We start from the raw sequence: 112406 nt of genomic DNA on the forward strand, positions 1-112406 counted from the left end.
CGTCCAGATACGCCGAGAACGGCACCTTCGCGTCGACGACGATGTGCCTGCCGCCGGCCAGCCGCACCACCATGTCGGGCCGGACCGCACCCCGATCGTCGCCGCCGGGCCGGGATACCTGGGTATCGAAGTCGCAGTGCCGGGTCATGCCGGCGAGTTCGACCACGCGTTCCAGCTGGATCTCACCCCACCGGCCGCGCACCTGCGGCGCCCGCAGCGCGGCGACCAGCTGGCCGGTCTGATCGGAGAGCCGATGCGAGGTGCGTTGCATGCCCGCGACCTGCTCGCGCAATCCCGAGTACGCGTCGATTCGATGGTGTTCGACCTGCCGGATCTGCTGTTCCAACGCGCCGACCGCGTCGCGCAGCGGATCGACCATCGCGCCGATCGCGGCCGAATGCCTGCGCGCCGCATCCTCGTTGGCCGAGTGCAGCGACTGCTGCAGCAACCGTTGATTGTCGCCGGCCGCGGCGAGCCGGGCTTCCGCGGTGGCGGCGCGTTGGCCACCCCGGGCGGAGTGCCCCAGCCAGCCGAGACCGAAGCCTGCGGCGAAGACGAAGACGAGCGCGACGAGCATCGAAGCGGTCATGGGAGGCGATACTGCCCGAGCCCACCGACAAGTTCGCAATTCCCGGGCAAACCGGGCATGGCGGCGGCATTCCCGCCGGACATCTTGGTGGTGTGCGCGCGGCCTCGCGCGCCACGCCGGTGAATTACACGCGTGTGGTGCGTCGATTGAAATCTGTCGGGGGTGTGCCCTACGGTTCGCGACATGCGGATCCTGCACACCTCCGACTGGCACATCGGGCGCACCTTTCACGGTGTCGACCTGCTGGCCGATCAGGCGCGGGTGCTGTCGGCCGTCGCGGAGCTGGTCGCGGCCGAATCGGTCGACGTGGTGGTGGTGCCCGGCGACATCTACGACCGCTCCATCCCCAATGCCGATGCCATCGGGGTCTGCAATCGTGGATTCGAGGCGATCCGGGCGGCGGGCGCGACGATCGTCGCCACCTCGGGCAATCACGACTCGCCCGCCAGGCTCGGTGCGGGCGCGAGCTTCGCCGCGGCCGGTGGCCTGCACCTGTGTACGCGGGTCGCCGACGCGCACCGGCCCATCGTGCTGTCCGATGACGACGGCGACGTGGCCTTCTACGGCATCCCGTATCTGGAACCGGAGATCACCCGGACCGAACTCGGTGTGCCACACGCGCACTCGCACACGGAGATCCTCGATGCCGCGATGAGCCGGATTCGTGCCGACATCGCCGCCAGGTCCGGCGCGCGCACGGTGGTGCTGGCGCACGCGTTCGTGATCGGCGGCGAGGCGACGGGTTCGGAACGGTCCATCTCGGTGGGTGGTGTGGAGACGGTGTCGATGTCGGCCTTCGACGGCATCGACTATGTGGCGCTGGGGCACCTGCATTCGCCGCAGACGCTCTCGGAGTCGGTGCGCTACAGCGGATCCCCGCTGCCGTATTCGTTCGGGGAGAGCTCCCATCGCAAGGCGGTCTGGATCGTCGACCTCGACGCGAAGGGTCTGGCGGCGGTGCACCGCCGCGAGCTGCCGCAGGTGCGCGGGCTCAGCAGACTCACCGGCACCATCGATTCCCTGCTCACCGGCGCCGAATTCGCCGCGGCCGAAGAGCACTACGTGTCCGCCACGATCACCGACATCACCCGTCCGGTGGATCCGATGCGTAAGCTGCGCGAGCGGTTTCCGCACGCGGTGCACGTGGAATGGGCACGGCCGGAAGGTAATCCGGAGTTGCACTACCGCGAGCGGGTGCACGGTCGTCGCGACACGGAGGTCGCGGCGAGCTTCCTGACCGACGTGCGTGGCACACCGAGCAAGGGGGAGATGGCATGGGTGGAGCGGGCGCTGGCCGCGGCGGTTCGCGAAACCGACTCGGGCCGAGGCGAATCCGCCCAGGAGCCGGTGGCATCGGAGCTGACTGCGTGAGCTCGCGCGCCGGGTTCACGGCGGCGCTCGTCGCCGGGGTCATCGCGTGAGGCTGCACCGGCTCGAACTCACCGCGTTCGGACCGTTCGCCGAGACCACCGTTGTCGATTTCGACGCACTCGGCGCCGACGGGCTGTTCCTGCTCCACGGGCATACGGGCGCGGGCAAGACGACCATCCTCGACGCCATCGCCTTCGCCCTCTACGGCAAGGTGCCCGGGGCGCGCGGCGAGAGCAAGCGCCTGCACTCCGACCACGCCGATTCGCAGACACCACCGAGTGTCGTGCTCGAGGCCACGCTCGGCGGCCGCCTGCTGCGCCTGACCCGCTCGCCCGAATTCGAGCGCCCGAAGAAGAACGGCACCGGAACCCGGCTGCTGCAACCCCAGGCCACGCTCACCTGGCTCGACGGCAGCGGTGAGAACCTCTCGCGCATCACCGATATCGGCGACGAGGTGCTGCGTCTGCTCGGCATGAGCGCCGACCAGTTCTTCCAGGTGGTGCTGCTCCCGCAGGGCGACTTCGCCAAATTCCTGCGAGCCGAGAACGAGGACCGCGAGAAACTGCTCGAAAAGCTCTTCGATACCCAACGTTTCGGTACCGCCGAGAAATGGTTGTCGGATCGGCGACGCGCGGCCGAAAGCGAACTCACCACGCGCCAGCAGGGCATCGACCGCCTGATCACCAAGGTCGGCATGGCGGCGGGATACGGCGGCGCGGAATCGATCGGCATCAAGGACTCGGTGACGTGGTCTCAGGAGCTGCTGGCCACCGCGCGTACCGCCCTCGCCGAGGCGACCACGAATTCCGAACTGCGTCACAAAGAATCGGCCGAGGCCCGCGCCGAAGCCGAAGAGCAACGCCGCGTCACCGAGCTGCGCACCCGCATGGCCGCGGCCCGCTCCGAACTGGACGCCTACACCGCCTCCGCTGCTCGCCGCGCCGAACTCGAACGCGAACTCGACCGAGCTCGCCTGGCTGAGCCCGTCGTCCATGCCATCGACGAGGCTCGCTCCGCGGTCCGTGGCCTGCGTCGCTCGGAAGCCGCCACCCGCGGCGCCGCAGCTGATCTGGCCGATCGTCTGAGTGCACCGGCGGCGGCCGATATCGCGGGTGTGGGCCTGCTGACCGTCGTACCGGCCGAGCCGAACAGCGATGGCGGCGTGGACGTCCAGGGTGATCTCGATGCGGCGATCAGCCAGTGGAACGCGCTGCTCGGTGTGCTCGGTGAGGTGCGCGCGGATGCGGTGATCGCACGCAGGCTCGCCGACGATCTCGCCGTTCACGAGAGCGAATCCGCCCAGCTCACGCGGCGTGCGGCGGAGCTGGCGCAGCGGCGGGTCGAACTGCCGGCACTGATCGGTTCTGCTCAGGAACAGCTCCGCGAGGCCACCGACGCGGCCGCAGCGCTGCCCGGGGTTCGCAACGAGCTGGCCAAGTGGCAGGACGCGGCGGCGGCCGCTGTCGAGATCGCCCGTCGCCGACCAGCTTTGGACGCGGCGCGCGGTGAACACGACACCGCATGGCGCACCCACCTCGACGCCAGGGAGCGTGTCCTCGACCTGCGCACCCGCCGCCTTGCCGGCATGGCCGCCGAACTCGCGGGCGCGCTCACCGAGGGTGCGCCGTGCACGGTCTGCGGGTCCGCCGATCACCCGGAGCCCGCGCAGCCCACCGACGACGCGGTGTCCAAGGACGCCGAGGACGCCGCACAGGCGGCCGAACAGGTCGCCGAGGCCGCGCGGGATCGCCTCGCCGAACGCATCAGCGCCATCGAACGCGAGATCGAGGCGCTGACCGCGCGTGATGGCGACGCCGACCCCGTCGCCCTCGCCGCCGCGGTCCGCACCGCCACCCACCGCTTCGACGATACGGCCGAAGCCGCTGAACGCGCCCCCGCCCTGACCAGCCGCCTGGAGGCCCTGCGCACCGAGGAAGCCGCCCTGCACGAGCAGTCCCGCGACTTGGACGCCCGCCTCGGCACCAGCACGGCCAACATCGCGGCCACTCGCACCCGCCTCGAAGAACTCACCACCCGCCTGCGTGCCGCCGCGGGCGCCGACGCCACCGTCGACGCCCGCACGACCCGCCTCGAATCCCTCATCACCGCCGCCACCACCCTCCGTACCGCCCGTACCGAGGAGGGCACCGCCCGCGACGCCGTCCGCACCGTCGCCACCCGTGTGGAAAACCTCGCCCGTACAGCAGGTCTCGTTCCGGCGGGATACGAGGCGAGTGCGCAGCTCGAGGCACACGAATCGACGACTCGTACCGCCGGGCGAACTGCGGTCGCCGATGCCGATACGGGCGTTCCCAGCCTGTTCGATCTTTTCGATGACGAGCCGCTCGATGACGAGCCGGTCGGCGAAGAGCCGGTCGAACCAGCACCGCCTCGCGACGACATCGCCCTGCTGACCGCCTACGCCCAGGTCGTCACCGCCGCCGCTCGGACCGCGCAGCAGCAGGCCGCGATCGAAGCCGAACTCACCGCCGCGGACCGGGCCCGCGCACATGCCGAGACGGTGCTCGCCGAGCCCCGGATCCAGGCGGTCGCCGAGCAGACGCCGGGCGACCTGAACGCGCTCGAGCAGCGCTTCACCGAAGCTCAGAGTGCGCTCACCGCGGCGGTGGCGGCCCGGTCGGCGGCCACCGAGCGGGTCGCCCAGCTCGAGCAGCTGGGGACGCAGCTGTGGGGTGAGGTCGAGCGGATCGCGCCCGAGCAGCGTGTCTTCGACGAACTGGCGGCCCTGGCGGAAGTGGTCGCGGGCAGGGGCGAGAACAACCGGCGAATGTCGTTGCGCTCCTATGTTCTCGCGGCACGGCTCGAAGAGGTCGCGGTCGCGGGATCACTGCGTCTGCGCCGGATGTCCGGTGGCCGTTACGAATTCGTCCACTCGGACAAGGCGGGACCACGGGGCAGACGCGGCGGCCTCGGGCTCGACGTCCGCGACGACTACACCGGCGCGATCCGCTCGGCGAAAACGCTCTCCGGCGGCGAAACCTTCATGGCCTCGCTGGCATTGGCACTCGGTCTGGCCGATGTGGTCGCCGCCGAAACCGGTGGGCTGGTCCTGGACACCCTGTTCATCGACGAAGGCTTCGGCAGCCTCGATGCCGACACTCTCGACGCCGTGATGGGTGTCCTCGACGAACTGCGGGCGAACGGGCGCGTGGTCGGCGTCGTCAGCCACGTAGACGAAATGCGCCAGCGCATCCCCAGCCGCCTCCACGTGGTGCGCGGCCGGGCAGGATCGCGGCTGGAAGCCACCGTCGCCTGAGTTCGCCCGGTGAGGCCGTCACCATGTCAGCACGGCGCGGCGGGAGCCTGCGGACGCTCCACGGATGGCGCCGCTTCCTGGCGGGCGAGCGGCGTGAATCCGGGGAGCTTGCCGTCGACGAACGGGATCATCAGCTGGACCAGCGGGCCGATTCCGAAGGCGTAGACCAGCGTGCCGATTCCCACGCTGCCGCCGAGGAACCACCCGGTGGTCAGCACCGAGACCTCGATCCCGGTGCGAACCGACCACACCGGCCAACCGGTCCGCGCGACCAGTCCAGTCATCAGTCCATCGCGCGGACCTGGCCCCATTCCCGCACCGATGTAGAGCACTGTCGCCGCCGCGTTCACCACCACCGCGGCGACCATGGCCAGTACCCGCAGCCACACGCCGTCCACGGCGGGGATCGCCCACAACCCGGCGTCGACCGCGATCGCGATCACCACCACGTTGCTGACGGTCCCCAGCCCCGGCCGCTGCCGCAACGGAATCCAGGCGAGTAGCACAGCGATCCCGGTCAGCGCGGTCACCACACCGAAACTCAGCGGCACATGCGCGGCGACCCCTTGGTGGAACACGTCCCACGGGTCGAGCCCGAGCCCTGCTCGGATCATCACTGCCATCGAGGTGCCGTACAACCACAAACCGACGTACAGCGCGACCAACCGACGAGTGAGCATAGGTAACAGAATCCGGCCTACTGGACCTGGAAAAAAGAGCCAATCGGCGATCACTGGCCTGATCGTGTGCCGCTGCTCAGCTTTCGTGCGCGAGCAACCAGGCCTTGGCTTGCAGCCCCCACCGGAACCCGCCGAGCGCTCCGCCGATCCGCAGCACACGATGGCACGGCACGAACAGCGCGGCGGAGTTGCGCGCGCAGGCGTTGGCCGCGGCCCGCGTGGCTGCCGGACGCCCGGAGAGTCCGGCGAACTCCGTGTAGGTGACCGGTTCACCGGCCGGTACCTTGCGCAGGACTTCCCAGGCATGGACGAGGAACTCACCGGACTGTTGACGCACCGCGATCGCGTCGATCGCGGTGATATCACCTGCGTGATAGTCGATGACGGCCTTGGTCACCGCGCCGAGCGAATCCCGTTGCCGCAGTTCGGCCGGGCGCAAGGTCGCATGGATCAGGCCGGTCAGCGTGGTCGGGTCGCCGGTCCAGCCCGAGGCGAGCACGGCGCCGTCGGAATCGGCGATGGTGGTGAACGGGCCGATCGGCGTGCTGACGGTCGCCACATCGGCGAGACGAAGAGCAGTGTCAGTCATGGGTTTTCGCTTCCTGAGGAGAGGGTTCACGGACAAGCGCGCCACGATGTTCGAGCGCGGTCTTCCACAAGTGCATGGACAGATACGAGCGCCACGGCGCCCAGCGGGTGGTGTCGCCGAGGTCGATCCCGGCCAGCGCGGCTCCTTGGCGCACGACGAGGTCGGTGTCGAGCAGGATGTCGGGATCGGCCAGCGATCGCATGGTGACGTAGTCGGCCGTCCACGGCCCGACTCCATCGAGTGCGAGCAGGTCGCGCCGCAGATCATCGGCGGTACGGCCGGAATGCAGGACCAGTTCGCCGTCGGCGAGCGCCCGCGCCGCGGCCACGATCGCGGCCACCCTGCGCGCGGGCCCGGTCAACACCTCGGCACCGTGTTCGGCGACCGCCTCGGCCGTCGGGAACAGTCGCGGCACCGGTCCTTCGATCGGCTCGCCGAGTGCGTCCACCAGCCGCGCGACATGCGTCCCCGCTGCCCGCACCGAAATCTGTTGCCCGATCATCGTGCACAGCAACAACTCTGATCCATCAAGGCACCCGGGCACGCGAATCCCCGGCGTGAATCCGTGCCCCGCGATTCCGTGCGCAACCCCTGCGGCACCCGAATCGGTTGCGCCATCACCGGATCGGTCGTCACTGCCGAACACGCGGCCGCCGCCGTGACCACCACGGCCGTCGGCTCCGGTCGTTGCGTCGATGCCGAGTGCCGCGTCGATCCCCAGCGGATCCGCGTCCAGATCGAGCAGACGCCGCACCCGGGCGACAGTCGGAGCGAGATCACGCATATCCCGCAATGCCAACTCCGCCCGCACATGACCGGGCTGGAAAGACAGCCGAACAGTCGCGTGCCCGTGCGGAGTACGCAGGCTGCGCGTGTAGACCCCGTCCTCCCACTGTTCCGTCCCGGCCACCGCGTGCGCCGAGAGGAACCAGGTCAGCCACCCGGTATCGAGCGGCTCGCGGTACGGCAGCCGCAAGGTCAGCAATCCGGGGGTGCCGGGTGCGACGACATCGGCGCGCGGCGACCGGCGTAATTCGGTCCGCATCGTTGTCGGACTCACCGCGAAGACCTCGCGCACGGTGTCGTTGAACTGCCGAATGCTGGCGAACCCCGCCGCGAACGCGATATCCGACATCGGCATCTCGGTGGTCTGGATGAGCAGCCGCGCGGTGTGCGCACGGTGCGCCCTGGCCAGCGCGAGCGGGCCTGCCCCGAGTTCGGTGGTGAGCACGCGGGTGAGCTGGCGCTGCGAATAGCCGAGGGTGGCGGCCAGTCCGGGTACCCCGCCACGCTCGATCACCCCGTCGCCGATCAGCCGCATGGCGCGAGCGGCCAGGTCGGCTCGCACATTCCACAGGGGTGACCCGGGCGCGGCGTCGGGCAGGCACCGGCGGCACGCGCGATAACCGGCCTGCTGCGCCGCCGCCGCGGTGGGCAGGAACGACACATTGGCCCGCTTGGGTGTGATCGCCGGGCACGAGGGCCTGCAGTAGATGCCGGTCGTGCGTACCGCGGTGAAGAACTGCCCGTCGAAGCGGGAGTCGCGGGTGGAGACCGCCCGGTAGCAGCCCTCGAAGTCCAAAGCAGTGATGGTCACGAGTTCCACAATGACACCCGCGCGAGCGGGGTGCTAGCGGAAATCGGCCACCGATCCCGCGGGTCTGGGACCGCGATCAGCAGCAGCGATTGGTGGGATTGCGCTCGGCTTCGGCATAGCGTTCGCGCCAGTAGTCGCGCACGGACGGCACCGGGGCCCCCGGATGCGTGCGACGCAAGTGGTCGACATACCGCTGGTAATCCTGGCCGCCGTTGATCGCGCTGTACCAGCGGGCGACTGCGCGCATCGCCGCCCACGCTCGGCCGAGAACCGCCCGCAGGCGTGCCCCCACGGTCGCATCCGAGCTCGCGGTAGCGATCGACGCTGTCCTGTCGACCAGCCCGGTGCGGTCGGTCGTCACGGCCGGGGCGCGGACGGCCGATCCACTGAACCGGCCGCCCGCATCCCTGGTCCCGCTCAAGAGACGTGCGCCGATCCGGGCGCGCTCACCTTGCCCTCGGCGATCAGCACGTCCCACTCCTTCTGCACGTCCTTCTCGGCGGAGGTGGCGACGAAACCGCTCGGGGCGAAGATCTTCGACGGCTGTTCCTCGGACTCGGTGCTGGTCACCGTGCCCGTGCGAATCGCCTTCGCGCACACCAGCACTCCGACGGCGGTGACGATCAGTACCAGCACCGCGAAAACGATCGACAGCGTGCCCTGGATGAAGGTGTTGCGGATCGCGATGTCGACCTGCTCGGGCGTCTTGGCGGTCAGGCAGGCCTTGCCCGCGTCCTTGGCGGCCTGGCACAGGCTGTGCTGTTTCCAGTAACCGAGCTTGGGATCGTCGGAGAAGATCTTCTGCCACGACGCGGTCATCGTGACCAGCAGATCCCACGCCAGCGGAACACCGGGAATCCACGCCCACTTCCACTGCCCGCGCTTGACGATGATCGTGAGCACCACGATCAGCGCGATCGCCGCGAGCAACTGGTTGGCGATGCCGAACAGCGGATACAGCGCGTTGATGCCACCGAACGGATCGTTCACGCCCATCAGCAGCACCCCGCCCCAGCCCGCGACCACGATCAGCGAGCACAGCCAGGCGCCGATCCGCCACGACGGATCGCGGAACTTCTTGAACCCGCCGCCGAAGTTGCCCAGCGCGTCCGAGACCAGGAAGCGCGCCACACGAGTGCCCGCGTCGATGGTGGTGAGGATGAACAGCGCCTCGAACATGATGGCGAAGTGGTACCAGAAGGCCTTCATCGTCGAGCCGCCGAGGAATTGGGAGAAGACCTCGGAGATGCCGACCGCCAGGGTCGGGGCGCCGCCGGTGCGCGAGACGATCGACTTCTCGCCCACATCGGCGGCCGCGTCGGTGAACAGCTCCGGTGTCGCGGGCGGCCCGGACAGGCCGAGCGAATTCGTGAACTTGGCAGCACCTTCGGCCGTGCCACCGGTGAGTCCGGCCGAGGCATTCATGCCGAAGTACAGGTGCTGGTCGATGATCGAGGCGGTGATGATCGCCATGACCGCGACGAACGACTCCATCAGCATGCCGCCGTAGCCGATCATCTTGGCATTGGATTCCTTGGCCAGCAGTTTCGGTGTCGTGCCGGAGGAGACCAGCGCGTGGAAACCCGAGAGCGCACCGCAGGCGATGGTGATGAACAGGAACGGGAACAGACTGCCCGCGAATGCGGGACCCGCACCGGTATGCGCGAATTCGGAGACGGCGGGCGCCTTCAGCACTGGCATCGTGATCAGGATGCCGACCGCGAGCAGCACGATCGTGCCGACCTTCATGAACGTCGACAGGTAGTCACGCGGGGCGAGCAGCAGCCACACCGGCAAGACCGAGGCGATGAAGCCGTAGGCGATCAGGCACCACGCGATGGTGGTGCGCGAGAGGGTGAACCAGTCCGCGCCCCACTCGGTTTCGGATACCCAGCCACCGCCGATGATCGCGGCCAGCAACAACACGATGCCGATCGCGGACACCTCGCCGACCGCACCCGGCCGCAGATACCGCAGGTACACGCCCATGAACAGCGCGATCGGGACGGTCATCGCGATGGAGAACACGCCCCACGGGCTCTCGCCGAGCGCGTTCACCACGACCAGTGCCAGCACCGCGAGCAGGATCGTCATGATCACCAGAATCGCCACGATCGCCGCGACGCCACCGACGAGGCCGAGCTCGTCGCGCGCCATCTGACCGAGGCTGCGGCCGCGCCGACGGGTGGAGGCCCACAGCACCAGGTAGTCCTGCACCGCGCCGGCGAAGACCACGCCGACGATGATCCAGATGGTGCCGGGCAGATAGCCCATCTGCGCGGCCAGCACCGGACCGACCAGCGGACCGGCGCCCGCGATGGCGGCGAAGTGGTGCCCGTAGAGCACCCGCCGGTCCATCGGCATGAAATCTTTGCCGTTGTCATAGATTTCGGCGGGCGTGGCCACGTCGTCGCGCGGCTTGGTGATCTTCCACTCGATGAACCGCGCGTAGAAGCGGTAGGCGATGATGTAGGTACAGACCGCCGCGATCACGATCCACACCGCGTTCACGGACTCGCCGCGCACGAACGCGATGATCGCCCACGCGATAGCGCCGAGAACGGCGATCCCCGCGAACACGGCCTTCTTGGCGGGCGTGATCGGCGTGCGATCGACGACACCGACCGGAGGCAAGTCCGGGTCGGTCCGCAGATGTTCGATGGTCGCCATTGACTCAACTCTCCTGTATAACGCGCAGAGCCTCGGGTGAAGCAAACGACAACGTAGCCGATCGCCGAACTGCGACGGAGAGGTTCGCACACGATCGTGCGCAGAATGAAATTTTGTTCAGCAGGTCATTCGCCTCGGTACGTGCCGAAGCTCCAGAGGTTGCCTTCCGGGTCGGCGGCGCTGAAGCCGCGGGAGCCGTAGTCCTCGTCGCGTAGCTCGCGGATGATCCTCGCGCCCGCGGCCTTCGCCCTGTCGTAGAGCGCGTCGGGGTTGTCGGTGACCAGGTAGAGGTTGGCGACGCCCGGTGGCCGGGTGCCGAAGGGGGTGTCGTCGCGGCCCGTGGAGCCGAACATGATGCCGCCGCCGCCCGGCAGGCGCAGTTCACCGTGTTCGACGACCGAGTCGTCGTTTTCCCTGGCGTAGACCGCGGTCGCTTCGAAACCGAAGGCGGTGGTGAGGAACTCGATCATGGCGCGGGCGTCGTCGAAGGCGAGGCAGGGCCAGATGGTGGTGGTGTTGGTTGAAGTGTCCATGCGTTCAGCCTCGCGCTTCCGCCGCGTTCGGGTCTTGGACGGATGGAATCTCCTCGGCGAGCCAGGCGGTGGGGGCCACGCCTGCCAGCTCGGCGAAGTCGCGGTTCAGGTGCGCCTGGTCGTAGTAGCCGCAGGTGGTCGCGATCTGGGCGATGGAGACATAGGACGGGGTGCCCGCCAGCATGCGCTTGGCTCGCTCGAATCGGATGATCCGTGCGGCCAGCTTGGGGCTCGCGCCGAATTCGGCGGTGAACTTGCGGGTCAGGTGCTGACGGGTCCAGCCGATCCGATCCGCGAGCGGGTTGATCGAGCAGGTGCCGCCGGTTTTCACGAGAGCGTGCCAGGCCCACGTCAATTCGGGCCCGGCCAGCGTGTCGGTGCGTGCCGCGGCGGTCAAGGCTCGATCGCACGCGGCGAACCGGCTCGGCCAATCCTGGTGCGACTGCACGGCATCGGCGAGTTGATCGCCCAGAGTTCTCTGCGCTTGGGAGCATTCGATCGACATGTCCCACAGTTCGCTCGCGGGCATGCCGAACAGCACTCGGCAACCCAGCGGGGTCAGCTCGATCGCGACGCCTTCCTGAAAACCGGTGTGCGCGATCAACGCCGGGCTCGCCTGTAGGCCGCTCAAGACACAGCGGTAGCTGCCGGGGGCCTGGTGCGGGTCGGTCTGCTCGACGACATCGATGGTCGGGCCGACGGCGACGATGAACGTCATGTGCCGTGAGGGAAGGCCGCGATGCAGGCCCGGCTCGAAACCCGCGAGTCGATAGCCCACGTACCGGTCGATGAACGCTGCCAGCACCGGCGCGGGGGCCGCGGTCACCACCTCCGTGGTCGCCTCCATACGGGCCACGCTACGCCGGGTGTGTGGGATTACCCACGCGTCTCGAGCATCGCCGCGGGGTAACCGGACCGTGAGGGTGCTCTCCGCGGCGCGGCGGAGGCGGTGAGATTTCGCACTCACGGGCTCATGGCCTGTGGAAACGCGAGGTCAGCCGGTTAATCTTGCGCCTTCGCTCAATTTACGCAGGAGGTGTCATGCGGCGGGTTCAATACGAGCGCGGCAGTGGTTCGGAGGCGCTCGAAGTCGTCGCGGCCGAGGTGCCGGTGCCCGGTGCCGGTGAGCTGCTGGTGCGGGTCGAGGCGATCGGGGTCACCCTGTCGGCGATTCGGCGGATCAGTGGCGACGCGGAGCAGGTGCGTGCCGAGGTGGCCGGTGAGGTCGTCGCGGTCGGTGACGGGGTCGACGGCTACAGCGCCGGCTACCGCGTCGTCGGCCTGTGCACCGCTGACGCCTACGCCGAGTACGTCGTGCTCGCGATCGACCAGGTCTCGGCGATCCCGGACGGCGCTTCTGCCGTCGACGCCGTCGCCCTGATGCGCAGCGGTCTCGTCGCCCTCGGCGCTCTCGACACCGCCGTACCGCGCGACGGCGAAACGGCGCTGGTCACCGCCGCCGCGGGTGGTGTCGGCCACCTCGCGGTGCAGCTGGCCCGCGTGCGTGGCGCGAGCTGGGTAGTCGGCGCGGTCTCCGACGAGTCGAAGGTCGACTTCGTGCGTGAACTCGGCGCCGACGAGGTGTTCACCTACGACCAGCTGCACTGCGGCAAGCAGGCCGACTACGCCCTCGACGGTGTCGGTGGCACCGGTCTCGGCGGCACCCTTGCCGGTCTCGCCGAAGGCGGTCGCGCGGTCACCTACGGCACCGGCGGCGGCCTCGTCGACACCGAAGACCTCCTCGCGGGCGGCAAATCCCTCACCGGTTTCCGGATCGGCCGTCTCGCCCAGCGCGACCCGGCTCGCTACGAGGACCTGCGACAGGAGGTGTGGCAGTACTACGCTTCCGGCCTGCTGCATCCGGTGGTGCACGCCGAGTTCGCCCTCGACGACGCCGCTGCCGCCCACGCGGTCATCGAACAGCGCGCCAACCTGGGCAAGGTCGTCCTCGTTCCCTGACCGATCCGTCGGGAGGGGCCGTTCGCGGTCCGGCTCGCTGGTCAGGTGCCTGACCAGCGGGCCACAAGGGGGCCGCGAACCCGCCGCGCCGCAGGTGCGGCAAGATAATCACAGTGAGCCTCACCCTCGGAATCGTCGGCCTGCCCAATGTCGGAAAGTCGACGCTGTTCAACGCGCTGACCAAGAACGACGTGCTGGCCGCGAACTACCCGTTCGCGACCATCGAGCCCAACGTCGGCGTGGTCCCGCTGCCCGACCCGCGCCTGAACAAGCTCGCCGAGATCTTCGGTTCCGAGAAGATCGTTCCCGCCGTGGTGTCGTTCGTCGACATCGCCGGCATCGTGAAGGGCGCCTCCGAAGGCGCCGGCCTCGGCAACAAGTTCCTGGCCAACATCCGTGAGGCCGACGCGATCTGCCAGGTCGTGCGCGTGTTCGCCGACGACGACGTGATCCACGTCGACGGCCGGGTCGACGCCGCCGCCGACATCGAGGTCATCGAAACCGAGCTCATCCTCGCCGACCTGCAAACCCTCGAGAAGGCCATCCCGCGCCTCGAGAAGGAAGCCAGGGTCAAGAAGGACCGCAAGCCCCTGCTCGACGCCGCCAAGGTCGCCGAAGGTTTCCTCAACGAGGGCACCACGCTGTTCGCCGCGGGCAAGAAGATCGACGCCGACCTGCTGCGTGAGCTCTCCCTGCTCACCATCAAGCCGTTCCTCTACGTCTTCAACGCCGACGAGTCCGTCCTCACCGACGAGGCCAAGGTCGCCGAGTTGAAGGCTTCCGTCGCCCCCGCCGACGCTGTCTTCCTCGACGCCAAGGTCGAAGCCGAACTTCTCGAACTCGACGACGAATCCGCCCTCGAACTCCTGGAATCCATCGGCCAGTCCGAACCCGGCCTGCACGCCCTCGCCCGCGCCGGTTTCCACACCCTCGGTCTGCAGACCTACCTCACCGCAGGCCCGAAGGAATCCCGAGCCTGGACCATCCATCAGGGCGACACCGCCCCCAAGGCCGCCGGCGTCATCCACACCGACTTCGAACGCGGCTTCATCAAGGTCGAACTCGTTGCCTTCGACGACCTGGTCGAGGCGGGATCGATGGCCGCCGCCAAGGCCGCGGGCAAGGTCCGCATGGAGGGCAAGGAATACGTCATGCACGACGGCGACGTCTGCGACTTCCGCTTCAACGTGTAAACCCTTGCGCCTGGGGCGATCGGCGAAGCCTCAGGCGCACGATCTCCCTTCGGGAGGTCTTGACCAGTTCTGTCCTGTGCTGCTGACCTCGGTCGCTCGACGGACCGCCGCGCTGCCTGCCCATGCTCTCGAGATCCCCTTCCGGCGGGTCCCGCGCGCCCTGTGATGTTCGTTATAGCCGTGTGCTATTCGTTGCAACCACAGGATGCGCCGGTTCGAACGACGGAGGGCTGGATGAAACCGCATTACATGTATCGGTGGGTCAACAATCACGGGTTGGTTCTGCTGTTCAAGAAGATGCTGATCCGGCGTGGCAATCCGTTCGCCCGGTTGATCGGCGGCGCGGAGGGTATCGAGAATCCGTACGCGCTGATCGAGGAGATGCGCGGGCAGGGCGGGTTGATCCGCGCCCTTCCGGTATGGATCACCTTCGATCACGATATGGTCCGGGAAATCCTGCGCGACAACCGTTTCGGTGTCGGTATACCGACGGTGTTCGGGATTCCGGGGCCGGTGATGCGCGCGCTGGAGCGCCGGCCCCTCCCGCCGAATCTGATGGATCCGCCGTCGATGCTGGTGGTCGACGATCCCGAGCACAACCGGATGCGCAAACCGGTCTCCGCGGCGTTCACCCCGCGTGCCATCGCCCGGCTGCGCGACCGGATCGAGACGGTCACCGGGGAACTGCTCTGGGCGCTCCCCGACGACGGGCCCACCGACCTGGTCGCGCGGTACGCGGCGCAGGTCCCCATCGCCATCATCTCCGAGATGCTCGGCTTCCCGGACGCCGACCGCGAGATGTTCCTGCACTGGGGTGACGACATCAGTCCGTTGCTCGACCTCGGGATCTCGTGGCAGACGCACCAGCGGGCGATGGAATCCTCGGAGCGACTGCACCAGTATCTCGTCGAGCACCTCGAGCGACTGCGCGCCGAGCCCGGCGACGACATCCTCAGCAGCCTGGTCACCTCGGGGGACCTGTCCACCTACGAACTGTGCGCGTCGGCGACCCTGCTGATGGCCGCGGGCTTCGAAACCACGGTCAACCTGATCGGCAAGGGCATCGTCTGGCTGCTCCAGCACCCCGAACAGCTGGACCGGTTGCGTGCCGAGCCCGAACTCTGGACCAACGCGGTGGAGGAGATCCTCCGGATCGATCCGCCGGTGCAGTCCACCGCGCGCACCACCAGGACAGCGCTGGAGATCGGTGGTGTCCGGTTGCGCGAGGGGTCGACGGTGGTGCTGTCGCTGGCCGGCGCGAACCGCGACCCCGCCGTGTTCACCGACCCGGCCCGCTTCGACGTAACCAGGGGCAACGCCAAGAATCATCTGTCCTTCAGCAGCGGTAGTCATGTGTGCCTCGGCGCCGGTCTGGCCCGGATGGAAGCCGCGCATGCCCTGCGCGCGCTGTTCGAGACGTATCCGGATCTGCGATTGACCCATCCGCCCACCCGTCGGCCGCTGTTCACCCTGCACGGTTATCAGCACCTACCCGCGCACACCGGTCCACGCGTCCGCAGCCAGGTCCCCATCGGCTGACCCGCTCAGCACGCCCCGCCACCGGGTGAGCTCGACGAGCGACACCTAGGTGGTGTTCTGCGCACCCTCGGAGGAGCGGTCCAAGCACTCGGGGACCTGCTGGTGAAACCCGTTTCGGTGGAGAGTTGAACCTGTCACCACACGCGAAACCGGAGGCTCCGATGTCGATCATCAGCACAATCGCCCACTCGGCGGAGCGTCGTGTCTCGGTGTCGACCGGTGACGGGGTGGAGCTCGCGGTTCGTGAGTACGGGGCGCGGAACGCGGACATGACGGTTGTTCTCATTCACGGGCATTGCCTGCGGACCGAATCGTGGACGGATGTGCGGGACGCGCTGCTGCGCGCGCACTCCGGTGCCAAGGTCGTCTGCTACGACCATCGCGGGCACGGCGACTCCGCTATCGCGTCGAGGAAGACCTACAACATCGAACAGCTCGGTCATGATCTGCACGACGTGCTCGACGTTGTCGCGCCGACCGGCCCGGTCGTGCTGGTCGGGCATTCGATGGGTGGCATGACCGTGCTGACCTACGTCGACCAGTACCGGCACGAGGTCGGGACGCGCATCGTCGGTGTCGGGCTCGTCGCCACCGCCGCGAGCGGGCTCGCCGACGCGGGTTTCGGCCGGCTGCTGCACAACCCGATCGTCCCTGTCTTCCAGGCCGCGGTGCGGTGCGCACCGCGGCTGATGCAGCACGCGAAAGTGCTGGCCTGCAAGGTCTTCGCCCCGGTCGTGCGCGCTGCCGAGTTCGGTGATCGCAAGGTCAGCCGGCGCGTGCTGGCACTGGCCGAGGCGATGCACAACGCGACGTCGATCGTGACCATGGCCACCTTCCTGAGCGCCTTCAAGACCTTCGACCGCACCGCCGCCCTGGGCACCCTCTCGACCGTTCCCACCATGATCCTGTGCGGTTCCGCCGACCTGATGACGCCGCCGTCGCATTCGGTCGCCATGGCCGCCGCCGTCGACTACGCCGACTTCGTTCAGATCGACGGCGCGGGTCATTCGGTCATCCTGGAACAGCCCGCCCAGGTCGCCCAGGCCATCGCCCGGCTGGTCGCTCGCGCGGACCGCGCCGGTCGGCCCGCACGCGCCCAGCTGGCCCTCGCCGCCTGAGTCAGCCACCGGCGCAGGATCAGCTCTCGTCGAGCTGGGGACGCCGGACGGATCGGCCGGTGACGTCGGCGAAGTAGCTGCTACGGTCCGATTCTGTGATCGTTTGGCTCAACGGGACCCATGGCGCAGGCAAGACGACGACCAGTGGGCTCGTGCAACAGCTGATTCCGGATTCGCGGGTGTTCGATGCCGAGAAGGTCGGTGAGACGCTCATGGACGTCACGCCGGGGCTGCTCGCGACGAACAACTTCCAGCATTGGCCACCGTGGCGCCCCCTGGTGGTCGAGACCGCCCGGCACATTCTCGACTACACCGGCGGCACGCTGGTGATGCCGATGACCGTGCTGGTCGAGCAGTACTGGCGCGAGATCAGTACCGGGCTCGCGCGGCACGCGATCCCGCTCCGGCACTTCGTCCTGCACGCGGACCAGCAGACCCTGCGCGGGCGTATCGAGGGCGACACCGTTCTCGGTCCGTCGGCATTCCGTCTCGCGTATCTCGAGCCCTACGCGGAGGCTGCCCGTACGTGGCTGCACAGTGAGGCCGAGGTCGTGGACACCACGCTTCTCACCCCTGGTGAGGCTGCCCAGCGGATCGCGGACGCCGTGAACAAGTGACGGGCCGGTCGAGCGAAGACTGCTCGAGCAGTCGGCTAAGCCCTGTCGAGTTCGAGTTCTATTGCGCTGGTGAGGAGCTGGCGAGCTCGGGGGAGGGGCAGCGAGCCGCTGTGCCAGCGTTCGCTGAGGCCTTCCACCAGTGTGGTGAGGCGTTCCGCGGTGATGCCGGCGTCGACGGTGGCCGCGACTGTGCCGGATTGCTGGGCCCGGCGGATGAGGGTTTCCACGTCGGCGTTCCAGGCTTCGGTGGTGGCGCACAGGGGCGCGCGCAGGTCGGGGTGGAAGACCGCGCTGGCGCGCAGTTCGCCCCAGGCGACGCTGGTTTCGCGGACTCGGTCGGTGTCTTGGAGTTCGAGCAGCAGCATGTGCTCGACCTGCGCGCGCGGATCGGTCGCATCGGCGGCGTCCGTGTAGGTCTGGGCGCGGTGGTTGATGTGTTCGAGCGCGGCGCGCAGGATGCCCGCGCGATCCTTGAAGTGGTAGTAGATCAACGCGGTGGACACTTCGGCCGCCGCGGCGAGCTTCTCGACGCGCAGGCCGCGTACGCCGTCCTCGGCGATGACGCGGACGGCGGCTTCCATGATCTGGGTACGACGGTCCGACACGATTCCTCACAGTAGGCGCACGTGATCGCGGCGGTGGTGCCGCTGCCGGGCTCAGCCGGCGGGTTCCTGCTGGGTGGTGCAGTGGATACCGCCGCCACCAGCGGCGATGCCATCGATGTTGATCTGCACCACCTCCCGGCCGGGAAACAGCCGCTCCAGGGTGGATTTGGTGGCGGCATCGGTCGCCGGATCACCGAATTCGGGGCCGACGACGGCACCGTTGCAGACGTAGAAGTTGATGTAGCCCGCGGCGAAATCGTCGTCCGCGAACTGCTCGCGCACCGTGGCCGGACCCTCGAGCACCTCGACTCGCAGCGCGCGACCGTGCGCGTCGGTCGCCGAGCGCAGGATGTCGAGGTGGCGACGGGTGACGTCGTAGTCGAAGGAATCCGGGTCGTTGTCGAGCCCGGCGACGACCACGCCGGGACCGGCGAAGCGGGCGTAGAAATCTGTGTGCCCGTCGGTGATGTCCGCGCCCGCGATGCCGGGCAGCCAGATCACCTTCTCGATACCGAGCAGGTAGTCGAGTTCCTCTTCGACATCGGCCTTCTTCCAGCCGGGGTTGCGATTGTTGTTGAGTACGCAGCTCTCGGTGATGATCGCCGTGCCCTCTCCGTCGACCTCGAGCGCGCCGCCTTCGAGTACCAGATCGGTGTGCAGAGTCTCGACGCCCGCGCGGCCGGTGACGAACTGCGCCACCTTGCTATCGGCGCGGTAATCCTGCTTCTCACCCCAGCCGTTGAAGTTGAAATCCACACCGGCCCTGGCATTGCCGCTCCGCACGAACACCGGGCCGGTGTCGCGCATCCACAGGTCGTCGAGGTCGGTGGTGATCAGCTCCACGTTCGCGTTACCGATCAGGCTCTGCGCCCGTGCCAGATCGCCGGGGCGCACCAGCATCGAGACCGGTTCGAAGCGGGCGATCGTGGTGGCGATGGTGGCCAGGTTGCGCTGGACCTCCGGCACCAGCTTCGCGCCCCAGATCTGCTCGTCGGCCACGAACGCCATCCAGGTGCGCTGGTGCGGCTGCCCCTCCTCGGGCATGAGCCAGGTCCTGTCGTCGCTGTCTGCGCTGTCGTCGCAGCCCGCCACCAGCACGCTGAACGCGGCCATCGTGGCCTGGACGAACGTACGTCGTCGCATCGGGTTCTCCTTTCCGCTGTCGAGAACCGTACATCCTGACTGAAAATTTAGTCAAGAATGGCGATCCGTGTCAGCCAGGTGACGGCGTCGTGGTTTCACGACTTGACGACCGCCAGCGCGGAGTGGGGCCGGACGTCTCCCACTGCGGGGTGGTGGAGGCGGTCGACCTCGGTGAATCCGGCCGCGCGCAGGACTTCGGCGAGCTGGTCGGTGGGGTAACGGTAGGCGGTGGTGACTTTGTGGGGGAAGGGTTCGACGGTGTCGGTGGACTCGAAGAAGCCGATCACCAGGCGGCCGTTCGGGGTGAGCACCCGGTGGAATTCCGCCAGCACGGTGGGGAGTTCCGCAGGGGGCATGTGGATGAGCGAGAACCAGGCGAGAATGCCGGGGACGGACGCGGTGGGCGCATCGAGGGAACGGATCGAGCCGAGTTCGAACGCGATGTCCGGGTAGGCCGCCCGCGCGTAGGCGATGAATTCGGGGACCAGGTCTATGCCGGTGGCGGGGACGCCGGCGTCGGTGAGGAACTTCGTGAAGTGGCCGGGGCCGCAGCCGAGGTCGAGGACGGGGCCCGGGGCCAGGTGGGTGAGGGCGAAGGCCGCGTCGTCGGGGGGGAGGTCGGAAGGGGAGCCGAACAGATCGATGTAGAGGGTGTGGATGGCGGTGTAGGCGGCTTGGACGGTGTTGTCGGGCACCCGGTCGACGCTAGTCACTGAACAGGGCATGCCCGGTTTCGTCCATCGTTTGTGATGGGAAGACCCGGGTAGTCGAATGTAGGGAGCCGTTTTCCCAGTCGTAGACACGAAGGGATCGACGATGCCGATCAAGCCTGTTCGACGCATTGCTCGCGCACTGCTGGGGACCACGTTCGTGGCCGCCGGAGTGAACGGGTTGATGAATCAGAAGCCCCGCGCCGCCGCCGCCAACGCGCTGGCCGACAAGGGCAGGACCGGCCTGCCCGACGCACTCGCGGCACGGGTGCCCGACGATCCGAGTCAATTCGTCCGCGTGAACTCCGCGGCGCAGGTGGTCGGTGGGTTGTTGCTGGCCAGCGGACGCGCGCCGCGGCCCGCGGCCCTGGTGCTCGCCGCGACCGTGGTGCCGGGAACCGTCACCGAGCAGGACTTCTGGGCCGAGAACGACCCCGACCGCAGGGCAGCCAAGCGGGTGGGGTTCTTGAAGGACCTCGGGTTGCTCGGCGGGCTGATGATCGCGGCGGCCGACACCGAGGGCAAGCCGTCGCTGGGCTGGCGGGCCCGGCGAGCGTTCTCGCGTGAGGAGCCCCGCATCGCGGCCGAGGGCGCTGCCATCGCCGCCGCGGCCAAGGTTCGGGGCGCGCACCTCGCCGACGTCGCCCACGAGCAGGGCGCGCATCTGGCGGAGGTCGCGAACGAGCGAGGCACCGCGCTGGCCGAGATCGCCCGGGAACGTGGGCCGCAGCTGGCCGACGCGGTGCGCAGCCGCAGCGCCCATCTGGTCGAGGTGGCCAAGGATCGTGGCCCCGAGGTGGCCGAGGCCGTGCGCAGCCGTGGCGCGCACCTGGTCGAGGTGGCCAAGGATCGAGGTCCCGAGGTGGCCGAGGCGGCGCGCACCCGCGGTGCCCAGATCGCCGACGTCGCCAAGGAGAAGGGTCCCGAGCTGGCCGAAGCCGCGCGCGAACGAGGCACGTATCTGGTGGATACGGCTCGCGAACGCGGTTCGGAATTGGCCACCGCCGCACGGGAGCGTGAGGAGATCGCAGCTCCCGCACGCCGGTGGTCGAGGCGATAGCACTCGAATCTCCGAGGCCGGGCCACGATGACGAGGTGAACCCGGCCGGTCTGTTCGTTATGCCCCGATAATCGTGGTCTGGCGTTCCCACCTGCTGTGGCGCACCATAAATCCGGGGTCGGGCATACCGACGAACTCACCGCGCGAACCTGACATCGGGGCAATCCGGCGAATTAGGTTTGGCGGTGAGTTCTGGTGTGAATACTGGGCATTCGCAATGCTTTTCGACAGAGTGGGATTCATCTGATGTTGTCCGGTCGTGAAACGTCCAAGCCGTATGCCGTTCGAGTCGCAGTGGTGGGAGCGACGGTGCTGATCGGACTGCTCGGTTCGGCGGGAACCGCTGCGGCACTTCCGGGTTCGGGCTCGGCATCCGGTTCGGCCAGTGGTTCCGCGAACCTGGCCTCGGGTTCGGCTTCCGGGTCGGGTGCGGTCGATCCGGCGGTCGCTTCCTACCTCACCTGGCAGTCGACGCAGTTCATCCACAACACCCTGCGCATGCTGCTCTCGGTCCCGCTGCGCAACAGTTAGTTCCAGGCTTTTTCCCAGCGCTCCGCTGCCCAGTCGCGCACCTCGCCGCTGAGCAGAATCGCGGGTAGCAGCAGCGCGAAGCCGATCAGCAGGATCGCCAGGCGTACCCACACACTGAGTTCGCCGAGGGCGCGCAGCAGCGCGGGCAGGACGCAGAGCACGGCGAGCGCGACGAGGACGATCGCCGCGAGATTGTGTCCTGGCCCGGCGATCAGCGCGGCGCAGACACCGAAGCACAGGCCGAGGACCAGTCCGCCGACGCCGACGAAGTAGTTGTCCCAGGAAAGCCAGCTCGGGCGGGTAGACCGGTGAGTGACCACGCCGGGCAGCCTAGCGCGCTCAGCTGTCGCTGTGCGGCGGTCTGGGCCACGGGTTTTCCTCCAGCTGTTCGACCGACCGGTTGAACTTGCGCATCAGCCTGCTGAGCTCGGTGACATCGTCGGCGTTCCAGTCGGCGACGACCTTGCCGATATCGCTGCTGCGGTGCCGTCGATCGGCTTCGAGCGCGGCCTTCCCGTCGGCGGTCATCTTGATCTTGCGGGCGACACCGCCGTCGGGATCGGGAACTCGTTGCACCAGTTCCTGCTTCAACATCGCGCCGACCTGGCGGTTGATGGTGGAGATGTCGAGCTGGAAGGACTCCGACAACTCGCGCAGGCTCAGCGGTTCGCCGAGATCGAGCCGGGTCAGGATGAGGAACGCCGATCGGTCGAGCAGGAAACCGGGGCGTCTGCGGGTGGTGGTGGGGAAGTGCCGCGAGATCAGGTTCAGCTCGAACACCAGGCGGGTGAAGGGGGTGTCGTCGGCGGGGCCGGAATCGGGCATGTGCCAACTATGTCGTGTGGGTCACCCCGGCACCAAATTGTGTACTATGCACATGCTGTGTACTGTGCAATTTCGTGTCTGTAACTGCCGAGGCCGCACCGGCCATCCCCGAAACCCGACGTCCGGCCCCGGCCGTACTGATCGCGGTGCTCAGTACGGTCGGCATCGTCGTCTCGCTCATGCAGACGCTGGTCATCCCGATCATCCCGTCGCTGCCGACCCTGCTGAACACGTCGGCGTCCAATGCCTCCTGGGTGGTCACCGCCACCCTGCTGGCCGGCGCGGTGTCGACGCCGATCGCCGGACGACTCGGCGACATGTTCGGTAAGCGCCGCATTCTCGTCACCAATCTCGGGTTCATGATCGTCGGCTCGGTGGTCTGCGCGACCGCGAGCTCGCTGCTGCCCGAGGTGATCGGCCGGTCGCTGCAGGGCATCGCGGTGGGCGCGATCCCGCTGGGGATCAGCATCATGCGCGACGAACTCCCGCCCGAGAAGGTCGGCGGCGCGATGGCGGTGATGAGCGCGACCCTCGGTGTCGGCGGTGCCGTCGGCCTGCCGTTCTCGGCGCTGATCGCGCAGAACGCGAACTGGCACATGCTGTTCTGGACCGCGGCCGGACTCGGTGTGGTGTGCGCGGTGCTGGTTGTGGTGTTCGTGCCGGAATCGCCGGTGCGCACGCCCTCACGCTTCGACTTCGCTGGTGCGATCGGCCTCTCGATCGCCCTGCTCACGTTGCTGATCGGCATCACCAAGGGCGCCGACTGGGGCTGGGCCAGCGGCTCGATCCTCGCGCTGTTCGCTCTGTCGCTGGTGAGTTTCCTCGGCTGGGGCGCCTATGAACTGCGCCGCACCGCGCCGCTCGTCGACCTGCGGGTCTCGGCCCGCCCACGGGTGCTGTTCACCAATATGGCCTCGATCGCGGTGGGCTTCTCGCTCTACGGCATGTCACTGACGTTCCCGCAGCTGCTCATGGCGCCCGAGCAGACCGGTTACGGTTTCGGGCTGTCGATGGTGGTCGCGGGACTGGTGATGGCGCCGACCGGTCTGGTGATGATGCTGCTCTCGCCGGTGTCGGCGCGCCTGACGGCGAAGAAGGGCCCGAAGTTCACGCTGGCGCTCGGCTCGGCCGTGATCGCTGTCGGCTACCTGTGCGCGGTCGTGATGATGGACACCGTGTGGCAGATCATCCTGTCGGCGGTCATCGTCGCGGGCGGTGTCGGCCTGGCGTACGCGGCCATGCCCGCGCTGATCATGGGTGCGGTGCCGCTGAGCGAGACCGGCGCCGCCAACGGCCTCAACTCGCTGATGCGTTCCATCGGCACCTCGACCTCGGCGGCGGTGATGGGTGTCGTGCTCGCCCATATGACCATGCAGCTGGGCCCGCACCTGGTGCCGACCCGGTCGGCGTTCCACACCGCGTTCTTCATTGCGATGGCGGGTGCGGTCGCGGCGATCGCTTTGACCATGTGCATCCCGATGGGCAAGAAGAAAGCCGGCTGAGTCAGTCCGCGATCGGCGAGTACACCACCAGCGACCAGTCCCGGCGCGGCACCAGGGCGGCGCCGAGGGAGTGCACCGCCATCGGCATCGCCGCGCCGGTGTGCGGATCGCGCAGCTGCACCACCGGGCCGTCGGGTCCGTGCGCGGCCGGGGGCTCGGTGGTCCAGAACTTCTCCCACTCGGGAGCCTGCGCGCACGTGCCGACGATCTCGGCGATCCGTGCCCGCGCCGCCAATCCCGGCCCCATCACGCGAAACCCGTAGACGCACATGTGCACTTGCTGCTCCCAGTCGACCAGGGCCGCCTTGGCGCGCGGATCGAGGAGCATCCACTCGAGCATCGACTCGCCCGTTTCCAGGCCGGGGAAGACGAGTCGCCACGCGGCATTGGTGGCCAGGACCTCGAAGACCGGATGTAGTTGCAGGCTGGCCGGATGGGTGATCCCGTCGATCAGCACCTGGTCGGCCGGGCGGACCAGCGACGGTGGCGAGTCGTAGCGAGGGGCCACCGACAGCGAGACCAGATGGTCGCGGAACACTTCGGGTACGTCGAGCGCGTCGAACAGCGCGGTGAGCGCCTCCAATGTCGGTGTGCGGGTACCCTGTTCGATCTTCTGGATGAGAGCGGGCGAGATGCCTGCCGCCTCGCCGAGCGCCGACCTGGTCAGGCCCGACGATTCGCGGCGTTCGCGCAGGTACCGCGATATCGACGCGTTCGGGTCTTCCACAATGCACTCCTGTTTCGGTCGCCGGTACAAATTGGGACAGTCGTCTAGCTTGACCGAGGGTAAAGGTTTCGCTGACACTCATGTCAGCCGAGCGGGAGACCGCCTGGCTGCCCGGTCGCCGCGCCCAGGACGATTTTCGGCCTTTGTGCTGGTCGGGCCAGTGTGTTCCGGAGCGGAAGTGTTCGACACCACCCCTGCGCGGACGATTGTCGCCGGAGGGGACGGCGCGCGCGCTCGCCTCGTGCGCGCCGAGAGCGATTGCCGGGCTGATACCCGGGTGGCGCAGGGGTCCATCCGGTGGTCGCCCGTCCGCTTCGGAAAACACGCGTGAGCGGGAACCGAAAGCGCTCGTGATTCGTCCAATAGGTCAGAAGGATGAACGAGAGCGGGGGGCGATGACGCAGATTCGAGCCGAACGACCTGGACGGCGCACGTCCTGGATCGCCGGCATCTCCGGGATGCTGGCGGCGGCGACGGTCGTCGCTGTCGGACTGGTGTGGTGGCAGCACGATTGGGGTGATCAGTTCCCCGCGCTCGACAGCGAACGTCTCGACGAGCAGCAGATCGTGCTCGTGGATGTGTTGCGCCGCGAATACGAGCAGCCCGGCGACGGCCCGAAGTACGCCGAGGGCGTCCAGGAGGCCTGGTGCGCCGACTTCGTGAGCTGGACGATGCGCGAGGCGGGCAGGCCGCTGGCGAACCCGAACTCCGGTTCCTGGCGCATCCCCGGCGTGTACACGCTGCAGGAGTACTACCAGCGGGTCGGCCGATTCACCCGCCCCGACGTCGGCTACCGGCCACGCACCGGCGACGTGGTGCTCTACGGTCCCGACAGTCCGCTCGGTCAGCACACCAACATCGTGCTGAAGGCGGAGGGGGACACGATCACCACCATCGGCGGCAACGAGCTGGGCGGGGTTCGGGTACGCACCATCACCCCGGCCGAAACCGCAGATCTGGTCGGTTACGGGCGATTCTGAAATCGATTGGCGCTCAAGACAACTGCGAGGATCCTGGACGGCGGTACCACGCTGATACCCGTACCATGGAACTCGCGGCGCCCGGCAGCGCCGTCGCCGGCTCCTCCGTCCTGCTTCCCCCTCATCGGCAGGACGGGGGAGTTGTGCCACCAGCAGCGGGTTCGCCGACGTCACGTACCGTGTTCGATGTGCGTGTGAAGGTGGACGAAGAGCCACGTCGTGACCCGATGTGGATCGAGTACGCCGATTTCGGCGAACGGTTCGTCACGTACGCGGTGACCGAGGAGCGCATCGCCGCCGCCGTGTCGGGGATGACCGGGCGTGGCGTGAAGATCGGGCCGTTCTCGCTCGGGCCCGCGGGATTGGCCGGTTTCGTCGCCGAGGGCACGCTGGGCACCCCCGTGGTCACCCGCACACCCGGTGACGCGCTGAGCTTCGGTGTGCGGATCCCGCTGACCCTGGCCGTGAACCTGGTTCTCGGCGGACGCAAACTGCGCCTGGCAGCCGTGGTGGAGATCGGGCTCACGCTGCACGCCCGCACCGCCGCTCCGCTGCTGGTCGTGATCGATGTCGCCCCGGTGACGGCCAAGGATGTCAGCTTCACCTTGCGTGCCGAGGCCATCGACGGTGCGTGGGAAATGCTGCTCGACCCGATCGCGGGCCTGGTGCAGCGCGAGGTCGCCAACCGGGTCAACACCATCGTGGGCGATCCGAAGGTCCGTTCGGAGCGCGTCTTCGACATCGAGGCGATCCTGGACGGCTACCGCTCACCGCATCGCAACGACACCGTTTTCGACTGGATCGACTACCGCGAGTTCGGGCTGCGCTTCTTCACCACCATCGTCACCAGGGATCGTGTGCACGGCGTGGTCGGTCAGCTCGCGGGCAGCGCGATCGAGGTGGGACCGTTGTCCGAGGGCCCGCGCGGCGCGGCCACGGTGACCGTGCGCGGGGCGATCGAGCAGCCACGGGTGATCGACCGTGGCCTCGGTGAGCCGGGTGACCTGCGGATCTTCGATATGACGCTGCCGGTGGGGCTCGATATCACCGTCGACGTGCTCAAGGCCAACCACTACCGTGCCGACCTGGAGATCCCGCTCGTTCTCACGGCACGGGCCGCCGAGCCGCTCCAGATCGTGATCGAGGTGCCGCCGCCCGCGCTCGAGGACATCTCGATGGAGTTCACCGCGAAGGGCCTGCGGGCGGCCACCCTCGGCCGATTGGCCGGGATCAAGAAGCAGGTGATGGCACAGGTCGTCGCGGTGGTCAGCACCGAACTGGCCGATCCGACCGGACGCACCATCGATGTGGGCGCGGCGATCGACGGCGCGGCCTGACTCCTGTGACTCGTGGGGCGAATGTTGCCATTGGTTCTGGCGGTTCCCCTGGGGTTGTGGTGCAATGAGTCGCACGTTCTAGACCCCCGGCGCGCGACATTCGGGGAAGGCGCGCCGGGTTCGCTTACCGGTTGAAGTCGGGTTGCGCGAAGGAGTCCTGCGATGCGTTCTGTTCCGGTGACCCGGCGGAAGTTCTTCGGCTTGGCTGCCGCCGCGGCCACGATCGGTGCCGGCCTCGCCGCCGCACCCGCCCGGGCCCAATCCTTCGGCACCATGGTCGACTACGCCGCGGGGGTCCCCTCCGCCGCGTCGATCGCGGCCGAAGGACATATCGGCGTCATCCGCTACGTCTCCGAGCGCAGGCCCGGCGCGGAGTGGATGGAAGGTAAACCGCTGCTCGCCGCCGAGGTCGAAGACCTGTGGACGCACGGCCTGTCGATCGTGTCGAACTACCAGTTCGGCAAGGGCCCGACGGCCGACTGGCGCGGTGGCCTCGAAGCGGGCAAGGAACACGCCGAACGCGGTTGGGCCATCCACACCGCCGCGGGCGGACCCGACAACGCGCCGATCTACGCCTCCATCGACGACAACCCCTCGGACGAGGACTTCGAGGAGATGATCGCGCCCTATATCGAGGGCTGGCAGTCGGTGCTCGGACCCGACCTCGTCGGCATCTACGCCAACGCGCCGACCATCGACCGCGCACTCGACGCGGGCCTGGGTTCCTGGTTCTGGCAACACAACTGGGGCACCGAGCGCGGATTCGTGCACGACTCCGCGCATCTGCACCAATTCGAGATCGACAAACGCTCGATCGACGGCATCGGCGTCGACCTGAACCGGGTGCTGGCCGAGGACTACGGCCAGTGGTGAGCTAGGTCTGGCAGTGGCAGGTCGCTCCGCGCCGGATATCGGGCTCGTCGTCGGGCGTCACGCGCAACGCTGACCGTATCTCGGGCTCGGCGAGCACCCCGCGCCACGACATCAGTGACCACCGCGACAGACCCGACAGCGCCGACCCGACGCTGGCGAACGACAGCGAGGAGATCGCGGACCCGAACGACCCGATCGAGCCGATCGACAGCACCGATCCGACACTGCCGATCGACAACACCGAATAGGCCGATCCGATCGACAGGATCGACCCCTCGGATCGATACGACAGAATCGAGCGGCTGCTCCGAATCGACCGAACATTCCGGGAAGAACCGTGCGTGGTCGCCATGGATCCCGGTCTACCACACCGCTCAGCCGGCGGGAACCCTGCGCGAGCACATAGCAACGCAAGCAGGACAACCATGGTCTGGCCGCCGAACGCAAACCTCCCCGCGACTCAGGTCCGGCCTGAAGTCGCGGGGAGGCGGGAGAGCATCTCAGACGGTGAAGAAGCCAAGGGTCGGCATGAACGTGCAGGTGCGCGGTGCGGCGCCCTCGGCGGCGGTGGTGAGCGAACCCGAGATCACCGCGACCACGCGGCCGTGGCCGGTGTTGGCGATGGCCGACAGGGTGGCCGGACCGCCGGGGTTGATCTTGGCCTCGTCGGTCAGCGTCTGGATCGCGGACTGACGGGTATCGAGGTTGAGCCACTGCACCGTCATCGGCGGGTTCTGCTCGCCGGTCGGGGCCTTGGTACCGAGCGCGGTGAACACGAAACCGGCCTGTCCGGCGGCGGGTCCGGGCGGGGGCAGCTGCGCCGGACCGGCGACCGCGAGCGCGGTGCCGACCGAATCGGCGCCGTCGCCGATGCAGCCCTTGCCGATCGTCGGGTACAGGAACTGCGCGATGGCCGGGCCGTCCTGCGGGAGCTCGGGACCGCCGCCGCCGCTGCCGTCGAGGAAGGTGATGATCCGCTCGAGGGTGGCCTTGATGGCGGGTGGCAGATTCAGCGTGGCCAGCAGTACGCGTGCCTGATCGAGCAGGGCGGTCTGCGGGCTGGCGACGTCGGCGGGGCCTGCGACCAGGCCCGCCACGGCGGGGGCGAAGGCGGCTAGCGCGTCGACAGGGACGCCTTCCGGCACCATCGGGACGCTGATCGGCGCCGCCTGTGGGGCTGGCGCGGGCGCGGCGATAGAAGCAGGCGCGGCGAGCATGGCGCCTGCCGCGATGGCGAGAGCGGTCGTTGCGATCCGCGATCCTCGGCTACGAAGCACTTGTCTAGCCGTCCTTACCTCGGTTTTGCGATGGGCGAGGGTTGTCGACCCCAACATGTCGGGGGTCACTCTAAGGACAACGCTGCCGTGTTGTACAGCCGCCGGGCCCTGAGCGGATCACCGGCCCGAACCATGTTCATCGACGCTAGCCCTGACCGGTGTTACACCTGGGGATGTTGATGCAAATGTTATCCATGGTGTCGGGGTGGCCGGTGGCCGCCGGTGGCGCGCGGGCGCCTGGTTAAAGTAGCGGAGCACCGCGAAATGGCGCGCGACGCCACCCATCCGACCGAAAGCCTGGCCTTGAACCGACACCTCCGATGGGCTCTCGCGCTGCTCGGACTGTCCGTGCTCGCCAGGCTGGCCTGGATGCTCTTCGCCCCGAACGGGCTCAATGTCGTCGATCTGCACGTGTACGTCGACGGCTCGGCCTCGCTGCTCACCGATCGGCTCTACGACTTCACCTACTCCGAGGTGACGCCGGACTTCCCGCTGCCGTTCACCTATCCACCGTTCGCGGCGCTGGTGTTCTTCCCGCTGCACTATCTGCCGTTCACACTGGTGGCGGTCGGCTGGATGCTGGCCACGGTGGCCGCGCTCTACGGCGTGATCCGGATCAGTTTCGAACTGCTCCTCGGCGCGGCGAAGGCGAAGCAGACGCCGTGGATCACCGCGGCCGTCGGCTGGACCGCGCTCGGCGTCTGGCTGGAGCCGGTGCGAACAACGATCGACTACGGCCAGGTCAATGTGTTCCTGGTGCTCGGCGCGATGCTGGCCGTCCGCAGTGCGCGGTGGTGGATCTCGGGCACCCTCGTCGGCGTGATCGCCGGCATCAAGCTGACCCCGGCCATCACCGGTCTGTACTTCGTGGCGCGGCGGCGCTGGGCGACGGTGCTGTGGTCGGCGGGGGCCTTCGGGCTGACCGTCGCTGTGAGCTTTCTCATCAATGCCCACGAGGCGAAGCGCTATTTCGGCACTCTCCTGGGCGACGCGGACCGGATCGGCCCCGTGGGCTCGGTGTGGAACCAGTCGCTGCGCGGCGCGCTGAGCCGCATCCTGGGTTACGACGTGCAGTCCGGGCCGTGGTGGCTGGCCGCGGTCGCGGTCACGGCGGTGCTGGCGTTCTGCGCGTGGCGAACCCTCGGCCCCGACGACCGGCTCGGCACCCTGGTGCTGGTGCAGCTGTTCGGGCTGATGATCTCGCCCATCTCCTGGTCGCACCACTGGGTCTGGCTGATCCCGACCGCGCTGTGGCTGCTCTACGGGCCGCTGCGCGACGAGCGGGTCGCGCGGATCATCGCCGGGTTCTGGGTGCTGACGATGTTGGTGGGTGTGCCGTGGGTGCTCTCGTTCGCGCAGCCGACGATCTGGACCATCCCGCGCCCGTGGCCGCTGGCCTGGCTCGGCGCGGTCGACGTGATCGGCGTGTTCGTGCTGCTCGGCTGGCTGATCTGGCGCGGTCGCGAGAGCTTGCGCGCTCAACTCCCCGGCCGTCGCACGGCCGAGGTGCCCGCGAGCTGACGCTCAGCCGACGAGGTCGTCGATGGTGTGCGCCATCGCCGTATCGAGCGCGGTGAGCCCACCCGCCGAGTGCGTACTCAGCGTGAAACGCAGTGTGCGCCAACGGATATCGATATCGGGATGATGATCGGCAGCCTCGGCCGCGGTGGCGACCTTGCGTACCGTCTCGATGCCGGCGAGGAAACTCGGTGCCTGCACCGTGCGGGTGATCGCGTCACCCTCGCGTGACCACTCCGGCAGGGTGGCCAGCGCGATGGTGAGTTCGGGGGCGGAGAGCAGCGGAGTACTCATACTTCGGTTGTACCCTTCCGCCTACTTGGCACGCGCCAGCTTCAACGCCTTTTTGAGATCTTTACCGCATGTTCCGGCGGCCTCGGCCTTCTTCATTCGCATGATGACGACGGGGCATTTGAAGCAGCGCGTCTTCTTCCTGCAGCACTTTTTCTTCGGCTTCAGGCTCGAGACCTTCTTCGCCTTCACCTTGCCCATGGGAGTTAGCGTAACCTAAGTACAAAGCCTGACACGAGGTCGCGGCGAAGGTACCGGTAGGGTGTAACAGGCCGCGATGCCAGATGAATGCGCGCCAAATACATCAACAGCAGGAGGATTGAGGCGTGTCGTCTTCACGCGATTTTCGCAACGTCGCCATCGTGGCCCACGTCGACCACGGCAAGACGACGCTGGTGGACGCCATGCTTCGTCAGTCGGGCGCGTTCGCTGAGCGAGCCGAACTGGTCGACCGAGTCATGGACTCCGGTGATCTGGAGCGCGAGAAGGGCATCACCATTCTCGCGAAGAACACCGCGGTTCATCGCCACAACCCCGACGGTTCCGTCACCGTCATCAATGTGATCGACACCCCCGGCCACGCCGACTTCGGTGGCGAGGTCGAGCGCGGCCTGTCCATGGTCGACGGTGTCGTGCTGCTCGTCGACGCGTCCGAGGGCCCGCTGCCCCAGACCCGTTTCGTGCTGCGCAAGGCGCTGGCGGCGAAGCTGCCGGTGATCCTGGTCGTCAACAAGACCGACCGCCCGGACGCCCGCATCGCCGAGGTCGTCTCCGAGTCGCACGACTTGCTGCTCGACCTGGCCTCCGACCTCGACGACGAGGCCGCCGAAGCCGCCGAGCTGGCGCTGGATCTGCCGGTTCTCTACGCCTCGGGCCGTGAGGGCAAGGCGTCGAAGGTCGAGCCGGAAAACGGTTCCGCACCCGACGCCGAGAACCTCGATGCCCTGTTCGAGGTGCTGATGGACTACATCCCGGCGCCGAAGAGCAACAAGGACGCGCCGCTGCAGGCCCACGTCACCAACCTCGACGCGTCGGCGTTCCTCGGCCGCCTGGCCCTGGTCCGCATCTACGCGGGCGAGCTGCGCAAGGGTCAGAACGTCACCTGGATCAACGCCGATGGCGCCAAGACGGTCAAGATCACCGAGCTGCTCCAGACGATCGGTGTCGAGCGTCAGCCCGGCGAGGTCGCCGAGGCCGGTGACATCGTCGCCATCGCCGGTATCCCCGACATCATGATCGGCGACACCCTCGCCGATCCGGAGAACCCGGTCGCGCTGCCGCGCATCACCGTCGACGAGCCCGCCATCTCGGTGGTCATCGGCACCAACACCTCGCCGCTGGTCGGCCGGGTGCAGGGCCACAAGCTCACCGCCCGCATGCTCAAGTCGCGCCTGGATTCCGAGCTCATCGGTAACGTCTCGCTGCGCGTGCTCGACATCGGCCGTCCCGACGCCTGGGAGGTGCAGGGTCGTGGTGAGCTGGCGCTGGCCATCCTGGTCGAGCAGATGCGCCGTGAGGGCTTCGAGCTCACCGTCGGTAAGCCGCAGGTGGTCACCAAGCAGGTCGACGGCAAGACCCACGAGCCGTTCGAAGAGCTGACCATCGACTGCCCCGACGAGTACCTGGGCGCGATCACCCAGCTGCTGGCCGCCCGCAAGGGCAAGATGGTGCAGATGAGCAACCACGCCGCCGGCTGGGTGCGCATGGAGTTCATCGTCCCCTCGCGTGGCCTGATCGGCTTCCGCACCGTGTTCCTCACCGAGACCCGCGGCACCGGCATCGCCAACGCCGTCGCCCACGGTTACGCCCCGTGGGCCGGTGAGATCCGCGCCCGCCACACCGGTTCGCTGGTCTCCGACCGCGCGGGCACCGTCACCCCGTTCGCGATGATCCAGCTGGCCGACCGTGGTCAGTTCTTCGTCGAGCCGGGCGCCGACACCTACGAGGGCATGGTCGTGGGCATCAACCCGCGTGCCGAGGATCTCGATATCAACGTGACCCGCGAGAAGAAGCTGACCAACATGCGCAGCGCCACCGCGGACACCTTCGAGACCATGGCCAAGCCGCTGCAGCTCGACCTCGAGCTGGCGATGGAGTTCTGCACCGAGGACGAATGCGTGGAGGTCACCCCCGAGGTGGTTCGCGTGCGCAAGGTCGTCCTCGGCGCCAACGAGCGGGCACGCGACCTGTCGCGTCGCAAGGCGCGCGACAAGGCCGCCGCGAACTAGTCGGCAGTAGTTTCGAACGGCGTCGGCCGGGTACCGGAAACGGACCCGGCCGACGCCGTTTTGTGGGCCTGTAATGGGCGACCGGCAGTGGATAGCGGGGTTGGGTAGAGTGCGCAGAGTGAGTCTGGGGCGGCGCGCAAGGTGGCGCGCGATGGTGCTGGCGATGATTGCCTCGACGGCGGTCGTGGCCGGTTGCACGGCGAATCCGCCACCGCCGATCGAGTCCTCCGACTCTCCCAAGACCACCCAGGTCAAGCCGGGCAAGAACACCGTCGTCGTCGCGATCGACGACATCGGGATCGGGTTCAACCCGCATCTGCGCTCGGATCAGTCGCCGGTGACCAGCGCGGTGAGTTCGATGGTGCTGCCCAGCCCGTTCCGCGCCGCGCCGAGTCCCGTGCATCCCGGTCTGGTCGACTGGGTGCCCGATACCTCGCTGATCGTGTCGGCCGATGTGACGGCCCAGGAGCCGTTCACCATCACCTACACCCTGCGTAATCAGGCCAATTGGTCCGATGGCGCCCCGATCGCCGCCGAGGACTTCCGGTTCCTCTGGCAGCAGATGATCAGCCAGCCCGGTGTGGTGGACCCGGCCGGCTATCGGCTCATCTCCGATGTGGCGTCCTCGGGTGGCGGCAAGACGGTGACGGTCACCATGACCCAGCCCTACCCGGCCTGGCGTGAACTGTTCTCGAATCTGCTGCCCTCGCACCTGGTGAAGGACTCGCCGGGTGGGTTCACCAGCGGGCTGGTCGACAAGATCCCGGTCTCGGGCGGCAATTTCACCATCAAATCGGTCGATCGCGGACGCGACGAGATCCTGCTCGAACGCAACGACCGCTTCTGGGGCACCCCGGCCTCCCCGGATCAGATCCAGTTCCGTCGCGGCGGCACACCCTCGCAGCTGGCCGAATCGCTGCGCACCGGCGACGCGCAGATGGCGCTCGTGCACGGCGGTGTGGCGACCCAGGCGCAACTGGCCGCGATCCCCTCGGTGCGGACCACGATCATGCCGCAGGCCCGCGAACTGCAACTCGCGCTCAACGGCCGTTCCGGCGATCTCGCCGATGTCCGGGTCCGCAAGGCCGTGCTCGCGCTGCTCGACCCCGCCCTGCTGGCGACCGTCGGTGCGCAGACCGGTGGTTGGGTAGAACCCGCACGCGCACAAGTGCTTTCGCCGTCGAGTCCCGGTTATGTGCCCACCGCGCCGCCGCGGATGACCGCCGATGAAGCGTTCGCACTGCTGGCCGAGGCGGGCTTCGGTCGCGCACCGGAGGCACAGCAGACCGGTTCGCCCACCTCGCCCGCGCCGCGCCCGCGCTCGGTGGCGCGCAACGGTAAGGGGCTGTCGGTGCGGATCGGCGCCGTCACCGAGGACGCGTCGGCGCTGGCCGTCGCCAATACCGCCGCCGACCAATTGCGCAGTGCCGGTATCGATGCCACCGTTCGCGGCCTGGCCGCCGATGAGCTGTACGGCAAGGACCTCACCGAATCCTCGATCGACGCCATCGTCGGCTGGGAGCTCGCGGGCGGCGACCCCGCCACCGCGCTCGCCTCCCGCTACGGCTGTCCGCCCGTCGAACCGGCCGGCGCCGAAGGTCCCGCCTTGGCCGCGGCCGAGGCGTACCGCAAGGCGCCCAGCAATATCGGCGGTGTGTGCGATCCGACTCTGCAACCCTCGATCGACGAAGCGCTGCGGGGGTTCGAGGTGCCGCGGATCCTGGCCGAATCCGAGCCACGATTGTGGGAACTGGCGACCGTGTTGCCGATCGTGCAGGACAACGTCGTCGCGGCGGCCGGTCCGCGCGTCGACGGTGTGTCGCTGTCGGGCGCCATCCAGGTCGGCATCTTCGGTGATACGGCACAGTGGCGGAGGATCCCATGACCGAGACCGGTGGCCTGCTCCTGGTCCACGCCCACCCCGATGACGAAACCCTCACCACGGGCGGCACTATCGCGCACTACCGCCGCCGTGGTGTCCCGGTGACGGTGGTCACCTGCACGCTCGGTGAGGAGGGTGAGGTCATCGGCGAACGGTGGTCGCGCCTGATCGCCGCCGAAGCCGACCAGCTCGGCGGCTACCGCATCGGCGAACTCACCGCCGCGCTGTCGGCCCTCGACGCGGGCGAGCCGTGGTTCCTCGGCGGCCCCGGCCGGTGGCGCGATTCCGGCATGGCGGGCACGCCGTCGGCGGCGAACCCGCGGGCCTTCGTGAATTCCGGTGACGCCGCCGTCGACGCGCTCGTCGCGGTGATTCTCGAACTGCGACCCCGGGTCGTCGTCACCTACGACCCGCGCGGCGGCTACGGCCATCCCGACCACATTCGCGCGCACGAGATCACCACCGCGGCGGTCGTGGCCGCTGCCGAACAGGGCTGGGACGTCCCGAAGTTCTACTGGACCGTCACCGACGGCGACCTGCTGCGCCAGCACACCGCCGCGCTGGCTCGCCGCACCGTCGACGAACTGCCCGGTGCACTGCCCCCGGGCTGGCGTCTGCCCGTCGAGGCGGAACTGGCCGCCATGTCGACGAGCGGGGTGACCACCGTGGTCGACGTCTCCGACGCGGTCTCGGCCAAGCGTGCCGCCATGCGCGCGCACGCCACCCAGGTCACCGTCGCGCCGAGTGGCCGGGAATTCGCTCTGTCGAACAACATCGCGCTGCCGGTGCTGCCGGAGGAACATTTCAGGCTGGTGCGCGGTACTCGCGGCCAGCTCGGTGCCGATGGGTTCGAGCACGACCTGTTCGCCGGTCTCGATTGAGTAGCTAGCCACAGGGTTGCCATCGTGCCTCGGCGCGCGGGCCGGTACCGTTCCGGTGTCCGCGTTCTCGGGTGTTCTCACACGATGGGTGGGGTGTCATGACCGCTGTGGGTGATCGACCGGATCTCGACGCCGAGGACGCCGGGTATCACAAGTCCCTCGGCAGACGTCAGCTGATGATGATCGCGATCGGCGGCGCGATCGGCACCGGCCTGTTCCTGAGTTCCGGTGGCAGGCTGGCCAGTGCGGGGCCCATGCTGTGGGTCGTCTACGCGGTCTGCGGCGTGTTCGTGTTCTTCATCCTGCGCGCTCTGGGCGAGCTGGTGCTGCACCGCCCCACCTCCGGTTCGTTCGTCTCCTACGCACGCGAATTCCTCGGGGAGAAAGCCGCTTTCGTCGCGGGCTGGATGTATTTCCTGAACTGGTCGATGACCGGCATCGCCGACTCCACGGCCATCGCGCTGTACTTCCACTACTGGCAGCCGATGACCTCGGTACCGCAGTGGGTGCTGGCGCTGATCGCCTTGGTGATCGTGCTGATCGTGAACCTGGTGAGCGTCAAGGCATTCGGTGAGCTGGAGTTCTGGGCCGCGCTGGTGAAGGTGACCGCGCTGTGTGCCTTCCTGGTGATCGGCACGGTGTTCCTGCTGGGGCGCTTCACCATTCGTGGCGAACAGACCGGCCCGTCGATGATCTCCGAGCACGGTGGCATGTTCCCGACCGGCATCCTGCCGCTGGTGCTGGTCACCTCGGGCGTGGTCTTCGCCTATGCCGCCGTCGAATTGGTCGGTACGGCGGCGGGGGAGACCAAGGATCCCGAGAAGCTGATGCCGCGGGCGATCAACTCGGTGATCCTGCGGATCGCGGTGTTCTACGTCGGATCGCTGCTGTTGCTCGGACTCCTGCTGCCGTACACGTCCTATCACGCGGGGGAGAGCCCGTTCGTCACGTTCTTCGCCGCGCTCGGCGTGCCCGGCATCGGCTCGCTGATGAATATCGTCGTGCTCACCGCGGCGTTCTCCAGTCTCAACGCGGGTCTGTATTCGACCGGGCGCATTCTGCGTTCGATGTCGATGCGCGGTAGCGCCCCTCGGTTCACCTCGGTGATGAGCAGTCACGGCGTGCCCTACGGCGGGATCCTGCTCACCTTCGGCATCGCGCTGCTCGGGGTGGTGCTCAACGGGTTCGTTCCGGATCAGGCCTTCGAGATCGTCTTGAATGTGGCCTCGCTGGGCATCCTGGCGTCGTGGGCCACCATCGTGCTCTGTCAGCTGCGGATGTGGCACCTGTGGAAGCGGGGGCAGCTCGAGCGGCCCGCGTTCCGGATGATGGGCGCGCCGTACACCGGCTGGGCCACGCTGGCCTTCCTGTGCACGGTGCTGGTCCTGATGGCGATCGACCGCCCGGTCGGGACCTGGACGGTGGCGAGCCTGCTGGTGATCGGGCCCGCGCTGCTGATCGGCTGGCGGTTCTCCCGGGCGCGGGCGGCACAGCAGACCGCTTCGGCCGAATAGACTCACGCGCATGGTGACCGATCGCGATCAGCCCACCGCCGTGCTGCGGTCCGCACGCATCTCCGGCGTGGCGGATCCGCTGATCTCGGGGCTCATCGTCGTGCTGCTGCTGGTCGACGCGCTGATCACCCTGGCCGTCGAAGTGCTGTTCCTGCCCCTGTACATCGGCTCGCTGGCGTTTCCGGTGGTGGCGCTGTTCGCCGCACCCATCAACATCGCGCTGGTCTACGGCATGGAATCGGTGACCGACCGGATCGGCTTCACCTTCGCCCCGATCGTGGTGTGGGTGTTCGGGTTCCTGGTCTGCGCCTCGCGTGGCCCCGGCGGTGACATCATGCTCGGCAGCGACGGCCGCACCCTGTTGCTGTTCGCCTGCGGTGTGCTCGCGCCCGCGGGGTACCTGTACTACCGGTCGAACGTCAGCCGGTAGCTTTCGTCTTCTGCCACGGCCACCGGCCGGTCAGCTCGAGTTCGAGCGAGTAGCTCAGGAACGTCCGCACCAGCACGATCAAGGCCAGCACGCCCACACTGGTGAACGTCGGCGCGATGGCCACCGTGCGGATGATGTCGGCCGCCACCAGGAATTCCAGTCCGAGCAGGATCGCCCGGCCCAGCCCGCGCCGATAGGTGCCGTAGGCGAGCTCGAACTCCTCGTGCCCGGCCAGCTGTCGCAGGAAGCGGACCGTGCCGACGAGCGCGCCGATGACGATAGCCGCGACGCCCGCGGCGTCCAGCACTTTGCCCGCGTTCTCGATAACCTCGGTGAAATGCACGAATCACCCCTAGCGTCAGCGGCACGGCGATCGAATCGAACGCTACGCCGCGTCGCTGTCGCCCGCGTCGCTATCGGGCTCGGCGGGTCTTGCCGGATCTTTCAGCGTGTGCCGAGTCCGCCCGGGGTCACTTCTTCGATCAGCGCCGCGGCCGCAGCGATCGGGATGTCGACCACCAGATAGGCCTTCTTGCCCGCGGCGGTGGCCGCGACGACGGTGGCGAGTCCGGCGCGGCGCTGCCAGAAGGTCTGCCGCACAGTCCACCCGATGATGCCGGGAGCTTCGAGGCAGTCCCGATTGCGGTCGAGGCTGCCGCGGCGGGTGATCAGCCAGGTCGGGCCGGTGGTGCCGGGGAGCACGCGGTGGCCGAGGCCGCGATAGCGGTCCTCGGCGAGCAGGGCCATGACGACGGCGAAGACCACCGGGAAGGTCCAGGCCCACGGTGCCAGATGACCACCCGTGAGCACGACGGCGAGCATGGCGACGACAACGATCCCGACGGGCCACGCGGCGCGGGTGTAGCGGCGACGGCGGGCGGCGGGTCCGTGTCTGCGCAGGTCGACGGTGCCCAGGGCGGAACCGGTGATCGGTTGTGGCGTGGCCGAATCGGCCGATACTTTCGACTGCGGGCCGCGACGGCTGCGGAGTAGTTCGTCGAGGGTGCGTTCGACGGCGACGCGGGGCGCCTGGGGAAGGATCTTCTGGCGAGGGTTCTCGCCGGTCATGATCATTTCCAGCTGGGCGGCGCGGGCGGCGCGCAGCAGGAGCGGTTCGTTGAGGGTGGCGCCACGGAAGCGGGCGAGGTCGAGGGTGATCTGGCGGGTGGTGAACAGTCCGTGGCGCAGGTGCAGGGTGGTGCCGTTGTCGAGCACGCGCAGGCCGAACCAGGTGGCGAGGTACTGGCCGCACGCGGCGAGGCTCACCAGCGCCAACGTCAGCACGGTCAACCCCGCGATGGTGATCGTGACGATCGCCGCGGTGTCGTCGTCGAGATGTTGAACGACCGCGCTTTCCGACAGCACGTCGATCACCCCGTACTGCGCGCCGAGCCCCGCGATCGGCGCGACGACAGCCAGTCCGGTCAGCGACAGCGGCGCGTAGCGCACCCACGCCGCCCGCCAGTGCCCGATCTCCACCCCGGACTCGGCGAGCGCGTCAGGGCGCGAAATATGGGGCGCTCCGGCCGCGTCGACGTGATCGGGCGCGTGTTGGCCGGTGTGGGAGAGCAATTCGGCCCGCAGCGCCGGGATCTGACTCGTATCGAGCGCGTCGAGCTTGAACTCCTCGCCCTTGTCGGTCTGCTTCCCGGTGCCGATCGCCAGCACCGCCAGCCCCAGCACCCGGTGCAGCAGATCGGCTTCCACATCCACCGACCGGATGCGCGGCCTCGGCACCGACAAGGTCCGGCGCGCCACGATTCCACTGCGCAGCTGCACGTGATCGGCGTCGATCCGATACGACGTGGTGAACCAGCGCGCGATACCGAACGCCGCGACCAGCACCACCGGGATGAGACTCCACAGCGGATTGCCGCTGGTCGTGCCGACGATGATCGAACCGAGCAGCACCGGAATGTATTTCATGATCTCGTTGACCGGATACACCAGCAGCATGCGCGGGTCGAGGCGCTGCCATTCGATAGGCTGGATCACGTCGCGTCCCCGCGGTGCTGCGCGGCGATCGCGGTCAGCCGCAGCACCGTCTCCTCGGCCACCGGCAGGTCGAGCGCACTGATCTTCACCGCTCCGGCCGACGACGCGGTGGTCACGGTGACCGTCGCCAGCCCCAGGATCCGTTCCAGCGGACCACGCTCGGTGTCCACGGTCTGCACCCGCGAGATCGGTGCGACCCGTGACTCCTGATCCAGCCACCCCACCCGCGTGTACACGGCCTCATCGGTCACCTCCCACCGATGCACCGCGTAGCGCCACACCGGGATCACCACGACGGCGAGCACCGCCAGCATCACGAGCGCCAGCCCGGCGAGCACCTGCCAGCCGCGACGGTCCCCGTCGAGCACCGCCCACACCCCGAGCGCGATGAACAACACCACCACGCCGATCGTGTTCTCCAATGCCCACAGCAGCTTGGCCTTGGCACTCGGACGCCAGGCCGGTTCGGCCAGGATGGTGGAACGCGGCAGTGACATGCTGCCCATGGTTCCATGCGCGTGCGACGGTTTCACCCCGTCGGGAATACGCGTGGTCACGGTGGAGGTTGTCGTCGGACAAGGACGACCACGCCGCGCCCGCCGTGGGCCCGTGACCTCACCGACCACACGTCCGGGGAAGAAGTAGCGCATGATCGACGGGGTGACCGATCTTCCGAAGCCGAGCGTTCCGATGTCGCCGCCGAGTCCCGCCGCGATGCGACGGGCCCTGCGCCGAGCCCGCGACGGCGTCACGTTGAACGTCGACGAGGCCACCGTCCTGCTGCATGCCACCGGCGACGACCTCGCCGATCTGTGCGCCAGCGCCGCCAGAGTCCGCGACGCGGGCCTGGAATCGGCGGGCCGCCCACGCACGATCAGCTATTCGCGCAATGTGTTCATCCCGCTCACCAAGCTGTGCCGGGACAAGTGCCATTACTGCACGTTCGTCACCGTGCCCGGCAAGCTGCGCGCCGAGGGCAAGGGCATGTTCCTCGAACCCGACGAGGTGCTCGAGATCGCCCGTCAGGGTGCCGCCCTGGGGTGCAAGGAAGCGCTGTTCACCCTGGGCGACCGGCCGGAGGACCGCTGGCCGGAGGCCGCGCAGTGGCTCGACGAGCGCGGCTACGACTCCACCCTCGACTATCTGCGCGCCGTCTCCATCCTCGTGCTGGAGGAGACCGGCCTGCTGCCGCATCTGAACCCCGGCGTGATGAGCTGGAACGAGATCTCCCGCCTCAAGCCTGTCGCCCAGTCCATGGGCATGATGCTCGAAACCACCGCCACCAGGCTGTTCACCGACAAGGGCGAATGCCACTACGGCAGCCCCGACAAGGATCCGGCGGTCCGGCTGCGCTCGATCACCGACGCGGGCAGGCTCTCGGTGCCCTACACCACCGGCATCCTGGTGGGCATCGGCGAGAATCTCACCGAACGCGCCGAGTCGATCATGGCGATCCGCAAGCAGCACAGGGAGTTCGGGCACATCCAGGAAGTGATCGTGCAGAACTTCCGCGCCAAGGACGACACCGCCATGCGCGATGTTCCCGATGCCGGCGTGGCGGAGTTCCTGGCGACCGTCGCGGTGACGAGATTGCTGCTGGGCCCCGATGTCCCGGTGCAAGCCCCGCCGAACCTGGTGTCGCACAGTGATTGCCGGGCGCTGATCGACGCCGGCATCGACGATTGGGGTGGGGTGTCGCCGGTGACGGTCGACCACGTCAACCCCGAACGCCCGTGGCCGAACCTGGACACCCTGCGCGAGATCACCGAGGCGGCCGGGTTCACCCTCGTCGAGCGCACCTCCGCGCACCCGAAATACGTTCGCGCGGGCCATCCGTGGATCGATCCCCGGATCGGCGCGCACGTCGACGCGCTCACCGACCCCGCGACGGGCCTGGCCAGGCCCGAGGCCGTGCCGGTCGGCCTGCCGTGGCAGGAACCCGACGAGTCATGGGATTCGGTCGGCCGCGTCGACCTGAACACCGCCATCGACACCGAGGGACGCAATACCGACAGCCGCAGCGATTCCGGGCTCGGTCAGGAAGTCGTCGGCGCGTTCGGCGACTGGGAGACGATTCGCGAACATGCCCGCGACCTGGCCGTCGTCGCGCCGGAGCGGCTCGATTCCGAGGTGCTCGACGCCCTGCGCGCCGCCGAGAAGGACCCGGCGGGTCTCACCGACGATCAGTACCTGGCCTTGGCCACCGCCGACGGCGCGAACATGGAAGCTGTTGCCGCACTGGCCGACTCGTTGCGACGCGAGGTCTCCGGCAACGAGGTCACCTACGTGGTGAACCGCAATATCAACTTCACCAATATCTGCTACACCGGCTGCCGCTTCTGCGCCTTCGCCCAGCGCAAGGGCGACGCGGACGCCTTCACCCTCAGTACCGACGAGGTCGCCGACCGCGCGTGGGAGGCCCATGTCGACGGCGCCACCGAGATCTGCATGCAGGGCGGCATCGACCCCGAACTCCCGGTCACCGGCTACGCCGACCTGGTCCGCGCCATCAAGGCGCGGGTGCCGTCGATGCACGTCCACGCGTTCAGCCCGATGGAGATCGTCAACGGCGCCTCGCGCGGGGGCCAGAGCATCCACGACTGGCTGTCGGCGCTGAAGGAAGCGGGATTGGGCTCGATCCCCGGAACGGCCGCCGAAATCCTCGACGACGAGGTCCGCTGGGTGCTCACCAAGGGCAAACTCCCCACCTCGGCCTGGATCGAGGTCATCACCACCGCGCACAAACTGGGCATCCCGTCGAGTTCGACGATGATGTACGGACATGTGGACAACCCGAAGCACTGGGTGGGCCACCTGCGGGTGCTGCGCGGCATCCAGGACGAGACGGGCGGCTTCACCGAGTTCGTCCCGCTCCCGTTCGTCCACCAGAGCGCACCGCTCTACCTCGCAGGCGCGGCCCGGCCCGGCCCCACCAACCGCGACAACCGCGCGGTCCACGCGCTGGCCCGGATCATGCTGCACGGCCGCATCCACAACATCCAGACCAGCTGGGTGAAACTGGGTACCCTCGGTACCCAGGCCATGCTCACCGGTGGCGCCAACGATCTGGGTGGCACGCTGATGGAGGAGACCATCTCCCGGATGGCCGGATCCCAGCACGGTTCGGCGAAAACCGTCGCCGAGCTCACCGAGATCGCGGCGGGCATCGACCGTCCGGTCCGCGAACGCACCACCACCTACGGAGTGGTCGAGGCCAAACCGGCACCGTTGCCATTGGCTATCGGATGATTGTCAGTGTGAGTTAGGGCAGGCTGACCTGGGAGTAATGTGGGCGGTCGGGATAGTGTTTCGTGGGCGGAGTAACCCCGCAGGTGAGGACAGACTAGGAGAACGGCAGTGCCGTACATCATCGCTGAACCGTGCGTTGACGTGAAGGACAAGGCGTGCATCGAGGAATGCCCCGTGGATTGCATCTACGAGGGTGGTCGCATGCTCTACATCCAACCCGACGAGTGCGTGGACTGTGGTGCGTGTGAGCCGGTCTGCCCCGTGGAGGCGATCTTCTACGAGGACGACACTCCGGATCAGTGGAGCGGTTACATCAACGCCAACGTCGACTTCTTCAACGAGCTGGGATCCCCCGGTGGCGCGACCAAGGTCGGTGTGGTCGATTTCGACCCCGCCTTCATCAAGGCGCTGCCCCCGATGGCCGAAGAGTGAGCGCAGGGGTGCCCACCCAGAGCCGGAAGGGCCGGGTGAGCGGCCTGCTGCCCGATTTTCCCTGGGACACCATCGCGGCGGTCAAACAGAAGGCGGCCACCCACCCCGGTGGCCTCGTCGATCTGTCCGTGGGTACACCGGTGGACCCGGTCGATCCGCTGATCCGCGCGGCCCTGGGCTCGGTGGCGGCCGTTCCCGGCTATCCGACCACGCACGGCACCCCTGAGCTGCGCTCCGCCGCTGTCGCCGCGTTGGCGCGCCGGTTCGGCGTCACCGGCGTCGACCCGGCGGCGGTGCTGCCGGTGCTCGGCACGAAAGAGCTCATCGCCGGGCTGCCGCGACTGCTCGGTGTCGGCGCCGACGATCTGGTGGTGATCCCCGAGATCGCCTATCCGACCTATGAGGTCGGCGCGCTGCTGGCGGGCGCGAAGCCTTGGCGCGCAGACGGTCTCACTCAGGTCGGCCCGCAGAATCCGGCGCTGATCTTCGTGAACTCGCCCTCGAACCCCACCGGCAAGGTGCTGCCCGTCGAGCACTTGCGCAAGGTGGTGGCGTTCGCGCGCGAGCGCGGCGCGATCGTCGCGTCCGACGAGTGCTACCTGGGCCTGACCTGGGAGGGCGAGGCCGTCTCGATCCTCGACCCGCGCGTCTGCGATGGTGACCACACCGGTCTGCTGGCCATCCATTCCCTGTCGAAGACCTCGAATCTGGCCAGCTACCGTGCCGGTTTCCTCGCCGGCGACCCGGAACTGGTGGCCGAACTGCTCGAGGTGCGCAAGCACTCCGGCATGATCATGCCGTTCCCGATCCAGGCCGCGATGACCGCCGCGCTCAGCGACGACGTGCACGAGGCCGAGCAGCGTGAGCGTTACCGCGCCCGTCGCGAGATCCTGCGAAAAGCTTTGACGCAGGCGGGTTTCCGTATCGACTTCTCCGAAGCCGGTCTGTACCTGTGGGTTACCCGCGGCGAGCCCTGCCGCGTCACCCTGGACTGGCTCGCCGAACGCGGAATCCTCGCCGCTCCCGGCGATTTCTACGGTCCCCGTTCGCCCGAGCACGTGCGTATCGCCCTCACCGCCACCGACGAACGCATCGCCGAAGCGGCCGCACGCCTGTCCTGAACACCGTCTCCGCACGAACCGCTGGGTAGATCGCGCCCAGCGGTTCGCGCTGTCCCCGGCGGCCGATATCGTGTGGAGCACAGGGGCGGTAGCTGTCCTGCACAAGATCGAGAGGCACAGCGGAATGCGCGGGGTGGAGTTCAGTGCGGGCACGGTCTTCGCGGGGTACCGGATCGACCGGCTGCTGGGCCGGGGCGGAATGGGCACCGTGTACCTCGCGGCGCATCCGCGCCTGCCTCGGCAGGTGGCGCTGAAACTGCTCGATCGCGAACTGTATTCCGACGACGAGGTCCGTGGGCGGTTCGAGCGGGAGGCGGACGTGTCCGCCCATCTCGATCATCCCGGCATCGTCTCGGTGCTCGACCGTGGCGTCGAAGACGGCCTGATGTGGATCTCCATGCAGTACGTCGACGGCCGCGACGCCTCGGTGTTCCGTGGCGAGCCGCTTGATCCGGCGCGGGCGATCGGGATCATCGCGCAGACCGCCGAGGCACTGGACTACGCCCATGATCGCGGTGTGCTGCACCGAGATGTGAAGCCCGCCAACATCTTGCTGGCCCCCAGCCGCTCCGGCGACCGTGTCCTGCTCACCGATTTCGGTATCGCGCGGCTGCGCGGCGACGCCCGCCAGCTCACCCGCACCGGAGCCTTTCTCGCCACCCTCGCCTACGCGTCGCCCGAACAACTCTCGGGCGCCCCGGTCGACCACCGCTGCGACCAGTACTCGCTCGGCTGCACTCTGTTCACGCTGCTCACCGGCCAAAGCCCCTTTCCCGCGGACAATCCCGGGGCGGTGGTCGCCGCCCACCTCACCAAGCCGGTGCCGCGCGCGTCCGCGATGATCGACGACCTGCCGCCCGGAATCGACGCGGTCATCGCGCGGGTCATGGCGAAGGAACCTGCCGAAAGATTCGACAGCTGTGTGGAATTCGCGCAGGCGGCGACGGCGGCGCTGGTCCACACCGATCTCGTGTCGCCGGGTGTCGGCAGTTTCGGGCCGTCGCAAGCGCCTCGCCCTTCCGGTCGGAAAGTGTGGTCTGCGGATCCTGCGGCGAATTCGCTGAACCCGACTCTGGTGAGTTCACCGTCTGCCTCCGTGCCGCAGCAGGCCGTAGATCGCGGCGGGGCGCAGGTCGGCCGTGCGCGGCCACAGCGGGCGGTTTCCTCGCGGTGGCGCGTACTCGCGGTGAGTCTGCTCGTGCTGGCGATGGTCGCCGGGGTCGGGGTGATCGGCGTCGGTGCGATCTATTGGAAGTTCTTGCGCCCGAATCGAGTTCCGCCGCCGCCCACCTGGGGTGCGCACGCGTCGGTGGCCTCGGGATTCACCGACTTGATCCCGTCGGGACCCGCCGGGCGCGGCTGGCGGGAGGCGAACTGTTCGGCGACTCCGTCGCTGGTCGTGCTGCCGGGCGACCCGGCGCCGCTCCAGCAGATCACCTGCACGGACACCGACGGTCTCATCGCGTGGTACACCGAGTACCCCTCCGCCGCCGACGCCGATGCCTACCTGCTGCGGCACACCACCGAGGACCTCACGCGCGAACTGCACCACACCAGCCTCGCCGCCTACCGGCCACGCGACCCCGCCGCACCGTTCACTCTCGCGGCGAGGGAGCGCGGCAACGTCTTCAGCGCGAACTCGGTGGTGGAGGTGTCATGGCCGGGCCACACCTTCGAGGAGACCCGCGACGACTGGTGGCAGCAAGCCCCGTTCTGATGCGGGCGGTGCTGTCGCACCATGAACTGCTGTCAGTACGCCCCGGCCAGCCGAAGGATCAGCGCGGGCAGGGCGTCGAGCACATCGGCGGACTGGTCGGCCGGGGTGCCGTAGGTGTGCGCGGCGACCGAGAAGCTGGGCCCGAAGGATGCGGAGGCCACCTCGGGGGCGCCCACATCCGACCATCCCCACTTGCTGCCGTGTACGCCGGGCAGCTGGGCGGTGCCCCAGTTCTGGGGAGTGCCGTCGGCGGCGGTGTTGCTCGCGCCCGCCATCCACTCGAAGATCGGCGAACCCGGGTCGGTGCGCTGCTTGGCGGCCAGGAAGTCGGTGATGTCGGCGGTGCTGGTGCTCGACCGGCCCCAGTCGGCGGTGCCGTGCGTCCCGCGCAATCCGTATTCGCCCGCGGTCGCTTCGATCGCTTGCGGATATTTGCCGGCGAGTTGGGTGGCGGCGCCGTCGTCGGAGTCACGGATCATCCGTTCCGACAGCGCGCGGTCCTGCGGCGAACCGTCGCCGTGGCGCAGCGCGTAATCGGCGATGTAGAGCTTCGACATCGACAGCGCCGCCCGCGATTCGTGCTCGTTGGCGGTGCCCCAGGCGAATCCGCCCGGCATCCGCAGCGACATGGCGGTTCGCGGCGGCACCGTCGCCGGGTCCTCGTCGGCGTGGGCGGCGGGCGCGGCCGCCATGAGGCCGACGGCGACCGCCGCCGCACACCATGTCACTGTCCGAATGCTCACGAACGTCCTCCGATTCCGCGCGACGCGTTGCGATCGTGGGGAATGAAACCCGAACGCCGCAGGTCGGCGTGGGAGGCGCGCGGCAATGCCGATCAGATCAGCGGCTTGCCGCGCCGGTTGCGGCGGCGCATGTCGACGAGGGCGACGTTGAAGGGGAAGTTGCGCAGGGGACGTGGCAGGCGGCCCGTCACCGTGCCGGTGGTGCGCATCAGGCGGTTGAGTTTGCGCTCGTCGGCGGGGCTCCACGACAGGCCGAGTTCGTCTCGGAGGTGTTGGGGGAGTAGGCCGGTGGTGAACCAGCGGTGGAAGCGGGCGAAGGGCAGGCGCAGGGGCGGGCTCACCATCTTCAGGTCGAGCAGGTCGTCGAAGTAGGCCTTGATCCTGGTGTCGATGCTGGTGAGCTTCAGATGCTCGGACCAGTAGGCATCGAACGCGGCGCGATCGGCCGGCCACATCTCGCGGGGCACCTGGAGGGTGGTGCCGAGGTAGTGGGCGTAGTCGTAGAAGGTGTCGGCGACGGCGTCGTCGACGGGGCCGTAGAGGCGACGCATCACGTCGACCGAGCCCCAGTACAGGCACGCGGCCACCCACAGCTGCAAGTTCTTGTCGAAGGCGTTGTACTTCACGGGGCTGTCGGCGGTGGAGTGAACGTGGCGGTGTGCGCCGTTGATGGCGGTGCGGAAGGCCTCGCGGTCCGCGTCGGTGCCCATCAGCGCCACCGACAGGTAGGTGAGCGTGGTTCGGGTGCGCTTCACCGGGTGCTTCATGATGCTGCCGCTGTGCACCGTCGATTCGGCGACGCCGTAGCCGACGGGGGCCAGGCTGAGCTGCATGATCACATTGGCGGTCGCGCCGTAGAAGGCCGCGGAACCGTTGACGTAGTCGCGGATGTCGAAGGGCGCCGGTTCGGACCGCTGCGAACGCGAGCGCGACAGGATGGTCATCGTTGACCCCGTTTTCGTCGAAGAGAGCGTGAGAGACTTATACATTTAATGTCTCACCACGGTGTCGGAGTGTCAACGACGGCGGCGGCACCCACCGAATCGCGTCACGTTAGCGTTGACGGATGCCCTATGGTCCGCCGCTGCTGCTCGCCTCGCTGAATCCGGCCGCCGTCGCCGCCGGGGATGACATTCCCGACGCCGTCACCATCGATGATGCCACCGTCTCGCGCAGCGATCTGCTGGGTTCGGCAACATCGGTGGCGGAACGCATCGCTCGCGCCGACCGGGTCGCGGTGCTGGCCGAACCCACTCTGCGAACCGTGATCGCCGTGGTCGGCTGCCTGATCGCAGGGGTGACCGTGGTTCCGGTGCCGCCGGACTCGGGCGCCGCCGAACGCGAGCACATCCTGCGCGATTCGGGTGCGCAGGCCTGGCTCGGCCCGGCGCCGGAGGGCACGGACCTGCCGGTGGTACCGGTGCGGCTGCACGCACGGTCGTGGCACACCTATCCCGAACCGGATCCGGCCGCGATCGCCTTCATCCTCTACACCTCGGGAACCACCGGTGCGCCCAAGGGCGTGATGCTCAGCCGCGGCGCGATCGCCGCCGGGCTCGACGCGCTGGCCGAGGCGTGGGCGTGGACGTGGAAAGACACACTGGTGCACGGGCTTCCGCTGTTCCACGTGCACGGGCTGATCCTCGGGCTGCTCGGGCCGCTGCGGGTCGGCAGTCCGGTGATCCACACCGGTAAGCCGACGCCGGAGGCCTACGCGGCCGCGGGTGGCAGTCTGTATTTCGGGGTGCCGACGGTGTGGTCACGCGTGGTCGAGCGGCCCGAACTGGCCAAGGAGCTGAGTAGGGCGCGGCTGCTCGTCTCGGGCAGCGCGCCGCTGCCGGTGCCGGTGTTCGAGAAGCTGGCCGAGCTCACCGGGCAGGCGCCGGTGGAGCGGTACGGGATGAGCGAAACCATGATCACGCTGTCCACCCGGGCCGACGGTGAGCGCAGGCCCGGCTGGGTCGGCACGCCGGTGCGCGGGGTGCAGACCAGGCTGCGCGACGAAGCGGGCGAGCCCGTTCCGCACGACGGCGCGAGCATCGGCGGCCTGCAGGTGCGCGGACCGATGCTGTTCGGCGGGTATCTGAACCGGCCGGAGGCCACCGCGCGGGACTGGACCGAGGACGGGTGGTTCCGCACCGGCGATGTGGCCGTCATCGATGCCGACGGGTTCCATCGCATCGTCGGGCGCGAGTCGATCGACCTCATCAAATCCGGTGGTTACCGCATCGGCGCGGGGGAGATCGAGACCGCGCTGCTCGGGCATCCGGCGGTCGTCGAGGTCGCCGTGGTCGGGCTGCCCGACGACGACCTCGGGCAGCGGATCGTGGCCTTCGTCGTCGCGCGCGACGGGAGTTCCGACGCGCTCGGCGTCGAGCTCACCGCCTATGTGGGCGAACAGCTTTCGGCCCACAAGCGCCCACGGGAGGTTCGCTTCGTCGACGCGCTCCCGCGCAACGCGATGGGCAAGGTGCAGAAGAAGCTGCTCGACTGAGGCTGTCCGGCACCGGGATTCACGCAGTTCGTTCGGCACTTCCGCGAGCGCTCATCCGGCGGATCGGCCCGATCAACGCGTGATAGATCGGCCGGACCACCCTGCCCGGCAGGTATCGATGGCGCTCTTCCGCCCAGACGCGCGCCCTGCGGTGCCCCGCGAGCGGTGACCACTTGTCCGGGTCGACGGGCTGCGCGGTGTGGAATTCGATGCGGCACAGGTGTTTCGTGTTGACGAACCCGTACTGGCCAGGACTCACCAGCCGGATCGGCGCGCCGTGGTCGCTGGTGAGTGGCTGTCCGTCGAGTCGGTCGGCGATGAGCACGTCATCGGCCATGGCGTCGGCGAGTAGCGCGACCGATCGATAACCGTCGAGCCCTTCGAAGACGACATGGCTGATCGAGCTACCCGGCGCGAGCAGCGGTTCGACGCGCGTGCGATAGAGCGTGGCGAACGGGACGCCCGCCCAGCGCAGGTCGGTGGCGGACCAGCCGGCCACGCAGTGGAAGTCGGCCCGCACCTGCACGCGCGGTAGCTCGGCGAGGTCCGCCGGGGTGAGCGTGAGCGGTTCCGTCAGCGGCCCGCCGATCTCGATCACCGGGTTCGCGGGAATCGGCGGCGGTGGGTGATGGAGATGTGTGCCGAAACGGGGGAAGCCGTCGATCGCGCGTTGACCAGGGGGAAGTGTCATGTCGAACCTCCAGTTATACGGTGCCGTATATTTGACAGCCTAGCGCGCGGACCCTGTGAGGTCGAGGGGTGAGGCCCGCTCGCGGCTGTGTGCTCGCCCCCTCCCCCCGGCGACCCTTGACCTAGACCGCACTCGAGGTTTTAGCGTCGGTGCATGAGCGCAACGCTGACATCGGAACACCTCGCTTACCTGTCGACCCAGCAGCTCGGGCGTCTGGCGACGGTCCGCCGCGACGGCACCCCGCAGAACAATCCGGTCGGCTTCCGCTACAACGCCGAACTCGGCACCATCGACATCGCGGGCTGGAACCTGGCCGCCTCCAAGAAGTTCCGCAATCTCGCCGACAACGCACAGGTGGCCTTCGTCGTCGACGACATCGCCTCGGTGCGCCCGTGGCGGGTGCGCTGCCTCGAGATCCGCGGCACCGCCGAGGCGCTGACCGGGGTCGAGTCCTACCTCGGTGATCAGTCCGACGCGCTCATCCGGATCCACCCCGACCGGGTGATCGCCTTCGGCCTCAGTCCGGAACCCGCACAGCACTGAGCTTTTCGGGGTTGCGCATGGAGTAGATCGCGGTGACCCGGCCGTTGGTGACCTCGATGGAAGTCACCTGGTCGAGCACGCCGTCGACGGTCGCCAGGATCGTGGGCATCGCGTTGTAGATGCCGAGGTGCGCGCCCAGGACACCGAGCCGCTGTCCCTTGGCGAGCAAGCCGATGACCAGCCTGGCCACCTTGTCCTGGCCGTGTACCGGCCTGCGCACCGCGTTCACCACACCACCGCCGTCGCCGAGGAACACCACCTCGGGAGCGAGTACGTCCATCAGCGCTTGCACATTGCCGGTGGCGGCCGCGATCGAGAACTTCTCGACCACCGACTGGGCCTGCGCGGGAGTGGCGACGGCGGTGTGGCGTGCGGCGTGCACCCGGTTGCGGGCGCGCTGATTCAGCTGTCGCACAGCGGCTTCGGATTTGTCCACCGCCGCCGCGATCTCCGGATAATCGAACGCGAACACCTCGCGCAGCACGAACACCGCCCGCTGCACCGGCGTGAGCGTTTCCAGCACGAGCAGCATCGCGGTGGTCACAGCCTCGCCGGTCAGCACGTGCTCGACCCCGCCGTCCGCCTCGGTGGCCAGGGGTTCGGGCAGCCACGGCCCGATGTACTCCTCGCGTCTGCGGGCGGTGGAGCGCAGCACCCCCAGCGCCTGCCGGGTGACGATCTGTGCGAGGTAGGCGCGCGGATTGTCGACCAGGGTGCGGTCGACCTCGCACCAGCGCAGGTAGCTGTCGTGCAGGACGTCCTCGGTGTCGACCACCGAGCCCAGGATCTCGTAGGCGATCGAGAACAGCAGCCGCCGGTTCTCGGTGAAGGTGTCGACGTGTGCCCGGATCACCGTTTCGGGCCGTTGATCCACACGCTGTTGCCGGTGCGGGAGGCGTAGGCGGCATAGCGGCTGATGCGTTCCTTGGTGAACGCCGCGACGGGTCCGCTGACGTAGAGCCGCTGGGCGGTGTCTCGGCGGTCGGTCGTCTGCAGCACTCCGTCGCGCCTGCCCAGGCTCATGCCCTGCCCGCCGTAGCCCATCGAAAATGGCTGCGGTTCCCGTCCTTTGATCATCCTGGCCAGCGTATCGGCCGCGTGTGCGCCCTGGGGAGCCGCGGTGGCGCAGGCCATGCGCATACCGGGGACGGCGGCGCAGTCGCCGACGACGAAGACACGCGGGTCGGTGACGCTGCGCAAGGAAGCGTCGACCAGGGCTCGGCCGTCGACGTCCACCGCGAGTCCGCTGCGGGCGGCCAGTTCGGGCACCGCGGAGATGATCGCCCAGAGGGTGAGGTCGGAACGCAGTTCGGTGCCCGAGTCGAGTCGCAGGGTCGTCCCGTCGATCTCGGCGATCTGGTCGGCCACGATCTCCACGTTCAACCGGGCCAGTGTGGTGCGGATGTGCCGCTGCGCACCGGCCGACAGCGCGGCGGCGACGGTCCCGCTCACCAATCGGACGCGCAGGTCGGGCCGGGCTTCGGCGACCTCGGCCGTGGTCTCGATCCCGGTCAGCCCACCCCCGATCACCGTGACGATCCCGCCGGACGGCAGCGCCTCGAGCGCGATTCGTGCCTGCTCGGCACCTTCCCATGTGCCGACCGGGATCGCGCCGGGTAGCGGGTTCGCGATGCTGCCCGCCGCGAGGACGGCGTGATCGAAGTCCAGGCTCCGGCTGTCGTCGAGGGTGACGACACCGTCGCCGATCTTGTCCACGCTCGCGGTCTCGATCGCGATCGGGTCCCTGAGCATCTCGGTGAGCGGCCGGGCCGCGGTCCCGCTGCCCGCGAGCTGTTCGTGCAATCGCACCCGCTCGATGAAGACGCCGCGCGGATTGATCACGGTGATGCGGGCATCGGGGGCCTTGCGCTGCAGCCGGTTCGCCGCGACAGTACCCGCGTATCCTGCGCCGATAACCACGATGTTCATCTGTGCCTCCTGCCATGGGAACTGTGTGCTCAACCATGGGATGCGGCGAGGCCCTCGTTTGTGACAGTGATCCGCATCACGGCGAAAAGGCCCCGTACTCCGCAGAAGTACGAGGCCTTTCGCTATCGCGAGGTCAGATCAGGGCTGACCGGTCGCGAACGCGATCACGGCATCCAGGAATTCCTGGCCACCCATCACGTAGCCGCCGATGACCATGCCCGCCGGGATGGTGAACAGCCACAGGAACGGGAAGAACGCGCCGATGACGCCGCCGATGACGACGCCGGGCAGGTTCTTGTTGACCTGCTCCATGAGCCGGTCGTAGGAGCTGATGTCCTTCAGTTCCGCGATGTTGCTCAGTTTCGCGGAATCCTCGGGCGCCATGGTCGAGGTCAGCTTGACGGTGCGGCCGTCCTCGCTGATCTGCTGGTTCACGGCGATCGGCAGGCCCGCGACCTCGGAGCGCAGCGGCGCCTGGTCGACGATCGCGCCGTCGGTGGCCTTCAGCAGCACCGAGGCGCCGTCGGCGGCGAGCTCGAACTTGCCGCTGTCGACCGCCCAGGTGACGGTCTTGTCAGCGGGCGAGACCGTGGTCTGGTAGTTGATTCCGTGCGTCACGCCAGAAGTCACGCCCCCCGAAGCCACTACAGCGGGCTGCTCGGTGGCCACCGCGGGCGCACCGTGAGCAGTGGCCGCGGTAATCCCCACCGCAGCGACTGCCATGAAAACAGCAGTAGTGATCTTTCCGAACTTCATTCTTGTAATCCCTCCGCTTTTTCGCCGTCCTGATCGGACCAGCGAAACGAAGGTTAGCGTGCGAAATTGCTTGTCGCACATTCGGGTTCATCGTCATGAAACCGCAATATTTGCTGAATTGTTTCTGGTTCCGCGAATTGCCGGGCCGCTCGGCCCGGCAATTCGAGGAGATCAATCGTTGGCGTGCAATGCGGCGTTCAGTTCGACGCCGGTGCCCTTACGCGGCACGACCTCGACGGCGCCGGTGGTGGAATTGCGACGGAACAGCAGATTGTCCTGACCCGACAGGCTCGCGGCCTTGACGACGGTGCCGTCGGGTCCGGTGACCTTGGTGCCCGCGGTGACGTAGAGGCCGGCCTCGATCACGCAATCGTTGCCGAGGGAGATGCCGACACCCGCGTTGGCGCCGAGCAGCGAACGCTCGCCGACCGAGATGACCTGGGTGCCGCCGCCGGACAGGGTGCCCATGATGGAGGCGCCGCCGCCCACATCGGAGCCGTCGCCGACCACGACGCCCGCCGAGATACGGCCCTCGACCATCGAGTTGCCGAGGGTGCCCGCGTTGAAGTTGACGAAGCCCTCGTGCATGACGGTGGTGCCCGCGGCCAGGTGCGCGCCGAGCCGAACCCGGTCGGCGTCGCCGATGCGTACACCGGCGGGGACCACGTAGTCGACCAGGCGCGGGAACTTGTCGACGCTGAGTACCGTCACCGGGCCGCGGGCGCGCAGCTTCAGGCGCGTCTGCTCGAAGCCGTCGACCGCGCACGGGCCGTGGTTGGTCCACACGACATTGCTGAGCAGGCCGAACTGGCCGTCGAGGTTCAGGCCGTGCGGTCGCACGAGGCGGTGCGAGAGCAGATGCAGACGCAGGTAGACCTCATGCGCGTCGACCGGGGCGGCCGACAGGTCCGCGATCGTGGTGCGCACCGCGATCACCTCGACCCCACGCGCCGCGTCCACGCCGAGGAGTTCGGCGAACTCGGGCACGTCGGCGGCGTCGAGGCGCTGGGAGCCGGTCTCGGTGAACTCGCCCAGCGCGGGGCTGGGGTACCAGGTATCGAGGACGGTTCCGTCCGAGGTCACATTGGCGATACCGACTGCAGTTGCTCCCTGAATACTCACGGAGGCCATTTTGCCCGTTGCGGCCGGTGCGGTGTGCCGCGGGCCCTGTGCGTTCGACCACGCGGTCTGCTTCGCCCGGATCTCCGGGATCGGGGCGCACCCGTACTACTGTCGAAGATGTGACTCTCGATTTGCGTGCCGACCCGATCAAGTTGACCGCCGCCCTCGTCGACGTGCCGAGTGTGTCGCGTGACGAGGCCAAGATCGCGGATCTGGTCGAGCAGGCGTTACGGGAGCAGACCGCCGGGTTCGAGATTCTGCGGCACGGAAACGTGGTGCTGGCGCGCACGCGGCGCGGGCTGCCGACGCGGGTGATCCTGGCGGGTCATCTGGATACCGTGCCGATCGCGGACAATGTGCCGAGCCGACCCGACGAAGTCGACGGTGAAGCGGTGCTGTTCGGTTGTGGCACAGTCGATATGAAGTCCGGCGATGCGGTATTCCTGCACCTGGCCGCCACGATCGCCGATCCGGCCCATGATTTGACGCTGATCTTCTACGACGGCGAGGAGATCGCCGCGGAGTTCAACGGCCTCGGGCACATCGAGCGGGAATTGCCGGAATGGCTCGAAGGCGATCTGGCGATTCTCGGTGAGCCCTCGGCGGGTTGGATCGAGGCAGGCTGCCAGGGCACGTTGCGGGTGCGCTTGACCACCGCGGGTGTGCGCGCGCATTCGGCGCGAGCGTGGCTGGGGGAGAACGCGATTCATGGTCTCGCGCCCGTGCTGGCGCGGTTGTCGGCCTACGAGGCGCGCGAAGTCGATATCGACGGTTGCGTGTACCGCGAGGGGCTGTCGGCCGTGCGGGTCTCGGGTGGGGTCGCGGGCAATGTGGTGCCCGATGTCGCCGAGGTGGATGTGAACTTCCGTTTCGCCCCCGATCGCAGCGTCGAGCAGGCCGTCGCGCATGTCCGCGAGGTCTTCGACGGACTCGATGTCGCCTTCGAGGTCACCGATTCCTCGCCCGGCGCCCTGCCCGGCCTGACCGCACCGGCCGCTCGCACCCTCATCGACTCCGTCAACGCGCACGGCGGGGGCGGCGTGCGCGCCAAGTACGGCTGGACCGACGTGTCCCGCTTCGCCGCCCGCGGTATCCCCGCCGTCAACTTCGGCCCCGGCGATCCCAACCTGGCCCACAAACGTGACGAGCACGTCCCGCTCAGCCAGATCACCGCCGTCACCGCGATGCTGCGGACCTACCTGTCGAAGCCCTAGCCGCTCACCAACCGCCGGTGAACAGGGCCGCCAGACCGGGGACCGGGTCCGACGCGTTGGTGGTGTTCGCGACGGCGACGACGACCATGCTCAGCGCGAGCACGGCCGAGAAGGTGCCGAACACGGCGAGGACGCGGCGAGAGCGCCGGTCGGCGGACCAGACGGCGGCACGCCACAGGAAGGCGCACACCCCGACGAGCGAAACGGCGGTGACGGCGGCGAGCGCGGCCATCGCGACGTGATAGCGAGCGAACTCCTCGATCATCACATCCAGCGGGGGTGTCCGGGTGCCGTCGGCCAACCGCTGGTCGACCTGGGCGAGGACCGTGGCGGGCTCGTCGCCCGGCAGTAAGGGAAACAGCGAGGCGAAGGGCGTCAGCGCGCCCTGCGCGTTCGCGAGCACCAGCGCCAGCGAGCACAGCGCCAGCACCGCGGCGGCGCCACCCGATGCCGCGAGCGTCACCCGCTGACCGCGTCCGGCCGCACCCGCCGCGAGGAACGCCCGCCAGAGCAGCACCGCCAGCGCGACGAGCACGGCCAGCAGCATCGCCGCGAGCACCGCTTTGGCGAGGTGATAGCGGAACCAGTAGTCGACCACCGTCGTCAGCTCGGCGGGGAAGTCCCGGGTTCCGGCCTGCCAGTACTCGGCGAAGGCCGTGCGCAATGCTCGCCGCAGATCGCTCTCGTCACCGAAGCCGGCGCCCGTACCGTTCGCCAGCAGGCGCGGCGCGACGACGAACGCGGCGATCAACGCACCGGCCAGGGCGACCAGCACCGCGAGAACGCGACCGGAACGCGCCGGAACTGCAAGCGACACAGAGAATCCTTCGGCTCGATCGAGTGCGCGGGGTGGCCGTGGCCCGGCCGATCCGGCAACTGCGCGCCCGTGCCCGGAATCCAACACAGTAGGTTGGGTTCATGTCTACCGATTCCGCTGATGAACAGGTTGGGAAGGCCAAGCCGAAGTTCCGTGGGCCGGTGATGTTCCGCCGGGAGCGCAAGCCCGGCGTGCGGACCGCCGACCGGAACCTGCTCGATACGCGGCAGGACAGCGAGTGGGTGCACACCGATCCGTGGCGGGTGCTGCGGATCCAGGCCGAGTTCGTCGAGGGTTTCGGTGCGCTCGCGGAGATTCCGCGCGCGGTGACGGTGTTCGGCTCGGCGCGTACGGGTTCCGATCATCCCGAGTACGTGGCGGGCAAGGCGATCGGCACCGCGCTCAGCGAAGCCGGTTTCGCGGTGATCACCGGTGGCGGGCCCGGCGCGATGGAAGCGGCCAACCGTGGCTGCTCGGAGGCGGGCGGCTACTCGATCGGGCTCGGCATCGAGCTGCCGTTCGAGCAGGGGCTCAACAACTGGGTGGATCTGGGGATCAACTTCCGGTACTTCTTCGTCCGCAAGACGATGTTCGTGAAGTACTCCCAGGCCTTCGTCTGCCTGCCCGGTGGCTTCGGCACCCTCGACGAATTGTTCGAGGCGCTCACCCTGGTGCAGACCCGCAAGATCACCCGGTTCCCGATCATCCTGTTCGGGGTCGACTACTGGTCGGGCCTGGTCGACTGGCTGCGTAGTTCGCTGGCGGGCTCGGGCAAGATCTCGCCCGAGGATCTCGATCTGATCCAGCTCACCGACAGCGTCGACGAGGTCGTGCGGATCATCCAGGGCGAGACCGGCGACCACGCGAACATCGAACGTCTCGGCACCGAGGATCAATGGTGAGCTATTCCGTCTGTGTCTACTGCTCCGCCAGCACCACCGATCCCGATCTGATCAGCCTCGCCGCGCGAGTCGGCACCGAAATCGCCCGGCGCGGGTGGCAATTGGTCTCCGGCGGTGGTCATGTGTCGATGATGGGCGCGGTCGCGACCGCGGCGAGGGCCGGTGGCGCGCACACCATCGGCGTGATCCCGAAACACCTGGTGCACAAGGAAGTCGCCGATGTCGACGCCGACGAACTGCTCGTCACCGACACCATGCGCCAGCGCAAACAGCTGATGGAAGCGCGCGCCGACGCGTTCCTCACCCTGCCGGGCGGCATCGGGACACTCGAGGAGCTGTTCGAGACCTGGACCGGCGGCTACCTCGGCGAGCACGCCAAACCCGTGGTCCTGCTGAACGCGAACGGCTTCTACGACGGCCTGTTCCGCTGGATCGATGAACTGTCCGAACGCACAATTGTGCCCAGGCAGGCGCGTGAGCGCCTCGTCGTGGCCACCGACCTGCCCACCGCGTTCGCCGCGCTCGAACCGGCAGCCCAGTAGGAGAGATCGACGTGAGCACAGACGCCCGCGACACGGTAAGCGTGTTCGACTTGGCCAAAGCCCTGCCCGCAATGGCACTCGATGCCCCCGGCATGCTGCGCAACGCGCGCGGAATGCTGGTGGGGCCCAAGGACAAAGCCTCCATCGGCCTGTACTTCCAGCGGGTCGCGCACCGCAGACCCGATCGGGTGTTCCTGCGTTTCGAGGGCCGTTCCTACACCTATCGCGCCGCCAACGGTGAGGTGAACCGTTACGCCGCGGTGCTGTCCGCGCGCGGGGTTTCGCGCGGCGATGTGGTCGGTGTGCTGATGACCAACCGGCCCGAGACCTTGTTCACGGTACTGGCGGTGCTCAAACTCGGCGCCACGGTCGGTCTGCTCAACTACAACCAGCGCGATCAGGTCCTCGCCCACAGCATCGGACTGCTCGGCAGCGTGCTCAACATCGTCGGCGAGGAGTGCGCCGAGGCGCTGGAATCGCTGCCCGAGCCCGCGGCGAACGTGCTCCCCGCCGAGGAACTGGCCGAATCCGCCCGCACCGCGGCCGATTCCGATCCTGCCGTGTGCGAGCGGGTGCGGGCGGGGGAGCGGGCGTTCCTGATCTTCACCTCCGGCACCACCGGCCTGCCCAAGGCCAGTGTGATGACCCATCAGCGCTGGACCAAGAGCATGTCCGGGCTCGGCGGGCTCGGCGTCCGGTTGCGTGCCGACGACGCGCTGTACTGCTGCCTGCCGCTCTATCACAACAACGCACTCACGGTCGCGCTGTCGGCGGTGCTCGCGGGCGAATCGGCCTATGTGCTCAGCCGCAAGTTCTCGGCGTCGGGGTTCTGGGACGAGATCGCGCGGGAACGGGCCACCGCGTTCATCTACATCGGTGAGCTGTGCCGGTACCTGATCAACCAGCCGGTGCGGCCCGCCGAGCGGGGCAACCGGGTCCGGCTGGCCGTCGGCAACGGGCTGCGGCCCGAACTGTGGGACGAGTTCCGTCGCCGGTTCGGTATCAGCCGGGTGGTCGAGTTCTACGGGTCCAGCGAGGCGCCGCTGGCGTTCGTCAACGCGTTCGGCGTCGACCGGACCGCCGGGCTGTGCCCGCTGCCGTACGCGGTGGTGGAGTACGACGACGAGACCGGCCACGCCCGGCGGGGTAAGGACGGGAAGCTGCGCCGGGTGCGGTCCGGCGGGGTGGGGCTGCTGCTCGCGAAGGTGAACAATCGTCAGCCGTTCGACGGGTACACCGACAAGAAGGCGTCGGAGTCCAAGCTGGTGCGCGACGGCTTCAAGAAGGGCGACTGCTGGTTCGACACCGGCGATCTCGTCCGCGATCAGCACTTCTGGCACATCGCGTTCGTCGACCGGCTGGGCGACACCTTCCGCTGGAAGGGTGAGAACGTGGCGACCACGGAGGTCGAGGGCGCGCTCGGGCACCACGAGAGCATCGAACAGGCCGTCGTCTACGGTGTCGACATCCCCGGCACCGACGGCAAAGCGGGCATGGCCGCGATCACCCTCGCCACCGACGCCGCGTTCGACGGGAAGGCACTGGCCGCCACCGCCTACGGGCGCCTGCCGCTGTACGCGGTCCCGCTGTACGTGCGAGTGGTGCAGGAGCTGGAACAGACCTCGACGTTCAAGAGCCGGAAGGTGGAACTGCGCAAGCAGGGTTACGCACCCGACCCGCACAGTCAGCTGTACGTGCTGTCCGGCCCGGCGGACGGCTACATCCCGGCTTACGACGAATACGCGGCTGACGTTGCCGTCGGCAAGGCCCCGAGGTAGCAAGGTAACGTCTGATTTCGCATGAACATCGGTAACTCGTCGGGTACGCCCGGACCCCGACCAGAGAACGAACCGCCTGCCCGGAGCACCAGCAGTCGCGGTCCCGAGTTGTCGGCAGAAGTCCCGGGGAAGCGGACCGAGCAGACTTTTTGCGGGCGCGAGGTGGCGACGGATCGCGCGTTGGTGATGGCGATCGTGAATCGCACGCCGGACTCGTTCTACGACCGTGGGGCCACGTTCAGTGACGAGGCCGCGATGGAACGGGTCTCGCGCGCGGTCGACGAGGGCGCCGATCTGGTCGACATCGGCGGGGTGAAGGCCGGGCCGGGTGTCACCGTCGACGCGGCCGAGGAAACGCAGCGAGTGGTGCCGTTCGTCGCGGCGATCCGGGCGAAGTATCCGGACCTGTTGATCAGTGTGGATACCTGGCGTGGTGACGTCGCGCGGGCGGCGGTCGCCGTGGGCGCCGACCTGATCAACGACACCTGGGCCGGCGCCGACCCCGATCTCGTGCACGTCGCCGCCGAGACCGGCGCGGGCATCGTCTGTAGTCACACCGGTGGCGCCGTGCCGCGCACCCGGCCGCACCGTGTTCGGTATGCCGATGTGGTGGCCGAGGTGACCGCGACGGTGGTCGCCGCGGCCGAGAACGCCGCGGCCGCGGGGGTGCGAGCCGATGGCATCGTGATCGATCCCACTCATGATTTCGGGAAAAACACCTATCACGGGCTCGAGTTGTTGCGCGGAATCGACGGTCTTGTAAAAACCGGATGGCCAGTCCTGATGGCACTGAGCAACAAGGATTTTATCGGGGAGACTCTAGGGGTAGGTCTTACCGAAAGGGTCGAGGGCACACTGGCGGCAACCGCATGGTCGGCCGCCGCGGGCGCTCGGATCTTCCGGGTTCACGAAGTCGCCGAAACCCGGCGGGTCGTGGACATGATCGCCGCGATCCAGGGCATCCGGCCCCCCGCACGAACTCTGCGAGGTCTGGCATGAAAATCCAACACCGCGAGCCCGCCTGGGCCACTACCCACACATGGGACACCCCTGATTGGACGGTCGGCGAACTCGTCGCCGCCAAGGAGGGCCGCACCGTTTCGGTGGTGCTGCCCGCGCTGAACGAACAGGACACCGTCGCCGATGTCGTGGCCAGCATCCGGCCGCTGCTCGGCACGCTGGTCGACGAACTGATCGTGCTGGACTCCGGGTCCACCGACGCGACCGCCGAACGCGCACGCGCGGCGGGCGCCGAGGTGATCTCACGCGAGGAGGCCGTTCCCGAACTCGACCCGGTCCCCGGTAAGGGGGAGGTGCTGTGGCGGTCGCTGGCGGCCACCACCGGCGACCTGATCGCCTTCGTCGACTCCGACCTGATCGATCCCGACCCAGCCTTCGTGCCCAAGCTCCTCGGCCCGCTGCTGATGATGCAGGGCACCCACCTGTCCAAGGCGTACTACCGCCGCCCGTTACGTCAGGGTGAGTCGGTGGACGCCAACGGCGGTGGCCGCGTCACCGAACTCGTCGCCCGCCCTCTGCTGGCCGCTCTTCGTCCCGAACTGGCGCAGGTCCTCCAGCCGCTGGGCGGCGAATACGCGGGCACCCGGGAACTCCTCACCTCGGTTCCGTTCGCCCCCGGGTACGGCGTCGAAATCGGTCTGCTCCTCGACACCTACGACACGATGGGCCTCGACGCCATCACCCAGGTGAACCTCGGCGTCCGCACCCACCGCAACCGCCCCCTCGCCGATCTGGGCGTCATGAGCCGCCAGATCCTCGGCACCGCCCTGCGCCGCAGCGGCGTCCCCGACTCCGGCGCCCCCCTCACCCAGTTCCCGTTGATCGAGGGTGAATTCATCGCCCACACCACCACGGTCTCCCTCGAAGACCGCCCTCCGATGAAAACCCTGCGCCCCGAACAAGTCGCGGCGTAGTCGTCCACCTCGGGCGTCGCCTCGGTCGGTGGACCGGGTGCGGCGCCCGCGGTGTGTCAGTCCCGATGACGCGCGCTGAGCGTGACGGCGACGGTCAGCAGCGCCAACAGGATCACCGCCAGCAACACCTGCGGATGCAGGCCGATGATCGTGGTGGCGGCGAACTCCGGATCGTGAACGGCGGTGCCGGGAAACAGCATTGCCGCCAGCAGGCCGAGCCACGGCGTGGCCAGGATCGCGCAGGCTGTCCACAAGCGCGTCCGGGTGGCATCGCGCCGGAGCAGCAGCGTCAACGCGAGCCCGCCGAGCAGGATCGACATGGCGATGTACTGGGCGTCGTGGAATTTCGCGTGCGGCGGCCACGCGTCGTTGCGCAGATGCTGTGCCGCTCCCGCCGGAATGATGAAATCCGCCAGCAGAGCGCCGAATACGGTGATGACCGCGACGAGCGTGACGAGAACACGCGGGGCGGAGAGGTTTCTGGAGACGACGGTCGTCATGTCACGAAGTTCCTTGCTGACGTAGGTGTTTCGGGGAGTGGGTGCGGAGGAAGTCGTCGAGGACATCACGCACATAGTCGAGGTCGAAAGTCCGGTTGGCGACCAGACGACGGAAGAACAGCGGACCGTGCAGCTGATCGAGCGCGAGGTCGACATCGAGTTCGGCAGGCAGATCCCCGCGGGCGACGGCTTCGGTCAAGGTCGTGCGCGCGGCCCGGGTTCCCGACCGGTACAGCGCCTCCTTGACCTGCGCGAATCTCGGGTCGACAGCGGCCCTTTCGATCATCACCCGCATGCCCTGCTCGGTGGCCGGTTCGTGCAGCATCGCGTGAGTGGCCGTCAGTTCGGTCAGTAGATCGGCGCGCAGATCCCCGGTCGGCTCCGGCTGCGCGAGGGTGATGTGCTGGGTCAGGGTGGCGCGAACCAGATCGGTCGGCTCCGGCCAGAGCCGGTACAGGGTGGCCCGGCTGATCCCGCTGCGCGCCGCGACGGCGCCGTGCGTGAGCCCGGCCAATCCCTGCTCGATCAATAGTTCGCGAGCCGAGGTGAGCGCGGTGTCACGACTGCGCACCGTTCGTGGATCGGGTGGTCGCACCGAACTCCTTCCGGACAATCTGTTTCAGAACTTTGAAACAAACTGTATCGAAATTATTCGCGGATGAACAGGTGCCGGGTTGTTCGTATTCTCGAGGCGGCGCTAATTCGGCCGACGGTGGATGGGGCCGTCGAGGTTCGCCAGGGGTTGTGCCGTCGTGTTTCCCCGGTCGGCGAGGATCTGGGCGAGGATGGAGACGGCGGTTTCTTCGGGCGTGTCGGCGGCCAGGTCGAGGCCGAGCGGGCTGCGGACGCGGGCAGTTTCGGCGGCGGTGAGGCCGGCATCGCGCAGGCGGGCAGTGCGTTCGGCGTGCGCCCGGCGGGAGCCGAGTGCGCCGATGAATCCGACGTCGGGCAGGCGCAGGGCCGAAGCCAGCAGGGGGACATCGAATTTCGGGTCATGGGTGAGAACGCAGACGACCGTGCGATCGTCGACGCGGCCGGCCTCCTGTTCCGCGTCGAGGTAGCGATGCGGCCAGTCGACGACCACCTCGTCGGCTGCCGGGAAACGGGCCGGGGTGGTGAAGGTCTCGCGGGCATCGACGACGGTGACGTGGTAACCGAGGTTCATCGCGGCGACGGTCAGTGCTCGGGTGTAGTCGTTGGCGCCGGCCAGGATCATCCGGGCGGGCGCGCGGAAGACCTGCACAAAGGTGCGGGGGCGGTCGGCTTGGGCCGGGGTGCAGTCCTGGGCGCCGACGAGGCCGTTGTGGCCTGCGGTGAGGAGGGCGGCGGCGTCGTGATCGAGGCCGCGCCATGGCGAGGAAGTGCCGGGGTACAGGAGTTTTCGGTCGGGGGCCGACTCCAGGGTCGTGGCGTAGGCGACCGGGCGGCGCGCGTCGAGCGCGGCGTGGAGTGCGCGCAGTGTGGGCAGGTCGGTGCGATCGAGGCGTTCGACGAAGACTTCGATCTCGCCACCGCACGGCAGGCCGACGGTGAGTTCATCGGCGGCGGCGAAACGCTCGAGGGTGGCATGGCCGTCGAGGAGAACCTGGTGGGCGGCGGTGAGCACCGCCGATTCGACGCAGCCGCCGGACAGCGAGCCGAGGACCCGTCCGTCTGCGGTGACCGCCATCGCGGCCCCGGTTTCGCGCGGCCCGGCACCGGTCCGGTCGACGATCCTGGCCAGCGCGAGGGCCTGATCGGGGAGCACTTCGAGCACCTGCCCGAGCAGATCACGCATCGCGCACCGGCCTCTCCACGATCACCGTCCGGGCGTTGTGACCGTGCTGACCAGCCTAGCTATCTCCGGGCATGCTCGCGCGGCGAGCGGCCGGGAGTCGTCAGTCGAGGATCTCGCGCTGCTGGAGGCCGGGCGGCACGGCACCGGTGTGGAAGAAGTCGCGGAAGATCTCCACCGCGTTGTCGGCGGTGAACACCTCTTCCGGGTAGACGTAGGTGTCCTCGTCGCCGTGCGGGAGGTAAACGGTCGGCAGGCCGAGCCGTCCGCCGGGTAGGCCGAGGGTGAAGCGCCGGGTGACGTGATCGACCGTCCTGCGCAGCTGCAGCGTCATCGCGTCCGCCGAGCCGGCGCAACCGAGCGCGAGATCGCCACGCGCCGAACTCACCGAGGTGGTGACCTCGGTGGCGGGCACCGGTTCGGGCAGCACGGTCAGATCGAGCGCGTAACGCTGATGACCGTCCATCCGGCGCAGGGGGCGCAAGAAGCTGTCCACGTCCTCGTGCGGGCCGATGAAGACCTTCAGCCGGTCGCTGTAGGTGATGCGATGGGTGGTGACGATGACGTCGCCGCTGGCCGGCCCCGCGTCGAAGGGCGGAACGGGCCTCGGGTGACCACTCGCGTGCACGGGCAGAACCCGGCATGCGCCGGCCTCAGGAGACGAGAACATCTGATGCTCACCTACTCACACTCGGTTACTCGCTAGCAATCTAACCATCGCGGGCGACTTGTGATCCATAACAGTACAGTGATGCAGATCACCAAGTATGGCAAGTTTAATTCAGACTATGGACGAACCCGGGTCGTAGCCAACTTGGGGTCTGTTTCATGCCGGTATACCGGGGTGAGTAGATCCGCATCAACTGGTTCGCCGGTTGCGCGGTCGTATCGGACCGCGATGAGAACCGAGAAAAGATGACTGCTCGCGCGCTCGTGCAGGGTCGCCAACCGGGTCGCCAGCAATCGGATCGCACCCAGCGAGCCGGGCGGGTGCAGCCCGTCGATCAGCATGATGCTGCCGCGGCGGTCGGGCCGGGGCAGCCGGGCGAGGTAGGCGATGTCGTGGGGTTCGGTGCCGCCCGGCCGGTACACGCGGCGCGCGGCCCTGTCCTCGATGCCACGCCGGGTATCGCCCGCGCGGGTGACGGTGCGGCGCAGGCGGGGATCGGCCACCACCAGCTGACGCAGGCTCGGCGAGAGCTCGGGCCCGCCGAGAATCACCAGCCCGTCGCGATTGAGGTCGATCGGCCTGCCCGGCATGAACGTCTCGACGTTCGCGGCGAAGCCGAGCTGTCGCAGGAGCTCGGCCAGGCGTTGGGCGGCTTGTGGGTCGGGTGCGCCGAGTAGCCTGCCGGAGCGGACCTCGGGGGCGAGTACGGTCAGCGTGCCGTGCCCGAAGAACAGTCCCTCGGGCACGGGGCCCTGGGTGCTCACCTGGTGGATGCGCGCACGCGACAATCCGGCGGCGGCGCCGATCCGCGCGAACGTCCAGCCGTCGGCATGGAGTTCCCGGATCACGGCTCGCCGGATCCTCGTTAGTTCGTTGATGGTCTGCTGGGCAGCCGCCACCCCGTCGGTGGCTGCTTTGAGTCTCTCGACCTTGTCTTCGATCGCGAAAACTCGTGCCACGTCATCGGCCGACATGTGCGAAGTCTAGACAGCTCGACAGCGTTGTGTGTCTATATCGGTTGACATCGAACTGTCTTGCGAGACAACGGTCTCGGATGCGGATTGTCGGCAAATCACAGACGGGCGAGGTCGCCGCCGCAGTGTTCGGCCGGCGCGACCTCGTAGCAAATGCCGACCGTGCGGTGTGTTCCCTGGTCCGGGGCGTGCTAGGTCGCGTCGTAGTCGACCGGGGGGCGCTCGTTGCGCTCCAGCGACTTCTGCGGCTCGGGCTTGGCCGGGGTGCCGGGCATGCCGCTACTGGTGCCGAACAGTTGCTGCTTGTCGGGCACCGCGCTCTCCAGATCGCGCAGCACCGAGTCGTCACCGCCCAGCAGGTGCTTGGTGACCACGGCCCGCGGACTCATCCCGCGCAACTCGTTCAGCTCCGCGAGCGGTTTGCGCAGGTCGTCGAACTCCGGCCCGAGTTCCTGCTTCAGCTGGGACGTGGCGCCGCTGGCGTAGTCGCGCGCCTGGCGCAGCGCGCCCGTGGTCCAGCGGACGGCACCGGGCAGTCGCTCCGGGCCGAGGATCACTAGGGCGGCGACGAGCAGAATCATCATCTCGCTCCACCCGATGTTGCTGAACACGGATCCAGGCTACCCGTCGCGCGGCGTCGGAGCTCAGTCGGATTCGAGGGTGACCGGCACGTCCACCTGCCTGCCATCACGGATCAACTGCACGTTCACCCTGTCGCCGATCTTGTGCTGCTGCACGGCGACCACCAGCTCGTCGGGCCCGGTGACCTCGCGGTCGCCGATCCGCACCACCACGTCGCCCTCGACGATGCCCGCCTTGTCGGCGGGGCTGCCCGGCGTCACATCGGCGACGGCGGCACCGCTCATCACCTCGTTGGCGACGGTCTTGGTGCGCGCGCTCAGGCCGATCACCGGGTGGTGCATCTGGCCGTCGCGGATCAGCGTCTGGGTGACGGTGGTCATCACGTCGACCGGGATGGCGAAGCCGAGGCCCACCGAACCGCCGGTCTCGCTGCGGATGGCGGTGTTGATGCCCACCACGCGGCCCTGCATGTCGACCAGCGCGCCACCGGAGTTACCCGGGTTGATCGCGGCGTCGGTCTGGACGGCGTCGATCACCGCGTTGGTGTCGCTGCCCTCGCCCGCGAGCTTCACGGGACGGTGCAGGGCGCTGACGATGCCGGACGTGACGGTCTTGCTCAGGCCCAGCGGCGAACCGACCGCCAGCACGTCGTCGCCGACCTGGACGTCGGCGGACTTGCCGAGATTGGCCACGGTCAGGTTCTTCGCCTCGACCTTGAGCACCGCGAGGTCGGTCTTGGGATCACGGCCGACGATCTGCGCGGGCACCCGGGTGCCGTCGGAGAACTGCACCTGGATGGCGGCCCGGTTGGACTTGTCGGTCGCGGCCATCGAGATCACGTGATTGTTCGTGACGACATACCCGCCGCCGTCGATCACCACGCCGGAACCGGTCGCGCCGTTGTCGCCGACGGTGACCCGGATCGACACCACCGAGGGCAGGACGGCATTGGCGACGGCGGCGATCTGACTGTGCGGGGTCTCGACACCCGCGCTCTGATCGAGGGTCACCTTGCGTGAGGTGAGCGTGGACGCGGTCTCCGCGGTGACGCGGCCGACGAGGCCGCCGATCACGGCGATGCCGAGCGCCAGCGCGGCCAAGATCGCGAGCGCCTTGGGCGCCACCCGCGAACCGAACAGCACCTCGCGCGCGCTCAGCTTGTCCGCGACAGGCAGCCGGGCGGGCGGGGGAGTGTCGACGGCGGGCGAACCGAGCCTGGCCGCCGCGTCGGGGTCACGCCACGGATCCACCGGACCCGCGACGACGGTCTTCGGCTCGTCGGCGCCGGGCTCGCGCTGCAGCAGCTCCGAGGAGCCCTCGGGCCGGGCGAACGCCTCGGCGAGCACGCCGTCGGGCGGGCGCTGGACGATTCCGTCGTCGGCGCCCTTACCGGCCACGCGCTGGGGGTCGTGCGGTGCGAACGAACCGGCTTGGCCGTTCGGGCGGCGGAACGCGCGCGCGGTGTGGCTGTCGATGTGCGGCCGGTAGACCGGGCGCGGGCCGAGGTTCGGCGCGTCGGAAGGGCGCAGGGTGCCCCGCGCGTCCGTGCGTGCATCCGCGCTGGGTGATTCAGCCCCCGAATCCGAGCGGTCGGCCGATCCGGAATTCGTCGATTCGCCTGTCACGTCGCAGACTCTACTTGCGCCGCCACGTTGTCCACCGGGTCGCGGTGAAGGAATCTGTGATGAATCCGAGAAATGCCTCGTTACGGCGTTGCGGTTGGGGTGCGTTGCCGGGGAGGTCGGCCAGCGGAATACGCGAGAGACTGTCGTGCAGGCTGCGCGGAATCGCCACCTCGGCGGCGCGGCGCAGCGCGATCCGCGCCTGCTGCTGGGCATCGACCTCGGCCGCGCACTCGGGGCAGACCGAAAGATGCTGGGCGGCGCGCAGATACGCGTTCATCCGCAGTTCGCCGTCGACGAAGGCCGCGACTGCCTCACTGGCCAAGTGCTCGGTGGGCTGAAAGCGCGGCGGGCGACCTGCGGCACTGGGGTCCACACTCATGCGGATTTCTTCCTTCCGACCGACATCACCTGAGCCACCGGGTGACGTCGGAACACCCGTCACACCGATGGGGCTTCAGCGGAGTACCGCTGCTCACTTCCATTATGCGCAAGGTACTCGCGCAGTGCCTGACGCCCGCGATGGATCCGGCTGCGCACGGTCCCCAGTTTCACACCGAGCGTGGCGCCGATCTCCTCATAGGACAGACCCTCGATGTCACACAGAACCACGGCGGCACGGAACTCCGGCGCCAGCGAATCCAGTGCTTTCTGCAGGTCCGGGTCGAGACGGGAGTCGTGGTAGGCGTCCTCGGGGGTCGGCCCTTCGGCGGGCACCCGGTCGTAGTCCTCGGGCAGCGCTTCCATCCGGATGCGGTTGCGGCGGCGGACCATGTCGAGGAACAGGTTGGTGGTGATGCGGTGCAGCCAGCCCTCGAAGGTGCCGGGCTGGTAGTTCTGCAGCGAGCGGAACACCCGGATGAAGGTGTCCTGCGTGAGGTCCTCGGCGTCCTGGGCATCGCCGGAGAGGCGGTAGGCCAGGCGATAGACCCGGTCGGCGTGTTCGCGGACGAGTTCGTCCCAGGACGGCATGGCGGCGCGATCGCCGGTCGCGTCGAAAGCGGCGGTGCCGGTGAGTTCGGCGTCGAGTTCTTCGGCTTCTGCCGCGATGAGATCAGCGGGCAGAGTCTGGTCGGTGGCGTCTTGACGCGCCGTGTCTACCATCGGGATGGGACACCTCCTACTCGGGACCGCTGGCACGAAACCTTGCTGGTCCGGGTCAGCGAACCTTGCTTACCGACAATCAACCAGCAACTGTGTGTGGTTGTTCCCGAGCCTCGTGCCCGCCGCGATCGGCTGGCCTTGCGTAGGGCAACTATTTCCTGCGCTGATATGGGTCAGGTGTGGAGATCCTGAGTGTGACCTGAGAATTCTGGTCGGACTCGAGCCTAGTCCCGCCGGCAACGGAGAACCAGCAGTTCGGGGACTGTTGTGACCGATCCGCAAACCTTCGGCAATTGTTCGGGATCTGTGCGACACAGTGCCGGATCCGTCCCTTTGCTGAATACACATACCCCTCCGGTGGCTTAGCCTCATAGCTGTGGCATCGAACGTGGAGCGGAACCTGGCCTATGTGGAGGAGTCCGTCGTCGAGGACGAGGTCCTTCTCGAAGCGCGTGAGCGGGCCACCGAATTGGGTGCCGCGCCGGTGCCCGCGGCGGTCGGCGCGCTGCTGAGCATGTACGCGCAGATGCTGGGCGCGCGGTCGGTGGTAGAGGTCGGTACCGGAGCGGGCGTCAGCGGGCTGTGGCTGCTCGACGGGATGCGGGAGGACGGAACCCTGACGACGATCGACTCCGAGCCCGAGCATCAGCGCGCGGCCAAGGAGGCGTTCCGGACCGCCGAGATCACCCCGTCGCGCACGCGCCTGATCAACGGGCGCGCGCTGGACGTGCTGCCCCGGCTGGCCGATGGCTCCTACGACCTGGTCTTCATCGATGCGGCGCCGATGGAACACCCCCACTACGTCGAACAGGGCGTGCGGCTGCTGCGTGCGGGTGGCGCGTTCATCCTCAACAACGCGCTACTCGGCGGGCGGGTGCCCGACCAGGAACAGCGTGACCCGGCGACGCAGGCCGTGCGCGCGGCGACCAGGGCGATCGCCGAGAACCCCGAGCTCACCAGCGTGCTGATCCCGATCGGTGACGGTCTGCTCTGCGCCTCGCGGGGCTAACCGACCCAGATCCCCTTGCCGACGGTGACCACACCGCCGTTGCTGACGGCGAAACGCTCGCGGTCACGGTCGAGATCGAGGCCGATGATCTCGCCCTCGCCGACCACCACGTTCTTGTCCAGGATCGCGTGGCGCACCACCGCGCCACGCCCGATCCGCACACCGGGCATCAACACACTGCCCTCGACTGTCGCGCCGTCCTCGATCACCACGTTCGAGCTCAGCACCGAATTGCGGACCGTGGCCGCCGACAGGATCGAGCCTGCCCCGACGATCGATTCCTGGGCGAGCCCGCCCTGCGCGAACTTCGCCGGCGGCAGGTTCTCCGCCGCGCCGCGAATCGGCCAGTGCTTGTTGTAGAGGTTGAAGACGGGGTGCACCGAGACCAGGTCCATGTGCGCCTCGTAGAAGGCGTCGATGGTGCCGACGTCGCGCCAGTAGCCGCGGTCGCGTTCGGTGGCGCCGGGGACGTCGTTGTCGGCGAAGTCGTAGACGGCGGCCTTGCCGTCGGCGACCAGCTTCGGGATGATGTCGCCGCCCATGTCGTGGTCGGAATCGGAGTTCTCGGCGTCGGCGCGGATGGCGTCGACCAGCACGCGGGTGGTGAACACGTAGTTGCCCATCGACGCGAACGTCACGTTCGGGTCGTCGGGGGTACCCGGCGGGTGCGCGGGCTTCTCCAGGAACTGGGTGATCTTGCCGGACTCGTCGGAGTCGATGCAGCCGAACGCGCTGGCCTCGGCCCTCGGTACCCGGATCCCCGCGACGGTGACGCCGGCACCCGAGGCGATGTGGCTGGCCACCATCTGTTCCGGATCCATCCGGTACACGTGGTCGGCGCCGAACACCACGATGTAGTCGGGATCCTCGTCGTAGATCAGGTTGAGCGACTGCATGATCGCGTCGGCGCTGCCGGTGTACCAGCGCGGCCCGAGACGCTGCTGGGCGGGCACCGGGGTGATGTACTCACCGGTGAAGCCGGACAGCCGCCAGGTCTGGGAGATGTGGCGATCGAGTGAGTGCGACTTGTACTGGGTGAGCACGCACAGGCGCAGGTATCCCGCGTTCACGAGGTTGCTCAACACGAAGTCGATGAGCCGGTAGGCGCCACCGAACGGAACCGCCGGCTTGGCGCGGTCGGCCGTGAGTGGAAACAGTCGTTTGCCCTCGCCACCGGCGAGCACGATCCCGAGTACGTGCGGCTGGCTCCTCACCCTGCTCAAAGTACAGGGCCAGCGAGGTTACGGTGGCCCATGTCGACCCGAGGGTCTAATTTGGACCGGTGAGTGATGGCACCGACAGCGAGCAGACTCCAGCGCAAGCGCTGCGGGTGGCGATGCTGACCCGGGAGTATCCCCCCGAGGTGTACGGCGGTGCGGGAGTACATGTCACCGAACTCACTTCCCGATTGCGTGAGCTCTGTGACGTCACCGTGCACTGTATGGGCGCGCCGCGCGCCGGTGCTGTGGTGCATCGCCCCGACCCCGAGCTGTACGCCGCCAACGCCGCGTTGCAGATGATGTCGGCGCAGCTGCGGATGGCCGACGCGGCCGGCGGCGTGGACGTGGTGCATTCGCACACCTGGTACGCGGGCCTGGCCGGTCATCTCGCCGCCATGCTGTACGGGATCCCCCATGTGCTCACCGCGCATTCGCTGGAACCGCGTAGGCCGTGGAAGGCCGAGCAGCTCGGTGGCGGGTATCGGCTGTCGTCGTGGTCGGAACGCAACGCGATGGAGAACGCCGACGCGGTGATCGCGGTCAGCGAAGGCATGCGCCACGATGTGCTCGACGCCTATCCCGCGATCGACCCCGATCGAGTTCATGTGGTGCACAACGGTATCGACGCGAGCGTGTGGCACCCCGGCCCGCCCGCCGCCGACGAGGCGCCGGTGCTCGAGCGGCTCGGCGTGCGCGCCGACCTGCCGATCGTGTCCTTCGTCGGGCGGATCACCCGGCAGAAGGGCGTCGGGCACCTGCTCGCCGCGGCCGCCTCGTTCGCCCCCGACATCCAGGTGGTGTTGTGCGCGGGTGCGGCCGATACCAAGGAACTCGAGGTGGAGGTCGCCGCCGCCGTCGACGGATTGCAGCGGCAGCGCGGCAACGTCTTCTGGGTGAAGGAGATGCTTCCCGCCGAGCAGGTCCGCCAGATCCTGTCCGCCTCGTCGGTCTTCGTGTGCCCGTCGGTGTACGAACCGCTGGGCATCGTGAATCTGGAGGCGATGGCGTGCGCGACCGCCGTCGTGGCCTCGGATGTCGGCGGGATTCCGGAGGTGGTCGACGACGGGGTCACCGGGCGTCTGGTGCACTACGACCCCGAGGCGACCGGGGAGTACGAGCGCGGGCTCGCCGCCGCGGTGAACGAGGTCGCGGGGGATCCGGCCTTGGCGGTGCGCTATGGCGAGGCCGGGCGGGCGAGGGCGATCGCGGAGTTCGACTGGGCGCGGATCGCCGAGCACACGCTCGACGTGTATCGGAGTGTGTTGCGCTAGGTCAGCGGTTCGGCAGATAGGTCGACACGGTGACCGACGCCGTCACTTCGGTGGTGTCCGAGAGTGCCGCGATGCGTGGATCGTCGGCGGGGGTGCGGTGGAAGGCCGACGGGCCCATCGCGACGACACGGGTGACATCGGTGCGCGACAGCTTCATCGGGAACTCGACGAGGGTGTGCTCGGCACGGGCGAACGCGCCGGCGAGCGAGTCGGCCAGGCGCCGGTCCTTGTCCGGATCGACGCCCACCATGCCGAGGGGGCCGATCAGCTCGCCCAGATGACGCGTCGTGGGAGTGACGACGACGAAACGTCCGCCGGGCGCGAGGACGCGGGCGACCTCGGCGGGGTTGCGCGGGGCGAACACCGAGAGCACGCCGGTGACGGCGTCCTCGCGCAGTGGCAGGCCACGCCAGGCGTCGGCCAGCACGGAGGCCGCGCGCGGGTGCGCCCGGGCGGCGCGGCGGGCGGCGGGCTTGGCCACGTCCAAGGCGATGCCGAGGGCATCGGGATGCGCGTCGAGCACGTCGGCGAGGTAGTAGCCCGTGCCCGCCCCGATTTCGAGCACCGTCGCGGCGGTGTCGAAGGCACGAGCGATCGCCGCGGCGATCGGGGCGAAATGGCCCGCACCCTGGAAAGCGGCGCGGGCGTCGAGCATGTCGGCGGTGTCGCCGGTCATTTTCGTCGATGCGCCGGTCAGCAGTCCCACATAGCCCTGGCGGGCGATGTCGAAGCTGTGACCGGTACCGCATCGCAGCGCACGATCGTGCGGTTGCAGCTCGTCGCCGCACTCCGGGCAGGCCAGAAGTGCGGCGACCTCGGTCAGCGCATTCAGCTGGTGACGCTCTTCAGTTCGTCACCGAGCGCCGCAGCCTCGTCCGGTGTGAGTTCGACGACCAGACGCCCGCCACCCTCGAGTGGAACCCGCATGACGATTCCACGACCTTCCTTGGTTGCTTCGAGGGGACCGTCCCCGGTACGGGGCTTCATGGCCGCCATCCTCTGCTCCCTCCAGATCTGCGCGGTGGTTCTGCGCACTGTTTTCTCGTCTGCCGGTTGTCGCCAACCAGCGGGCTCGCCGGGTGTTCGGCGGGCCACACCGGTCCTATTCTTCCCTATTGCCGTCGCGGGCGGACACCTGAGTGCGAAATGTGACTGCGGAGTCGGTTCCGTTCGGTACCGCTGTCACCCAGCAAACATCCAGGTGATCGTCCACCATGCCGGTTGCCTGCATGAGGGCATACGCCGTCGTCGGACCGACGAAAGCGAACCCTCGGCGCTTCAATTCCTTTGCCAGAGCAATGGATTCGGGTGTGGTGGCGGGCACATTCTCGATCGAGGCCGGCCGTGGGCGTGGCGCGGGTGCGAACGACCACAGCAGCTCGTCCAGGCTCACCGGCAGGTCGCGAGCAACCCGGGCGTTGTTGATCACCGCGTCGATCTTGGCGCGGTTGCGCACGATGCCCGCGTCGGCCAGCAGCCGCGCGCGGTCGTGATCGCCGAACTCGGCGACCTTCGCGATCTCGAAACCGGCGAACGCGCTGCGGAAGGCGGGCCGCTTACGCAGGACGGTGATCCAGGCCAGCCCGGACTGGAAGGCCTCGAGGCAGAGCCGTTCGAACATGGCATCGTCACCGTGCAGGGGCTGGCCCCATTCGGTGTCGTGGTAATCGCGGTACAGCTGCGAGCCGGTCGACCAGTCGCAGCGCACGAGGCCGTCGTCGGCGAGCTCGCTCACCCGCGATCCTGGCCTGCCGCCACCTGCGCCTGCCACTGCCGAGCCTGCGCCAGCTCGAACTCGAGTTCGTCGATCCGCTCGGCCAGCCTGCCCAGCGCCCAGTCGACCTCGCCGGCCTTGTACCCGCGCACCACCTGCTGGAATCGCAACGCCCGCACATCGGCCCCCGTGACGCCGTCGGCGGGCAGCACGGTAGCGGTGGTCCCCTCGGGTAAGGGCCCGAGCTCCTCGGACCGCCCGAATACCGCACTGGCGACGAGGAACAGCATCGCCGCGACCAACCCGACGATGAGCACGTATAGAAGCAGCGTCAGCATGAAGCCAGCCTAGGCAACGCCACTGACAAGTCCCGAATCAGAGATGACGGGTGGTATCGATTCCCAGTGACATGCCTGCCAGGCCGCGCTTGCGGACGGCGAGTTTGTCGGCGATACCGAGCAGGGCGACGGCGGCGGGGTTCGCCGGGTCGGAGAGCACGATCGGGTTGCCGTCGTCGCCGCCTTCGCGCAGGGCCTGCTCGATCGGGACCTGGCCGAGCAGCGGCACATTCGAGCCGACTGCGCGGGTGAGGCGGTCGGCGACGACCTGGCCGCCGCCGGAGCCGTACAGCTCCATGCGTGAACCATCCGGCAGGTCGAGCCAGGACATGTTCTCCACGACCCCGGCGATGCGCTGGCGGGTCTGCAGGGCGATCGCACCCGCACGCTCGGCCACCTCGGCGGCGGCGATCTGCGGGGTGGTGACGACCAGGATCTCGGCGCTCGGGATGAGCTGGGCGAGGGAGATCGCGACGTCGCCGGTGCCGGGCGGCAGGTCGAGCAGCAGCACGTCCAGGTCGCCCCAGAACACGTCGGCGAGGAACTGCTGCAACGCGCGGTGCAGCATCGGACCACGCCACACCACGGGGGTATTGCCCTGGGTGAACTGCGCGATCGAGATCATCTTCACGTCGTGCGCCACCGGCGGCATGATCATCCGCTCGACCTGGGTGGGCTTGGCGTCGGAGCCGAGCATGCGCGGGATGGAGTGGCCGTAGATATCGGCGTCGAGCACACCGACCGACAGTCCACGCTGGGCCAGCGCCACGGCGAGGTTGGCGGTGACGCTGGACTTGCCGACGCCGCCCTTACCGGAAGCCACCGCGTAGACGCGGGTCAGCGAGCCGGGCTGGGCGAACGGGATGATCGGCTCGGCCGAATCGCCACGCAGGGACTTGCGCAGCTCGGTGCGCTGCTCATCGCTCATCACATCGAGATCGACGGTCACCGCCCCCGCGCCGTTGACATCCGCGACGGCCTTGGTGACCCGCTGAACGATCTCGGTCCGCAACGGGCACCCGGAGGTGGTCAGGTAGATCTCGATGTGCACGTCACCGCTGTCGGCGATGGCGATGGACTTGACCATCCCCAACTCGGTGATCGGTTTGCGGATCTCCGGGTCGTCGACCTTCGCGAGCGCCGCCCGCACATCCGCTTCCGTAATCACTGACATACCCCCGATGTTATGCGTCCCCGGATCGGTCGACGATCCGGGGACGACAGTCGCTGGCCGGTAGGCCCGCTTCCTAGTGGATTCGGGGGAGGTCCTGGGGCTTGGGGGCGAGGCCGCTGGAGTAGGAACCCGACCACGCCATCACGTTGGCGACGTAGGCCATCGAGTTGTTGTAGCGCAGGATCGCCTTCGACTGCTGGGAGAGGTCGCGCATGTTCAGGCCGCCGTCGCACAGGTAGCGGCCCGCGGTGAGGGCCGCGTCGAAGAGGTTCTGGGGGTCGGCGATGCCGTCGGCGTTGCCGTCGGCGGCGTAGCGGTGCCAGGTCTCGGGCAGGAACTGCATCGGGCCGATGGCGCGGTCGTAGCCGCCGAGGCCGTCGAGGTCGCCGCCGTCGGTGTCGTGGATGACATTGTTGCCGGAGAGGCTGCCGTCGAGGACGGGCCCGTAGACCGCCTTGATCGGGTTACCCTGCGCGTCGGCCTTGCCGTAGGCGTGGGTGGATTCGACGCGGCCGATGCCCGCCAGCAGCGACCAGGACATCCCGCAGTGCGGGTTCTCCACGGCCAGTTGCTGTTCGGCGGTCTGGTAGGCGGCAACGGCGATGCCCGGAATGCCGAGCGGACCCGCGGGCAGATCGGCGGACGCGCGATCATCCGGCAGTGCAACGGTTTTCACGACCGGCGCGGCCGAGGGGGACTGGCGCGCTTCCGCGTGGACGATCTCGGCGATGTCGGCCTGGGGCGACGAGACCAGATCGGCCGTAGCCTCCGGCTCGGCGCCGGGCAGCAGGTCGTGCTCGACAGCTGCGTTGGTTGCCGTGGTCGCCTCGGTGGCGGCCGCGGTCACGGCTACCAGTCCGGCGGGGACCAATCCGGTCAGTGCGATGAGCGAGCTACGGCGAACTGTCGTAGCAGGCTGTTTCCGATGACGACCCACTGTGTGGTGCCCTCCTCAACCGTGTTGGATGAGAAGAGATTACCGCACCCGAGACCTTTTTGTTACCCCTCCGTGATCTGTATTTCGGTTTGATTTCTACGGGGCTGGTGCGGGGGCGGGCGGCAGCGGGATGACGATGCCGAACGGCAGCGTGATGCCGGGCTGCTGGGTGGGCGCCACCGGCGCGGGCTCGGCGGGTGCGGGCTCCTCGGCCGGGGCGACACCCGGTTCCGGTGTCTTCTCCGGTGTGGTGGGTGCCGGGGTCTCCGTGGGTGCGACCGTCGCCGGGGTACACGCGGCGGGCTCGACCACCGGCTGCTCGGGTGCGGCCGGATCCTTCGGCGCCGCAGCGCCGTAGGTCTGCTCGGCGGGCTTGTCGGCGGGCTGCGGCTCGGGTGCGAGCGGGTTCGGCATCTGCGCGGGCAGCGGTTCGCTCACGCAGGTCTCGGGCGGTGCGACCGGCGCCGGGCAGAAGATCCCGCAGGGGATCGGTGGCAGACCGGGGAGCGTGATCATTACCTGTGTGGGCGTGGTGACCTTGGGCGTCGTCGGGGTGGGCGTGGTGGTGGGCGTGGGCGTGTTGGTCGAGGCCGCCAGCACATTGGGCGCCACCAGCGGACCGCTGCCCGGTGGGATGATCTCCGGCGAGATGGCCACCTGACTCGGCGCGCCACCGGTCCGGTATGCCGCCGACCAGCTCAGCACGTTGGCCGCGTAGGACATCGAGTTGTTGTAGCGCAGCACCGCCCGCAACTCCTGGGCCGCCTCGCGCAGGTTCATGCCGCCCGAGCAGAGGTACTTGCCCGCGGCCAGCGCCGCGTCGAAGACATTGTGCGGGTCCGAGGCGCCGTCGCCGTTGCCGTCGGCGGCGTAGTGCGCCCAGGTGCTCGGCAGGAACTGCATCGGCCCGAGGGCTCGCACGAAACCGCCGTCGGCTTCTTTGATCACCTCGTTGCCGGGCAGGGTGCCGTCGAGCGCGGGGCCGAAGATCGGCGTCGTCGTCGTACCGGCGGCGTCGGTGCGGCCACTGCTGGCGTGTCCGGATTCGATCCGGCCGATGCCCGCGAGCAGGTTCCAGGTGAGCCCGCAGCCCGGCTGCGCGGATTCCATGGCCAGCTCGGCGTTGCGGTAGGCGGCGAGCACGATCTCCGGGATGCCGAGTGCGCCGCTGCCCGTTGGCAGCGAAATGCTTTGCAGCGGAACGGTTCCCGCGAAGGGTGCGGCGGTGTTGGCGTTGAGCGCGCGCAACCGGCGCGGCGCCTCCTGCGCGACCGGCAGCAGGCCGACGATCTCGGACGGATCGGTTTCGGGTGTGTCCTCGGCGGTGCTCGCCGTGGCCGCCAGCAGGGCCTCCGGTGCGGTCGGCGCGGTGCTCGGGTCGCTGGTGTGCACCCCGGACCCGGAGGCGACCAGACCTGCGACTACAAGGGCCGACATCGTTATCGGAGCAGAAATTCGCACGGCCACACCCTTTTCGTCGAAAAGCGGCAGGCCGCAGAGTCCCCCTCCGGCCCACCCGGAACAACGTGATCCAGGTTACCTACCGGTCAGGAAGTTGTTGAGCATTTCCGGTCATACATCTGGAGCACCAGGCGAAATCGGGGCGGAAGAGGCCGTTTGACCGGAGGTTTTCTTGCGGACCGCTTTTCGCTTTTTGTCCGGCTTCGGCGCGCCGTCGGGCGTGGTGACCGCATCGATGCGGTCGAGCACGTCCTTGATCTCCTCCAGTTCACGCCGCAGATAGTCGCGGGTGGCGACCTCGCCCACCGCCAGCCGCAGCGAGGCGAGTTCGCGGGCGAGGAACTCGGTATCGGCCTTGGTCTGCGCGGCCCGGGTCCGGTCCTCTTCGAGCGAGACCTTGTCCCTGTTGTCCTGCCGGTTCTGCGCCAGCAGGATCAGCGGCGCCGCATAGGCGGCCTGGGTGGAGAAGGCCAGGTTGAGCAGGATGAACGGGTACGGATCCCAGCGCAGCGCCACCGCGAACACATTGAGCAGGATCCACACGATCACGATCACCGTCTGGATCGCGAGATAGCGCCCGGTGCCGAGGAACCGGGCGACGCGCTCACTGGCCTGCGCGAACGCGTCCGAATCCCAGTCGAAGCGGAAGCGCGACCCGACCGGCGTCTCCAAGCGTTGCCGCGCCGGATTCTTCTCACTCATGCCGTGCTCCCGCTCGCCTCGACCTGCTGCAGCGCCGGAGGCTCTTCTTCGCGCCAATCCTCGGGCAGCAGATGATCGAGGACGTCGTCGACGGTTACCGCGCCGAGCAGATGGTTCTCCGCGTCGACCACCGGCCCGCACACCAGGTTGTAGGTGGCGAAATAGCGGGTCACCGCCGACAGCGGCAGGTCGGGTGACAGCGGCGCCAGGTCACTGTCGACGATCCCGCCCACCAGGTGCGCGGGCGGTTCCCGCAGCAGCTGCTGAATGTGCACACAGCCCAGGTAGCGGCCGGTCGGCGTGGCCGTGGGTGGTCGCACGACGAAGGCCATCGAGGCCAGTGCGGGCGTGAGGTCGGGGTCGCGGACCCGGGCCAGCGCTTCGGCGACGGTCGTCGCGGGCCCGAGGACGACCGGTTTCGGCGTCATCAGACCGCCCGCCGTGTCGGGGGAGTGCGCGAGCAGCCGGCGCACCGGTTCGGATTCCTCGGGATCCATCAGGGCCAGCAGCGATTCGGCTTCGCTTTCGGGCAGTTCGCCGAGCAGGTCGGCGGCGTCGTCGGGGTCCATCGCCTCGAGCACGTCGGCGGCGCGGCGCACCTCGAGATGGCCGAGCAGGTCGACCTGGTCGTCGTCGGGCAGTTCCTGGACCACGTCGGCGAGGCGTTCGTCGTCGAGAGCGATCGCCACCTCGATGCGACGTTTCTCCGGCAGCTCACGCAACCGGTGCGCCACGTCGGCCGCGCGCAGCCCCTCGAACTGGGTGAGCAGGGTGGTCACGTCCTGGCCGGGCCGGTCCACCTCGGCCGGGGTGAGCCCGTCGACCTGCGACCACTCGACCACGTGCACCGAGCGCCTGCGCCCGATCCGCCGATGCCCGCGTACCGCGACCCGGCTGACGATCCAATCCCTTGTCCTGGTCTGCTCGATCCCGAGGTCGGCGACGAGCACGTCGATATCGGCCAGGTCCGGCAGATCCGGGTCGTTCACGCGGACCGGCGAATCGAGGATCTGGGCCATGGCCAGGCGTTCGCCGGGGCGCTGGGCGAAGCGGCGCAGGCTCACGGTCCCGGTATTGAGGGTGACCATGCCGGGTTCGATCGCGGTGACCCGCAGCATCGGCACGAAAATGCGTCGCCGGGTGAGCAATTCGACGACGAGTCCGTGCACACGCGGCGGCTGGCGTCCGTGCCGGACGGCGACGACCACATCGCGGACCCGGCCGATAGACTCCCCGTCCGGACCCAGCACCGTCAGGCCGGCGAGCCGGGCGACATACACCCTGGTGGTTGCCATGACCATCAGGCTATCGGTCGGGGACGGCCGCACCAGTCAGGAGGCACTCCTCATGAAGCCACGTCGTTCGGTGCTCGCAGTGCCGGGTAGCAACCCGAAAATGATCGCGAAGGCGAAGACGCTGCCGGTCGACGAGGTGTTCCTCGATCTGGAGGACGCGGTCGCCCCCGGCGCCAAGGCGGCCGCGCGGGCGAATATCGTCGCGGCCCTGAACGAACCGGGCTGGGGTTCGCAGTTGCGGGTGGTGCGGGTCAACGACTGGTCCACCGAATGGACCTTCGCCGATGTGATCAGCGTGGTCGAGGGCGCGGGCAGCTGGCTCGACGCGATCCTGTTGCCCAAGGTCACCGACGCGGGGCAGGTGCAGGCGCTCGATCTGCTGCTCACCCAGGTGGAGAAGGCCAGCGGCCTCGAGGTCGGCCGGATCGGCATCGAACCGCAGATCGAGAACGCGCTCGGACTGCGCAATATCGACGCCATCGCCACCGCGAGCCCGCGCGTGCAGACGCTGGTGTTCGGGCCCGCCGATTTCATGGCCAGTATCAATATGCGCACGTTGGTGGTGGGCGAGCAGCCGGAAGGCTACGACGTCGGCGACGCCTACCACCACATCCTGATGACGATCCTGCTCGCCGCCCGCGCGCACGGGCTGCAGGCGATCGACGGTCCCTACCTGCAGATTCGCGATGTCGACGGCTTCCGCCGGGCCGCTGCTCGCACGGCCGCGCTGGGTTTCGACGGCAAGTGGGTACTGCATCCCGGCCAGGTGGACGCGGCCAACGAGATCTTCAGTCCACGTCAGGCCGACTACGACCGCGCCGAGTTGATCTTGGAGACCTACGCCTTCCACACCTCCGAGGCCGGTGGCGCGCGTGGCGCTGTCATGTTGGGGGATGAGATGATCGACGAAGCGAGCGCCAAGATGGCACAGGTTGTCGCCGACAAGGGGCGCGCCGCGGGGATGACGAGAACCGGCGCTTGATCCCGCGGGGGTGGAATGGCGCGTTTCACTGCGGCACAGTCGGTCGACGAATAGCAGAATAGGACTATGACGAATCCCTTGGGCAACTCGAATCGCGGGCGGCAGGCGCTGCCGACGCCGCCGTCGGGCTGGCCGGTCGGCTCGTATCCGACTTACGCCGAGGCGCAGCGTGCGGTCGACTACCTGGCCGACGGGCAGTTCCCGGTGCAGGACGTGACCATCGTCGGTGTCGATCTGATGCAGGTGGAGCGGGTGCTGTACCGGCTCACGTGGGGCAAGGTCATCGGCGGCGGCGTGGTGTCGGGTGCCTGGCTCGGCCTGTTCCTCGGTCTGTTGCTGAGCCTGTTCACCACCACCGGCGGTGCGCTCGGCCCGCTCGTCGTCGGTCTGCTCGGCGGCATCGTCTTCGGCGTCATCACCACGTCGATCCCGTACGCGGCCACCAAGGGTCAGCGCGACTTCGCCTCGACCATGCAGCTGGTCGCGGGCCGTTACGACGTGCTGTGCGATCCGAAGTCCGCCGAACAAGCCCGCGACATGCTCGCCCGATTGGCCTTGTAGCGCGATGGATGTGGAGAACACGGTTCGCGCCGCGGTGCTGGACCACTTCGATGTCGAACGCGCACAGGTCGATTCGGCGTCGCTGACCTTCCTCGGGCTGGAACCCGTCGAGATCCTGCGTATTCCGGGCGACGGCGCGGTCCACTACGCGACGCTGGGCGGTTCCCGTCATCCGATGGGTGATCCGACCGATCTGCTGGCCGACCCGGTGCGCGGACCGCGTGCGGAACTGGTCCTGACGCTGCTGATGAGCGCCGACCCGCAGGTCGGGGTGGCCAAATCCCTCGGTGTGCTGGTCGCCTCGCCCGCGGTGGAAGGCGTTGTGCTGCAGGCCGACGCGCTACTCGATCTCGGAGAACCGCTGTGGCGCAACGCGAAGTTCACCGCGGTTGTGCTCGGCGAGAGCGATATTCCCGCGATCGCGCTGCCGGACCCGGCCGACCCGGTGCGCTACCTCAGCGTCACCCCGGTGACCGCGACCGAGGCCGCCTGGGTGCGCGTGCGTGGCGCCCAGGCATTGCGCGACGCCTGGGCCGAAGCCGGGATCGACGTGCGTGATCCCGAGCGCGGTGCGGTGAACCTCTAGAGCCAGCCGTTGCGGCGGAAGCTGCGGAACAGCACCGCGCACAGCACCGCCATCACGATCAGCACCACGGGATAGCCCCACACCTGGTGCAGCTCCCACATGTGGTCGAAGTTCATGCCGTAAACGCCCGCGATCATCGTGGGTACCGCCGCCATCGCGGCATAGGCCGAGATCTTGCGCATGTCGGTGTTCTGCTGAACGCTGATCTTGGCCAGCGCGGCATTGACCAACCCGCTGAGCGCCTCGTCGAAGTAGCTGATGTGATCGGAGACGCTGGCCTGGTGATCGGCCACGTCGCGCAGATAGCGGCGGATCTCGGTCGGCACCGGTAAGTCGGTGTTGTTCACCAGCCGCTCCAGCGGAACCGCCAGCGGCGCGACCGCCCTTCGCAATTCCACCACTTCGCGTTTGAGCTGGTAGATCGAGCCGATGCCGATCTTGGAGGCGGGCGTGAACACCGCCTCTTCCATTTCGTCGATGTCGACGCCGACGGACTCGGTGACATCGACGTAGGTGTCGACGATGTGGTCGGCGACGGCGTGCAACACCGCGGTCGGCCCGTATTTCAGCTGCTCGGGCTGCTTTTCGAGCTCGTGGCGCACAGTGGACAGGTGGGTGTGCTCGCCGTGGCGCACCGTGACGGCGAAGCGCGGCCCGGTGAAGACCATGATGTCGCCGGTCTCCACGATCTCGCTGGTCGAGTCGATGTCGTGTTCGACGTAACAGACCGTGCTCATCACCAGGAACAGGGTGTCGCCGTAGCGCTCGAGCTTGGGGCGTTGCCTGCCCTGCACCGCGTCCTCCACCGCCAGTGGGTGCAGGTCGAAGATCGAGGCGATGTCGTTCATCTGCCGCTCGTCCGGGTCGTGCAGGCCGATCCAGACGAATCCCGCATCGGTCTTCTCCGCCGCGGTCAGTGCCTGTTGCGGTGTGAAATGTCCCGGCTGCCGCTCGCCGTCGACGTAGACCCCGCAGTCGACGATCGCTCGTGCCGTCGGCACGGGGACCCGCGGTCGCGGAGTTTTCGTCGCGCGATGGGGCCCGTGGAACGACGGCATCGGCGGAAATGAGGGCACCGAGTGGATCCTACGGGCACCGTCCTCGCGCACCCGGGAACGCGCGGGACCCGACACCGCACTGTAAGACTGAGGTGTGCGCATCGACCTGCATACCCATTCCACCGCCTCCGACGGCACCGACACCCCCGCCGAACTGGTGCGGCATGCCGCGGCGGCCGGCCTCGACGTCGTCGCGATCACCGACCACGACACCACCGGTGGCTGGGCCGAGGCCGAGGCTGCCCGCCCCTCGGGACTCACCCTGGTGCGTGGCATGGAGATGTCGTGCACGGGCATGGGGGAGGACGGCTACCCCGTGCCGGTGCACCTGCTGGCGTATCTGTTCGACCCCACCGACCGCGGTTTCGCCGAGGAGCGCGAGCGGCTGCGCGGCGAGCGGGTGGCCAGAGTGCGGGCGATGGCCGAGAAGATGGCGGCCGACGGACTACCGATCGATCCCGTCGATGTGATGGCGACCGCGGGTCCGGCGGTGGGCAGGCCGCATCTGGCGCAGGCACTGGTCGCGGCGGGCGTGGTCGAGAGCGTGAATGCCGCGTTCGTCGATCTGCTCGCGCCGCACGGGCCGTACTACGCCGAGAAGGCCGACACCCCGCTGCCGAGGGCCGTGCGGCTGATCGCGGCCGCGGGCGGAGTCAGCGTGATCGCCCATGCTCGCGCACGCAAGCGGGGCAGGCTGCTGGCGCTCGACGACATCAGGGAGCTGGCCGGGCTCGGCCTCGGTGGGCTCGAGATCGACCACCCGGATCACAGCGAAGCCGATCGTCTTGTACTGACCGGGCTTTCGCGAGAACTGGGCCTGGTGCGCACCGGCTCGTCGGACTATCACGGCAGCAACAAGACCATCGAGATCGGCGCGTGTGGCACCGATCCCGATCAGTACGAAGCACTCATCGACAAGGCGAGCGGGACGCCGGTGATCGCCCCGTGACGCTGTTGCGTGCGGTCAGCGGCGTTGTCGCGGGTGGGGTACTCGTGCTCTTGTGCGTGGTCGTCGGCGCGGCGGTGATCGGCTCGCGCCGCGATTTTCCCGGGCCGGGCGCGGAATCGCTGGCGTGGCATTTCGTGGCCGCGGTCGTGGTGGTCGTCGCGCAGGTCTTCGCCGATCGGCGCCGCGGCGTGGCCACGCTGTTCGGGTCCGCGGCGGTCTTGGTCACGGCCGGTGTATTGCTTTGGACACAATGGTGGGGTTGACGGCCGCGTAATGGTTGCGGACGGGTGAACTGTGCCCGAATATTTCTCTTTGTGACCAGCATCGAAACGGATGTCTTGATCCTCGGCGGTGGACCCGCCGGGCTCTGGGCTGCTGTCTCGGCCGCGGCGACGGGCGCGCGGGTGGTGCTGGTCGACAAGAGTCGCTGCGGTTCCAGCGGTCCCACCGTGTACGGCACGACCGTGCTCTGGGATATTCCGCCCGGTCCGGGCCGCGCGGAGGCGGTCGAGGAGATGTTCGTCTCCGGCGGCGGGCTCGGGGATCGGGCCTGGCTGCACCGCGTGGTCGACGAGACCCACCGGCGATTGCAGACCTGGTCGGGCACCCGCCATCGCGTGCCCGATCCGAGCGGCGACCCGGCCCACGCGCACTTCGACGGCGCGAGCTACCTGCGCCGGCTCCGGCGCGGCGCGCTGGAGGCGGGCGTGCGCATCCTCGATCATCATCCGGCGCTGCAATTGCTGGTCGACCCGGCGGGCACCGTGGTCGGTGCGGCGGGGGTCCAGCGCCACAACAAGTTTCGGCCGTGGGTCATCCGGGCAGGCGCGGTCGTGGTCGCCACCGGTGGTTGCGCGTTCCTGTCCGGCGGTGCGGGCACCGAGGTGAGTACCGGCGAGGGCCTGCTGATGGCGGCCGAGGCAGGCGCCGAACTGTGCGGGATGGAATTCTCCAGTGCCTACGGACTGGCGCCGGTGCTGTCGCGAGTCCATCCGCATCCGGCGGTCGCGCCCGGGCTGTCGGTGCATTTCGCTGCCCTCTACGACGAAGCGGGCGCCGAACTGCCCGACCGGTACCCGGCGGCGCTCACCGCCATCGCGGACGGCCGGCGGGTCTTCGCGGCGTTGAGCGAGGTGCCCGACACCGTCCGGCACTGGCTGAGCAGGCACGGCGCGGTCGACGCCGCGGGCCGGGTGCCCGTGCGGGCGGTACTGGCGGGAACGATCCGTGGCGCCGGCGGGCTGGCCCTCGCCGATACCGATTGCTCGACGACGATCCGCGGCCTGTTCGGTGCCGGCGATGTGACCGGCCGGCAGATCGTCACCGGAGCGGCCGGCGCCCGCGGCGGCCTCAACGGGGCCTGGGCGCTGGCCTCGGGCACCTGGGCGGGGCAGGGCGCCGCCGCGTTCGCGGTCGCCAACGAAAGGGCGAGCAGTGCGAGTCCGGTGCCGGGCGCGGGCCTCGGGCCGCACGCCCACATCGACCCGCGGTCGGTGATCGGCCTGGTGCAGGAGCACACGCTGCCGCTGCGCCGCAGCTACCGGCGCAGCGCGGGCAGCCTCGGCGACAGCATCGCCGAACTGGACGCGATGTGGCCCGGCGCCCAGTTCGACCTGGGTGGCCTCGGGGTGGGGCAGCTGCGGGCTCGCCAGGCGGCTGCGCTGCTCGCCGTCGCCCGGTGGGCGGGCTACAGCGCGCTCGTGCGCACCGAGAGCCGCGGTATCCACCGCCGCATCGACCACCCCGCCGCGCACTCGGACTGGCTGGTCCGGCTGCGCTGCGGCGGGCTCGACGACGTCTGGGTGCGCCGGGAGGAATGGCCGGAGCCACTCGGTGGCGAGCTCACCGCGGCCACCCCCGCCACGGTGTGAAAGTTCACCGGATGTTCCCGCTGCGCTGCGAGTTTTCGCTTACGCCACGGCAATTCGACACGGCTACGCTCGACACATGACGCGGTTTGGCAATCGACGCATCGTGCTGGCAGAATGTTGCGGATTCCCTTCCCTTGCCACCGCCGGGTTCGGGGAAACATCGGTGACCTTCCGCCGTGCGACGCACCGTCGCAGCGTTGGTCGACCCGTTTTGCTCGCCCGGACACACCCGTCCGGTTCCGCTCGGCGGATCAGTGCCGCGCCACGTGTACCGGTTGCCACCGTGAAACGCGTGCGGACGCGCACCCGATGAGCGTCGTAGCGCATCAGTGTCGTAGCGATCCGGCGTCCCAGAAAATCGTAGTTCCGATATACCCGGCGGTAACCGTCCCCCGGTTGAGCCCGACTCGAGCAGGAGTGAAATCGTGTCACCTGTGACTGACGCACCGAATGCCACCGCGGCGCCCAAGGCCGATGACGCAGCGAGCCTCGCTGCGATCACCCAGGAGGAGATCTTCGCGGGTCACCTCGGTGGAAAGCTGTCTGTCGAGCTCAGCGCCCCCCTCGAGACCCAGCGCGACCTGTCCATCGCCTACACCCCCGGTGTCGCCCAGGTCAGCCGGGCGATCGCCGAGGACGCCGCGCTCACCAAGACCTACACCTGGACCGACCGGCTCGTGGTCGTGGTCAGCGACGGCACCGCCGTGCTCGGCCTCGGCGACATCGGCCCGCGCGCCTCGCTGCCCGTGATGGAGGGCAAGGCCGCGCTGTTCAAGAAGTTCGCCGGCCTGAACTCGATCCCGCTGGTGCTCGACACCACCGATCCCGACGAGATCGTCCAGACGCTGATCCACCTGCGTCCGAGCTTCGGCGCGGTGAACCTGGAAGACATCTCCGCCCCGCGCTGCTTCGAGATCGAGCGTCGCGTCATCGAGGCGCTGGACTGCCCGGTCATGCACGACGACCAGCACGGCACCGCCATCGTGGTGCTGGCCGCCCTCAAGGGCGCGGCCGCGGTGCAGGGCCGTGACATGTCCGGGCTGAAGGTTGTCGTCTCCGGCGCCGGCGCGGCCGGTGTGGCGTGCGCGAACATCCTGATTGCCGCCGGCGTTCCCGATGTGGTCGTGCTCGACTCGAAGGGCATCGTCAGCGCCGGTCGCGACGGCCTCAACGGTGTGAAGGCCGACCTGGCCGCCCGCTCCAACCCGCGTGGCCTGACCGGTGGTCCGGCCGAGGCGCTCGCCGGCGCCGATGTGTTCCTCGGTTTGTCCGCGGGCACGATCCCCGAGGAGCTCATCGCCTCGATGGCGCCCGAGGCGATCGTGTTCGCCATGTCCAACCCGGACCCGGAGATCCACCCCGACGTGGCCGCCAAGTACGTGGCGATCGTGGCGACGGGCCGCAGCGACTTCCCGAACCAGATCAACAATGTGCTCGCCTTCCCCGGCGTGTTCAAGGGTGCGCTCGACGCCGGTGCCCGCCGGATCACCGAGGGCATGAAGGTCGCCGCCGCGAACGCCATCTTCGGCGTCGTCGCCGACGAGCTGGCCGTGGACAAGATCATCCCGAGCCCGCTCGACCCGCGCGTGGCTCCGGCAGTGGCCGAGGCCGTCGCCGAAGCGGCGCGCGCCGAGGGCGTCGCCTAGTTTCTCCCGGACAGCGCCCCCGTTCCCACGGAACGGGGGCGCTGTCGTGTCATCTGGGATCATCGAACGATGACCACCATCACCGTGCAGCTTCCCGATGACGTCGCCGAACAGCTCGCGGAGGCCGCGGCGGCCGCGGGCGTTTCGGTGAATGTGGCGATGGTGCAGGCGGCGCAGGAGTGGATTCACGCCAACGCTCAGCGTGCCCGGGAACGTGCCAGGATGCAGCAGGTGCTGGCCGACGACCCGCACCTGCGGGAGCTACTCGGCGACGACTGAGATCGGGGGGTCGGTCCCCGCGCGGGTGAGCCTGCCGGTGCCCGGGGTGCTCGCCCACACCGCCACCGCGAGCAGGCCGTCGAGCACCAGCGCCAGCACCGCGACCAGCAGCGCGCCGACCAAGACGAGGTCGTATCGGTAGAGCCCGATGCCGTCGAAGATGTAGCGGCCGAGCCCGCCCAGGTTGACATAGGCCGCGATGGTCGCGGTGGCGACGACTTGCAGCGTGGCGCCGCGCAACCCGCCGAGCAGCACCGGCATCGCGTTGGGCACCTCGACCCGGAACAGGATCTGGCGTTCGGTCATCCCCATCGCCCGCGAGGCGTCGACCACATCGGCGGGCACATTCGCGATTCCCGCGTAGGCCCCCGCCAGCAGCGGTGGGATGCCGACGGTGATCAGCGCCAGCAGCGGCGGGATCAGCCCGAGCCCGAGTCCGAGCACCAGGAAGGTGAGCAGACCCAGTGTCGGCAGCGCCCGCATGGCATTGGCGAAGCCGACCATCACGGCACTGCCGCGGCGCGTGTGCCCGATGATCGAGCCGAGCGGCACCGCGATCACCGCCGACAGCGCCACCGCGAGGAAGCTGTACCACAGGTGTTGTAGCAGGCGATGTTCGATGCCGGTGGGTCCGCCCCAGTTCGCGCTGTCGCTCAGATAGTTCCAGGCTTCGACGAAGAGGTTCACGAGCGGGCCCCGCTCACGCGCGCGTCTGCCCTGGTCCACGGGGTTGCGAGGGTGCCGAGCAGGAACACCAGCCGATCGAAGATCAGCGCGAGCACCAGGGTCACGATGATGCCCGCGACGATCTGGTCGGGGTAATCGCGCTGGTAGCCCTGGGTGAACAGTTTCCCGAGCCCGCCGACTCCGATCAGCGCGCCGACCGACACCATGGCGATATTGGTGACCACCACGACGCGCAGCGAAGCGGTGAAAACCGGTAGCGCCAACGGCATGTCGACGGTGACGGTGCGCCGCATCCGGCCGAACCCGATCGCGTCGGCGGCATCGATCACGCTGTCGGGCACCGTATCCAGTGCCATCGGCACCGCGATCAGCAGCAGCGCGGTCGAATACACGGTGAGCGCGATGATCACATTGAGCGGGTCGATCATCGAGATGCCGACCAGTGGCGGAATGATCACGAACAGCGCGAGCGACGGGATGGTGTAGGCCAGGCTCGACGTCGTGGTGGTGATCCGCCGGGCCCAGCGGTTTCCGTGCACCAGTGCGCCGACCGGGACCGCGATCACCAGGCCGAGCAGTAAGGGAACAAGTGCCAGCACCAGGTGGGTGCGGGTGATCGCCATGATGTCGGCGAAGTTGTCGATCAGGTATCTCACGAGGTGCCCTGGGCGAAGAACTCCTGATTGCGTCGGGAGTCTTCGGCTACTCGCTGTTCGGCGAGTTGGGTCAGCACATCGGTGGCGAGCAGCCCGCCGCGCACGGCGCCCGCCTCGTCGACGGCGACGCCGATTCCCGAGGGCGAGGAGATCGCCGCGTCCAGGGCTTGGCGGAGGTCGCCGGTCGGGGTGAACAGCGAACCGCCCGCGGAAACACTGGAGTCCAGCGGTTTTCCGGCCCGCACCCGCTCGACGCCGGTGACGTCGATCCAGCCGCCCGGCTTGCCGAGCTCGTCGACGACGAGTGCCCATTCGCCCTGGGTGAGCCGCAATCCGGCGATGCCGTCCGGCTCGATCATCCGAATCGGCGCCAGCGCAACAGCTTCGGCGCTGCGGAACGACAGTCCGCGATACCCGCGGTCCCTGCCGACGAACCCGGCGACGAAATCCGTGGCGGGCTGGGCCAAGACATGTTCCGGCGTGTCGTACTGCTGGAGCACCCCGCCGAGCCCGAACACCGCGATCTTGTCGCCGAGTGTGATCGCCTCGTCGATGTCGTGGGTGACGAACACGATCGTCTTGTGCAATTCGGACTGCAGCCGCCGCATCTCCGATTGCAGTTCCGCGCGTACCACCGGGTCGACCGCGCTGAACGGCTCGTCCATCAACAGCACCGGCGGGTCGGCGGCCAGCGCTCGCGCCACCCCGACCCGCTGCTGCTGGCCGCCGGACAGTTGCGCCGGATACCGCTGCGCCAGATCACGATCCAGCCCGACCCGGTCCATCACCTCCAGTGCGGCCGCGCGGGCGGCCTTGCGTGACTGTCCGAGCAGCATCGGCACGGTCGCCACATTGTCGATCACCCGGCGGTTGGGCAGCAGCCCGCCGCTCTGGATCACATACCCGACACCGAGGCGCAGTTTCACCGGATCGGTCGTCGCGATGTCGCGTCCGTCGACGGTGATGGTGCCCGCGCTGGGGTCGACCATTCGATTGATCATGCGCATCGAGGTGGTCTTGCCGCAGCCGGACGGACCGACGAACACGGTGAACGATCCCGAGTCGATGTGCAGGTTCAGATCGCGGACCGCGTGTGTGCCGTTCGGATAGGTCTTGTCGATACCGCGGAATTCGATGTCGGACAATGCGATTCTCCTCGAGGCGCGGGTTCGCCTAGCCGATGGGGGAGTTCAGCCCCTGGGCGGTGATCCAGGCGAGCGCGGCGGCCTTCGGTTCGATCTTGCTGTCGCCGGAGACGGCCGTGTTCAGCGAGATCAGTTCGGTGGTGGTGAGCTTGGCCGAGACCGCGTCGAGCACGGCGACGGCCTTGTCGGACTTCTTCGCGGCGTTGAACAGCGGGACCACGTTCTGCGCGGCGAAATTGTGCTTCGGATCGGCCAGCACGACCAGGTCGTTCTGCGCGATCGCCGGCGACGTGGTGAAGATGTCGGCCGCGGTGACCTGGCCGTCGACCAGTGCGCGCACGGTCGCGGGGCCGCCGCCGTCGGCGATCGGCACGAAATTGGCGTCGGTGATATCGAGGCCGTAGTTCTTCTTCAAGCCCGGCAGTCCGCCAGGGCGCTGGGCGAATTCGGCCATCCCGCCGAACTTCACCTCGGCCGAGTGCGGCGCGAGGTCGGCGATGGACTTCAAGTTCCACTTGTCGGCCGTGGCGCGGGTGACGACCACCGCGTCCGAGTCCTCGCCGGGGGCGGGCGTCGCGATGGCGAGGTCGTCGCCGAGTGCTGTGGTGAGCGCGGCGTTCACCTCGGGCGCGGCGGTGGCCGTGGCGTCTTTGTCGAGGTATTGCAGCAGGTTGCCGGTGTACTCGGGGATGAGCGAGATCGCGCACTGGCGCAGTGCGGGGATGTAGGCCTCGCGCGAGCCGATGTCGAACTTGGTGTCGACCTTGAAGCCGTTGATCCGCAGCACCTCGGTGTAGATGTTGGCGACGGTCTCGGACTCGGGGAAGTTGGCCGACCCGATGATCAACGCGTCGCTGGTGCAATCACCCTTGGCGGCAAGGGGATCGTTGTTGCCGCAGGCGGAGGCGATCATGGCGGCGGCCAGCGCCACCGCGGCAACCAGTACCCGGCCCGCCCGCATCACGAGGCGGCGTGCCGGTCGACGTTGTCCTGGCGATGAGGAGGCGAAGTCGGTTTTCACTGGTGTCCTTCCGGCAAAGGCGGGCAGTGCGCTGTGCGTGCGACCCGGGGGCCACAGGTACATTCTGGTAGTTCATACTGCCCGCCGTCGGGCCGAATTGCGCGGGTTGACGGCAAATACGGAAAGTTGGTGTCGCCGCATGTACTCGGTCGCCGTGCGTCGAACCGCCGCCGCGATCCTGGCCGCAGCCTGCGCTTTCACCACTCTTTCCTGCGCCTCCGACGACGCCGCCCCGGTGGTCGTGGTGGGTGGGAATTCGACGACGGAATCGGTTCTGCTCGCTGAGATCTATTCCCAAGCACTGGACCGTGCGGGCGCCGACTCCACCGTCTCGACCGGATCGGCCACCCCCCTCGCCGATCTCGACGCGGGCCGCATCGCGGTCCTCCCCGCCCGCAACGGCGCCCTCGTGGACCGCTGGAACCCCGCCTCGCCCGCCCGCACGCCCGACGAGGTGGTCGCCGCGGTCAACTCGGCTCTGCCCCAGGGCATTTCGGTCTCCGACGCCGCGGACGGCACAGACCTGCGCCTGCGCGCGCCGGGCGGAGCGCCCGAGGGCGCCGCCCGCTCCCAGAGCATCGTCGCCCTCTACCGCAGCGGCATCTTCGACCGCCGACAGCTGAAGAAGCTCAACTACGTTGCGGGCGAGCTGACCACCGAGGGTCTGACCGAGTCGATCAACCAGATCGAATCCGGCACCAGCCCCGCCGACGCGGCCAGATCCTGGTTGGACGCCCACGGCCTGTAGCGCACGGTCGCACAGAACGGGCGGTCAGGAAGCAGCGTCGGACCACCCGGCTTGGGCCCGGCCGATTCGCACGATGCCCACGATCAGGCAGTCTTGCTCCCCTCCGTGATTCGGCGCGCACGGTACTCGCCGCGGTATCGGCGCGCACGGACTCCCGACGCGAACCCGGATGGCGGCCAACAGTGGTGTTCGGTGTGACGTCGTCGGGTGGGTCGCGCCCTTGCCAAGCTTTGTTCCGCTCCGTATATTCCTACTGGAATATTTGGTGGTGGAACATAGAGCTGAGTGGAGGTGGCGGGGTGGGGCAGCCCGGGCGGAATGTGATGACGCCGTTGGCGATCGCGGTGCTCGCGTTGCTCGACGAGCGCCCCATGCATCCGTACGAGATGTATCAACTGCTGATCGCTCGGCGGGAGGACCTGCTGGTCAAGGTGCGGCCCGGGTCGCTGTATCACGTGGTGGCCCGGCTGGCCGACGACGAGATGGTGGCGGCGGAGGGGATCGGCCGGGCCGGGAACAGGCCCGAGCGAACCACCTATCGGATCACCGATTCCGGGCGGACCGCGCTGCGGGGACGGATCGCCGAGCTGCTGCGGACACCGGTGCAGGAATATCCGATCTTCCGGGTGGCGTTGGCCGAAGCGCACACCCTTCCGCAAGAACAGGTCATCGCATTGCTCGACGAGCGCGTGGAGTACCTGACTCAGTCGCGGGCCGACACGGACGTGCTGCTCGACTGGGCGCGCAGCCGAGCCATCCCGCGCCGGTATTTCGTTGTCCTGGAATACATTCGCGCCACCATCCACGCCGAACTCACGTGGATCGAACGCTTCGCCGCCGAACTCGGCAGCGGTGCCGTGCCGTGGGAGCAGTACGACCCCGACACCGGCGAACGGATCACCGACGATCACGTCCACGAATGGCCGACCGGGGATCACCCCGACGCCGCGCCCCGGCCCCGCTGGGCCGCCCGAAGCTGAATCCTTCTCCTCGATTGGAACGAATTCGATGACCACCCAACGTAATCCGTGGCTAGCGCTCTTCGCGCTGGTGGTCGGGTTCTTCATGATCCTGCTGGACATGACGATCGTCGCGGTCGCCAATCCGGCCATCATGACCGACCTCAGCACCGACATCTCCAACGTCATCTGGGTCACCAGCGCCTACCTGCTCACCTACGCGGTGCCGCTGCTGGTCACCGGCAGGCTCGGTGACAAGTTCGGGCCGAAGAACATCTACCTGATCGGCCTCGCGATCTTCACCGCCGCCTCGCTCTGGTGCGGCCTGTCCGGCAGCATCGGCATGCTGATCGCCGCCCGCGCCGCCCAGGGTATCGGCGCCGCGCTGATGACCCCGCAGACGATGGCCGTGATCACCCGCACCTTCGCCCCGGACAAGCGCGGCGCCGCGATGGGCCTGTGGGGTGGCGTCGCCGGGCTGGCGACGCTGATCGGACCCATCCTCGGCGGCGTGCTGGTCGACAACCTCGGCTGGGAATGGATCTTCTTCGTCAACGTGCCGGTCGGCATCATCGCGTTCGGCCTGGCTGTGTGGCTGGTGCCCGCGCTGCCGACCAGCGACCACAAGTTCGACATCGTCGGTGTGATTCTCAGCGGTGTCGGCATGCTCGCCCTGGTTTTCGGTATCCAGGAGGGCAATGCGCAGGACTGGTCGTTGCGGATCTGGCTGCTGATCGGCTTCGGCGTGGTGATGCTGGTGGTGTTCGTGATCAACCAGGCCCGCAACAAGGGCGAACCGCTGGTGCCGCTGAGCCTGTTCCGGGACCGCAATTTCGCGCTGTCGAACTTGGCGATCGCCGCGATGGGCGCCGCGATCACCTCGATGATGGTGCCCTCGTACTTCTACCTGCAGGCGGTGCGCGAGATGACGCCGACCATGTCGGCGCTGGTCTTCGCGCCGATGGCGATCCTCACCGGTTTCACCGCGCCGTTCATCGGCAAGGTGTCGGACAAGCTGCCGCCGCGGCTGCTGCCGACGATCGGATTCGTGCTGTTCGCCGGATCGGTGGCGTCCTTCGGCGCGCTCATGAGCCCGGACTCGTCGATCATCTGGTTCCTCGTCGCCGCCGCCGTCGCGGGCCTGGCCAACGCCTGCATCTGGGCACCGCTCGCCTCGACCGCCACCCACAATCTGCCGGTCGCCCAGGCCGGTGCGGGCGCCGGTGTGTACAACACCACCCGTCAGGTCGGCTCGGTTCTCGGTAGCGCCGCGATCAGCGCCCTGATCGCCGCCCGTCTGACCGCCAACGGCCTCGGCGGTGGCGGCCCGGTCGGCGAGGGCGCGGCCACCGGCCCACTCCCGCCGCAGATCATCGACGAATTCAGCACCGCGCTGGCCCAGTCGATGATCCTGCCCGCCGCCATCCTGGTGATCGGCATCGTCGCTTCGGCCCTGTTCGTCGGCCACGGCAAGTCCGCCGGAAACGCTCCCACGCGGGAGAAGGCCGACGCTTCGGCCTGATCGCGAGTGCCGAGTCGCCTGCCCGTCACGTGCGAACGTGGCGGGCAGGTTTCAGTTCACCTGGATGGTGAGGGTGGGGTAGCCGGTGGCGCCGTCGGGGACGACGTCTTGTTCGACGGCGGTTTGTGGCTGACCGGAGGTGTCGGTGGTGCGGGCGCGCAGGGTGTGCTGGCCGGGGGTGGCTTCCCAGTCGTAGGTCCACTGACGCCAGGTGTCGACGGTGACCTCGGTGGACAGGCGGGCGGGGCGCCAGTCGCCGTTGTCGACCTGCACCTCGACGCCGGTGACGCCGCGATGCTGGGCCCAGGCCACACCGGCGATCACGGTGCGGCCCTGCGGGATTCGCCCGCGCCCGCGTGGGGTGTCGATGCGGGTGCCGGTTTTGATCGGGCCCTGCGCCGACCAGCCACGCCGGGTCCAGTAGGCGGTGGCCCTGTCGAAGCGGGTGACCTCGAGTTCGGTGACCCATTTGGTGGCGGAGACGTACCCGTAGAGGCCGGGGACGACGAGGCGAGCGGGGTAGCCGTGCCGGACCGGGAGGGGTTCGCCGTTCATGCCGATGGCGAGGAGGGCGTCGCGGCCGTCCGTGAGGACCGAGAGGGGTGAACCCGCGGTCCAGCCGTCCTCGCTGTGCGACAGCACCATGTCGGCGTCGGGGTGCGGTCGTGTTTCGGCCAGGAGTTCGTCGAGGCGATAGCCGAGCCAGCGGGCGTTGCCGATCAGGTCGCCGTTGATCGGGTTGGAGACACATGCCAGGGTGACCAGGCGCTCCACCGGAGTGCGGCGAAGCAGGTCGTCCCAGGTGAGAGTGATTTCCTGGTCGACCATCCCGTGGATGCGCAGGGACCAGGAGTCTGTGGACACCTGGGGAACGATCAGCGCGGTGTCGATCCGGTAGAAGTCGCTGTTCGGGGTGATGTACGAGGTGAGTCCGGGTACCCGGAGATCGGCGTCCGGCGGGAGATCTGGCAACGGTGCTGTCGCCCTGGGCAATTCGACGGTCTCGCGCTCGGCCGTCACATCATGGCGCGCGCCGCCGAGCAGCCGGCCCGCCAGGCCGGCTCCGAGGGCGAGTACCCCGGTCGCCGCGATGCCACCGAGCACGCGCCGCCGCCCGGCTCCTGCGATCGACGCGCCGGTGCGGACCGGGCTGTCCTCGCCGCCTACCTCCGGCGCCGCGGTGGCCTCACCGAGTTGTGGCGCAGCGGGTTCCGTCGCCGGTCGCCGCGAATCGGATGCGTCATCGATCCGCCGGGTCAGTCCTCGCAACGCGAGAATTCCAGCGGCGGTACCGATCAGCGCGGGCAGCGCACCGGCGAACCCGCCGACTCTCCCGGCGCCGACGACAGCGGCGACCACGCCGAAGATCGCGAACAGTACCGATCCGATCGGTCGAGCCGCTCGCTCGAAATATCCCGCTATCCCCGCGACCACCACCGCGACAATGCCCATGCACACGAACAGCACGGCCTTGTCGCTGGTTCCGAACGTCGAGATCGCCCATTCCCTGACCCCGTCGGGGGTGTGGTCGACCACCGTCGCGCCGAGTGCGTAGGCGGGTGCGCTCCCGGACCCGGTGAACACCGCGACCAACTCCGCCACACCGAGTACCAGTGCAGCGGCCACGATCCCGGCTATCGCCCGCAAGAACGCCATGCACAGAGCGTACGTCGCGCCCGGATCGCCCCGGTGACCGATTTGTGACGGCCGAACACCTCCCGCGGATCGGCCATCAAAACTACACTGTGTAGTAGAACTGATCCCGCTCGGCAGGAGACATGATGACCGAGACAGCACCGGACTCGACACTGCGCGCCACGACGGCGGTCTTCGCCGTCGCCCTCCTGGTCCACGGCGCCGACCACTTACGCCGGGGCATGGGCGCCACCTCATCGCTGGTGAACGCCCTCGGCACCCTGCAAATCCTCTTCGCCCTGTTCACGGTGTTCCTCGTGTTCCGCAGGCACCCGGCGGCCCCCCGCGCCGCGGTGTTCATCGGCTTCGCGAGCGCGATCGGTTTCACGATCGTGCACCTGCTTCCGGACTGGTTCGGTCCGCTCAGCGACAGCTTCATCAACGCGCCTGCCGCCTCCGGTGTCACCGGATTCTCCTGGTTCGCCGCACTGTTCGAGATCGCGGCCGATCTGGCGATCGGCATCGCGGGTCTGCGGATGCTGCGGTCCAGGGCGGTGAGTGTGGCCTGAACGTCGGGGCCGTCGCTCACCCGGCGGCGAATCCGGCCGAGTCGAGGCGATGGTGAACGGTCGCGGTCGGTAGTCTGCGCGGCATGACAGCACGTTCCTTCTCGCGATTCGTGTCTGCAGTCTTCTTGGCAGCCGCGATTCCCCTGGTATCGCCCACCCATCCCGCTACCGCCGAGCCCTGTTCCGATGTCGAGGTGGTGTTCGCTCGCGGGACCGCCGAGCAGGGTGGTGAACTCGGTCTGACCGGTATTTCCTTCGTCGAAGCGCTGCGCGCGAACGCGGGCGGACGCTCGGTCGGCTCGTACGGCGTCGACTACCCGGCCAGCAGCGACTTCACCGACCGGCTGGCCTTCGCCCGCACCGTCGTGCAGGGCATCGGTGATGCTCAGCGACGGGTCGAATACCTCGCGGCGAACTGCCCGGGCGCCCGCATCGTCCTCGGCGGATATTCCCAAGGCGCGGCGCTGGCCGGTTTCGCGACCGGTGTCGGTGTGCCCGAGGGTGTGCTGCCGGAGTACGAGATGTATCTGCCGCAGCCGATGGCGCCCGAGGTGGCAGAGCACGTCGCGGCGGTCGCGCTGTTCGGCAAACCGTCGGATCGGTTCATGGCCGACGCGGACGCACCGGCGGTCTCGGTCGGCGCGCTCTACAAGGACAAGACCATCGAGCTGTGTGTCCCCTCGGACAACATCTGCGACGGTTCCCCGCTCGCCCAGCCCAACGTCTCGCACACCCTGTACAGCATCAACGGAATGACCATCACCGCGGCACAATTCGCGGCGCAACGGTTCTGAACAGCCGAGAGGCCGGTTGCGCGAACGCAACCGGCCTCTCGTCTGTGTGGGATCAGGAGTAGATCTTGTCTACTTCGCCCGCGTACTGCTTCATGACGACGGCGCGCTTGAGCGACATCTTCGGGGTGAGCTCGCCGCCCTCCTGGGTCCAGTCGACCGGGAGGATGCGGATCTTCTTGATCGCCTCGGCCTTGGAGACCTTCTTGTTGGTCTCGTCGATCGCGGCCTGCACCTCGGCGACCAGCGCCGGGTTCTCGATCAGGGTCTCGATCGCGGTGTCGGCGGCGACGCCGTTGCGATCCTTCCAGCCCGGCAGGGCTTCCGGGTCGAGGGTGATCAGCGCGCCGATGAAGGGCTGGCCGTCACCGACGACCATGACCTGGCTGATCAGCGGGTGCGCGCGCAGCGAGTCCTCGAGGATCGCGGGGGAGACGTTCTTGCCGCCCGCGGTGACCAGGATTTCCTTCTTGCGGCCGGTGATGGTGACGAAGCCGTCGGCGTCGATGGCGCCCAGGTCGCCGGTCTTGAACCAGCCGTCCTCGAACGCCTCCTCGGTGGCCTCGGCGTTGCCCCAGTAACCGTCGAACACGACCGAGCCCTTGAGCAGCAGCTCGCCGTCCTCGGCGATCTTGGCCGCGTGGCCCTGGATCGGGCGACCCACCGAGCCGACCCGGATGAACGCGGGCGTGTTCACGGTGAACGCGGCGGTGGTCTCGGTCAGGCCGTAGCCCTCGTAGATCGTCACGCCAGCACCGCGGAAGAAGTGGCCCAGACGCGCGCCCAGCGGGCCGCCACCGGAGACAGCGGCCAGGCACTGGCCGCCGAGGGCCGCGCGCAGCTTGCTGTAGACCAGCTTGTCGAACACGAAGTGCTTGACCTTGAGCAGCAGGTCGGGGCCGCCCTTGGTCTCGAGCGCCGTGCTGTAGGCGATGGCGGTCTCCGCGGCGGCGTCGAAGATCTTGCCCTTGCCGCCGTCGTGCGCCTTCTGCTTGGCGGAGTTGAACACCTTCTCGAACACGCGCGGCACCGAGAGGATGAAGTCGGGCTTGAAGTCGCCGAACTGCTCGACCAGGGTGGTCCAGTCCGAGCTGTGGCGGATGGTCACCTTGGAATCGAAGGCGATCAGCGCGACGGCGCGGGCGAACACGTGCGCCAGCGGCAGGAACAGCAGGGTCTTCTGGCCCTCGGAGACGAACGCGCTGAGCTCGATGCCACCCGAACGCGATTCCGCCCACAGGTTCGCGTGGGTCAGCTGAACGCCCTTGGGGCGGCCGGTGGTGCCCGAGGTGTAGATCAGGGTCGCGGGCGAGGCCGCGCCGACCTGCTTGCGACGCTCGTGCACGGCGGCGTCGTCGAGCCCGGCACCACGCTCGACGAGGGTATCGATCGCGCCCTTGTCGATCTGCAGGGTCTCGGCCAGCGCGGGCAGCGAACCGGCTTCGATCTCGTCGATCGTGGCGCGGTGCTTGTCGTTCTCGACGACCAGCAGCTTGGTCTCGGAATCCTGCAGGATCCACTTGGCCTGCTCGGCGGCCGAGCTGTCGTAGATCGCGACGGTCACGCCGCCGGCGGCCCAGATCGCGAAGTCCAGCAGCGTCCACTCGTAGCGGGTGGCTGCCATGATCGCGACGCGGTCGCCCAGCTCGATGCCGGCGGCGATCAGGCCCTTGGCCACGCCGAGGACGGCCTTCTCGAACTGTGCTGCCGTGACGTCATTCCAGCCGCCGCTGCCGTTCGGGACGTTGAACAAGACCGTGTTCGGCGTCTCCTGCGCGAAGCGGAAGACGTTGTCGGCATTGTTCGCATCGTCCGGGATGGTGTAGGAAGCCGGAACTTCGAACTCTCGCATCTGTGCCCTTCCAGTGGGTTCTACTCGCCAGTAATCTACGACACGTTCGGGCGGGTCGCGATATCGCCGCCCGAATTGCCCGTCACCAGGCTTTATCGTAAATCGTCTATCGATACCGGCTGAATTGCTTCTCGCAGGAATTCCGCGAGTTCGCTGAGAGCCAGCGCTGCCTCGGTGACCAGCGCGGCTTGCAGTTGCGCGACATGCCAGAGGCCGCGGGTTTCGGTGAAGCGGACGTGCACGCCCGCTCCACGCAGGGCTGAGACGAGCTTGCGACACTGGTCGTGCAGGAGTTCGCTCACATCGACCTGCACGTAGGTGGGCGGCAGGCCGATCAGGTTGCCCGACAGCGGGGCGTAACCCGCTTCGGTCGCGGCGGAGTCGCCGAGGTAGTGGGCGGCGCAGGCTCGCGACCACGTTCGGTTGATCACCAGGTCGCGATCCCTGCTCGGCACCTCGGTGGGGTCCACCCAGGGCGCGATGAGGCCGAGCGCGGCGGGGGTCATCTGATGCTTCTCGATCAGCCGCTGGGCCAGTGCCATCGCCAGGCCGCCGCCCGCCGAGTCACCCGCCAGGCAGATCTGCTCGGGCCGGTAGCCGACGTTGCCGACCAGGTCGAGGAACGCGGCCTCGGCGTCGTCGAGCCCGGCCGGGAACGGGTGTTCCGGCGCCAGCCGGTAGTCCAGCGAATACACCGCGCAGGAGGTCTCACGCGCGAGACCGGCCACCAGCGAACGGTGTGTGGCGATCGAGCCGACCACATAGCCGCCGCCGTGCAGGTACAAGATCGCGCCCGCGGCACGTTCGGGCGGGACCGCCCGGGTACGCGAACCCGGAATGGCGGTTTCGGCGATCACGCGTTCGGCGGGGCGCCCACCCAGCTGCAGGTGCTGCACGACGGAACCGTCGGGCACCAACTGCAGCCGGGAGACCGCGTCGAGCAGAACGCGCTGTACCGCGACCGGTAGCCGTGCGTTGAGTGTCACCCGGAACACCGGGTCGAGCAACGCACGGGCGATCGGCAGCGGAATCTTGAACTCGCGCATGGAGTTTCCTCGGGTCCAGAGGAGCGTCAGTGTGGCATGAAGCGGCCGTTGACCACGGCCGAGATCCGGCTGTAGCCGGAGGCGAGGAAGCGCACGCTCACGTCGAGCACCTTGGCCTCCCAGCCGATCAGCACGCGGGCCTGCCCCTTGCGCACGCCCTCGGTGATGGTCTGTGCGGCCATCTCCGGGGTGTGAATCGCCAGGTACTTGTCGAACAGGGTGGCGGCGTTGGCGCCGTCCATGCCCTCGGCGTAGGTGGCGTTGCGGGCGACCGCGGTCTTGATGCCACCGGGGTGCACACAGGTGACCTTGACCGGCGCCTTGGCGACCTTCATCTCCTGGAACAGCGCCTCGGTGAAGCCGCGCACCGCGAACTTGGCCGAGTTGTAGGCCGCCTGGCCGGGCACGGCGACCAGGCCGAAGAGGCTGGACACGTTGATCACGTGGCCGTCGCCGGACTCGATCAGCATCGGCAGGAACGCCTTGGTGCCGTTGACGACGCCCCAGAAGTCCACATCCATGATGCGTTCGATGTCTTTGAACTCGGTCTTGATCACGTCGCCGTGGTAGGCGATGCCCGCGTTGTTGTAGATCTGGTGCACGACGCCGAAGTGCGCCTTCACCTGATCGGCGTAGAGCAGGAACGCCTCGCGCTCGGCCACGTTGAGCCGGTCGGACTTCACCTGCGCGCCCAGCTTCTCGCAGGACGCGACGGTCTGGGCCAGGCCCTCGGCGTCGATGTCGGACAGCGCGAGTTTGGCGCCACGCGCGGCCAGATTCTCGGCCAGCGCGCGACCGATGCCGGAGCCGGCTCCGGTGATCACGCATACCTTGTTCGTGAAGTAAGCATCTTTGCTCACTGTGCTGCCACCACTTCCCTGTCGGCGTCTGCGGTTGTCGTAGTGTAGGCGGCGGCATCGAAATGCCGTGTGAGCCTACGGAATTCGAACGTGAAGTCCGGCCACAACGTGGTGTTGTTGCCGTGCTTGTCCAGGTACCAGCTGGCGCACCCGCCAGTGTTCCAGACAGTCTTGCCCAACTTTTCCTGCAGGTCGGCGTTGTAGGCCTGCTGCACGTCTTCGCGAACCTCGACCGTACGCAGACCCTGGGAGTCGATCGTCGCCAGCGCGTCGCTGACGTAGTTGATCTGCGATTCGATCATGAACACCATCGAGGTGTGGCCGAGGCCGACATTCGGGCCGACCAGGAAGAACATGTTGGGGAAGTTCGCGATGGCCGAGCCCTTGTAGGCCTGCTGGCCGATGTCGTCGAACACCTCGGCCAGCGTGCGCCCGTCGCGTCCGACCATCGCGTTGTAGGTCGGGGAGTCAGTGACGTGGAAACCGGTGGCCACGATGAGCGCATCGATCTCGCGCTCGGTGCCGTCCTTGGTGACGATCGAGCCCGCCCTCACCTCGGCGATGCCGTCGGTGATCACGTCGACATTGTCGCGATCCAGCGCCGGGTAGTACTCGTTGGAGATCAGCATGCGCTTGCAGCCGATCCGGTAGTTCGGGGTGACCTTCTTGCGCAGTTCGGGATCGCGGATCTCGATCTGCAGCTTGGCGCGCGAGAGGGCCTCGAAGGCCTTCATCAGCACGGGGAAGCGGGTCAGGCCGACGACCTGGGTCTCGCGGGCCGCGTAGATCGCCGCGCGCGAGAGGCGCTGGACGGCGGGGATGTGCTTGAACGCCAGCCGCTCGGGCAGCAGGTACGGGCGGTCCATACGCGGCAGCAGCCAGGGCGCGGTGCGCTGGTAGACGTCGAGGGTGGCGACCTCGCTCGCGATGGCGGGCACGATCTGGATCGAGGAGGCGCCGGTGCCGATCACCGCGACGCGCTTGCCGGTGAGGTCGGCGTCGTGGTTCCAGCGGGCGGAGTGGAAGATCTCGCCCTCGAAGTCGTTGATGCCCTTGATGTCGGGTAGCGACGGCTCACACAGCGCGCCGACCGCGGAGACCACGGTGTCGGCGGTGAACTCGCCCTGGCTGGAGCTGATCTCCCACTGCGCGGCCGCTTCGTTCCAGCGGATGCTCTGCACATCGCAGTCGAAGACATGGCGGTCGAGCACGTTGTAGCGCTCGGCGACGCTCTTGATGTACGCCTGGATCTCACCCTGCTTGGAGAACGAGCGGGTCCAGTTCGGGTTCGGGGCGAACGAGTACGAGTACAGGTGCGAAGGCACGTCGCAGGCGGCACCCGGGTAGGTGTTGTCGCGCCAGGTGCCGCCGACTTCGCTGCCGCGCTCGAGCACGAGGAAATCGTCGCGACCCTCTTGGCGCAGGCGGATGGCCAGGCCGAGGCCGGCGAACCCGCTGCCGACGATGATCGTCTTCACGTGGCGGGTTTCAGCGACCCGGGGCTCGACAACGTTGTCTGTAACCTTACGACTCATGTATTGCAGAATACGGTCTTATTGAGCCGGAGTCAACAGCTATTGAGCCTGGTTCAGTAGTGGCTAGGATGGCGGGTGTGACTACCAGGAGTGCGGGAGAGACGAAGCGTGTGCGGCTCAGCCCCGAGGAGCGCCGGCTGCAGCTGATCACCCTCGGCGCCGAAATGCTGGTCGACCGGTCGCTCGAGGACGTCTCGGTCGACGACATCGCCAAGCAGGCGGGCATCTCGCGGGGCTTGCTGTTCCACTACTTCGCCTCGAAGCAGGAATTCCACGAGGCGATCGCCCGGCACGTGAGTACCGAGTTCTTCGTCGCGATCATGCCCAACCGCGAGTTGTCACTGTTCGACATGTTGCGCGACTCGATCGAACGATTCGTCGACTACGCCACCGAACACTCCGCGTCGTATCGCTCGGTGCTGCGCGGGCCCGCCAGCGTCACTCCCGACATGGCCGACTACGTCAACGAAACCCGCGGCGCCATCGCCGATCTCATCGTGAGCGAACTGCCGCTGCCGCCCGAGGATCCCGATCTGGCCCGGCTCACCTTGGCCATTCGCGGCTGGATCGCCTTCGTCGAGGAGACCATCCTCACCTGGATGATCGACAAGCCGATCAGCCGCGAGTCGCTGGTCGATCTGCTGGTGGAGTCGCTGCCCGCGCTGGCGCTGAGTCCAGCGTTGATCGCCGCGCTCCAGGGCTAAATTTCTCCGGATCGCTGTTAACGCGCCGACGGGAGTGTCGCGAACAACTGAGGGGCTTGCACTGCCCTCCGCCGCTGCGTGCCCACAGTTCCGGTGGCCCTGAATCTGTTGTGGCACAACATATTCGGATGCCGAATCGAGACCATTGCGGTGGCTAACGGTGCGGCTGTTCGGCACGACGAAGTGGGTATGACTCTCACGAACAGCACAATTCGCAAATTCTCGGCCGTGGTTGTTTCCGCCGGCGCCGTCCTCGTCGGGCTCGGTGCGCCCGCCGGCGCGCTGCCGTCGGATCCGATCGCGGTGTTCACGCCGACGCTGAGCCGGACTCCCGGCGCCAACTGCGCGGCGATCATCAACGCCCAGACCGTGCCGCAGCCGCAATCGGGCACCTTCGGTGTGCGGGTGGCGATCACCCAGACCGGAGACTTCTGCCAGCGCTACCAGGTGGCCGTACGCTTCCGCAATCTCGATACCGGCTACAGCGACGGCCAGTCGCACCCCGTGGAGAACGGTCAGATCCTGCACGCGCCGGGCAATGTGATCGTCGGGTTCGGGACCGCGCCCGGCAAGGGCCGGGTGGAGGCCTGGATCGTGACCACCGACGAATCCCTGCCCCAGCATCAGGAATTGGAGCACATCGCGGGACGCGCGAGCTTCACGCTCGGCTGATTCTCGCTGTCTTCCGTCGGGGCGAGTGCACAGGTGAGTGCGCTCGCCCCCGACGGGCTTGCCCTAGTCGGATTTGGGGCGGGCGCGCAGGTGCGCGCGCTCGCCCTGCTTGCCGAACAGGCTGATGAATTCGACGGATTGTTCGTCGGCCGCGCCGAACCAGTGCGGGATATGGGTGTCGAACTCCGCGGCTTCGCCGGGGGTGAGGATCAGATCGTTGTCGCCGAGAATCAGGCGCAGGCGACCGTTGAGCACGTACAGCCACTCGTAGCCCTCGTGCACCTGCGGTGTCTGGGGTCGATCGCGGGCGCCCGGGGCGATGATCATCTTGAACGCCTGGATGCCGCCCGCGCGCTTGGTGAGCGGGAGCATGGTCATGCCGTGGCGGGTGACCGGGCGCAGGTGGATGCGCGGGTCGCCGGTGGGCGGGGCGTCGACGAGCTCGTCGAGGGTGACGCCGTATGCCTTGGCCAGGGGGAGCAGCAGCTCCAGGGTGGGTTTGCGGTCGCCGGATTCCAGACGTGACAGGGTACTCACCGAGATGCCGGTCTCCTGGGCCAGGTCGGCGAGGGTGGTCTGGCGCTGTTTGCGCAGGTTACGCAGCCGAGGTCCGACCGAGTCGAGGGTTTGATCGAGGTCCTCCATGCTCCCCACTTTGCCATATCGGCAAAGAAGGTTGCCAGTATTCGGCGTTGGAATGCACTGTGGACGCTCGAAGGAGGTCGAGATGACACAGCTGGATGATTCGTACGACGTGGTGGTGCTCGGCGGTGGAGCCGCCGGGCTGAACGCGGCGCTGATGCTGGCGCGTTCACGGCGCTCGGTGGCCGTGATCGACGCGGGGGCGCCGCGCAACGCGCCTGCTCAGGGGGTGCACGGACTGCTCGGGCGGGAGGGGATGTCGCCGCTGGAGCTGCTCGAGCTCGGGCGAGCCGAGGTGCGCGGGTACGGCGGCGATGTGGTGGCGGGACGGGTGGTGAACGTCGCGCGTGTGAATCGCGCACCCGAGCCCGGAATCGTTGCGGACGAGCGTGATTCAGTTCAGGTCGGTCCGGGTGACGGCGCTGCGGCGGGGGCGGGTCGGCGGTCGGATGTCGAAGAATTCTTCGTGACCCTCGACGACGGCCGGACCGTGCGGGCCCGGCGCGTTCTCGTCGCCACCGGACTCGCCGACGAGCTCCCCGACGTTCCCGGGCTGCGTGAACACTGGGGACACGACGTCCTGCACTGCCCCTACTGTCACGGTTGGGAAGTGCGCGATCAGCGCATCGCCGTCTTGGCGAGCGGCCCGATGTCGGTGCACCAGGCGCTGCTGTTCAGTCAGCTCAGCGACGACATCGTCTTCCTGTCGCACACGGCCGATCCATTGAGTGACGAAGACGTGGAAAAGCTGGTGGCACGCGGTATTCGGATCGTCGACGGCAAGGTGGTCGAGGTGCTCGGCGCCGACCGGCTGACGGGCGTCCAGCTCGCCGACGGCACCGTCATCGCACGGGATGCGCTGGTCGTGGCACCCCGGATGAACACCCGCGCCACCTTCCTCACCGAACTCGGCCTGGTTCCCGAACCCCACCCCTCCGGCATGGGCGACCATATCCCCGCCGATCCCGTCGGCCGTACCTCGGTGCCCGGCGTCTGGATCGCGGGTAATGCCACCGACCCGTCCGCCCAGGTCGGCGCTGCCGCGGCAGCCGGGGCCATGGCCGGTGCACAGATCAACGCGGAACTCGTGATGGCCGAAACCGCTGCCGCGGTGGCGGCACACCGAGCCGATAGCGTCGAATCTGCGTCCGTGTAGGCCCGATCGATCCTCGGTACGACAGCGAAGGACCCCGTCTGAGGTGATGCCGGGGTCCTTCGCTGTCGGCTCAGTTATCGGTGGCCGGGCACACGGTGCTGCTGAACGGGCACGGCTTGAACAGCTCCTCGATGAGCATCACCAACGTGGCGCTCCCGCTGGTCGCGTCGGCACTGCCGGTCCCCGCCTCGGCGACCGATACCGTCGGCGCGGCCGCCGCGGTAGCGGGCACCACCGCACCGAGTGCCACCATCGCCATGCCCGCCATCACGAATTTCCCGATCGACACGCTAACTCCCAATTTCGACAAGTGTTGTCACAGTTGACGACATGGATGCTGCCTTCTGAACCGACCGACCGGTAGCCCTGAAAACCAGGGTTGCGGCTGTCGATTCGGGGTCTCCGGGCGACGATCCGCGCCGTCGGCCACGCCATGAGCAGGTGAACCGCCGGGATGTCCACAGCACCCGGCATCCGGCCTACGGGTGACGACCCTGACCGAGCCGTCTGACTCTCGATGTCCTGGTCACGCCGTTTCGGGAAGAGGCGCGCCTTCCGGGAAGCGGCGCACGACTTCGATCACCCCGACGATGTTGCGGTTGAATTCGTCGAGATCCGCTGCGGGGATCCAGTATTCGAGGATGTCGCGGCCACCGGCCTGTTGCACGTCGTAGTTGTCGAGGTAGTCGGTTCGGACTGCGAAGCGGGTGACGTATCCCGCGCCGGACGCGGGCACATTCCAATCGCGGGCGATCAGCACCGCGTAGGCCTCGTTGAGGACCGGGTAGAAGATCGGCTGGTCGGGTAGGCGTGGTGGCCAGGTGCGCCAACCGGATTCGGCGACAAGCGCCAGCTCCTTGGGGCCGGTCGGCCGCCAGAGGATGGTGGTGCGTGGTGCGGTTGTCATCGTTACTCCTTCGCGAGTAACGCACCGTATCCGAGTAGCCCTGGGGAGGCCATTTGTTATTCGGTGGGCGGTGTCGCGAAGGATTCGAGGCCGGTTACTCGGAGGAGGTCGAGGGCGGTGGCGGTGTGGGTGTGGGGGGCGGCGGAGTAGATGATGATGGTTTGGTCGGTGTCGGGGACGTGCATGGCGTCGCAGTCGAGGGTGAGGGCGCCGAGGTCGGGGTGGGCGATGGTTTTGGTGAGGCTGTGCATGGCGCTGGAGCGGCCTGCCTGCCAGAGTGACTCGAATTCTGGGCTGCCGGTGCGTAGTTCGGTGAGCAGGCGGGTCAGGCCGGGGTCGTCGGGGTAGGTCGCTTTCACCGCGCGCAGGCAGCCCACGCAGGCGGCCGCGTTGCTGTCGGCCTCCTCGGGTGTCATCACGACGCGGCCCATGCCGGTGCCGAGGAAGCGCTGCCACATGATGTTGCGCCGGCCCACCGGGATCGCGGAGAAATCACCGAGCAGGGCCGCCGACAAGGGATTCCAGGCAAGAACGTCGGATTTGGCCGAGAGCACGAGCACCGGCAGATCGGCCAGGCGATCCAGCAGCCGCAGCACGCTGGGACGGATCACCATCGGAATCCGCCCGGCCTGCGGCGGTTCCGACCCGGCGAGCCGGAAGACGAGATCGCGGTCGACATCGGTGAGCCGCAGCGCCCTGGTCAGCGCGCCGAGCACCTGCTCCGACGGTTTCGGTCCGCGACCCTGCTCCAACCGCACGATGTAGTCGACGCTCACCCCGGCCAGGTTGGCCACTTCCTCGCGCCGCAATCCGGGGACCTGCCTGCGTGACCCGCCCGGCAGGCCCGCGTCGGCGGGGGTCAGCCGGGAACGCGCGGTGCGCAATACCGTCGCCAATTCCGCTCTGTCCACCCTTCCCATGGTGCCGCAGGACAGCGGGTCAGGGGTGGTACCGCGGGTCCTATGCCGAGGCAGCACTGGAGACCGGGCCGGGTCGGGGTGACTCTGGAGCCATGACAACGATTGCCTTGGTCACCGGGGCCAACAAGGGACTCGGCCGGGAAACGGTGCGCAGACTGGCCGAAGCCGGCTGGCTGGTGTTCCTCGCCGCCCGCGACACCGCGCTCGGCGAGGCCGCCGCCGCCGAATTCACCGCGGCCGGTGTCGACGTTCGATTCGTCCCGCTCGATGTGACCTCCGACGACTCCGTCGCCGCGGCCGCCGACATCGTGAAGGCCACCGCGGGCCGCCTCGACGTGCTCATCAACAACGCGGGCATCGGTGGTCCCCGTAGCGCACCCTCCGAGACCGGCCCCGATGATCTGCGAGAAGTGTTCGAGACCAACGTCTTCGGCCCGGTCCGGGTGACGAACGCGTTCGTGGGTCTGCTGCGGTCGTCCGACCATCCCCGCATCGTGATGGTGTCCAGCGGTGTCGGCTCCATCGCGACGGTCACCGACCCGAAGTGGCAGGGCCTGCTGCCGCCCGCCCTCGGCTACCCGAGCACCAAGGCGGCGCTGAACATGCTCACCGTCATGTACGCGAGCGAACTCGGCGAGATGAAGGTCAACGCGATCGATCCCGGCTACACCGCCACCGACCTCAACGGGCACAGTGGTTTCCAGACCGTCACCGAGGGCACCGACGCCGTCGTCGCCGTGGCGACGGCCGACCGGGACGGCCCGACCGGCGGATTCTTCGACCGAACGGGCCCCACCTCGTGGTGAAGGCGGGCGCCCTGCTCGTGGCGGTGCTCGCCGGCCTCGGCATCACCACCTACCTGATGAGAACGGAGAGCCCAGTGCCACAACCGAAGACGAGCACGGTGCTGTCGATCGGTCTGCACCCCAGCGCCGTCGACTACACGCGCTACCCGCAGATCGACGAAGCCACCCTGACCGCGCGCATCACCGCAGGCGAAACCGCCTTGCGCGAAGCAGGTTTCGACATTGTCTCCTGCCAGGTCCCGGCCGACCCCGACGCGGCCGAATCGGTCCTGCGCGAATGCGCGGCGGGTGGGGAGTTCCGGGTCGCGATGATCGGCGCGGGTGTGCGGATGGCGCCCGAACACACCCTGCTGTTCGAGCGGCTGATCAATGTCGCCTCCGACCTCGCGCCCGGAATCGGCTTCTGTTTCAACACGTCTCCGGAATCCACCATCGACGCCCTGCGCCGCTGGGTTCAGCCAGGCTGAGAGATGACCGCTTACTTGTGGCCGCCGCCGTGGTCGTGACTGCACGTATCGGTGCGCCGGCCGTCGGCGCTCGCCTGGCCCGCGCCATGACCTTCGAGCGCCGCGAACGGGCCGCACTGATGCGGGGCGATCCAGACGTGCACCATCGGATTGCCCGCACCGGGGTTGATGGAGTTGGGCGGGCAATTGCCCTGGGCGTCGAGGACACCGGCGACCACGGGGCCGTTGTCGCCCGCCTTCCAGCAGAGATTGTCGTGGACGTGCCACTGCATCAGGGAACCGCCGAAGTCCACCAGGCTCGGGTCGTCGATCTTCTTGCCGTTGGCGATGTACATCGCCGACACGAGGGTGCGGCCGGTTCCGTCGACCCGATAGACCAGCGACTCCGGGTGGGCGGGGTCGAGGAAGTTGTTGTCGCGGATGTAGCTCATGTTGATGTAGTGCTCGTACCCGGTGGCCGAGTCGCCGATCGAGCGGAAGCCCAGGGCGCCAACGGTGTTCACATCCGAGAAGGCGGGCAGGCCGTCGAGCGTACTGCGCACCAGGTTGGTCGCGCGCGACTGCTGGTCCGACGTCACACCGGCGACACCCGACAGGTCGATCGGCTTCGTGGGATCCCACGGGCGCGGCCAGTTCGCCTCGGTGCCGTGATCGTCGCCCGCGCCGTGCGCGTGGTCATCGCCCCCGGCATGCGCGTGATCGCCGGTGTCGCCGTGACTGTGGACGTGCCCGACACCGTTGAGCATCGCCGCCAGCGCCAGCACACCTACCGCGGCGGCCGCGATTCCGGAGCGCATCGGCGGCAGGGTCGCGGTGGGCCGGAGCAGACCGATGCCCGCGGCGACGGCGGCCAGCGCACCCAGCACCGCGCACACGGTGTCGGCCACCTGCGGTGACTCCGCGGTCAACCCGGCGATCCACCCCACATCGGCGAACCGGGTGAACGCCCACACCGCGGCGGCGAAGGCATTCGCCGCGAGCATCGAGCTCACGACCACCTTCCGCTCGCTCAGCAAGACCGCCAGCCCGGTCGCGCACTGGATCGCGGCGAGCACCACCATCAGCCGCGCCAGCGTGGCGTGCTCGGTGTGCATGCCCGCCGCCATGAAATGCACGGCGCCCGCCCCCACCGACGCGATCCCGCCCAACAGCAGGTATCCGTTACGTCCGTTCGCCATGCCACGCTCCTGTGTTTTCTGAGCGCTGGCGCGCTCGAGCGGGGCCCTTCGGGCCCCTGATCTTCCCTCCCTCCGGGCACTCCTTCGTCGCACCCTCCACTCAGTCCAGATCAGGGCGGGCCCCTTGGGGTAGTTCGCGCCGGACATTACCGGGGCACACTGTGGCACCGCTGCCACCCGGATAAGAGAACTCTGTGACCGATGTCTCGCCACAGTGTCCGGAAACGGCGAACGCCGGGCGGATCGCGATGATCCACCCGGCGCAGGCCGTTGTGCGAGAAGAACTTACGTGGTCGGCTCGAAAGCCTCGCCGATGATCTCGGCCTGCTCCACGGCGTGCACCTTCGACGAACCCGAGGACGGGGCCGACATGGCGCGACGCGAGATGCGGCGCAGACGGCCCAGGCGCTCGGGCAGCACCTCGGGGAGGTTGAGGCCGAAGAAGGGCCATGCGCCCTGGTTGGCCGGCTCTTCCTGGACCCAGGCGATGTCGGTCGCGTTCGGGTACTTGGCCAGCGCCTCGTTGAGGCGGTACGTCGGGATCGGGTAGAGCTGTTCGATCCGGACGATCGCCACGTCTTCGCGCTTGTGCTTGGCCTTCTCCGCGGCCAGCTCGTAGTAGAGCTTGCCCGAGGTGAGCAGGATGCGCTTGACCTTGGCGGTGTCGCCGATGCCCTGTTCGTAGGTGGGCTCGTCGAACACCGAACGGAACTTCGACTCGGTGAAGTCCTTGACGTCGGACACCACGGCCTTGTTGCGCAGCATCGACTTCGGCGTGAAGACGATCAGCGGACGACGGATCCCGTCGAGCGCGTGCCTGCGCAGCAGGTGGAAGTAGTTCGCCGGGGTGGACGGCACCGCCACGGTCATCGAGCCTTCAGCGCACAGCTGCAGGAACCGCTCGATACGACCGGAGGTGTGGTCGGGACCCTGACCCTCGTGGCCGTGCGGCAGCAGCAGCACCACGTCGGAGAGCTGGCCCCACTTGGCCTCACCGGAGGAGATGAACTCGTCGATGATCGACTGCGCGCCGTTGACGAAGTCACCGAACTGCGCCTCCCACAACACGAGTGCGTTGGGGTTGCCCAGGGAGTAGCCGTATTCGAAACCGACGGCGGCGTACTCGCTCAGCGCCGAGTCGTGCACCGCGAACCAACCCGGCTTCTCCGAACCGATGTTGTGCAGCGGGGTGTACTCGACGGCGTTGATCCGGTCGATGATCACCGAGTGACGCTGGGTGAACGTGCCGCGCCGCGAATCCTGACCGGTCAGGCGCACATCGTGGCCCTGGTCGATCAGCGAACCGAAGGCGAGCAGCTCGGCGAAGGCCCAGTCGACCTTGCCCTCGTAGGCCATCTCGCGACGCTTCTCCAGCACCGGCTTCACGCGCGGGTGCACGTTGAAACCGTCGGGAGTGTTCAGGAACGCGTCACCGATGCGCTGCAGCACCGACTTGTCGACCGCGGTGACCACGGTGGCGGGCACCTTCTGGTCGTCCTCGACGGACTCCGACGGCTCCGGAACGTACTTCTCCAGCTCGCGGACCTCGTTGAACACACGCTCCAGCTGACCCTGGTAGTCGCGCAGCGCGTCCTCGGCCTCTTTCATGGAGATGTCGCCACGG

115 protein-coding genes (1 of these 115 running past the window's edge) are annotated in these 112406 nt (G+C 68.3%); 51 read left to right on the forward strand and 64 right to left on the reverse strand.

What is annotated here, in order from left to right:
• On the reverse strand, positions 1–589 hold a 589-nt coding region (locus ACFVVI_RS27530), incomplete at its 3' end, for a DNA recombination protein RmuC (protein WP_387447468.1).
• Between the two features lie 183 nt (positions 590–772).
• On the opposite strand from ACFVVI_RS27530, the gene ACFVVI_RS27535 reads away from it, so the two are divergent.
• Both ACFVVI_RS27535 and ACFVVI_RS27540 read left to right on the forward strand, forming a co-directional pair.
• Positions 773–1960, forward strand: a complete 1188-nt coding sequence (locus ACFVVI_RS27535) for an exonuclease SbcCD subunit D (RefSeq protein ID WP_387447469.1) — start codon at positions 773–775, stop codon at positions 1958–1960.
• A 46-nt stretch (positions 1961–2006) separates the two neighbouring features.
• Complete coding sequence (locus tag ACFVVI_RS27540) at positions 2007–5237, forward strand: AAA family ATPase (protein WP_387447470.1); 3231 nt, start codon at positions 2007–2009, stop codon at positions 5235–5237.
• Between the two features lie 26 nt (positions 5238–5263).
• Here the strand turns inward: ACFVVI_RS27540 and ACFVVI_RS27545 are convergent, their stop codons facing one another.
• From ACFVVI_RS27545 to ACFVVI_RS27575, 7 genes are all read right to left on the reverse strand, one after another.
• Entirely contained in the window at positions 5264–5917 is a 654-nt protein-coding gene (locus ACFVVI_RS27545) for a YitT family protein (protein WP_379313941.1), read from the reverse strand.
• 76 nt (positions 5918–5993) lie between these two features.
• Entirely contained in the window at positions 5994–6506 is a 513-nt protein-coding gene (locus ACFVVI_RS27550) for a methylated-DNA--[protein]-cysteine S-methyltransferase (RefSeq protein WP_387447471.1), read from the reverse strand.
• On the reverse strand, positions 6499–8112 hold the full coding sequence (locus ACFVVI_RS27555) for a DNA-3-methyladenine glycosylase 2 family protein (RefSeq protein WP_387447472.1): 1614 nt from the start codon (positions 8110–8112) through the stop codon (positions 6499–6501). Before ACFVVI_RS27555 ends, ACFVVI_RS27550 begins: the two co-directional genes overlap by 8 nt.
• A 67-nt stretch (positions 8113–8179) precedes the next feature.
• Entirely contained in the window at positions 8180–8350 is a 171-nt protein-coding gene (locus ACFVVI_RS27560; RefSeq protein WP_379297953.1) for a YbdD/YjiX family protein, read from the reverse strand.
• Positions 8351–8520: 170 nt separating this feature from the next.
• Positions 8521–10773: a carbon starvation CstA family protein gene (locus tag ACFVVI_RS27565; RefSeq protein ID WP_379313939.1), complete on the reverse strand. Its 2253-nt coding sequence runs from the start codon at positions 10771–10773 to the stop codon at positions 8521–8523.
• A 125-nt stretch (positions 10774–10898) separates the two neighbouring features.
• Entirely contained in the window at positions 10899–11306 is a 408-nt protein-coding gene (locus ACFVVI_RS27570; RefSeq protein WP_378996577.1) for a VOC family protein, read from the reverse strand.
• Between the two features lie 4 nt (positions 11307–11310).
• Positions 11311–12153, reverse strand: coding sequence for a helix-turn-helix domain-containing protein (locus tag ACFVVI_RS27575; RefSeq protein WP_378996575.1), 843 nt, complete (start codon positions 12151–12153; stop codon positions 11311–11313).
• A gap of 194 nt (positions 12154–12347) precedes the next feature.
• Here ACFVVI_RS27575 and ACFVVI_RS27580 point away from each other — a divergent pair, with 194 nt between their 5' ends.
• From ACFVVI_RS27580 to ACFVVI_RS27600, 5 genes are all read left to right on the forward strand, one after another.
• Positions 12348–13265 (forward strand): zinc-binding alcohol dehydrogenase family protein, encoded by a 918-nt coding sequence (locus tag ACFVVI_RS27580; RefSeq protein WP_387447473.1) that lies wholly within the window; start codon positions 12348–12350, stop codon positions 13263–13265.
• A gap of 113 nt (positions 13266–13378) precedes the next feature.
• Positions 13379–14458, forward strand: coding sequence for a redox-regulated ATPase YchF (gene ychF / locus ACFVVI_RS27585; RefSeq protein WP_378996570.1), 1080 nt, complete (start codon positions 13379–13381; stop codon positions 14456–14458).
• Positions 14459–14692: 234 nt separating this feature from the next.
• A complete protein-coding gene (locus ACFVVI_RS27590) occupies positions 14693–15997 on the forward strand; it encodes a cytochrome P450 (protein WP_387447474.1) in 1305 nt (434 codons plus the stop codon).
• Positions 15998–16158: 161 nt separating this feature from the next.
• On the forward strand, positions 16159–17115 hold the full coding sequence (locus ACFVVI_RS27595; protein ID WP_387447475.1) for an alpha/beta fold hydrolase: 957 nt from the start codon (positions 16159–16161) through the stop codon (positions 17113–17115).
• Positions 17116–17210: 95 nt separating this feature from the next.
• Complete coding sequence (locus tag ACFVVI_RS27600; protein ID WP_387447476.1) at positions 17211–17732, forward strand: ATP-binding protein; 522 nt, start codon at positions 17211–17213, stop codon at positions 17730–17732.
• 35 nt (positions 17733–17767) lie between these two features.
• On the opposite strand, the gene ACFVVI_RS27605 is transcribed toward ACFVVI_RS27600, so the two are convergent.
• The 3 genes from ACFVVI_RS27605 to ACFVVI_RS27615 all read right to left on the reverse strand — a co-directional run bounded on the left by ACFVVI_RS27605 (position 17768) and on the right by ACFVVI_RS27615 (position 20175).
• Entirely contained in the window at positions 17768–18337 is a 570-nt protein-coding gene (locus ACFVVI_RS27605; protein ID WP_387447477.1) for a TetR/AcrR family transcriptional regulator, read from the reverse strand.
• 51 nt (positions 18338–18388) lie between these two features.
• The gene (locus tag ACFVVI_RS27610) at positions 18389–19480 is read right to left on the reverse strand and encodes an agmatine/peptidylarginine deiminase (RefSeq protein WP_378996559.1); all 1092 of its coding nucleotides are present in this window, start codon (positions 19478–19480) and stop codon (positions 18389–18391) included.
• Positions 19481–19575: 95 nt separating this feature from the next.
• On the reverse strand, positions 19576–20175 hold the full coding sequence (locus ACFVVI_RS27615) for a class I SAM-dependent methyltransferase (RefSeq protein ID WP_378996557.1): 600 nt from the start codon (positions 20173–20175) through the stop codon (positions 19576–19578).
• A 121-nt stretch (positions 20176–20296) separates the two neighbouring features.
• Here ACFVVI_RS27615 and ACFVVI_RS27620 point away from each other — a divergent pair, with 121 nt between their 5' ends.
• Together ACFVVI_RS27620 and ACFVVI_RS27625 are read left to right on the forward strand one after the other, a co-directional pair.
• Complete coding sequence (locus tag ACFVVI_RS27620) at positions 20297–21250, forward strand: DoxX family protein (RefSeq protein ID WP_379314487.1); 954 nt, start codon at positions 20297–20299, stop codon at positions 21248–21250.
• Between the two features lie 297 nt (positions 21251–21547).
• A complete protein-coding gene (locus ACFVVI_RS27625) occupies positions 21548–21781 on the forward strand; it encodes a hypothetical protein (RefSeq protein ID WP_387447478.1) in 234 nt (77 codons plus the stop codon).
• Here the strand turns inward: ACFVVI_RS27625 and ACFVVI_RS27630 are convergent.
• Positions 21778–22101 (reverse strand): hypothetical protein, encoded by a 324-nt coding sequence (locus ACFVVI_RS27630; RefSeq protein ID WP_378996551.1) that lies wholly within the window; start codon positions 22099–22101, stop codon positions 21778–21780. The two genes, ACFVVI_RS27625 and ACFVVI_RS27630, sit on opposite strands and share 4 nt — an antisense overlap.
• Before the next feature lie 19 nt (positions 22102–22120).
• On the reverse strand, positions 22121–22606 hold the full coding sequence (locus tag ACFVVI_RS27635) for a MarR family winged helix-turn-helix transcriptional regulator (RefSeq protein WP_379314417.1): 486 nt from the start codon (positions 22604–22606) through the stop codon (positions 22121–22123).
• 74 nt (positions 22607–22680) lie between these two features.
• Here ACFVVI_RS27635 and ACFVVI_RS27640 point away from each other — a divergent pair, with 74 nt between their 5' ends.
• Positions 22681–24108, forward strand: coding sequence for an MFS transporter (locus tag ACFVVI_RS27640; protein ID WP_387447479.1), 1428 nt, complete (start codon positions 22681–22683; stop codon positions 24106–24108).
• Position 24109: 1 nt separating this feature from the next.
• Here the strand turns inward: ACFVVI_RS27640 and ACFVVI_RS27645 are convergent, their stop codons facing one another.
• Complete coding sequence (locus ACFVVI_RS27645) at positions 24110–24835, reverse strand: helix-turn-helix domain-containing protein (RefSeq protein WP_387447480.1); 726 nt, start codon at positions 24833–24835, stop codon at positions 24110–24112.
• A gap of 395 nt (positions 24836–25230) precedes the next feature.
• Here ACFVVI_RS27645 and ACFVVI_RS27650 point away from each other — a divergent pair, with 395 nt between their 5' ends.
• The 3 genes from ACFVVI_RS27650 (at position 25231) to ACFVVI_RS27660 (ending at position 28025) form a co-directional block, all read left to right on the forward strand.
• On the forward strand, positions 25231–25815 hold the full coding sequence (locus ACFVVI_RS27650; protein WP_379314415.1) for a CHAP domain-containing protein: 585 nt from the start codon (positions 25231–25233) through the stop codon (positions 25813–25815).
• 188 nt (positions 25816–26003) lie between these two features.
• On the forward strand, positions 26004–27152 hold the full coding sequence (locus ACFVVI_RS27655; protein ID WP_378996540.1) for a hypothetical protein: 1149 nt from the start codon (positions 26004–26006) through the stop codon (positions 27150–27152).
• A 162-nt stretch (positions 27153–27314) separates the two neighbouring features.
• The gene (locus ACFVVI_RS27660; RefSeq protein ID WP_387447481.1) at positions 27315–28025 is read left to right on the forward strand and encodes a DUF1906 domain-containing protein; all 711 of its coding nucleotides are present in this window, start codon (positions 27315–27317) and stop codon (positions 28023–28025) included.
• A 1-nt stretch (position 28026) separates the two neighbouring features.
• Here the strand turns inward: ACFVVI_RS27660 and ACFVVI_RS27665 are convergent, their stop codons facing one another.
• On the reverse strand, positions 28027–28377 hold the full coding sequence (locus tag ACFVVI_RS27665; protein ID WP_387447482.1) for a hypothetical protein: 351 nt from the start codon (positions 28375–28377) through the stop codon (positions 28027–28029).
• 148 nt (positions 28378–28525) lie between these two features.
• Entirely contained in the window at positions 28526–29302 is a 777-nt protein-coding gene (locus ACFVVI_RS27670; RefSeq protein WP_378638191.1) for a hypothetical protein, read from the reverse strand.
• Between the two features lie 264 nt (positions 29303–29566).
• Between ACFVVI_RS27670 and ACFVVI_RS27675 the strand changes: the two genes are divergently transcribed.
• A complete protein-coding gene (locus ACFVVI_RS27675) occupies positions 29567–30823 on the forward strand; it encodes a mannosyltransferase (protein WP_387447483.1) in 1257 nt (418 codons plus the stop codon).
• A gap of 3 nt (positions 30824–30826) precedes the next feature.
• Here the strand turns inward: ACFVVI_RS27675 and ACFVVI_RS27680 are convergent, their stop codons facing one another.
• Together ACFVVI_RS27680 and ACFVVI_RS27685 are read right to left on the reverse strand one after the other, a co-directional pair.
• Positions 30827–31114, reverse strand: coding sequence for a 4a-hydroxytetrahydrobiopterin dehydratase (locus tag ACFVVI_RS27680; RefSeq protein ID WP_301903181.1), 288 nt, complete (start codon positions 31112–31114; stop codon positions 30827–30829).
• A gap of 21 nt (positions 31115–31135) precedes the next feature.
• Entirely contained in the window at positions 31136–31312 is a 177-nt protein-coding gene (locus ACFVVI_RS27685; protein ID WP_194826542.1) for a hypothetical protein, read from the reverse strand.
• A gap of 125 nt (positions 31313–31437) precedes the next feature.
• Between ACFVVI_RS27685 and typA the strand changes: the two genes are divergently transcribed.
• From typA to ACFVVI_RS27710, 5 genes are all read left to right on the forward strand, one after another.
• Positions 31438–33339 (forward strand): translational GTPase TypA, encoded by a 1902-nt coding sequence (gene typA, locus ACFVVI_RS27690; RefSeq protein ID WP_379298002.1) that lies wholly within the window; start codon positions 31438–31440, stop codon positions 33337–33339.
• 151 nt (positions 33340–33490) lie between these two features.
• Positions 33491–35224 (forward strand): ABC transporter family substrate-binding protein, encoded by a 1734-nt coding sequence (locus ACFVVI_RS27695; protein WP_387447484.1) that lies wholly within the window; start codon positions 33491–33493, stop codon positions 35222–35224.
• Positions 35221–36102: an N-acetyl-1-D-myo-inositol-2-amino-2-deoxy-alpha-D-glucopyranoside deacetylase gene (mshB, locus tag ACFVVI_RS27700; protein ID WP_387447485.1), complete on the forward strand. Its 882-nt coding sequence runs from the start codon at positions 35221–35223 to the stop codon at positions 36100–36102. The genes ACFVVI_RS27695 and mshB overlap by 4 nt, the downstream gene beginning before the upstream one ends.
• A 98-nt stretch (positions 36103–36200) precedes the next feature.
• Positions 36201–37616, forward strand: a complete 1416-nt coding sequence (locus tag ACFVVI_RS27705) for an amino acid permease (protein ID WP_387447486.1) — start codon at positions 36201–36203, stop codon at positions 37614–37616.
• A 10-nt stretch (positions 37617–37626) separates the two neighbouring features.
• Positions 37627–38046 carry a hypothetical protein gene (locus ACFVVI_RS27710; protein ID WP_378993334.1) on the forward strand — a complete coding sequence of 140 codons (420 nt, stop codon included), beginning with the start codon at positions 37627–37629 and terminating at the stop codon, positions 38044–38046.
• Here the strand turns inward: ACFVVI_RS27710 and ACFVVI_RS27715 are convergent.
• From ACFVVI_RS27715 to ACFVVI_RS27725, 3 genes are all read right to left on the reverse strand, one after another.
• On the reverse strand, positions 38036–38389 hold the full coding sequence (locus tag ACFVVI_RS27715; protein ID WP_378993335.1) for a DUF1622 domain-containing protein: 354 nt from the start codon (positions 38387–38389) through the stop codon (positions 38036–38038). The two genes, ACFVVI_RS27710 and ACFVVI_RS27715, sit on opposite strands and share 11 nt — an antisense overlap.
• 101 nt (positions 38390–38490) lie before the next feature.
• Complete coding sequence (locus ACFVVI_RS27720; RefSeq protein WP_387447569.1) at positions 38491–40002, reverse strand: PH domain-containing protein; 1512 nt, start codon at positions 40000–40002, stop codon at positions 38491–38493.
• 35 nt (positions 40003–40037) lie between these two features.
• Positions 40038–40538: a PH domain-containing protein gene (locus ACFVVI_RS27725; protein WP_387447487.1), complete on the reverse strand. Its 501-nt coding sequence runs from the start codon at positions 40536–40538 to the stop codon at positions 40038–40040.
• Between the two features lie 151 nt (positions 40539–40689).
• Between ACFVVI_RS27725 and ACFVVI_RS27730 the strand changes: the two genes are divergently transcribed.
• The 4 genes from ACFVVI_RS27730 (at position 40690) to ACFVVI_RS27745 (ending at position 46560) form a co-directional block, all read left to right on the forward strand.
• Complete coding sequence (locus tag ACFVVI_RS27730) at positions 40690–43290, forward strand: bifunctional FO biosynthesis protein CofGH (RefSeq protein ID WP_378993339.1); 2601 nt, start codon at positions 40690–40692, stop codon at positions 43288–43290.
• 108 nt (positions 43291–43398) lie between these two features.
• A complete protein-coding gene (fdxA, locus tag ACFVVI_RS27735) occupies positions 43399–43722 on the forward strand; it encodes a ferredoxin (RefSeq protein WP_056813450.1) in 324 nt (107 codons plus the stop codon).
• A 35-nt stretch (positions 43723–43757) separates the two neighbouring features.
• Positions 43758–44843 carry a succinyldiaminopimelate transaminase gene (dapC, locus tag ACFVVI_RS27740; protein ID WP_387447570.1) on the forward strand — a complete coding sequence of 362 codons (1086 nt, stop codon included), beginning with the start codon at positions 43758–43760 and terminating at the stop codon, positions 44841–44843.
• A gap of 124 nt (positions 44844–44967) precedes the next feature.
• The gene (locus ACFVVI_RS27745; protein WP_387447488.1) at positions 44968–46560 is read left to right on the forward strand and encodes a serine/threonine-protein kinase; all 1593 of its coding nucleotides are present in this window, start codon (positions 44968–44970) and stop codon (positions 46558–46560) included.
• A gap of 32 nt (positions 46561–46592) precedes the next feature.
• On the opposite strand, the gene ACFVVI_RS27750 is transcribed toward ACFVVI_RS27745, so the two are convergent.
• Positions 46593–47303 carry a hypothetical protein gene (locus ACFVVI_RS27750; protein ID WP_378993342.1) on the reverse strand — a complete coding sequence of 237 codons (711 nt, stop codon included), beginning with the start codon at positions 47301–47303 and terminating at the stop codon, positions 46593–46595.
• A 92-nt stretch (positions 47304–47395) separates the two neighbouring features.
• Complete coding sequence (locus ACFVVI_RS27755; protein WP_387447489.1) at positions 47396–48247, reverse strand: oxygenase MpaB family protein; 852 nt, start codon at positions 48245–48247, stop codon at positions 47396–47398.
• 122 nt (positions 48248–48369) lie between these two features.
• Between ACFVVI_RS27755 and ACFVVI_RS27760 the strand changes: the two genes are divergently transcribed.
• Positions 48370–49797 (forward strand): acyl-CoA synthetase, encoded by a 1428-nt coding sequence (locus tag ACFVVI_RS27760; protein ID WP_387447490.1) that lies wholly within the window; start codon positions 48370–48372, stop codon positions 49795–49797.
• A 19-nt stretch (positions 49798–49816) separates the two neighbouring features.
• Here ACFVVI_RS27760 and ACFVVI_RS27765 read toward each other — a convergent pair whose 3' ends face one another.
• Complete coding sequence (locus ACFVVI_RS27765; RefSeq protein ID WP_387447491.1) at positions 49817–50488, reverse strand: molybdopterin-dependent oxidoreductase; 672 nt, start codon at positions 50486–50488, stop codon at positions 49817–49819.
• Positions 50489–50641: 153 nt separating this feature from the next.
• On the opposite strand from ACFVVI_RS27765, the gene ACFVVI_RS27770 reads away from it, so the two are divergent.
• Positions 50642–51031, forward strand: coding sequence for a PPOX class F420-dependent oxidoreductase (locus ACFVVI_RS27770; protein ID WP_387447492.1), 390 nt, complete (start codon positions 50642–50644; stop codon positions 51029–51031).
• Here the strand turns inward: ACFVVI_RS27770 and sigJ are convergent.
• The 4 genes from sigJ to dapD form a co-directional block, all read right to left on the reverse strand.
• On the reverse strand, positions 51006–51884 hold the full coding sequence (gene sigJ / locus ACFVVI_RS27775) for an RNA polymerase sigma factor SigJ (RefSeq protein ID WP_378993349.1): 879 nt from the start codon (positions 51882–51884) through the stop codon (positions 51006–51008). The genes ACFVVI_RS27770 and sigJ overlap by 26 nt on opposite strands.
• Positions 51881–52960 (reverse strand): NAD(P)/FAD-dependent oxidoreductase, encoded by a 1080-nt coding sequence (locus tag ACFVVI_RS27780; protein ID WP_387447493.1) that lies wholly within the window; start codon positions 52958–52960, stop codon positions 51881–51883. The genes sigJ and ACFVVI_RS27780 overlap by 4 nt, the downstream gene beginning before the upstream one ends.
• 138 nt (positions 52961–53098) lie before the next feature.
• The gene (locus ACFVVI_RS27785; RefSeq protein ID WP_378652295.1) at positions 53099–53683 is read right to left on the reverse strand and encodes a hypothetical protein; all 585 of its coding nucleotides are present in this window, start codon (positions 53681–53683) and stop codon (positions 53099–53101) included.
• Positions 53684–53887: 204 nt separating this feature from the next.
• Positions 53888–54838 (reverse strand): 2,3,4,5-tetrahydropyridine-2,6-dicarboxylate N-succinyltransferase, encoded by a 951-nt coding sequence (gene dapD / locus ACFVVI_RS27790; RefSeq protein ID WP_378993352.1) that lies wholly within the window; start codon positions 54836–54838, stop codon positions 53888–53890.
• Between the two features lie 119 nt (positions 54839–54957).
• Here dapD and dapE point away from each other — a divergent pair, with 119 nt between their 5' ends.
• Positions 54958–56052: a succinyl-diaminopimelate desuccinylase gene (dapE, locus tag ACFVVI_RS27795; RefSeq protein WP_378993354.1), complete on the forward strand. Its 1095-nt coding sequence runs from the start codon at positions 54958–54960 to the stop codon at positions 56050–56052.
• A 4-nt stretch (positions 56053–56056) separates the two neighbouring features.
• On the opposite strand, the gene ACFVVI_RS27800 is transcribed toward dapE, so the two are convergent.
• A complete protein-coding gene (locus ACFVVI_RS27800; RefSeq protein WP_387447494.1) occupies positions 56057–56869 on the reverse strand; it encodes a hypothetical protein in 813 nt (270 codons plus the stop codon).
• A 101-nt stretch (positions 56870–56970) separates the two neighbouring features.
• On the opposite strand from ACFVVI_RS27800, the gene ACFVVI_RS27805 reads away from it, so the two are divergent.
• The 5 genes from ACFVVI_RS27805 to ACFVVI_RS27825 are packed head-to-tail and all read left to right on the forward strand — an operon-like array spanning position 56971 to position 62025.
• Positions 56971–57771, forward strand: coding sequence for a TIGR00730 family Rossman fold protein (locus ACFVVI_RS27805; protein ID WP_387447495.1), 801 nt, complete (start codon positions 56971–56973; stop codon positions 57769–57771).
• Entirely contained in the window at positions 57765–58313 is a 549-nt protein-coding gene (locus tag ACFVVI_RS27810; RefSeq protein WP_378638240.1) for a TIGR00730 family Rossman fold protein, read from the forward strand. The genes ACFVVI_RS27805 and ACFVVI_RS27810 overlap by 7 nt, the downstream gene beginning before the upstream one ends.
• A gap of 11 nt (positions 58314–58324) precedes the next feature.
• Positions 58325–60091, forward strand: coding sequence for a long-chain-acyl-CoA synthetase (locus tag ACFVVI_RS27815; RefSeq protein WP_387447496.1), 1767 nt, complete (start codon positions 58325–58327; stop codon positions 60089–60091).
• Positions 60092–60112: 21 nt separating this feature from the next.
• Complete coding sequence (folP, locus tag ACFVVI_RS27820; RefSeq protein WP_387447497.1) at positions 60113–61090, forward strand: dihydropteroate synthase; 978 nt, start codon at positions 60113–60115, stop codon at positions 61088–61090.
• Positions 61087–62025, forward strand: a complete 939-nt coding sequence (locus tag ACFVVI_RS27825; RefSeq protein ID WP_378993362.1) for a glucosyl-3-phosphoglycerate synthase — start codon at positions 61087–61089, stop codon at positions 62023–62025. Before folP ends, ACFVVI_RS27825 begins: the two co-directional genes overlap by 4 nt.
• A 56-nt stretch (positions 62026–62081) precedes the next feature.
• On the opposite strand, the gene ACFVVI_RS27830 is transcribed toward ACFVVI_RS27825, so the two are convergent.
• From ACFVVI_RS27830 to sigE, 9 genes are all read right to left on the reverse strand, one after another.
• Positions 62082–62525 carry a DUF6640 family protein gene (locus ACFVVI_RS27830; protein ID WP_387447498.1) on the reverse strand — a complete coding sequence of 148 codons (444 nt, stop codon included), beginning with the start codon at positions 62523–62525 and terminating at the stop codon, positions 62082–62084.
• A gap of 1 nt (position 62526) precedes the next feature.
• Entirely contained in the window at positions 62527–63120 is a 594-nt protein-coding gene (locus ACFVVI_RS27835) for a TetR/AcrR family transcriptional regulator (RefSeq protein ID WP_378993365.1), read from the reverse strand.
• A gap of 102 nt (positions 63121–63222) precedes the next feature.
• Positions 63223–64302 carry an XdhC family protein gene (locus ACFVVI_RS27840; RefSeq protein WP_387447499.1) on the reverse strand — a complete coding sequence of 360 codons (1080 nt, stop codon included), beginning with the start codon at positions 64300–64302 and terminating at the stop codon, positions 63223–63225.
• A 100-nt stretch (positions 64303–64402) separates the two neighbouring features.
• The gene (locus tag ACFVVI_RS27845) at positions 64403–64969 is read right to left on the reverse strand and encodes a hypothetical protein (RefSeq protein WP_378993368.1); all 567 of its coding nucleotides are present in this window, start codon (positions 64967–64969) and stop codon (positions 64403–64405) included.
• 116 nt (positions 64970–65085) lie between these two features.
• Positions 65086–65943: a hypothetical protein gene (locus tag ACFVVI_RS27850; RefSeq protein ID WP_056813397.1), complete on the reverse strand. Its 858-nt coding sequence runs from the start codon at positions 65941–65943 to the stop codon at positions 65086–65088.
• Between the two features lie 191 nt (positions 65944–66134).
• The gene (gene tatB, locus ACFVVI_RS27855; protein ID WP_378993370.1) at positions 66135–66554 is read right to left on the reverse strand and encodes a Sec-independent protein translocase protein TatB; all 420 of its coding nucleotides are present in this window, start codon (positions 66552–66554) and stop codon (positions 66135–66137) included.
• Positions 66555–66587: 33 nt separating this feature from the next.
• Positions 66588–68150: a S1C family serine protease gene (locus ACFVVI_RS27860; protein ID WP_387447500.1), complete on the reverse strand. Its 1563-nt coding sequence runs from the start codon at positions 68148–68150 to the stop codon at positions 66588–66590.
• 10 nt (positions 68151–68160) lie between these two features.
• Positions 68161–68529 (reverse strand): hypothetical protein, encoded by a 369-nt coding sequence (locus ACFVVI_RS27865; RefSeq protein ID WP_378993375.1) that lies wholly within the window; start codon positions 68527–68529, stop codon positions 68161–68163.
• Between the two features lie 59 nt (positions 68530–68588).
• Positions 68589–69251 carry an RNA polymerase sigma factor SigE gene (sigE, locus tag ACFVVI_RS27870; protein WP_378638262.1) on the reverse strand — a complete coding sequence of 221 codons (663 nt, stop codon included), beginning with the start codon at positions 69249–69251 and terminating at the stop codon, positions 68589–68591.
• A 376-nt stretch (positions 69252–69627) separates the two neighbouring features.
• Here sigE and ACFVVI_RS27875 point away from each other — a divergent pair, with 376 nt between their 5' ends.
• The gene (locus ACFVVI_RS27875) at positions 69628–70260 is read left to right on the forward strand and encodes an O-methyltransferase (RefSeq protein WP_378638264.1); all 633 of its coding nucleotides are present in this window, start codon (positions 69628–69630) and stop codon (positions 70258–70260) included.
• Here ACFVVI_RS27875 and glgC read toward each other — a convergent pair.
• Positions 70257–71474, reverse strand: coding sequence for a glucose-1-phosphate adenylyltransferase (gene glgC / locus ACFVVI_RS27880; RefSeq protein ID WP_378993377.1), 1218 nt, complete (start codon positions 71472–71474; stop codon positions 70257–70259). The two genes, ACFVVI_RS27875 and glgC, sit on opposite strands and share 4 nt — an antisense overlap.
• Before the next feature lie 110 nt (positions 71475–71584).
• Here glgC and glgA point away from each other — a divergent pair, with 110 nt between their 5' ends.
• A complete protein-coding gene (gene glgA, locus ACFVVI_RS27885; RefSeq protein ID WP_378638438.1) occupies positions 71585–72751 on the forward strand; it encodes a glycogen synthase in 1167 nt (388 codons plus the stop codon).
• Between the two features lies 1 nt (position 72752).
• Here the strand turns inward: glgA and ACFVVI_RS27890 are convergent, their stop codons facing one another.
• The 9 genes from ACFVVI_RS27890 to ACFVVI_RS27930 all read right to left on the reverse strand — a co-directional run bounded on the left by ACFVVI_RS27890 (position 72753) and on the right by ACFVVI_RS27930 (position 80372).
• Entirely contained in the window at positions 72753–73583 is an 831-nt protein-coding gene (locus tag ACFVVI_RS27890; protein ID WP_387447571.1) for a putative RNA methyltransferase, read from the reverse strand.
• Positions 73580–73747 (reverse strand): DUF3117 domain-containing protein, encoded by a 168-nt coding sequence (locus ACFVVI_RS27895; protein ID WP_011211259.1) that lies wholly within the window; start codon positions 73745–73747, stop codon positions 73580–73582. Before ACFVVI_RS27895 ends, ACFVVI_RS27890 begins: the two co-directional genes overlap by 4 nt.
• Before the next feature lie 106 nt (positions 73748–73853).
• Positions 73854–74486 (reverse strand): DNA-3-methyladenine glycosylase I, encoded by a 633-nt coding sequence (locus ACFVVI_RS27900; RefSeq protein WP_378993379.1) that lies wholly within the window; start codon positions 74484–74486, stop codon positions 73854–73856.
• Positions 74483–74803 (reverse strand): DivIVA domain-containing protein, encoded by a 321-nt coding sequence (locus ACFVVI_RS27905; protein WP_378638270.1) that lies wholly within the window; start codon positions 74801–74803, stop codon positions 74483–74485. The genes ACFVVI_RS27900 and ACFVVI_RS27905 overlap by 4 nt, the downstream gene beginning before the upstream one ends.
• A gap of 37 nt (positions 74804–74840) precedes the next feature.
• Positions 74841–75977 (reverse strand): Mrp/NBP35 family ATP-binding protein, encoded by a 1137-nt coding sequence (locus ACFVVI_RS27910; RefSeq protein WP_378993380.1) that lies wholly within the window; start codon positions 75975–75977, stop codon positions 74841–74843.
• A gap of 73 nt (positions 75978–76050) precedes the next feature.
• Positions 76051–76914, reverse strand: a complete 864-nt coding sequence (locus tag ACFVVI_RS27915; protein ID WP_378993381.1) for a lytic transglycosylase domain-containing protein — start codon at positions 76912–76914, stop codon at positions 76051–76053.
• A 96-nt stretch (positions 76915–77010) separates the two neighbouring features.
• Positions 77011–78375, reverse strand: coding sequence for a lytic transglycosylase domain-containing protein (locus tag ACFVVI_RS27920; RefSeq protein WP_378993383.1), 1365 nt, complete (start codon positions 78373–78375; stop codon positions 77011–77013).
• A 111-nt stretch (positions 78376–78486) separates the two neighbouring features.
• A complete protein-coding gene (locus tag ACFVVI_RS27925) occupies positions 78487–79077 on the reverse strand; it encodes a DUF1003 domain-containing protein (protein ID WP_378993385.1) in 591 nt (196 codons plus the stop codon).
• Entirely contained in the window at positions 79074–80372 is a 1299-nt protein-coding gene (locus ACFVVI_RS27930; protein WP_378993386.1) for a magnesium transporter MgtE N-terminal domain-containing protein, read from the reverse strand. The genes ACFVVI_RS27925 and ACFVVI_RS27930 overlap by 4 nt, the downstream gene beginning before the upstream one ends.
• A 52-nt stretch (positions 80373–80424) precedes the next feature.
• Between ACFVVI_RS27930 and ACFVVI_RS27935 the strand changes: the two genes are divergently transcribed.
• From ACFVVI_RS27935 to ACFVVI_RS27945, 3 genes are all read left to right on the forward strand, one after another.
• Positions 80425–81354, forward strand: coding sequence for an HpcH/HpaI aldolase/citrate lyase family protein (locus ACFVVI_RS27935; RefSeq protein ID WP_378993388.1), 930 nt, complete (start codon positions 80425–80427; stop codon positions 81352–81354).
• A gap of 66 nt (positions 81355–81420) precedes the next feature.
• Positions 81421–81915 (forward strand): general stress protein, encoded by a 495-nt coding sequence (locus ACFVVI_RS27940; protein WP_056813349.1) that lies wholly within the window; start codon positions 81421–81423, stop codon positions 81913–81915.
• Positions 81916–81919: 4 nt separating this feature from the next.
• Entirely contained in the window at positions 81920–82501 is a 582-nt protein-coding gene (locus ACFVVI_RS27945; protein WP_378993390.1) for a suppressor of fused domain protein, read from the forward strand.
• Here ACFVVI_RS27945 and ACFVVI_RS27950 read toward each other — a convergent pair.
• Positions 82498–83586, reverse strand: coding sequence for a magnesium and cobalt transport protein CorA (locus tag ACFVVI_RS27950; protein ID WP_378993566.1), 1089 nt, complete (start codon positions 83584–83586; stop codon positions 82498–82500). The two genes, ACFVVI_RS27945 and ACFVVI_RS27950, sit on opposite strands and share 4 nt — an antisense overlap.
• A 67-nt stretch (positions 83587–83653) precedes the next feature.
• Here ACFVVI_RS27950 and ACFVVI_RS27955 point away from each other — a divergent pair, with 67 nt between their 5' ends.
• From ACFVVI_RS27955 to ACFVVI_RS27975, 5 genes are all read left to right on the forward strand, one after another.
• Positions 83654–84508 (forward strand): PHP domain-containing protein, encoded by an 855-nt coding sequence (locus ACFVVI_RS27955; RefSeq protein ID WP_378638284.1) that lies wholly within the window; start codon positions 83654–83656, stop codon positions 84506–84508.
• Positions 84505–84771, forward strand: coding sequence for a hypothetical protein (locus tag ACFVVI_RS27960; RefSeq protein WP_378993391.1), 267 nt, complete (start codon positions 84505–84507; stop codon positions 84769–84771). Before ACFVVI_RS27955 ends, ACFVVI_RS27960 begins: the two co-directional genes overlap by 4 nt.
• Before the next feature lie 51 nt (positions 84772–84822).
• Complete coding sequence (locus ACFVVI_RS27965) at positions 84823–86379, forward strand: FAD-binding protein (RefSeq protein ID WP_378993392.1); 1557 nt, start codon at positions 84823–84825, stop codon at positions 86377–86379.
• 425 nt (positions 86380–86804) lie between these two features.
• Positions 86805–88025 carry an NADP-dependent malic enzyme gene (locus ACFVVI_RS27970; protein WP_378993394.1) on the forward strand — a complete coding sequence of 407 codons (1221 nt, stop codon included), beginning with the start codon at positions 86805–86807 and terminating at the stop codon, positions 88023–88025.
• Positions 88026–88094: 69 nt separating this feature from the next.
• A complete protein-coding gene (locus ACFVVI_RS27975) occupies positions 88095–88304 on the forward strand; it encodes a ribbon-helix-helix protein, CopG family (RefSeq protein ID WP_387447501.1) in 210 nt (69 codons plus the stop codon).
• Here ACFVVI_RS27975 and ACFVVI_RS27980 read toward each other — a convergent pair.
• From ACFVVI_RS27980 to ACFVVI_RS27995, 4 genes are read right to left on the reverse strand one after another with little or no spacing between them, the layout of a single operon-like run.
• Entirely contained in the window at positions 88287–88991 is a 705-nt protein-coding gene (locus ACFVVI_RS27980) for an ABC transporter permease (protein WP_387447502.1), read from the reverse strand. The genes ACFVVI_RS27975 and ACFVVI_RS27980 overlap by 18 nt on opposite strands.
• Complete coding sequence (locus tag ACFVVI_RS27985) at positions 88988–89647, reverse strand: ABC transporter permease (RefSeq protein WP_378993400.1); 660 nt, start codon at positions 89645–89647, stop codon at positions 88988–88990. The genes ACFVVI_RS27980 and ACFVVI_RS27985 overlap by 4 nt, the downstream gene beginning before the upstream one ends.
• Positions 89644–90792: an ABC transporter ATP-binding protein gene (locus ACFVVI_RS27990; RefSeq protein WP_387447503.1), complete on the reverse strand. Its 1149-nt coding sequence runs from the start codon at positions 90790–90792 to the stop codon at positions 89644–89646. The genes ACFVVI_RS27985 and ACFVVI_RS27990 overlap by 4 nt, the downstream gene beginning before the upstream one ends.
• A gap of 28 nt (positions 90793–90820) precedes the next feature.
• Positions 90821–91753 carry an ABC transporter substrate-binding protein gene (locus ACFVVI_RS27995; RefSeq protein ID WP_378638448.1) on the reverse strand — a complete coding sequence of 311 codons (933 nt, stop codon included), beginning with the start codon at positions 91751–91753 and terminating at the stop codon, positions 90821–90823.
• Positions 91754–91952: 199 nt separating this feature from the next.
• Here ACFVVI_RS27995 and ACFVVI_RS28000 point away from each other — a divergent pair, with 199 nt between their 5' ends.
• The 3 genes from ACFVVI_RS28000 (at position 91953) to ACFVVI_RS28010 (ending at position 95042) form a co-directional block, all read left to right on the forward strand.
• Complete coding sequence (locus ACFVVI_RS28000; protein ID WP_387447504.1) at positions 91953–92561, forward strand: hypothetical protein; 609 nt, start codon at positions 91953–91955, stop codon at positions 92559–92561.
• Positions 92562–92860: 299 nt separating this feature from the next.
• On the forward strand, positions 92861–93541 hold the full coding sequence (locus ACFVVI_RS28005; protein WP_379314042.1) for a PadR family transcriptional regulator: 681 nt from the start codon (positions 92861–92863) through the stop codon (positions 93539–93541).
• A gap of 28 nt (positions 93542–93569) precedes the next feature.
• Positions 93570–95042 carry a DHA2 family efflux MFS transporter permease subunit gene (locus ACFVVI_RS28010; protein ID WP_378993410.1) on the forward strand — a complete coding sequence of 491 codons (1473 nt, stop codon included), beginning with the start codon at positions 93570–93572 and terminating at the stop codon, positions 95040–95042.
• Positions 95043–95093: 51 nt separating this feature from the next.
• Here the strand turns inward: ACFVVI_RS28010 and ACFVVI_RS28015 are convergent, their stop codons facing one another.
• The gene (locus ACFVVI_RS28015) at positions 95094–96698 is read right to left on the reverse strand and encodes a molybdopterin-dependent oxidoreductase (RefSeq protein ID WP_387447505.1); all 1605 of its coding nucleotides are present in this window, start codon (positions 96696–96698) and stop codon (positions 95094–95096) included.
• Between the two features lie 125 nt (positions 96699–96823).
• On the opposite strand from ACFVVI_RS28015, the gene ACFVVI_RS28020 reads away from it, so the two are divergent.
• Both ACFVVI_RS28020 and ACFVVI_RS28025 read left to right on the forward strand, forming a co-directional pair.
• On the forward strand, positions 96824–97246 hold the full coding sequence (locus ACFVVI_RS28020; protein WP_378993414.1) for a hypothetical protein: 423 nt from the start codon (positions 96824–96826) through the stop codon (positions 97244–97246).
• A gap of 83 nt (positions 97247–97329) precedes the next feature.
• Positions 97330–98040 carry a cutinase family protein gene (locus ACFVVI_RS28025; protein WP_387447506.1) on the forward strand — a complete coding sequence of 237 codons (711 nt, stop codon included), beginning with the start codon at positions 97330–97332 and terminating at the stop codon, positions 98038–98040.
• Between the two features lie 52 nt (positions 98041–98092).
• Here the strand turns inward: ACFVVI_RS28025 and ACFVVI_RS28030 are convergent, their stop codons facing one another.
• From ACFVVI_RS28030 to ACFVVI_RS28045, 4 genes are all read right to left on the reverse strand, one after another.
• Positions 98093–99889: an AMP-dependent synthetase/ligase gene (locus ACFVVI_RS28030; protein WP_378993418.1), complete on the reverse strand. Its 1797-nt coding sequence runs from the start codon at positions 99887–99889 to the stop codon at positions 98093–98095.
• A gap of 92 nt (positions 99890–99981) precedes the next feature.
• On the reverse strand, positions 99982–100935 hold the full coding sequence (locus ACFVVI_RS28035) for an alpha/beta hydrolase (RefSeq protein WP_378993420.1): 954 nt from the start codon (positions 100933–100935) through the stop codon (positions 99982–99984).
• Between the two features lie 26 nt (positions 100936–100961).
• Complete coding sequence (locus ACFVVI_RS28040) at positions 100962–101795, reverse strand: SDR family NAD(P)-dependent oxidoreductase (RefSeq protein ID WP_378993422.1); 834 nt, start codon at positions 101793–101795, stop codon at positions 100962–100964.
• Positions 101792–103330: a flavin-containing monooxygenase gene (locus ACFVVI_RS28045; RefSeq protein WP_387447507.1), complete on the reverse strand. Its 1539-nt coding sequence runs from the start codon at positions 103328–103330 to the stop codon at positions 101792–101794. The genes ACFVVI_RS28040 and ACFVVI_RS28045 overlap by 4 nt, the downstream gene beginning before the upstream one ends.
• 68 nt (positions 103331–103398) lie before the next feature.
• Between ACFVVI_RS28045 and ACFVVI_RS28050 the strand changes: the two genes are divergently transcribed.
• Positions 103399–104034: a TetR/AcrR family transcriptional regulator gene (locus tag ACFVVI_RS28050; RefSeq protein WP_378993426.1), complete on the forward strand. Its 636-nt coding sequence runs from the start codon at positions 103399–103401 to the stop codon at positions 104032–104034.
• A gap of 228 nt (positions 104035–104262) precedes the next feature.
• On the forward strand, positions 104263–104706 hold the full coding sequence (locus ACFVVI_RS28055; RefSeq protein WP_378638330.1) for a hypothetical protein: 444 nt from the start codon (positions 104263–104265) through the stop codon (positions 104704–104706).
• A gap of 63 nt (positions 104707–104769) precedes the next feature.
• On the opposite strand, the gene ACFVVI_RS28060 is transcribed toward ACFVVI_RS28055, so the two are convergent.
• Positions 104770–105351, reverse strand: coding sequence for a helix-turn-helix domain-containing protein (locus tag ACFVVI_RS28060; protein ID WP_379315163.1), 582 nt, complete (start codon positions 105349–105351; stop codon positions 104770–104772).
• Positions 105352–105433: 82 nt separating this feature from the next.
• Between ACFVVI_RS28060 and ACFVVI_RS28065 the strand changes: the two genes are divergently transcribed.
• Positions 105434–106504, forward strand: coding sequence for an NAD(P)/FAD-dependent oxidoreductase (locus ACFVVI_RS28065; RefSeq protein WP_387447508.1), 1071 nt, complete (start codon positions 105434–105436; stop codon positions 106502–106504).
• Positions 106505–106574: 70 nt separating this feature from the next.
• Here the strand turns inward: ACFVVI_RS28065 and ACFVVI_RS28070 are convergent, their stop codons facing one another.
• The 3 genes from ACFVVI_RS28070 to ACFVVI_RS28080 form a co-directional block, all read right to left on the reverse strand.
• Positions 106575–106793 carry a hypothetical protein gene (locus ACFVVI_RS28070; protein WP_378993431.1) on the reverse strand — a complete coding sequence of 73 codons (219 nt, stop codon included), beginning with the start codon at positions 106791–106793 and terminating at the stop codon, positions 106575–106577.
• A gap of 237 nt (positions 106794–107030) precedes the next feature.
• On the reverse strand, positions 107031–107411 hold the full coding sequence (locus tag ACFVVI_RS28075) for an ADP-ribosylation/crystallin J1 (protein ID WP_378993433.1): 381 nt from the start codon (positions 107409–107411) through the stop codon (positions 107031–107033).
• A 56-nt stretch (positions 107412–107467) separates the two neighbouring features.
• Positions 107468–108322, reverse strand: coding sequence for a helix-turn-helix transcriptional regulator (locus ACFVVI_RS28080; RefSeq protein ID WP_378993434.1), 855 nt, complete (start codon positions 108320–108322; stop codon positions 107468–107470).
• A gap of 101 nt (positions 108323–108423) precedes the next feature.
• On the opposite strand from ACFVVI_RS28080, the gene ACFVVI_RS28085 reads away from it, so the two are divergent.
• On the forward strand, positions 108424–109137 hold the full coding sequence (locus ACFVVI_RS28085; RefSeq protein WP_387447509.1) for an SDR family NAD(P)-dependent oxidoreductase: 714 nt from the start codon (positions 108424–108426) through the stop codon (positions 109135–109137).
• Positions 109131–109604 carry a hypothetical protein gene (locus tag ACFVVI_RS28090; protein WP_387447510.1) on the forward strand — a complete coding sequence of 158 codons (474 nt, stop codon included), beginning with the start codon at positions 109131–109133 and terminating at the stop codon, positions 109602–109604. The genes ACFVVI_RS28085 and ACFVVI_RS28090 overlap by 7 nt, the downstream gene beginning before the upstream one ends.
• Before the next feature lie 11 nt (positions 109605–109615).
• Here the strand turns inward: ACFVVI_RS28090 and ACFVVI_RS28095 are convergent, their stop codons facing one another.
• Both ACFVVI_RS28095 and ACFVVI_RS28100 read right to left on the reverse strand, forming a co-directional pair.
• On the reverse strand, positions 109616–110782 hold the full coding sequence (locus ACFVVI_RS28095) for a hypothetical protein (RefSeq protein ID WP_379314648.1): 1167 nt from the start codon (positions 110780–110782) through the stop codon (positions 109616–109618).
• A gap of 285 nt (positions 110783–111067) precedes the next feature.
• On the reverse strand, positions 111068–112406 hold the final stretch of the coding sequence (locus ACFVVI_RS28100; RefSeq protein WP_387447511.1) for a multifunctional oxoglutarate decarboxylase/oxoglutarate dehydrogenase thiamine pyrophosphate-binding subunit/dihydrolipoyllysine-residue succinyltransferase subunit. It continues 2456 nt past the right edge of the window; the window shows 1339 of its 3795 coding nt (coding positions 2457–3795); its start codon lies beyond the right edge, outside the window; its stop codon occupies positions 111068–111070.

Origin of the sequence: Nocardia sp. NPDC058114 (genome assembly GCF_042884695.1) — a bacterium.
GTDB lineage: Bacteria > Actinomycetota > Actinomycetes > Mycobacteriales > Mycobacteriaceae > Nocardia.

What these genes read in the sequence shown, in the direction of transcription:
- ACFVVI_RS27535 (WP_387447469.1), top strand. Translation starts at nt 773, where the DNA reads ATGCGGATCCTGCACACCTCCGACTGGCACATCGGGCGCACCTTTCAC.
- ACFVVI_RS27545 (WP_379313941.1), bottom strand. Translation starts at nt 5,917, where the DNA reads ATGCTCACTCGTCGGTTGGTCGCGCTGTACGTCGGTTTGTGGTTGTAC.
- ACFVVI_RS27550 (WP_387447471.1), bottom strand. Translation starts at nt 6,506, where the DNA reads ATGACTGACACTGCTCTTCGTCTCGCCGATGTGGCGACCGTCAGCACG.
- ACFVVI_RS27560 (WP_379297953.1), bottom strand. Translation starts at nt 8,350, where the DNA reads ATGCGCGCAGTCGCCCGCTGGTACAGCGCGATCAACGGCGGCCAGGAT.
- ACFVVI_RS27565 (WP_379313939.1), bottom strand. Translation starts at nt 10,773, where the DNA reads ATGGCGACCATCGAACATCTGCGGACCGACCCGGACTTGCCTCCGGTC.
- ACFVVI_RS27570 (WP_378996577.1), bottom strand. Translation starts at nt 11,306, where the DNA reads ATGGACACTTCAACCAACACCACCACCATCTGGCCCTGCCTCGCCTTC.
- ACFVVI_RS27575 (WP_378996575.1), bottom strand. Translation starts at nt 12,153, where the DNA reads ATGGAGGCGACCACGGAGGTGGTGACCGCGGCCCCCGCGCCGGTGCTG.
- ACFVVI_RS27580 (WP_387447473.1), top strand. Translation starts at nt 12,348, where the DNA reads ATGCGGCGGGTTCAATACGAGCGCGGCAGTGGTTCGGAGGCGCTCGAA.
- ACFVVI_RS27590 (WP_387447474.1), top strand. Translation starts at nt 14,693, where the DNA reads ATGAAACCGCATTACATGTATCGGTGGGTCAACAATCACGGGTTGGTT.
- ACFVVI_RS27595 (WP_387447475.1), top strand. Translation starts at nt 16,159, where the DNA reads ATGTCGATCATCAGCACAATCGCCCACTCGGCGGAGCGTCGTGTCTCG.
- ACFVVI_RS27610 (WP_378996559.1), bottom strand. Translation starts at nt 19,480, where the DNA reads ATGCGACGACGTACGTTCGTCCAGGCCACGATGGCCGCGTTCAGCGTG.
- ACFVVI_RS27620 (WP_379314487.1), top strand. Translation starts at nt 20,297, where the DNA reads ATGCCGATCAAGCCTGTTCGACGCATTGCTCGCGCACTGCTGGGGACC.
- ACFVVI_RS27635 (WP_379314417.1), bottom strand. Translation starts at nt 22,606, where the DNA reads ATGCCCGATTCCGGCCCCGCCGACGACACCCCCTTCACCCGCCTGGTG.
- ACFVVI_RS27650 (WP_379314415.1), top strand. Translation starts at nt 25,231, where the DNA reads ATGACGCAGATTCGAGCCGAACGACCTGGACGGCGCACGTCCTGGATC.
- ACFVVI_RS27660 (WP_387447481.1), top strand. Translation starts at nt 27,315, where the DNA reads ATGCGTTCTGTTCCGGTGACCCGGCGGAAGTTCTTCGGCTTGGCTGCC.
- ACFVVI_RS27665 (WP_387447482.1), bottom strand. Translation starts at nt 28,377, where the DNA reads ATGGCGACCACGCACGGTTCTTCCCGGAATGTTCGGTCGATTCGGAGC.
- ACFVVI_RS27675 (WP_387447483.1), top strand. Translation starts at nt 29,567, where the DNA reads ATGGCGCGCGACGCCACCCATCCGACCGAAAGCCTGGCCTTGAACCGA.
- ACFVVI_RS27680 (WP_301903181.1), bottom strand. Translation starts at nt 31,114, where the DNA reads ATGAGTACTCCGCTGCTCTCCGCCCCCGAACTCACCATCGCGCTGGCC.
- ACFVVI_RS27685 (WP_194826542.1), bottom strand. Translation starts at nt 31,312, where the DNA reads ATGGGCAAGGTGAAGGCGAAGAAGGTCTCGAGCCTGAAGCCGAAGAAA.
- ACFVVI_RS27695 (WP_387447484.1), top strand. Translation starts at nt 33,491, where the DNA reads ATGGTGCTGGCGATGATTGCCTCGACGGCGGTCGTGGCCGGTTGCACG.
- mshB (WP_387447485.1), top strand. Translation starts at nt 35,221, where the DNA reads ATGACCGAGACCGGTGGCCTGCTCCTGGTCCACGCCCACCCCGATGAC.
- ACFVVI_RS27705 (WP_387447486.1), top strand. Translation starts at nt 36,201, where the DNA reads ATGACCGCTGTGGGTGATCGACCGGATCTCGACGCCGAGGACGCCGGG.
- ACFVVI_RS27710 (WP_378993334.1), top strand. Translation starts at nt 37,627, where the DNA reads ATGGTGACCGATCGCGATCAGCCCACCGCCGTGCTGCGGTCCGCACGC.
- ACFVVI_RS27720 (WP_387447569.1), bottom strand. Translation starts at nt 40,002, where the DNA reads ATGCTGCTGGTGTATCCGGTCAACGAGATCATGAAATACATTCCGGTG.
- ACFVVI_RS27725 (WP_387447487.1), bottom strand. Translation starts at nt 40,538, where the DNA reads ATGTCACTGCCGCGTTCCACCATCCTGGCCGAACCGGCCTGGCGTCCG.
- ACFVVI_RS27730 (WP_378993339.1), top strand. Translation starts at nt 40,690, where the DNA reads ATGATCGACGGGGTGACCGATCTTCCGAAGCCGAGCGTTCCGATGTCG.
- ACFVVI_RS27745 (WP_387447488.1), top strand. Translation starts at nt 44,968, where the DNA reads ATGCGCGGGGTGGAGTTCAGTGCGGGCACGGTCTTCGCGGGGTACCGG.
- ACFVVI_RS27755 (WP_387447489.1), bottom strand. Translation starts at nt 48,247, where the DNA reads ATGACCATCCTGTCGCGCTCGCGTTCGCAGCGGTCCGAACCGGCGCCC.
- ACFVVI_RS27760 (WP_387447490.1), top strand. Translation starts at nt 48,370, where the DNA reads ATGCCCTATGGTCCGCCGCTGCTGCTCGCCTCGCTGAATCCGGCCGCC.
- ACFVVI_RS27765 (WP_387447491.1), bottom strand. Translation starts at nt 50,488, where the DNA reads ATGACACTTCCCCCTGGTCAACGCGCGATCGACGGCTTCCCCCGTTTC.
- ACFVVI_RS27770 (WP_387447492.1), top strand. Translation starts at nt 50,642, where the DNA reads ATGAGCGCAACGCTGACATCGGAACACCTCGCTTACCTGTCGACCCAG.
- ACFVVI_RS27780 (WP_387447493.1), bottom strand. Translation starts at nt 52,960, where the DNA reads ATGAACATCGTGGTTATCGGCGCAGGATACGCGGGTACTGTCGCGGCG.
- ACFVVI_RS27785 (WP_378652295.1), bottom strand. Translation starts at nt 53,683, where the DNA reads ATGGCAGTCGCTGCGGTGGGGATTACCGCGGCCACTGCTCACGGTGCG.
- ACFVVI_RS27805 (WP_387447495.1), top strand. Translation starts at nt 56,971, where the DNA reads ATGTCTACCGATTCCGCTGATGAACAGGTTGGGAAGGCCAAGCCGAAG.
- ACFVVI_RS27810 (WP_378638240.1), top strand. Translation starts at nt 57,765, where the DNA reads ATGGTGAGCTATTCCGTCTGTGTCTACTGCTCCGCCAGCACCACCGAT.
- folP (WP_387447497.1), top strand. Translation starts at nt 60,113, where the DNA reads ATGAACATCGGTAACTCGTCGGGTACGCCCGGACCCCGACCAGAGAAC.
- ACFVVI_RS27825 (WP_378993362.1), top strand. Translation starts at nt 61,087, where the DNA reads ATGAAAATCCAACACCGCGAGCCCGCCTGGGCCACTACCCACACATGG.
- ACFVVI_RS27830 (WP_387447498.1), bottom strand. Translation starts at nt 62,525, where the DNA reads ATGACGACCGTCGTCTCCAGAAACCTCTCCGCCCCGCGTGTTCTCGTC.
- ACFVVI_RS27840 (WP_387447499.1), bottom strand. Translation starts at nt 64,302, where the DNA reads ATGCGTGATCTGCTCGGGCAGGTGCTCGAAGTGCTCCCCGATCAGGCC.
- ACFVVI_RS27845 (WP_378993368.1), bottom strand. Translation starts at nt 64,969, where the DNA reads ATGTTCTCGTCTCCTGAGGCCGGCGCATGCCGGGTTCTGCCCGTGCAC.
- ACFVVI_RS27850 (WP_056813397.1), bottom strand. Translation starts at nt 65,943, where the DNA reads ATGTCGGCCGATGACGTGGCACGAGTTTTCGCGATCGAAGACAAGGTC.
- ACFVVI_RS27865 (WP_378993375.1), bottom strand. Translation starts at nt 68,529, where the DNA reads ATGAGTGTGGACCCCAGTGCCGCAGGTCGCCCGCCGCGCTTTCAGCCC.
- sigE (WP_378638262.1), bottom strand. Translation starts at nt 69,251, where the DNA reads ATGGTAGACACGGCGCGTCAAGACGCCACCGACCAGACTCTGCCCGCT.
- ACFVVI_RS27895 (WP_011211259.1), bottom strand. Translation starts at nt 73,747, where the DNA reads ATGGCGGCCATGAAGCCCCGTACCGGGGACGGTCCCCTCGAAGCAACC.
- ACFVVI_RS27905 (WP_378638270.1), bottom strand. Translation starts at nt 74,803, where the DNA reads ATGCTGACGCTGCTTCTATACGTGCTCATCGTCGGGTTGGTCGCGGCG.
- ACFVVI_RS27910 (WP_378993380.1), bottom strand. Translation starts at nt 75,977, where the DNA reads ATGTCAGTGATTACGGAAGCGGATGTGCGGGCGGCGCTCGCGAAGGTC.
- ACFVVI_RS27925 (WP_378993385.1), bottom strand. Translation starts at nt 79,077, where the DNA reads ATGAGTGAGAAGAATCCGGCGCGGCAACGCTTGGAGACGCCGGTCGGG.
- ACFVVI_RS27930 (WP_378993386.1), bottom strand. Translation starts at nt 80,372, where the DNA reads ATGGCAACCACCAGGGTGTATGTCGCCCGGCTCGCCGGCCTGACGGTG.
- ACFVVI_RS27935 (WP_378993388.1), top strand. Translation starts at nt 80,425, where the DNA reads ATGAAGCCACGTCGTTCGGTGCTCGCAGTGCCGGGTAGCAACCCGAAA.
- ACFVVI_RS27940 (WP_056813349.1), top strand. Translation starts at nt 81,421, where the DNA reads ATGACGAATCCCTTGGGCAACTCGAATCGCGGGCGGCAGGCGCTGCCG.
- ACFVVI_RS27945 (WP_378993390.1), top strand. Translation starts at nt 81,920, where the DNA reads ATGGATGTGGAGAACACGGTTCGCGCCGCGGTGCTGGACCACTTCGAT.
- ACFVVI_RS27975 (WP_387447501.1), top strand. Translation starts at nt 88,095, where the DNA reads ATGACCACCATCACCGTGCAGCTTCCCGATGACGTCGCCGAACAGCTC.
- ACFVVI_RS27995 (WP_378638448.1), bottom strand. Translation starts at nt 91,753, where the DNA reads ATGCGGGCGGGCCGGGTACTGGTTGCCGCGGTGGCGCTGGCCGCCGCC.
- ACFVVI_RS28000 (WP_387447504.1), top strand. Translation starts at nt 91,953, where the DNA reads ATGTACTCGGTCGCCGTGCGTCGAACCGCCGCCGCGATCCTGGCCGCA.
- ACFVVI_RS28010 (WP_378993410.1), top strand. Translation starts at nt 93,570, where the DNA reads ATGACCACCCAACGTAATCCGTGGCTAGCGCTCTTCGCGCTGGTGGTC.
- ACFVVI_RS28015 (WP_387447505.1), bottom strand. Translation starts at nt 96,698, where the DNA reads ATGGCGTTCTTGCGGGCGATAGCCGGGATCGTGGCCGCTGCACTGGTA.
- ACFVVI_RS28020 (WP_378993414.1), top strand. Translation starts at nt 96,824, where the DNA reads ATGACCGAGACAGCACCGGACTCGACACTGCGCGCCACGACGGCGGTC.
- ACFVVI_RS28025 (WP_387447506.1), top strand. Translation starts at nt 97,330, where the DNA reads ATGACAGCACGTTCCTTCTCGCGATTCGTGTCTGCAGTCTTCTTGGCA.
- ACFVVI_RS28030 (WP_378993418.1), bottom strand. Translation starts at nt 99,889, where the DNA reads ATGCGAGAGTTCGAAGTTCCGGCTTCCTACACCATCCCGGACGATGCG.
- ACFVVI_RS28035 (WP_378993420.1), bottom strand. Translation starts at nt 100,935, where the DNA reads ATGCGCGAGTTCAAGATTCCGCTGCCGATCGCCCGTGCGTTGCTCGAC.
- ACFVVI_RS28045 (WP_387447507.1), bottom strand. Translation starts at nt 103,330, where the DNA reads ATGAGTCGTAAGGTTACAGACAACGTTGTCGAGCCCCGGGTCGCTGAA.
- ACFVVI_RS28050 (WP_378993426.1), top strand. Translation starts at nt 103,399, where the DNA reads ATGGCGGGTGTGACTACCAGGAGTGCGGGAGAGACGAAGCGTGTGCGG.
- ACFVVI_RS28060 (WP_379315163.1), bottom strand. Translation starts at nt 105,351, where the DNA reads ATGGAGGACCTCGATCAAACCCTCGACTCGGTCGGACCTCGGCTGCGT.
- ACFVVI_RS28065 (WP_387447508.1), top strand. Translation starts at nt 105,434, where the DNA reads ATGACACAGCTGGATGATTCGTACGACGTGGTGGTGCTCGGCGGTGGA.
- ACFVVI_RS28075 (WP_378993433.1), bottom strand. Translation starts at nt 107,411, where the DNA reads ATGACAACCGCACCACGCACCACCATCCTCTGGCGGCCGACCGGCCCC.
- ACFVVI_RS28085 (WP_387447509.1), top strand. Translation starts at nt 108,424, where the DNA reads ATGACAACGATTGCCTTGGTCACCGGGGCCAACAAGGGACTCGGCCGG.
- ACFVVI_RS28095 (WP_379314648.1), bottom strand. Translation starts at nt 110,782, where the DNA reads ATGGCGAACGGACGTAACGGATACCTGCTGTTGGGCGGGATCGCGTCG.